Source organism: Lactiplantibacillus daoliensis (assembly GCF_005405005.1).
GTDB lineage: Bacteria > Bacillota > Bacilli > Lactobacillales > Lactobacillaceae > Lactiplantibacillus > Lactiplantibacillus daoliensis.
Genome location: NZ_BJDH01000001.1, coordinates 288,358 through 403,700, shown reverse-complemented (window position 1 = coordinate 403,700; position 115,343 = coordinate 288,358). Strand labels below are relative to the sequence as shown.

The 115,343-nt window shown below is 43.5% G+C and carries 109 protein-coding genes, 1 tRNA gene and 1 other RNA gene (1 of these 111 running past the window's edge); 86 read left to right on the top strand and 25 right to left on the bottom strand.

The annotated features are described in order from the left end of the window. A protein-coding gene (gene mprF, locus FFM64_RS01965; RefSeq protein WP_137606309.1) for a bifunctional lysylphosphatidylglycerol flippase/synthetase MprF crosses the window boundary here: on the top strand, positions 1-588 show its 3' end. The gene continues 2,031 nt to the left of window position 1, outside the view; 588 of the gene's 2,619 nt are visible here — the last part of the coding sequence; the start codon falls outside the window, past its left edge; its stop codon occupies positions 586-588. Positions 589-1,199: 611 nt separating this feature from the next. Here the strand turns inward: mprF and FFM64_RS01960 are convergent. The 4 genes from FFM64_RS01960 to FFM64_RS01945 form a co-directional block, all read right to left on the bottom strand. After that, positions 1,200-1,775: an LOG family protein gene (locus FFM64_RS01960; protein WP_137606308.1), complete on the bottom strand. Its 576-nt coding sequence runs from the start codon at positions 1,773-1,775 to the stop codon at positions 1,200-1,202. A gap of 72 nt (positions 1,776-1,847) precedes the next feature. Next, a complete protein-coding gene (gene nrdF, locus FFM64_RS01955; RefSeq protein ID WP_137606307.1) occupies positions 1,848-2,858 on the bottom strand; it encodes a class 1b ribonucleoside-diphosphate reductase subunit beta in 1,011 nt (336 codons plus the stop codon). Between the two features lie 30 nt (positions 2,859-2,888). Beyond that, the gene (gene nrdE / locus FFM64_RS01950; RefSeq protein ID WP_137606306.1) at positions 2,889-5,054 is read right to left on the bottom strand and encodes a class 1b ribonucleoside-diphosphate reductase subunit alpha; all 2,166 of its coding nucleotides are present in this window, start codon (positions 5,052-5,054) and stop codon (positions 2,889-2,891) included. Between the two features lie 140 nt (positions 5,055-5,194). Continuing rightward, positions 5,195-5,425: a redoxin NrdH gene (locus FFM64_RS01945; RefSeq protein WP_137606305.1), complete on the bottom strand. Its 231-nt coding sequence runs from the start codon at positions 5,423-5,425 to the stop codon at positions 5,195-5,197. Positions 5,426-5,648: 223 nt separating this feature from the next. Here FFM64_RS01945 and FFM64_RS01940 point away from each other — a divergent pair, with 223 nt between their 5' ends. From FFM64_RS01940 to galE, 14 genes are all read left to right on the top strand, one after another. Further along, positions 5,649-6,257 (top strand): class I SAM-dependent methyltransferase, encoded by a 609-nt coding sequence (locus FFM64_RS01940; protein ID WP_137606304.1) that lies wholly within the window; start codon positions 5,649-5,651, stop codon positions 6,255-6,257. Position 6,258: 1 nt separating this feature from the next. After that, the gene (tadA, locus tag FFM64_RS01935; RefSeq protein ID WP_223876870.1) at positions 6,259-6,765 is read left to right on the top strand and encodes a tRNA adenosine(34) deaminase TadA; all 507 of its coding nucleotides are present in this window, start codon (positions 6,259-6,261) and stop codon (positions 6,763-6,765) included. Positions 6,766-6,812: 47 nt separating this feature from the next. Then, positions 6,813-6,910: signal recognition particle sRNA small type (ffs, locus tag FFM64_RS01930), an RNA gene on the top strand. A gap of 284 nt (positions 6,911-7,194) precedes the next feature. Further along, the gene (gene dnaX, locus FFM64_RS01925) at positions 7,195-8,889 is read left to right on the top strand and encodes a DNA polymerase III subunit gamma/tau (protein WP_137606303.1); all 1,695 of its coding nucleotides are present in this window, start codon (positions 7,195-7,197) and stop codon (positions 8,887-8,889) included. A 22-nt stretch (positions 8,890-8,911) separates the two neighbouring features. Beyond that, positions 8,912-9,220: a YbaB/EbfC family nucleoid-associated protein gene (locus FFM64_RS01920; protein ID WP_137606302.1), complete on the top strand. Its 309-nt coding sequence runs from the start codon at positions 8,912-8,914 to the stop codon at positions 9,218-9,220. A gap of 23 nt (positions 9,221-9,243) precedes the next feature. Beyond that, on the top strand, positions 9,244-9,843 hold the full coding sequence (recR, locus tag FFM64_RS01915; protein WP_137606301.1) for a recombination mediator RecR: 600 nt from the start codon (positions 9,244-9,246) through the stop codon (positions 9,841-9,843). A 4-nt stretch (positions 9,844-9,847) separates the two neighbouring features. Beyond that, entirely contained in the window at positions 9,848-10,111 is a 264-nt protein-coding gene (locus tag FFM64_RS01910; protein WP_137606300.1) for a YaaL family protein, read from the top strand. Between the two features lie 187 nt (positions 10,112-10,298). Then, positions 10,299-10,961: a dTMP kinase gene (tmk, locus tag FFM64_RS01905; protein WP_137606385.1), complete on the top strand. Its 663-nt coding sequence runs from the start codon at positions 10,299-10,301 to the stop codon at positions 10,959-10,961. Further along, complete coding sequence (locus tag FFM64_RS01900; RefSeq protein WP_137606384.1) at positions 10,961-11,290, top strand: cyclic-di-AMP receptor; 330 nt, start codon at positions 10,961-10,963, stop codon at positions 11,288-11,290. Before tmk ends, FFM64_RS01900 begins: the two co-directional genes overlap by 1 nt. Before the next feature lie 16 nt (positions 11,291-11,306). Continuing rightward, positions 11,307-12,326: a DNA polymerase III subunit delta' gene (holB, locus tag FFM64_RS01895; RefSeq protein ID WP_137606299.1), complete on the top strand. Its 1,020-nt coding sequence runs from the start codon at positions 11,307-11,309 to the stop codon at positions 12,324-12,326. 25 nt (positions 12,327-12,351) lie between these two features. Continuing rightward, entirely contained in the window at positions 12,352-12,699 is a 348-nt protein-coding gene (locus tag FFM64_RS01890) for a DNA replication initiation control protein YabA (RefSeq protein ID WP_137606298.1), read from the top strand. A gap of 20 nt (positions 12,700-12,719) precedes the next feature. Beyond that, complete coding sequence (gene rsmI / locus FFM64_RS01885) at positions 12,720-13,598, top strand: 16S rRNA (cytidine(1402)-2'-O)-methyltransferase (protein WP_137606297.1); 879 nt, start codon at positions 12,720-12,722, stop codon at positions 13,596-13,598. A 17-nt stretch (positions 13,599-13,615) separates the two neighbouring features. Beyond that, the gene (locus FFM64_RS01880) at positions 13,616-14,401 is read left to right on the top strand and encodes an acyl-[acyl-carrier-protein] thioesterase (protein ID WP_137606296.1); all 786 of its coding nucleotides are present in this window, start codon (positions 13,616-13,618) and stop codon (positions 14,399-14,401) included. Between the two features lie 109 nt (positions 14,402-14,510). Next, positions 14,511-15,506, top strand: a complete 996-nt coding sequence (gene galE, locus FFM64_RS01875; RefSeq protein ID WP_137606295.1) for a UDP-glucose 4-epimerase GalE — start codon at positions 14,511-14,513, stop codon at positions 15,504-15,506. A gap of 69 nt (positions 15,507-15,575) precedes the next feature. On the opposite strand, the gene phnW is transcribed toward galE, so the two are convergent. Genes phnW through FFM64_RS01845 form a run of 6 tightly spaced genes read right to left on the bottom strand, consistent with a single transcriptional unit; the run spans position 15,576 to position 21,013 of the window. After that, complete coding sequence (gene phnW, locus FFM64_RS01870) at positions 15,576-16,676, bottom strand: 2-aminoethylphosphonate--pyruvate transaminase (protein WP_137606294.1); 1,101 nt, start codon at positions 16,674-16,676, stop codon at positions 15,576-15,578. Positions 16,677-16,694: 18 nt separating this feature from the next. Further along, positions 16,695-17,492: a phosphonoacetaldehyde hydrolase gene (gene phnX, locus FFM64_RS01865; protein ID WP_137606293.1), complete on the bottom strand. Its 798-nt coding sequence runs from the start codon at positions 17,490-17,492 to the stop codon at positions 16,695-16,697. 26 nt (positions 17,493-17,518) lie between these two features. Then, entirely contained in the window at positions 17,519-18,367 is an 849-nt protein-coding gene (locus tag FFM64_RS01860) for a PhnE/PtxC family ABC transporter permease (RefSeq protein ID WP_137606292.1), read from the bottom strand. Next, positions 18,364-19,167 (bottom strand): phosphonate ABC transporter, permease protein PhnE, encoded by an 804-nt coding sequence (gene phnE / locus FFM64_RS01855; RefSeq protein ID WP_137606291.1) that lies wholly within the window; start codon positions 19,165-19,167, stop codon positions 18,364-18,366. Before phnE ends, FFM64_RS01860 begins: the two co-directional genes overlap by 4 nt. Further along, positions 19,157-19,930: a phosphonate ABC transporter ATP-binding protein gene (gene phnC / locus FFM64_RS01850; RefSeq protein WP_137606383.1), complete on the bottom strand. Its 774-nt coding sequence runs from the start codon at positions 19,928-19,930 to the stop codon at positions 19,157-19,159. Before phnC ends, phnE begins: the two co-directional genes overlap by 11 nt. 36 nt (positions 19,931-19,966) lie before the next feature. Next, positions 19,967-21,013 (bottom strand): phosphate/phosphite/phosphonate ABC transporter substrate-binding protein, encoded by a 1,047-nt coding sequence (locus FFM64_RS01845; protein ID WP_137606290.1) that lies wholly within the window; start codon positions 21,011-21,013, stop codon positions 19,967-19,969. 297 nt (positions 21,014-21,310) lie between these two features. On the opposite strand from FFM64_RS01845, the gene tsaB reads away from it, so the two are divergent. From tsaB to tsaD, 4 genes are read left to right on the top strand one after another with little or no spacing between them, the layout of a single operon-like run. Further along, entirely contained in the window at positions 21,311-22,036 is a 726-nt protein-coding gene (gene tsaB, locus FFM64_RS01840) for a tRNA (adenosine(37)-N6)-threonylcarbamoyltransferase complex dimerization subunit type 1 TsaB (RefSeq protein WP_137606289.1), read from the top strand. Further along, on the top strand, positions 22,020-22,601 hold the full coding sequence (gene rimI, locus FFM64_RS01835) for a ribosomal protein S18-alanine N-acetyltransferase (protein WP_137606288.1): 582 nt from the start codon (positions 22,020-22,022) through the stop codon (positions 22,599-22,601). The genes tsaB and rimI (FFM64_RS01835) overlap by 17 nt, the downstream gene beginning before the upstream one ends. Beyond that, a complete protein-coding gene (rimI, locus tag FFM64_RS01830) occupies positions 22,594-23,052 on the top strand; it encodes a ribosomal protein S18-alanine N-acetyltransferase (RefSeq protein WP_137606287.1) in 459 nt (152 codons plus the stop codon). The genes rimI (FFM64_RS01835) and rimI (FFM64_RS01830) overlap by 8 nt, the downstream gene beginning before the upstream one ends. A 13-nt stretch (positions 23,053-23,065) precedes the next feature. Next, positions 23,066-24,103 (top strand): tRNA (adenosine(37)-N6)-threonylcarbamoyltransferase complex transferase subunit TsaD, encoded by a 1,038-nt coding sequence (tsaD, locus tag FFM64_RS01825; protein ID WP_137606286.1) that lies wholly within the window; start codon positions 23,066-23,068, stop codon positions 24,101-24,103. Between the two features lie 48 nt (positions 24,104-24,151). On the opposite strand, the gene FFM64_RS01820 is transcribed toward tsaD, so the two are convergent. Then, a complete protein-coding gene (locus FFM64_RS01820) occupies positions 24,152-26,128 on the bottom strand; it encodes an ABC-F family ATP-binding cassette domain-containing protein (protein ID WP_137606285.1) in 1,977 nt (658 codons plus the stop codon). A 165-nt stretch (positions 26,129-26,293) separates the two neighbouring features. Here FFM64_RS01820 and FFM64_RS01815 point away from each other — a divergent pair, with 165 nt between their 5' ends. Further along, positions 26,294-26,956 carry a redox-sensing transcriptional repressor Rex gene (locus tag FFM64_RS01815; protein WP_137606284.1) on the top strand — a complete coding sequence of 221 codons (663 nt, stop codon included), beginning with the start codon at positions 26,294-26,296 and terminating at the stop codon, positions 26,954-26,956. Positions 26,957-27,003: 47 nt separating this feature from the next. On the opposite strand, the gene FFM64_RS01810 is transcribed toward FFM64_RS01815, so the two are convergent. Continuing rightward, positions 27,004-27,639 carry a CPBP family intramembrane glutamic endopeptidase gene (locus tag FFM64_RS01810; RefSeq protein WP_137606283.1) on the bottom strand — a complete coding sequence of 212 codons (636 nt, stop codon included), beginning with the start codon at positions 27,637-27,639 and terminating at the stop codon, positions 27,004-27,006. Between the two features lie 190 nt (positions 27,640-27,829). On the opposite strand from FFM64_RS01810, the gene groES reads away from it, so the two are divergent. The 5 genes from groES (at position 27,830) to FFM64_RS01785 (ending at position 34,335) form a co-directional block, all read left to right on the top strand. After that, a complete protein-coding gene (gene groES / locus FFM64_RS01805; RefSeq protein ID WP_137606282.1) occupies positions 27,830-28,114 on the top strand; it encodes a co-chaperone GroES in 285 nt (94 codons plus the stop codon). Between the two features lie 49 nt (positions 28,115-28,163). Beyond that, the gene (gene groL, locus FFM64_RS01800; protein ID WP_137606281.1) at positions 28,164-29,789 is read left to right on the top strand and encodes a chaperonin GroEL; all 1,626 of its coding nucleotides are present in this window, start codon (positions 28,164-28,166) and stop codon (positions 29,787-29,789) included. 226 nt (positions 29,790-30,015) lie between these two features. Further along, positions 30,016-31,851 (top strand): APC family permease, encoded by a 1,836-nt coding sequence (locus FFM64_RS01795; protein WP_137606280.1) that lies wholly within the window; start codon positions 30,016-30,018, stop codon positions 31,849-31,851. 163 nt (positions 31,852-32,014) lie between these two features. Further along, entirely contained in the window at positions 32,015-33,112 is a 1,098-nt protein-coding gene (locus FFM64_RS01790) for a glycosyltransferase family 4 protein (protein ID WP_137606279.1), read from the top strand. A gap of 314 nt (positions 33,113-33,426) precedes the next feature. After that, positions 33,427-34,335: a phosphate ABC transporter substrate-binding protein gene (locus FFM64_RS01785; RefSeq protein WP_137606278.1), complete on the top strand. Its 909-nt coding sequence runs from the start codon at positions 33,427-33,429 to the stop codon at positions 34,333-34,335. A 46-nt stretch (positions 34,336-34,381) separates the two neighbouring features. Here the strand turns inward: FFM64_RS01785 and FFM64_RS01780 are convergent, their stop codons facing one another. After that, positions 34,382-35,023, bottom strand: coding sequence for a YigZ family protein (locus tag FFM64_RS01780; RefSeq protein WP_137606277.1), 642 nt, complete (start codon positions 35,021-35,023; stop codon positions 34,382-34,384). A 71-nt stretch (positions 35,024-35,094) separates the two neighbouring features. Here FFM64_RS01780 and FFM64_RS01775 point away from each other — a divergent pair, with 71 nt between their 5' ends. The 21 genes from FFM64_RS01775 (at position 35,095) to trxB (ending at position 56,321) form a co-directional block, all read left to right on the top strand. Further along, the gene (locus FFM64_RS01775) at positions 35,095-36,441 is read left to right on the top strand and encodes an ATP-dependent helicase ComFA (protein ID WP_137606276.1); all 1,347 of its coding nucleotides are present in this window, start codon (positions 35,095-35,097) and stop codon (positions 36,439-36,441) included. Positions 36,442-36,481: 40 nt separating this feature from the next. Next, positions 36,482-37,084 carry a ComF family protein gene (locus tag FFM64_RS01770; RefSeq protein WP_223876869.1) on the top strand — a complete coding sequence of 201 codons (603 nt, stop codon included), beginning with the start codon at positions 36,482-36,484 and terminating at the stop codon, positions 37,082-37,084. A 133-nt stretch (positions 37,085-37,217) separates the two neighbouring features. Continuing rightward, entirely contained in the window at positions 37,218-37,784 is a 567-nt protein-coding gene (gene hpf / locus FFM64_RS01765; protein ID WP_137606274.1) for a ribosome hibernation-promoting factor, HPF/YfiA family, read from the top strand. A 271-nt stretch (positions 37,785-38,055) separates the two neighbouring features. Beyond that, positions 38,056-40,419: a preprotein translocase subunit SecA gene (secA, locus tag FFM64_RS01760; protein ID WP_137606273.1), complete on the top strand. Its 2,364-nt coding sequence runs from the start codon at positions 38,056-38,058 to the stop codon at positions 40,417-40,419. 90 nt (positions 40,420-40,509) lie between these two features. Further along, positions 40,510-41,626 (top strand): peptide chain release factor 2 gene (gene prfB, locus FFM64_RS01755; RefSeq protein ID WP_137606272.1). Its coding sequence is split into 2 segments (ribosomal slippage): positions 40,510-40,581 and positions 40,583-41,626, totalling 1,116 coding nucleotides; the frame shifts between segments, so codons are not numbered across the junction. A gap of 184 nt (positions 41,627-41,810) precedes the next feature. Beyond that, positions 41,811-42,989, top strand: coding sequence for a PDZ domain-containing protein (locus FFM64_RS01750; RefSeq protein ID WP_137606271.1), 1,179 nt, complete (start codon positions 41,811-41,813; stop codon positions 42,987-42,989). 5 nt (positions 42,990-42,994) lie between these two features. Next, positions 42,995-43,714 (top strand): response regulator transcription factor, encoded by a 720-nt coding sequence (locus FFM64_RS01745; protein ID WP_137606270.1) that lies wholly within the window; start codon positions 42,995-42,997, stop codon positions 43,712-43,714. Continuing rightward, the gene (gene pnpS / locus FFM64_RS01740) at positions 43,707-45,101 is read left to right on the top strand and encodes a two-component system histidine kinase PnpS (RefSeq protein ID WP_137606382.1); all 1,395 of its coding nucleotides are present in this window, start codon (positions 43,707-43,709) and stop codon (positions 45,099-45,101) included. Before FFM64_RS01745 ends, pnpS begins: the two co-directional genes overlap by 8 nt. Positions 45,102-45,496: 395 nt before the next feature. Then, positions 45,497-46,372, top strand: coding sequence for a phosphate ABC transporter substrate-binding protein PstS family protein (locus tag FFM64_RS01735; protein ID WP_137606269.1), 876 nt, complete (start codon positions 45,497-45,499; stop codon positions 46,370-46,372). Between the two features lie 10 nt (positions 46,373-46,382). Further along, positions 46,383-47,312 (top strand): phosphate ABC transporter permease subunit PstC, encoded by a 930-nt coding sequence (pstC, locus tag FFM64_RS01730; protein ID WP_137606268.1) that lies wholly within the window; start codon positions 46,383-46,385, stop codon positions 47,310-47,312. Then, positions 47,302-48,186 carry a phosphate ABC transporter permease PstA gene (gene pstA, locus FFM64_RS01725; RefSeq protein WP_137606267.1) on the top strand — a complete coding sequence of 295 codons (885 nt, stop codon included), beginning with the start codon at positions 47,302-47,304 and terminating at the stop codon, positions 48,184-48,186. The genes pstC and pstA overlap by 11 nt, the downstream gene beginning before the upstream one ends. 14 nt (positions 48,187-48,200) lie before the next feature. Then, positions 48,201-49,013 (top strand): phosphate ABC transporter ATP-binding protein PstB, encoded by an 813-nt coding sequence (pstB, locus tag FFM64_RS01720; protein ID WP_137606266.1) that lies wholly within the window; start codon positions 48,201-48,203, stop codon positions 49,011-49,013. A gap of 14 nt (positions 49,014-49,027) precedes the next feature. Further along, entirely contained in the window at positions 49,028-49,783 is a 756-nt protein-coding gene (gene pstB, locus FFM64_RS01715) for a phosphate ABC transporter ATP-binding protein PstB (RefSeq protein ID WP_137606265.1), read from the top strand. 11 nt (positions 49,784-49,794) lie between these two features. Beyond that, complete coding sequence (gene phoU / locus FFM64_RS01710; RefSeq protein ID WP_137606264.1) at positions 49,795-50,469, top strand: phosphate signaling complex protein PhoU; 675 nt, start codon at positions 49,795-49,797, stop codon at positions 50,467-50,469. 100 nt (positions 50,470-50,569) lie between these two features. Next, positions 50,570-50,893, top strand: coding sequence for a PspC domain-containing protein (locus FFM64_RS01705; RefSeq protein WP_137606263.1), 324 nt, complete (start codon positions 50,570-50,572; stop codon positions 50,891-50,893). A gap of 14 nt (positions 50,894-50,907) precedes the next feature. After that, the gene (locus FFM64_RS01700; protein WP_137606262.1) at positions 50,908-51,264 is read left to right on the top strand and encodes a phage holin family protein; all 357 of its coding nucleotides are present in this window, start codon (positions 50,908-50,910) and stop codon (positions 51,262-51,264) included. A gap of 159 nt (positions 51,265-51,423) precedes the next feature. After that, on the top strand, positions 51,424-52,374 hold the full coding sequence (gene hprK / locus FFM64_RS01695; RefSeq protein WP_137606261.1) for an HPr(Ser) kinase/phosphatase: 951 nt from the start codon (positions 51,424-51,426) through the stop codon (positions 52,372-52,374). Between the two features lie 15 nt (positions 52,375-52,389). Then, a complete protein-coding gene (lgt, locus tag FFM64_RS01690; RefSeq protein ID WP_137606260.1) occupies positions 52,390-53,238 on the top strand; it encodes a prolipoprotein diacylglyceryl transferase in 849 nt (282 codons plus the stop codon). Positions 53,239-53,255: 17 nt separating this feature from the next. Then, positions 53,256-54,272 (top strand): NAD(P)H-dependent glycerol-3-phosphate dehydrogenase, encoded by a 1,017-nt coding sequence (locus tag FFM64_RS01685; protein WP_137606259.1) that lies wholly within the window; start codon positions 53,256-53,258, stop codon positions 54,270-54,272. A 37-nt stretch (positions 54,273-54,309) separates the two neighbouring features. Next, positions 54,310-55,221 carry a UTP--glucose-1-phosphate uridylyltransferase GalU gene (gene galU, locus FFM64_RS01680; protein WP_137606258.1) on the top strand — a complete coding sequence of 304 codons (912 nt, stop codon included), beginning with the start codon at positions 54,310-54,312 and terminating at the stop codon, positions 55,219-55,221. Positions 55,222-55,382: 161 nt separating this feature from the next. Next, entirely contained in the window at positions 55,383-56,321 is a 939-nt protein-coding gene (trxB, locus tag FFM64_RS01675) for a thioredoxin-disulfide reductase (protein ID WP_137606257.1), read from the top strand. 140 nt (positions 56,322-56,461) lie between these two features. On the opposite strand, the gene FFM64_RS01670 is transcribed toward trxB, so the two are convergent. Next, the gene (locus FFM64_RS01670; protein WP_137606256.1) at positions 56,462-57,094 is read right to left on the bottom strand and encodes a DUF421 domain-containing protein; all 633 of its coding nucleotides are present in this window, start codon (positions 57,092-57,094) and stop codon (positions 56,462-56,464) included. Then, positions 57,095-57,547 carry a DUF3290 domain-containing protein gene (locus tag FFM64_RS01665; protein WP_137606255.1) on the bottom strand — a complete coding sequence of 151 codons (453 nt, stop codon included), beginning with the start codon at positions 57,545-57,547 and terminating at the stop codon, positions 57,095-57,097. Between the two features lie 219 nt (positions 57,548-57,766). Between FFM64_RS01665 and FFM64_RS01660 the strand changes: the two genes are divergently transcribed. Next, a complete protein-coding gene (locus FFM64_RS01660; RefSeq protein ID WP_137606381.1) occupies positions 57,767-59,494 on the top strand; it encodes a phospho-sugar mutase in 1,728 nt (575 codons plus the stop codon). A gap of 301 nt (positions 59,495-59,795) precedes the next feature. Here FFM64_RS01660 and FFM64_RS01655 read toward each other — a convergent pair whose 3' ends face one another. Then, complete coding sequence (locus FFM64_RS01655) at positions 59,796-60,353, bottom strand: M15 family metallopeptidase (protein WP_137606254.1); 558 nt, start codon at positions 60,351-60,353, stop codon at positions 59,796-59,798. A gap of 170 nt (positions 60,354-60,523) precedes the next feature. On the opposite strand from FFM64_RS01655, the gene FFM64_RS01650 reads away from it, so the two are divergent. The 12 genes from FFM64_RS01650 (at position 60,524) to whiA (ending at position 75,116) form a co-directional block, all read left to right on the top strand. Then, positions 60,524-61,717 (top strand): MFS transporter, encoded by a 1,194-nt coding sequence (locus FFM64_RS01650; protein WP_137606253.1) that lies wholly within the window; start codon positions 60,524-60,526, stop codon positions 61,715-61,717. Positions 61,718-61,850: 133 nt separating this feature from the next. Continuing rightward, positions 61,851-62,498 (top strand): YfbR-like 5'-deoxynucleotidase, encoded by a 648-nt coding sequence (locus FFM64_RS01645; RefSeq protein WP_137606252.1) that lies wholly within the window; start codon positions 61,851-61,853, stop codon positions 62,496-62,498. A gap of 135 nt (positions 62,499-62,633) precedes the next feature. Next, entirely contained in the window at positions 62,634-64,637 is a 2,004-nt protein-coding gene (gene uvrB, locus FFM64_RS01640) for an excinuclease ABC subunit UvrB (RefSeq protein ID WP_137606251.1), read from the top strand. Positions 64,638-64,649: 12 nt separating this feature from the next. Further along, positions 64,650-67,505: an excinuclease ABC subunit UvrA gene (uvrA, locus tag FFM64_RS01635; protein WP_137606250.1), complete on the top strand. Its 2,856-nt coding sequence runs from the start codon at positions 64,650-64,652 to the stop codon at positions 67,503-67,505. 60 nt (positions 67,506-67,565) lie between these two features. Next, positions 67,566-68,042, top strand: a complete 477-nt coding sequence (locus FFM64_RS01630) for an S-ribosylhomocysteine lyase (protein ID WP_137606249.1) — start codon at positions 67,566-67,568, stop codon at positions 68,040-68,042. A 310-nt stretch (positions 68,043-68,352) separates the two neighbouring features. Then, entirely contained in the window at positions 68,353-69,588 is a 1,236-nt protein-coding gene (locus FFM64_RS01625) for an argininosuccinate synthase (protein ID WP_137606248.1), read from the top strand. After that, positions 69,588-70,994 carry an argininosuccinate lyase gene (gene argH / locus FFM64_RS01620; protein ID WP_137606247.1) on the top strand — a complete coding sequence of 469 codons (1,407 nt, stop codon included), beginning with the start codon at positions 69,588-69,590 and terminating at the stop codon, positions 70,992-70,994. Before FFM64_RS01625 ends, argH begins: the two co-directional genes overlap by 1 nt. A 141-nt stretch (positions 70,995-71,135) precedes the next feature. Next, positions 71,136-71,465 carry a heavy metal-binding domain-containing protein gene (locus FFM64_RS01615; protein ID WP_171000257.1) on the top strand — a complete coding sequence of 110 codons (330 nt, stop codon included), beginning with the start codon at positions 71,136-71,138 and terminating at the stop codon, positions 71,463-71,465. A 151-nt stretch (positions 71,466-71,616) separates the two neighbouring features. After that, positions 71,617-72,153 (top strand): HdeD family acid-resistance protein, encoded by a 537-nt coding sequence (locus FFM64_RS01610; protein ID WP_137606380.1) that lies wholly within the window; start codon positions 71,617-71,619, stop codon positions 72,151-72,153. Positions 72,154-72,286: 133 nt separating this feature from the next. Beyond that, the gene (rapZ, locus tag FFM64_RS01605; protein ID WP_137606245.1) at positions 72,287-73,171 is read left to right on the top strand and encodes an RNase adapter RapZ; all 885 of its coding nucleotides are present in this window, start codon (positions 72,287-72,289) and stop codon (positions 73,169-73,171) included. Next, the gene (locus FFM64_RS01600; protein WP_137606244.1) at positions 73,168-74,169 is read left to right on the top strand and encodes a gluconeogenesis factor YvcK family protein; all 1,002 of its coding nucleotides are present in this window, start codon (positions 73,168-73,170) and stop codon (positions 74,167-74,169) included. Before rapZ ends, FFM64_RS01600 begins: the two co-directional genes overlap by 4 nt. A gap of 14 nt (positions 74,170-74,183) precedes the next feature. Continuing rightward, positions 74,184-75,116 (top strand): DNA-binding protein WhiA, encoded by a 933-nt coding sequence (whiA, locus tag FFM64_RS01595; protein ID WP_137606243.1) that lies wholly within the window; start codon positions 74,184-74,186, stop codon positions 75,114-75,116. Between the two features lie 127 nt (positions 75,117-75,243). Here whiA and FFM64_RS01590 read toward each other — a convergent pair whose 3' ends face one another. Then, positions 75,244-75,915 carry an MmcQ/YjbR family DNA-binding protein gene (locus tag FFM64_RS01590; RefSeq protein ID WP_137606242.1) on the bottom strand — a complete coding sequence of 224 codons (672 nt, stop codon included), beginning with the start codon at positions 75,913-75,915 and terminating at the stop codon, positions 75,244-75,246. A gap of 412 nt (positions 75,916-76,327) precedes the next feature. On the opposite strand from FFM64_RS01590, the gene FFM64_RS01585 reads away from it, so the two are divergent. After that, positions 76,328-77,980, top strand: a complete 1,653-nt coding sequence (locus tag FFM64_RS01585; protein ID WP_137606241.1) for a peptide ABC transporter substrate-binding protein — start codon at positions 76,328-76,330, stop codon at positions 77,978-77,980. Between the two features lie 45 nt (positions 77,981-78,025). Here FFM64_RS01585 and FFM64_RS01580 read toward each other — a convergent pair whose 3' ends face one another. From FFM64_RS01580 to FFM64_RS01570, 3 genes are all read right to left on the bottom strand, one after another. Further along, positions 78,026-78,505, bottom strand: a complete 480-nt coding sequence (locus tag FFM64_RS01580) for a hypothetical protein (RefSeq protein WP_137606240.1) — start codon at positions 78,503-78,505, stop codon at positions 78,026-78,028. 121 nt (positions 78,506-78,626) lie between these two features. Then, entirely contained in the window at positions 78,627-79,217 is a 591-nt protein-coding gene (gene clpP / locus FFM64_RS01575; RefSeq protein WP_137606239.1) for an ATP-dependent Clp endopeptidase proteolytic subunit ClpP, read from the bottom strand. Positions 79,218-79,543: 326 nt separating this feature from the next. Beyond that, positions 79,544-79,615: transfer RNA gene (locus tag FFM64_RS01570), tRNA-Arg, on the bottom strand. 83 nt (positions 79,616-79,698) lie between these two features. On the opposite strand from FFM64_RS01570, the gene rpoN reads away from it, so the two are divergent. From rpoN to FFM64_RS01500, 14 genes are all read left to right on the top strand, one after another. Then, positions 79,699-81,039, top strand: a complete 1,341-nt coding sequence (rpoN, locus tag FFM64_RS01565) for an RNA polymerase factor sigma-54 (RefSeq protein ID WP_137606238.1) — start codon at positions 79,699-79,701, stop codon at positions 81,037-81,039. Between the two features lie 216 nt (positions 81,040-81,255). Then, positions 81,256-82,284, top strand: coding sequence for a sugar-binding transcriptional regulator (locus tag FFM64_RS01560; RefSeq protein ID WP_137606237.1), 1,029 nt, complete (start codon positions 81,256-81,258; stop codon positions 82,282-82,284). A 56-nt stretch (positions 82,285-82,340) separates the two neighbouring features. Next, positions 82,341-83,363, top strand: a complete 1,023-nt coding sequence (gene gap, locus FFM64_RS01555; protein ID WP_137606236.1) for a type I glyceraldehyde-3-phosphate dehydrogenase — start codon at positions 82,341-82,343, stop codon at positions 83,361-83,363. Between the two features lie 114 nt (positions 83,364-83,477). Further along, positions 83,478-84,680, top strand: a complete 1,203-nt coding sequence (locus tag FFM64_RS01550; protein WP_137606235.1) for a phosphoglycerate kinase — start codon at positions 83,478-83,480, stop codon at positions 84,678-84,680. A gap of 26 nt (positions 84,681-84,706) precedes the next feature. Beyond that, entirely contained in the window at positions 84,707-85,465 is a 759-nt protein-coding gene (gene tpiA, locus FFM64_RS01545; protein WP_137606234.1) for a triose-phosphate isomerase, read from the top strand. A gap of 75 nt (positions 85,466-85,540) precedes the next feature. After that, the gene (gene eno / locus FFM64_RS01540; protein WP_137606233.1) at positions 85,541-86,869 is read left to right on the top strand and encodes a phosphopyruvate hydratase; all 1,329 of its coding nucleotides are present in this window, start codon (positions 85,541-85,543) and stop codon (positions 86,867-86,869) included. Between the two features lie 145 nt (positions 86,870-87,014). Next, a complete protein-coding gene (locus tag FFM64_RS01535; protein ID WP_137606232.1) occupies positions 87,015-87,917 on the top strand; it encodes a phosphotransferase in 903 nt (300 codons plus the stop codon). Positions 87,918-87,926: 9 nt separating this feature from the next. Then, positions 87,927-89,471 carry a ClC family H(+)/Cl(-) exchange transporter gene (locus FFM64_RS01530; RefSeq protein ID WP_171000256.1) on the top strand — a complete coding sequence of 515 codons (1,545 nt, stop codon included), beginning with the start codon at positions 87,927-87,929 and terminating at the stop codon, positions 89,469-89,471. 100 nt (positions 89,472-89,571) lie between these two features. Then, complete coding sequence (secG, locus tag FFM64_RS01525) at positions 89,572-89,808, top strand: preprotein translocase subunit SecG (protein ID WP_137606230.1); 237 nt, start codon at positions 89,572-89,574, stop codon at positions 89,806-89,808. 48 nt (positions 89,809-89,856) lie between these two features. Then, the gene (locus FFM64_RS01520; protein ID WP_137606229.1) at positions 89,857-90,612 is read left to right on the top strand and encodes an alpha/beta hydrolase; all 756 of its coding nucleotides are present in this window, start codon (positions 89,857-89,859) and stop codon (positions 90,610-90,612) included. A gap of 16 nt (positions 90,613-90,628) precedes the next feature. Then, entirely contained in the window at positions 90,629-93,061 is a 2,433-nt protein-coding gene (rnr, locus tag FFM64_RS01515; protein WP_137606228.1) for a ribonuclease R, read from the top strand. Positions 93,062-93,091: 30 nt separating this feature from the next. After that, complete coding sequence (gene smpB / locus FFM64_RS01510) at positions 93,092-93,562, top strand: SsrA-binding protein SmpB (protein WP_137606227.1); 471 nt, start codon at positions 93,092-93,094, stop codon at positions 93,560-93,562. A gap of 887 nt (positions 93,563-94,449) precedes the next feature. Continuing rightward, entirely contained in the window at positions 94,450-95,886 is a 1,437-nt protein-coding gene (locus FFM64_RS01505) for an amino acid ABC transporter substrate-binding protein/permease (RefSeq protein WP_137606226.1), read from the top strand. A gap of 1 nt (position 95,887) precedes the next feature. Next, the gene (locus FFM64_RS01500; protein ID WP_137606225.1) at positions 95,888-96,622 is read left to right on the top strand and encodes an amino acid ABC transporter ATP-binding protein; all 735 of its coding nucleotides are present in this window, start codon (positions 95,888-95,890) and stop codon (positions 96,620-96,622) included. 72 nt (positions 96,623-96,694) lie between these two features. On the opposite strand, the gene FFM64_RS01495 is transcribed toward FFM64_RS01500, so the two are convergent. Both FFM64_RS01495 and FFM64_RS01490 read right to left on the bottom strand, forming a co-directional pair. After that, positions 96,695-97,258, bottom strand: a complete 564-nt coding sequence (locus tag FFM64_RS01495) for an LURP-one-related/scramblase family protein (RefSeq protein WP_137606224.1) — start codon at positions 97,256-97,258, stop codon at positions 96,695-96,697. A gap of 24 nt (positions 97,259-97,282) precedes the next feature. Continuing rightward, entirely contained in the window at positions 97,283-98,152 is an 870-nt protein-coding gene (locus FFM64_RS01490) for a Cof-type HAD-IIB family hydrolase (RefSeq protein WP_137606223.1), read from the bottom strand. 115 nt (positions 98,153-98,267) lie between these two features. On the opposite strand from FFM64_RS01490, the gene FFM64_RS01485 reads away from it, so the two are divergent. From FFM64_RS01485 to FFM64_RS01470, 4 genes are all read left to right on the top strand, one after another. Beyond that, complete coding sequence (locus FFM64_RS01485; protein WP_137606222.1) at positions 98,268-98,960, top strand: uracil-DNA glycosylase; 693 nt, start codon at positions 98,268-98,270, stop codon at positions 98,958-98,960. A gap of 22 nt (positions 98,961-98,982) precedes the next feature. Then, a complete protein-coding gene (gene pta / locus FFM64_RS01480) occupies positions 98,983-99,963 on the top strand; it encodes a phosphate acetyltransferase (protein WP_137606221.1) in 981 nt (326 codons plus the stop codon). Between the two features lie 210 nt (positions 99,964-100,173). Then, a complete protein-coding gene (gene tsaE, locus FFM64_RS01475) occupies positions 100,174-100,635 on the top strand; it encodes a tRNA (adenosine(37)-N6)-threonylcarbamoyltransferase complex ATPase subunit type 1 TsaE (RefSeq protein WP_137606220.1) in 462 nt (153 codons plus the stop codon). Positions 100,636-100,640: 5 nt separating this feature from the next. Beyond that, positions 100,641-101,156: a GNAT family N-acetyltransferase gene (locus FFM64_RS01470; RefSeq protein WP_137606219.1), complete on the top strand. Its 516-nt coding sequence runs from the start codon at positions 100,641-100,643 to the stop codon at positions 101,154-101,156. Positions 101,157-101,653: 497 nt separating this feature from the next. Here the strand turns inward: FFM64_RS01470 and FFM64_RS01465 are convergent, their stop codons facing one another. Then, positions 101,654-102,190 carry a 3'-5' exonuclease gene (locus FFM64_RS01465; protein WP_137606379.1) on the bottom strand — a complete coding sequence of 179 codons (537 nt, stop codon included), beginning with the start codon at positions 102,188-102,190 and terminating at the stop codon, positions 101,654-101,656. Between the two features lie 66 nt (positions 102,191-102,256). Continuing rightward, complete coding sequence (locus FFM64_RS01460; protein ID WP_137606218.1) at positions 102,257-103,012, bottom strand: exodeoxyribonuclease III; 756 nt, start codon at positions 103,010-103,012, stop codon at positions 102,257-102,259. Positions 103,013-103,083: 71 nt separating this feature from the next. On the opposite strand from FFM64_RS01460, the gene FFM64_RS01455 reads away from it, so the two are divergent. The 4 genes from FFM64_RS01455 to FFM64_RS01440 all read left to right on the top strand — a co-directional run bounded on the left by FFM64_RS01455 (position 103,084) and on the right by FFM64_RS01440 (position 108,262). Next, the gene (locus FFM64_RS01455; protein ID WP_137606217.1) at positions 103,084-103,986 is read left to right on the top strand and encodes a Gfo/Idh/MocA family protein; all 903 of its coding nucleotides are present in this window, start codon (positions 103,084-103,086) and stop codon (positions 103,984-103,986) included. A 544-nt stretch (positions 103,987-104,530) separates the two neighbouring features. Beyond that, positions 104,531-105,430, top strand: a complete 900-nt coding sequence (murB, locus tag FFM64_RS01450) for a UDP-N-acetylmuramate dehydrogenase (protein ID WP_137606378.1) — start codon at positions 104,531-104,533, stop codon at positions 105,428-105,430. A 40-nt stretch (positions 105,431-105,470) separates the two neighbouring features. Continuing rightward, a complete protein-coding gene (locus FFM64_RS01445; RefSeq protein ID WP_137606216.1) occupies positions 105,471-107,612 on the top strand; it encodes a cation:proton antiporter in 2,142 nt (713 codons plus the stop codon). A 140-nt stretch (positions 107,613-107,752) separates the two neighbouring features. Next, on the top strand, positions 107,753-108,262 hold the full coding sequence (locus tag FFM64_RS01440) for a MarR family winged helix-turn-helix transcriptional regulator (protein ID WP_137606215.1): 510 nt from the start codon (positions 107,753-107,755) through the stop codon (positions 108,260-108,262). Between the two features lie 76 nt (positions 108,263-108,338). Here the strand turns inward: FFM64_RS01440 and FFM64_RS01435 are convergent, their stop codons facing one another. Further along, positions 108,339-108,995 carry a DUF1361 domain-containing protein gene (locus FFM64_RS01435; protein WP_137606214.1) on the bottom strand — a complete coding sequence of 219 codons (657 nt, stop codon included), beginning with the start codon at positions 108,993-108,995 and terminating at the stop codon, positions 108,339-108,341. Positions 108,996-109,179: 184 nt separating this feature from the next. Between FFM64_RS01435 and cdaA the strand changes: the two genes are divergently transcribed. The 4 genes from cdaA (at position 109,180) to glmS (ending at position 114,783) form a co-directional block, all read left to right on the top strand. Continuing rightward, on the top strand, positions 109,180-110,022 hold the full coding sequence (gene cdaA / locus FFM64_RS01430; protein ID WP_137606213.1) for a diadenylate cyclase CdaA: 843 nt from the start codon (positions 109,180-109,182) through the stop codon (positions 110,020-110,022). Continuing rightward, positions 110,019-110,999, top strand: coding sequence for a CdaR family protein (locus tag FFM64_RS01425; RefSeq protein ID WP_137606212.1), 981 nt, complete (start codon positions 110,019-110,021; stop codon positions 110,997-110,999). Before cdaA ends, FFM64_RS01425 begins: the two co-directional genes overlap by 4 nt. A 25-nt stretch (positions 111,000-111,024) precedes the next feature. Next, the gene (glmM, locus tag FFM64_RS01420; protein ID WP_137606211.1) at positions 111,025-112,383 is read left to right on the top strand and encodes a phosphoglucosamine mutase; all 1,359 of its coding nucleotides are present in this window, start codon (positions 111,025-111,027) and stop codon (positions 112,381-112,383) included. 576 nt (positions 112,384-112,959) lie between these two features. Beyond that, positions 112,960-114,783, top strand: coding sequence for a glutamine--fructose-6-phosphate transaminase (isomerizing) (gene glmS, locus FFM64_RS01415; protein ID WP_137606210.1), 1,824 nt, complete (start codon positions 112,960-112,962; stop codon positions 114,781-114,783). Positions 114,784-115,343: the final 560 nt, after the last annotated feature.

Here is a 115,343-nt window from a genome sequence, read left to right as displayed (position 1 = left end):
ACAATGGTCGAATTACGAGCTGTTTCTGATAGCTGGTTACATGGTGAGACGGAAAAAGGATTCTCGCTGGGATTCTTTGATGAAACGTATTTGAATCAAGCCCCAATCGCGGTGGTTTATAGTCCGGAACATCAAATTGTGGCTTTTGCGAACTTGATGCCTCAGGGTAATGATCAGGTAGCCTCCATCGACTTAATGCGTTCAAGCGCCGCGGCACCTTCAGGCATTATGGATACTGTGTTTGTCCATCTCTTTGAAGATGCGCGTGATCAAGGTTATACCAGTTTTAATATGGGAATGGCCCCGTTATCGGGTGTGGGGGTCTCACGCTATAGTTTCATTCAGGAAAAAATTGCTCATCTGATTTATGAATATGGTTATCAACTATACGGGTTCCAAGGTTTACGGTCGTATAAAGAGAAGTACGTGACGGATTGGGCGCCGAAATATATTGCTTATCGGAAACGTAATTCATTAATTTTTACTATTTTGCAGTTGCTACAAGTTGTGAATACGCATACTAAGAAACACGGTGGCAAGCACAATATTTTAATCCCTAAATGGGTTCAAAATATGAGCCATCGTTAACTAAAAATGTGGTTGACCAGTTTAATTTGGTCAACCACATTTTTAGTTTTAGTTAGTATCTAAAGGGTGAAGGTAAAAAATTGCTGATCTGTGCCACTACGTCAACAATCAGGTAATGAAAACTAGTCGATTACTGCGCTTCTGGTTGTTACTGATAGTATGGGGCGGGGTTCAAGCCTTAGGAACGTCTTGAACCTCGCCCGGAAACTTTGCTAAAAGACGCAAATTTCCCGGACCGTCCGTGGGGTAAGACCGGCAAAAAGACGCCGATCAAACGCCACCTGTACGCCCGATGCTATCAGCAACAACCTCGGGCTAATCAGTTGTTTTGAGAGGTTAAACCAGTTACTTATCCTTAGCGGAGTCAGTCGAAATCGGTGTGCAGTGTCAGTAAGATTAGTCGGCGTTCTTGGCCGACTAATCTTACGGGGCAATTCAAAGACGTGTTTTATCGGCTTTGAATTGAGGCACCAGACCGTACTGTGGCTGGCGCCGTCCCCCTCAGCACACCGGTTTTGACTGACGGAGCGCTAAATTTAGGTGAGTCTACTTTAGACGTAAAGTTTACTGGTACTGCGACATTTTTGGGCTGTTTTGGAGTCTTTCAACCCTTAGTTAGTATATTTGGGAGGAAGCACATGGGTGAAATTTTCAAATCCGGTGAAGATTTCAGGCAAATCGTGACCATCAATGAAGAGATCAAGGTTTTCCTCTGGGGCAAAACCGTATTTAGTCGACATTTTTAGCATGGCGACCATTGGATCATAGAAACCATCAATGTTATATAAGGCAATTGGTTTTTGATGAATATCCATTTGGCTCCACGACAGCATCTGCATGAATTCTTCGAAAGTTCCAAAGCCACCGGGTAAGACGATGAAAGCGTCCGCCAGGTGCAACATTTTTTCTTTACGTTCGCTCATTGTTGTCGTTTCAACGAAAGTAGTTACAGTTTTTAAAGCGAGTCCGCGTTCTACTAAGAAGTGGGGAATAATCCCGATAACGCGGCCATCCGCTGCCAGGGTTGCTTGGGCCACATCTGCCATCAAACCGTGATTGCCACCACCGTAGATGAGTTGATAATCATTTTGGGCTAAATAGGCACCAAGTTCGGCCGTCTTTTCGGCGAATTTTGAATCTAAACCAGAATTTGATCCACAAAAAACACAGATATTATGAATTGCCATTAAAATCACCTTTCTTAGTTGTCAAAAAAGCGACCGGTTCATCGCTGAGCTGGCCGCCAAAATTTGTCTTAATTAATCGTCAGGTTCACCAATATCGTAATCGGTATCCTGCATGGCTTCAACTTGACCCAAACGATAACCATTCCCAACTTGTGAGAAGAAGTCATGGTTAGAGGTCCCCGTTGAAATCCCATTCATCACTACTGGGTTAACATCTTCAGCAGTATCTGGGAAGAGGGCATCTTGACCTAAGTTCATCAAGGCCTTATTGGCGTTGTAGCGGCTGAAAGTTAAGACTTCATCAGACCAACCAACTTGATCGTAGACTAGATGAATATAGTTTTCTTCATTCTCGTAAAGCTTATACAGGAAGTCGAACATCCAGTCCTTGAATTCTGCTTGTTGCTTTTCAGAACGGTCTTTAAACCCAATTTGGAATTTGTAACCAATGTAAGTGCCATGGACACTTTCGTCCCGCAAAATCAATTTGATAATTTCAGCGACGTTTGGTAATTGGTTATGTCCCAAATAGAAGAGTGGCGTGTAGAAACCAGAATAGAATAAGAAAGTTTCTAGAAAGACATTCGCGACTTTTTGCTTTAATGGATCTTCATCCAAATTATCATATAATTTGTAAATCCATTTTGCTTTATTTTGCAAATATTCTTCACTGTCACTCCAGTCGAAGATTTCGTTAATTTCATCAGGCGTATTCAACGTTTCAAAAATCGTCGAATAACTCTTGGCATGGACGGATTCCATGAACTGGATGTTATTTAACACCGCAGTTTCGTGGGAAGTGACCACATGCCGCCGTAATGATTGGAGACCATCTTGTGATTGCAACGTGTCTAGCAAGGTTAAGCCGCCAAAGACGTGCCCAACGACCCAGCGATGATCGTCATCTAAGTCCCGCCAATCTGACATATCATTCGAAACGGGAATCCGAGTATCTAACCAAAATTGTTCGGTTAATTTTTCCCAAGTACTTTTATCAATTGCATCTGAAACACGATCCCAGTTAATAGCTTTATAGTTGCCATTACTGAGAAGTTTTTGGTAATAAGCCAAATCTGTTGCCATAGCCAGTTGTCCTCCTAGCGATCTAATGTTCTAAATTACGCAGCTTTCACATTCATTGACACCAACTTCACCATCATCATCCGTAAAGGTCCGGATGTAATAGATTGATTTGATGCCTTTCCGATAAGCATAGTTCCGGAGGATGTTTAAGTCCCGAGTTGTCATTTTGTCTGTGCGGCCGTCTTTCCATTCGTATAAGCCAGCAGGAATAGTTGAACGCATGAAGAGTGTTAAGCTCATCCCTTGATCAACATGTTGTTGTGCAGCCGCGTAAACATCAATAACCTTCCGCATATCGGTGTCGTAAGCTGACTTATAATAGTTTATTGTATCATTAGATAGGTATGGTGCGGGATAATAAATCTTACCAATTTTCTTTTCTTGGCGTTCCTCGACCCGATTAATGATCGGATGTAAGCTCGCAGTCGTATCATTGATATATGAAATTGACCCGTTGGGAGCTACGGCCATACGGTTTTGATGGTATAAGCCATCCCGCATGACGTCCGCTTTTAGAGCTGCCCAATCTGCTTGGCTTGGAATGAAAATTCCCTTAAAAAGTGCCTGAGTTTTTTCATATTTTGGTTGCCAAGCTTGTTCCGTGTACTTATCAAAATAAGTGCCATCCGCGTATTTTGATTTTTCAAAATTGACGAAAGTGGTCTTGCGTTCACGCGCGATTTCGTTAGACGCTTTTAAAGTCCAATAGTTGAGCAATAAGAAGTAGATGTTAGTGAAGTCAACGGCTTCTTTACAGCCATATTCTAATTGATTCTTGGCAAAGAACGCGTGTAAGCCCATGGCACCCAGTCCGATAGTATGCGCTTGGTGATTACCTTTTTGAATTGAAGGAACTACGTCAACATTTGAGTTGTCGGTGACAAAGGTTAAGGCACGCACCATCGCTTCAACGGAATGACCAAAGTCTGGCGATTGCATCAAGTTGACGATGTTTGTTGAACCAAGATTACAACTAATATCGGTACCGAGTTTTTCATATTCTTGTTGGTCATTGATTAACGAAGGCGTTTGGACCTGCATAACTTCAGAGCACAAGTTACTCATAACGATCTTACCGTCAATCGGATTAGCCCGATTAGCGGTATCAATGTTGATAACGTAAGGATAACCGGATTCTTGTTGTAGCTTACTAATTTCATTTTCCAAATCACGGGCTTTGATCTTGGTCTTCTTGATATTCGGATTTTTGACCATATTGTCATATTCTTTAGTGACATCGACATATGAGAATGGTTCACCGTATTCGCGTTCAACCCCATAAGGACTGAATAAATACATATCCGCATCTTCCTTGATGAGTTCATAGAACTTGTCAGGGACGGTGACACCGAGAGACAACGTCTTCAACCGAATTTTTTCATCCGCATTTTCCTTTTTGGCGGATAAGAAGGCGATGATGTCTGGATGGAAGACGCTCAAGTAAACGACGCCCGCACCTTGACGTTGGCCCAATTGGTTAGAATAAGAGAAACTATCCTCCAATAACTTCATTACAGGAACAACCCCACTGGCAGCGCCGTCAATGTGCTTGATTGGGTCGCCAGCACCACGTAAGTTACTCAAGTTAATCCCAACACCGCCACCGATGCGTGATAATTGTAAGGCTGAGTTGATTGTCCGTCCAATGGCATTCATGTCATCGGTAGATTGAATTAAGAAACAAGAAATTAATTCACCACGACGGGCACGACCGGCGTTTAAGAAACTAGGGGTTGCTGGTTGATAACGTTGATGAATGATTTCATCCGCCAACGACAGGGCCAATTTTTCGTCACCATCTGCAAAGTAGAGGGCGTTCATTGCAACTCTATCAATGTAGTTTTCAAGATAGTAATTGCCATCGTCAGTCTTTAAAGCATATTGGGCGTAAAACTTGTAAGCAGCCATAAATGTTTTAAAGTGAAAGTCTTGCGATTTGAGATAGTCATAGACGGATTCAATGAAGCTAAAGTCATACTTTTCAACGAAGCCTTCTTCAAGGTAGTCGTGGTCAAGCAAGTAATCAAAGCGCGCCTTCAAACTGTCAAATTGTTTGGTATTGGGCCGGACGTTTTGGTCTAGGAACGCAGCTAAGGCTTCCTGATCCTTGTTCAACGGAATTTGGTTGTCAACGGGGATGTTGATTTCGTTGTTCAGATCGTAATACGTGACGTCTTTTAAATTTTTTAGGGTCATGAGTACTCCTCTTTCTATCTAAGTTGAAAGTTGTGGTTAAAAGGGACGACCCACAATCAGTAGGGTCCTATTGATTGTGGGTCGCTTATAAATAAGTGTTGAATCGCAACTATGTAACCACGCAAAAAAGCGCGGTGGTTCTATACAGCGAGCTGCTTTAAAGCATCGGGACGGAAGCCAGCAATGCTGCTTTCGCCATTGATTTCAACGACAGGAACCGCTTGAAAACCTTGGCTCTTTAAATAGTCAACATATTCAGGATTCGTGTTGATGTTCTTCTCTTCAAATGCAATATTATGAGCCGTCAAAAACTTCTTCGTCATTTTGCATTGCATACAATTATTCTTCGTAAATACCGTTACTTTTTTCATAGCTAATCACCCTTAATTCGTTTTAATCGATAAATTTAGTATACAACAAGATGTGGAAAATACAATCAAAAAACACAACATCTTGTGTGTTGAATAAACTAAAAATACAAGATGTTGTGTTAGTGACGGTCTTTAACCGTATTTAATTTTTTTAAATAAATTGTCGTTATCTACTAGAATCAGTTATCATAGAACTAGCCTATAAATTCAGAGGAAAATAAATATGACCAACTATTATTATACACACAATCCAGACGTTGTGCATGACGAAAAGCAATGGAATTTTGAAATTTTTAATCATGACTTTAAATTCACTACGGACAACGGGGTTTTCTCCAAACGAACTTTAGATTATGGTTCACGAACGTTGCTGGCAGCTTTTGAGCCGACTGATTTACCTGCTGGTGCTATCTTAGATTTAGGGACAGGCTACGGCCCAATCGGGATGGCATTAGCCTATCAGTCACCAGATCGACAAGTTGATATGGTTGATGTGAATGAGTTGGCCTTAAGTTTGGCCCGTAAGAACACAGCGTTAAATCAAATTTCGAACGTTAATATTTTCACGTCGGACTGTTACGACCAAGTGACCACAACCAACTATGCCGCAATTGTGACTAATCCACCAGTTCGGGCTGGGAAAGCAGTGGTTGATGCAATGTTGTCGGGAGCAATCGACCATTTGACCATTGGTGGGACGTTAACGGTCGTTCTGCAAAAGAAACAGGGTGCCCCGTCCGCAAAGAAATTAATGACGACGACATTTGGCAATTGTACCATTATTAAAAAAGATAAAGGCTACTATATTTTGCAAAGTGTGAAGGAGGGATAGTTTGAATACAACGGAAGCTGAAAAATGGATGCTCGAGGCTTTGCATGAGGCTCGCATGGCCAATGTCATCGGCGAAGTTCCGATTGGTGCCATCATTGTCCACGATGGTGAAATTATCGGTCGTGGCCATAATTTGCGTGAACATGGGCAAGATGCGACTTTGCATGCGGAAATTGTGGCGATTCAGGAAGCGTGCGAGTATTTGCACAGTTGGCGATTGGAAGATTGTCAGATCTATGTGACATTGGAACCATGCATCATGTGTTGTGGCGCAATCATTAATGCGCGCATCCCAGAAATTTATTATGGTGCCCGTGATCCGAAGGCGGGAGCGGTTCGAAGTTTGTATCAATTGTTGAGTGATAATCGGCTTAACCACCAAGTGGCCGTGCATGAGCGAATCCTTGCCCGCCCGGCCGGTGAGTTGCTCGAAAACTTCTTCCGTGATATTCGAAAACGTAAAAAGGCTGAGAAGAAAGCCCGTCGAGCTGCCGCTGAAAAAAATTAGGCTGATGGCTAGCATTCTATTAAAAAATCATGTATTATAGTATTTGCCGCAAGGCCTTAAGGCAAGGGTGGATTTACGAATCGTGTCAGGTCCGGAAGGAAGCAGCACTAAGTTTGCTTCATCTTGTGCCTTTTGTTTTTATGAAATGTAACAGCTCTTAGCCATTCGGTTGAGAGCTTTTTATTTAAATAAATGTTGATGGCAACTGTTAGCCAACCCAACTTGCGTTAGCTAGTGGTCAATTGGTGATGAGGTAAAATTGCAAGCAGGTTTGTGCGATTAAAAAAGAGTCACTTAAAATAATAGCTAAATTAAGCTAGAGGTTGTTGTTAATGGCAGCGGACGTGGTGGTGTGTGATCCAGTCCATCGTTTACAGGTTATCAACAAATACATAACTGTAATTTTGAACCATAGAAAGGAAGATTCGCATGTATCGGGCATTATATCGGGTTTGGCGACCCCAACGTTTTGATGAAATTGTCGGGCAACAGATGATTACACAGACCTTGAAAAATGCTATCATGACCCACCAAACGAGTCATGCGTATTTATTTACTGGTCCGCGGGGCACTGGAAAAACTTCTGCTGCCAAGATCTTTGCAAAGGCGATTAATTGTCATCATTTGGTCGACGGAGAACCTTGTAATGAGTGTGAAAGTTGCCAAGCGATTACTAAAGGCCAAATGAATGATGTTATCGAAATTGATGCGGCTTCAAATAACGGGGTCGAAGAAATTCGAGATATTCGTGACAAGGCCAAGTACGCGCCGACACAAGCGGATTACAAAGTCTACATTATTGATGAAGTTCATATGTTATCAACGGGGGCCTTCAATGCCCTGTTAAAAACCTTGGAAGAGCCACCGGCCAACGTGATCTTTATTTTAGCAACGACGGAACCACATAAGATTCCGTTAACAATTATTTCACGAACGCAACGGTTTGATTTTCGGCGGATCACAGCTAAAGATAGTTACGACCGGATGGTTTACATTCTTCAACAGAAAAAAGTCGATTATGATGAAAAAGCGTTACGCGTGATTGCCCAAGCGGCAGAAGGTGGGATGCGCGACGCGTTGAGTATTCTGGATCAAGTGATTTCCTTTGGCGATAATACCGTGACATTGGACGATGCTTTAATGGTGACGGGGAGCGTGACTAAGAAGTTATTGGCTGATTATGTTGAAGAAGTGACCAGTCATGACACCAAGCCAGCCCTCGAAACGATGCGCCAAATTTTACAAGAAGGTAAAGATGCGAATCGGTTCATTGAAGATTTAATCAGCTACACGCGTGATGTGTTACTCTATCAGCAGGCTCCGGAAATGGTCGATAGTGTCGCGATGGGCGAAGATGATCAACGGTTCGCAGATTTTGCCAAGCAGATCGATGCGGAAGTTTTGTATCAAATGATTAAAACGTTAAACGACGTTCAACAACAGATGCGCTTCACGACCCATCCCGACGTTTATTTGGAAGTACTCACGGTGAAATTATCACAGTTAGAAGTGCCAACGACTGCGGTCGCAGCACCTTCAGCGGCGACTAATCCGGATGATCCGACGATTCAAAAGTTAGCAGCCAAGGTCGATAACTTACAAAGTGAGTTATCGACACTTAAAACCAATGGTGGCCCGGCTGCCGCCACCAAGCCAGTCCGGACGCGCCCAAGTAATGGGCCAGTGGTTAAAAAAGTTAATGTCAGTCAGATCTATCCAATTTTAGGTGCGGCCACAAAGGACGATTTATTGAAAGTGCGTGATGTTTGGGCTGATTTGATGAACATTTTGAGTGTGACCCAACGTGCTTTGATGCATGTTGCTAAGCCAGTTGCAGCCAGTGGTGAAGGTGTCGTTGTGGCTTTTGATTATGCATTCTTATATCAAAAGGCGATTGATGATCAAGTTTTAATGGATGCACTTGGTAACGGACTAGATCGGTTGATGGGCCAAGCGCCTAAAATTGTCTGTGTGCCGAAAGAACAATGGCCAGAGTTGCGCAAAGACTATTTGGCGACTCATCAGCCAGAAGGGGCTGCCACACAGCAAGCCCCACAAAAGACGCCGGTGGTTGATGAAGCTGAAAAGCGCTTTGGTGATTTAGTGGAAGTAAAACCAGATTAAATTTGAAGGGAATTGATGACTAATGATGCGTGGTATGGGTAATATGCAAAATATGATGAAACAAATGAAAAAGATGCAACAACAAATGACAACGGAACAGGCCGCTTTAAATGAACAAACCTTTACGGGTAAAGCACCAGATGACATGGTGACGGTCACTTTTACCGGTGATAAAAAGATGCAAGATATTGCAATCAAGCCAGCAGCCGTTGATCCTGACGATGTTGATATGTTGCAAGATTTAGTTGTTGCAGCAGTCAATGATGCTTTAGCACAAGTTGATGCCCAAACCCAAAGCACAATGGGTAAGTACACTAAGGGTTTACAGTAAAAAAACGGTCGTGAGGTAGTGACATGCAATATCCAGAACCAATTGCAAAATTAATTGATAGTTATATGAAACTCCCCGGTATCGGCGGGAAAACTGCCACTCGGTTGGCTTTTTATACGATTGACATGGCTGGTGACGATGTGACGGAATTTGCGAAGTCACTCGTTGCGGCTAAACGTGATCTGCATTTTTGCAGTATCTGCGGGAACATCACCGAGGATGATCCTTGTGTGATCTGTAAGGATAAGTCACGTGATCAAAGTACTGTCTTGGTCGTTGAAGAGGCCAAAGATGTGATGGCCATGGAAAAAATCAAGGAATACAACGGCCTGTATCACGTCTTGCACGGGGTCTTGTCACCGGTGGATGGCAAAGGACCCGAAGACATCAATATTGCGAGCTTGCTGAAACGGCTGCAGCAAAATGATGCGATTAAAGAAGTTATTATTGCGACTAATGCCACGCCAGAAGGTGAAGCCACGGCGATGTATATTTCACGCTTGGTTAAGCCGGCGGGGATTAAAGTGACGCGTTTAGCCCATGGCTTATCAGTTGGTAGTGATATTCAGTATGCGGATGAAATGACCTTGTTCAAGGCGGTTGAAGGCCGTCAGGAGATGTAACAGCATGGCAAGAGGATTATTCAAACGGCGTCAGAAAATCAAACAGCCTAAGGCAGCTTTTGATGAGCAGTTGTTACAGTCGCTCAATGCTGCGAAAATTGATTGGGATCGCGCTAAACAGAATGAAAAAGCGATTTATGATAATAATACTAGTGAGCTCGTGACCCAAACCGCATTAGCACGCGTGAAGTATTTGTATTTATATCGTGAAGCCCGTTTACGACAAGTTCATGGCAGTCAGATTCAACGTTCTGTCATCGATAAATAAGCTGTTCTAAGTCTGTTGTCTGAAAATTGGCAACAGATTTTTTGTAATCAGTCAAAAAACACAATTGGTAGTGGTGAATGCGGTAAAATAAGCAAATAAAATACCTTCGCTAGTGGTGAGGGTATTAGACATGGTCGCGACAATCAAGTACAATTATCACAACTATGGATTTTAGATGGGATTGGGAATTTTGACTGGAAAATTAATTACTTTTGAAGGACCAGACGGCGCGGGTAAAACGTCCGCTTTGAATGCCATTGTGGCTCAAATTGCGCCACAATTAGGAGATCAATTAATTGTGACTCGTGAGCCGGGCGGCAATCAAATCTCAGAAGCCATTCGTAAAATTATTTTAGATCGAAAAAATACCGCAATGGATGATCGAACGGAAGCCTTGTTATACGCGGCCGCTCGGCGGCAACATATCGTGCAAAAAATATTGCCTGCCCTGGCAGCGGATAAGCTGGTTTTATGTGATCGTTATATTGACAGCTCCGTTGCCTATCAGGGTGCCGGTCGTGGCATTGGCGAGCAAGCCGTTTACGACATGAACCAATTTGCCACTGAGGGCTTAAATCCAGATTTAACGTTGTATTTTGATGTTGATGCAGAAGTGGGCCTACAACGAATTCAGACCCATCGTCAAAATGAAATTAATCGTTTAGATGTGGAAGCATTGAGCTTTCATCACCGGGTTCAGGCAGCTTACTTACGGCTGTTAGCAGCTTATCCAGAACGGATCAAACGATTGGATGCCAGTCAACCACTGGATCAAGTTGTCGCCCAGGCCATCGCGGTCATGACAACCCAGTTACCACAGTACTTCGCAACCGAGGGGGAGTCGAAATGATGAAATTAATTATTGCCATTGTTCAAGATAAAGATAGCAATCGACTTAGCAGTCAATTTATTGAAGCCAACGTGCGCGCGACAAAGTTATCAACGACCGGTGGCTTTTTACGCTCCGGCAACACGACATTTATGATTGGTATTGATGAGGATCGTGTCGATGAAGTTTTAGCAATGATTAAAAGTACCAGTCATGCGCGGGACCAATTCATGACACCACCAGTTAATTTGGACGTCACGATGGATGGGGCTTCGGCTTATCCTGTTGAAGTGCAAGTTGGTGGCGCGACAGTCTTTGTCTTACCAATTGAACAGTTCCATCAATTTTAAAGTCGAGGTGGTTAAGATGGCAGCAACGGATGCATATACCACGACGCTAACTGCCAAACAGCCGCGGTTGCTGGCAGCCTTTAAACATATTATTGCGCAAGAGCATCTAGCCCACGCCTATTTGTTTGCAGGGATGGAAGGTGCGGGGCAGCCTGAACTTGCTCATTGGATCGCCCAACGCTTATTTTGCTTGCATGTGGTTGACGGCGAACCGGACGGGACTTGTGAAGAGTGTGTCCGGATTGCCAATGGCCAGCACCCAGATATTGTGACGGTGGCACCAACGGGTCAAAGTATTCATGTCGATCAGGTGCGTTACTTAAAATCAGAATTTTCCAAAAGTGCGGTTGAAGGTAATCGGAAGCTCTTTATTATTTCTGATGCTGAAAAAATGACTGCGAGTGCAGCGAACAGTTTACTTAAGTTTATTGAGGAGCCTAGTGGCAATGTCACGGCACTCTTGTTAACTACGAATAAGCAATTAATGTTGCCAACAATTATTTCACGGACACAAGTGATCGAATTTCCGCCATTAGGGGCCGCAGCGCTCCAAAAAAGCTTTGAGGCAGCTGGTATTCAGCCACAGGTGGCGCAAACATTGCGACAGTTGACCAATAGTGTCAGCCAAGCACAGGAGTTACTTGTAGATGATTGGTTACCGAATGCGGTGGCGCAATTATGGCGTTGGTTTGAGCAAGTTGTTAAGGGCGATGCGCGTAGTTTTGTCGCCGTGCAAACCAACTTGGTTGGTCTGGCGAAAGAAAGTCGTCAACAGCTCGTCATGCTAGATTTGATTGCCGCCTTATTTCAAGATTTATTACAGCTACATTTTCAAGTTGATGCCGCTGCAGAATTGAGCTTTGGCCAATATCAACAACAATTACAAACAATGACCGACCAGTTAACTGATCAGCAGTTAGTGCAGGCGACGGAATTAGCGTTGACCGCCAAACGCCAGCTGGCTAGCAATATTAGCTTTCAAAATGTTCTGGAAGGCTTAACTTTGAATTTATGGCCAATTTTTAAAAACGCTTAATTAATAGAAAGCTGAGGGTGAGCGTGTGGATAAGCGTGATTTATATGATAGTTTCGGTGACATGGAACAACAAATGCAACAAATGCTTGAAAAAATGGCGCAACTAAGAGCCGATATGACGACTGTGCTAGAAAAAAATGCTGAACTCGTCATTGAAAATGAACACCTACGTGAGCATATGGTCGAAATGGAAAATGAATTACCAAAAAAGCCAGCTGGTACCGCTCCCCTTTCTAAGTCACGTCAAAATCTAGAGAAACTCTATGATGAGGGCTTTCACGTTTGCAATCAGTTCTATGGCAAACGGCGAGATGATGATGAATCATGCGTCTTTTGCTTAGAAGTTATTTATGGCGATCGTGAACGGGGCTAACAACAAGGGGGAACAAACCATTGGAGACGCAACAGAGTTTTGCTGACCATGCTGGCGTCGGAACATTGTACCTAGTTCCGACACCCATTGGTAATTTGCAAGACATGACCTATCGGGCCGTCGCAACCTTAAAATCCGTGGATTTAATTGCGGCCGAAGATACACGTAATACCCAAAAATTATTGAATCATTTTGAAATTGAAACGAAGCAGATTAGCTTCCATGAACACAATACCCAAGAACGGATTCCACAATTAATTGCTAAATTGCAAGCTGGTACTAATTTGGCACAAGTCAGTGATGCCGGAATGCCTTCAATTAGTGATCCCGGTACTGAATTGGTGGCTGCGTGTGTGGCGGCCAAGCTCCCAGTCGTGCCGTTACCAGGGGCAAATGCTGGTCTGACAGCCTTGATTGCCTCAGGCTTGGTGCCACAACCATTCTATTTTTATGGCTTCTTACCGCGTAAAAAGCATGACCAGTTGGCAGCCTTGACGGAATTAGCGCAACATCGTGAGACCGTGATCGTTTATGAATCACCATTTAGAGTAGCGAAGACCTTGACGGCGCTTGCTAAAGTTTGTGAACCGACGCGGCCGATTGTGGCTTGCCGAGAATTAACCAAGCGTTATGAAGAATTTGCGCGGGGGACCTTGGCAGAAATGATTACTTGGTCACAGGATCACCAGTTGAAGGGCGAGTTCGTCCTCTTGATTGGTGGCAATCCGCATGATCCAGAACCAGAGCGTGCAGATGAGTTGGCTGAACTACCAATTAAAGCCCAGGTAGAAGCCCTCATTGCCGCTGGTGATAAGCCAAACGTGGCGATCAAGACGATTGCTAAACGGCGACAATTGCAGCGACAGGACGTTTATAATGCCTTTCATGAGATTAACTAGAAGATGGGAAGAGTTTAATGGCAGCTTTAGGTGCGCAAGCAAAAATATATACTGAAAAACATCGTTTGACTTATTATGAATGTGACCGGACTGGCCGAGCAACTCTAGCGACTTTGATTGATATCGCCATTTTAGGTTCTCAAGATCAAAGTGACGCGCTCGGATTAACAACGGATTTTGTGCAACAACATGGCGTTGGCTGGGTGGTAACTCAGTATGCAATCAATATTACGCGGATGCCACGTTTGGACGAAGTCGTGACAATTGCGGTTCGGGGCTCAGCCTATAATCCGTATTTTGCTTTCCGGGAATTCTGGATTAAAGATGATGCTGGCAATGATTTGGCGTATATTACAAGTATTTGGGTCACCATGAGCCAAACAACGCGACGAATCGTGAAGATTGATCCAGTCTTAGTTGCACCATATCATTCTGAGGCAACTAAGCGTATTCCGCGGTTGCCACGGCCAATTAGCTTTGAGACAACGCCAACAACGATTAGTAAACCGTATCAAGTCCGTTTCTTTGATATTGATCCAAATCGGCATGTTAACAATGCGCATTACTTTGACTGGCTATTGGACACGTTGCCAGCTGATTTCTTACTACAGCACGATTTAAAACACGTTGATGTGCGCTATGAGAATGAAGTGCAATATGGTCACGTGGTTACTGCTGAAGCGAACATCTTACCGTCAACGGATCCGGAGCAAGTTACCACGAGTCATCGAATTCGTTTGGACGATGAAAAGTGTTGTGAAGTGACGATTCAATGGCAGACATTAGCTGCCCCAATAAAATAAGACTGATTAAATTGCTGAGGACAGAAACTCAGCTTTTTTTGGCTAAATTTTAAGCCGAAAATAGGGCCGACTATGCTATGATTAGAACATAATTAAAGGGAGGTTCATTATGTCAATTCTTGTTTTGGGAGGAGCCGGCTATATCGGTTCTCATATGGTCGATCGCTTAGTTGAACAGGGTCGCGACGTGGTGGTTGTCGATAATTTGGTGACTGGTCACTTGGCAGCTATCAATCGTGCTGCTAAATTTTATCAAGGTGATTTACGTGACAAAGACTTTTTAACGCGGGTCTTTGATCAAGAATCAATCGAAGCAGTTGTGCACTTTGCAGCCTTTTCAATTGTGCCAGAATCAATGGCTAAGCCATTAAAGTACTTTGGTAACAATACAGGTGGCATGATTACATTGTTGGAAGTGATGCAAGCTCATGATGTGAAACAAATTGTCTTTTCGTCTACTGCTGCAACTTATGGCACACCTAAGCAAATTCCCATTAAAGAAACTGATCCACAGGAACCGATTAACCCTTATGGTGCAAGTAAGCTAATGATGGAACACATCATGCACTGGGCTGACGTGGCTTATGGGATTAAATTTGTGGCCTTACGCTACTTTAACGTGGCTGGTGCTAAACCAGATGGCAGTATTGGTGAAGACCATGGCCCAGAGACCCATTTGGTCCCGATCATTTTGCAAGTTGCTCAGGGTAAACGCGATGAGTTGAAGATCTTTGGTGATGATTACAATACGCCAGATGGGACCAATGTACGGGATTATGTCCATGTTTTGGATTTAGCGGATGCTCATATCCTGGCGTTGAAGTACTTGGCTGACGGTCATGATAGTGATGCCTTTAACCTTGGTTCATCAACCGGTTTCTCTAACCGGCAGATGTTGGCGGCGGCCCGTGAAGCTACTGGTCAACCAATTCCTGCTACCATGGCGCCACGCCGACCTGGCGACCCAGATTCATTGGTTGCTGCGAGTGACAAGGCGCGTGAAGTGCTTGGTTGGAAACCAAATTATGATGATGTCAATGAAATCATCAAGACGGCTTGGACGTGGACGCAGAAACATCCAAACGGTTACGATGATCGCAAATAATTAAAAAAGGTCCCCGTTACCTGACAATTTTCACTGTCAGGTAACGGGGACCTTTTTGATGCAACGGATTTATGGGTTTAGTTGCCGATAGTCGCTAATAATCGCAAGTAGCCGATTAATGTCAGTCGTATCAACGTCACCAATTGTGCCAATTCTGAAACTTGGAATGGCGGAAACTTTTCCTGGATAGATCACGAAGCCTCGTTCTTTGATGAACTGATAGAAGTCCGAAAAATCAAAATTTTCGTTTGGATATTTAAAGGACGTGATGATGGGCCCTTGATCAGCGGGATCGATGACTAAGTCAAAGCCAAGTGCTTGCATGCCACTACTTAAGCGTGATTGGCTGGCACTGTAACGACGATAACGGGTTTCAACACCACCCTCTAAATCAAGCTCATTGAGGGCTTGTGCAAAAGCATGAACGACGTGGGTTGGGGAAGTGAAACGCCACTTACCGGGTTGAGTCGTCATGGCTTGCCATTGTGCGTAGAGGTCCAAGCTGAGTGAGCGGGCATTACCAGCGGTTTTAGCCAATTCACTTTTCTTAGCGATAATGAATGCGAAGCCCGGAACGCCTTGCACACATTTGTTGGCACTGCTAACCAAATAATCGCAATCCAATTCTGTCATGTTAATGGGGACACCACCGAGGCTGGACATGGCGTCAATAATTGAAACAATGCCGCGGGCCTTTAGTAGTGGGACAAGTTCATCAATTGGATTCAAGATGCCGGTTGTCGTTTCACTATGCACGGTGGCAAAGTGGGTGACTTCGGGATGTGCGGTCAATGCTTCGTCGATTCGTTTTGGATCAACGATTTCATCCTCGGAGAAGACAACGTCGACGTGTGGAATGGCGTAGTAGTCCGCAATTTCACTAATACGATGACCGTAAGCGCCGTTGATGGCAACCATTAAGACGGCACCTTCACGCGGAACGGCGGTACCAATAGTTGCTTCGACACCATAACTGCCACTACCTTGCAACAAAACGGTGGTATAGTTTTCCGGACTAGCTTGTGCCAAGGTCAAAATCTGTTGCCGAATAGTTTCGGTGACTTGGCGATAATCACTATCCCAAGTACAGTAGTCAATTTGCATGGCTGCTTTGACCGTGTCAGTTGTGCTTAATGGACCAGGTGTTAATAACAAGTAAGGTTGTTTCATGAAATCTCCTTTGAGCGCCTAAGGTAACTCAGTCACAGGTTGATTAAGGGATGCTAATAGCGCAGGCAGTTCAACCATCGATTGCAAAATGTGGTCAGCACCAACAGCTTCGTATTGCGCAGCAACTTTCGCCCGTAGTTTGGTTTGTTCAACCGGTGCGAGGGTATTAAAGTCGGATTCTGACCAGCCCATGAGGTTACTACCGTCAATGATTCCCACTGTAATGGCATCAGCATTTTGGCCTTCAAGAATATCGTTGATTGAGTCGCCAACTTTAACGACGTTAGCGTAATCAGTCACTTCTAAACGATCACAGGCAAGTTCTAGCATTGCTGACGCTGGTCGTCCAATCCCGTTGGTTTGTGCTGACGTGATGTTAACCGTTGGCCGGTAACCTTGACTTGCGGCAATTGGTTGAACAATCGCTAGCATTTCTTCATCATAGCCAGTGGTTGACCCATAGGCGATCTGGTTGTCATTTAGAAAATCAATAACAGCCGCCATGCCAGGTTTTAATTGGGCAAATTCTGTTAATGAAGCGAGCAAAATTGCTTTGAAATCCATAAAGATATGATCACAGTCATCACTGGTTGGTAAGACCTGAAAGCGTGCTTGCCAATCATTTTGAACAGAAGGTAAGTTAATGATTTTATGGATGTGGGTGTATTTATCTAAGCCCATATCTTGGCGAATTTCAGCTTCAGTAATATCAATGCCAACGTTAGCGAAAGCCTGTTGAAAGGCGACGATTGGCGCACGACTACCATAATCAATGGTCGTTCCGGCCCAGTCAAAAATAACAGCTTGAATAGTCATCAGAAAACTCCTTTAAGTTCAGTAATCTAGTTTTGCTTTAAGTAGTGACCGCGAAGGCGCATTGAAATGATTTCTAAGGCAATCGCGATGGCGAGTAACATGTAGACGATCAGACCAACTTCGTGGAAGTTGAAGTAGAACCCACTTGCCATAAAGAGGTAGTAGCCAATATCGTCAGCACCGGCTGCAGCGCCCACGGCCACAGCATTAGCAAAGTTGATTTCGAAGCGGATGAAAGTCCAACTTAATAAAGCTGGCACGATCGAAGGCAAGATTGCTTGGAAAATGATGGGCCAAAAGCCAACACCACTAGCTTTTAGGGCTTCGATTGTATCCTGGGGAGTTTCTTCAATACTTTCCGAATAAGCTTTGACCAGGTAGGCGATACTATGGAACGTCAAGCCGACCACAGCTGCATTTGCTCCTAATCCCATAACAACGGAGTAGATTAACACCCACAGAATCGTTGGAATTGAACGGATAAAGGCCATGACTGCTTTAATCGTATTCGCTAACCAAGCAGGGGATAAATTCCGGGCTGCAAAGACAGCAATGAAAAAGGCAATGAATGCGCCTAATAAGGTCGTGAGCAAGGTTAAAGCGACACTCGTCGATAACGCGCGTAGCAAGACACCCCAGGTATCCTGACCGATTGATGGTTGTAGGAACATTGACTTCAAGTTGACGCCTAAGCTTTGAAAAGCTTCACCTAACTTTAAGTTACCAGTGTCTAAAGTCGCCAATGAGTAGACAGTGATCACGCCCAGGCTACCAAGCACTGTACGCAGAATTAAGCGTGGCTTGGTTACCAAGGAAATGTTACCATTACTTGGTACTGGCGGTTGAAATGTCTTAGGTTGACTGTTTTCAATCATGCAATTGCCCTCCGAATCTGTGTTGAAGTTAATTCTAATAAGATTACTAAAACGGCAATGAGAAGCACAATTAAACCAGCGGCATCATAGCGGAATCCTTTGAAATAATGATTAAATAGGAAACCAATACCAGTCCCCGTTAAGATACCAACAAGGGTGGCATCTCGAAGGTTGTTTTCAATCATGTAGAGCACCCAACTTGTTAGGCTACTAGCAACTTCAGGCAAGACGCCACAAAAGACACATTGAAAATAATTGGCACCAACAGCTTGTAATGCCTGTAATTTTTCGCCATCTAAATCTTCAATTGTTTCGGTAAAAGCACGTGTCAGATAACCGAGGGTCATAAAGAATAGGGCAAGAAAACCGGTGAAATCACTCTGTTTAAATGAAAACAGTAGAATCATTGCCCAGGCCACAACTGGAATATTTCGCAAGAGCGATGCGCCGAAGCGAACCGTTAATTGAAACCCACGATTGGGACTGGTAGTTTTTGCACCTAAGACCGCGAAAATCAGACTAAGTAAGGCCGCACAAATGGTTGATGAAATCGAGATAATCAATGTGCGCCATAACTGATACAAAATTGGTCCCAAGTATGAGGCGGTGTGTTCATTTGGAATGAAGTTTTTAAACAACCAAATGAGACCGGCTGGAACTTGTGCCAATGATGAGAAGGTCTGAAAGTTAACCAAAATAACGGAAACCATGTAGATGAGAATTAACAAGCCTAAAACGAAAGACAGCCGTAACCGTCGTTGCATGAAGAACTGCTGTGGTGAGGAATACTTAGTTTTCATCGGCAGTTACCATTGTTTTGATCTCGGTATCTTGGCGGTAGATGCGTTGTAAGACTTGATCATCGACTTCGGTTGTGGGACCTTCAAAGACAATCGCGCCACTATTAATCCCGATAATATGATCGGCGTAGGTCATGGCAACGTCGATTTGATGCAAATTGATCAAGATGATCAATTGCTTTTCCTGCGCTAATTTACGCAGAATATCCATCACGATTTGTGTCGACTTTGGATCCAAAGAGGCAATGGGTTCATCACAAAGAATCATCTTTGGATGCTGCATCAGTGCCCGGGCAATGCCGACCCGTTGTTGTTGACCACCACTAAGTTGGTCACAACGCTGGTAGGCGTAGTCTTTAAGACCAACTTCGTCCAATAACGCTAACGCTTCCGTCTTTTCGGCATTACTATAGAGACCAAACATGCCAGCCAAGGTTGATTTACCACCTAAACGGCCGTGCAAGACGTTCTCAAGCGCCGTCAAGGGACTGATGAGATTATAATTTTGAAAAATCATCCCAATATGATGACGAATTTTACGCAACTCGGCTTTATTGGCCTGGCGAATATCTTGATCATCGAGCAAAATCTGTCCGCCATCGTCACGAATCAATTGATTAACACTACGTAAAATCGTCGTTTTACCGGCACCAGAAGGACCGATAATGGCTGTGACTTCGCCGGGCTGCGCGGTGAAACTAACCGCCTTGAGTGAGTGCTTGTCTTTGCCGTACGTTTTATCTAGTTGGTTTACCTTGAGCATAGCATTTCCTTTCATAAAACCGAATTGATGAAGAGTTTAGTAGCCGACTAACTTATGAGTTGGGGCGTACCATTGGTCGTCAACCTTAAGTAATTGTGTTTTGTCAGACTTCTTAGGGAAGAGCTTTGGTGTTTTTGAACCTGGTTCTGAGAAGATTTCTTTGTTTTGGGCGAATTCTTTCGAAGTGAATTCTTTAGCAATCTTGTCTTGGTCATCCTTGCTAAGGGCTTTAGTATTGTAGACCCATGGACCTTGTTGAACGGGCATCATAGCGATGTTGACCACTTGCTTGCCTTTCAAGCTGCTGAATGGTGCTTCGGCGTCATCTTTAACGGCGAAAGTTGAACCAACTTTGTCCCATGAACCGTTAGTTACTTTAAGGTATGGCATTAAGTCACCATCATCAAAGGCAGCAACATCGACGTCACCCTTTAAGAGGTTAACGGCTGAACCTTGGTGTGACCCGCCGTAAAGAACTTTGCTAAAGAATTTGCCATTTTGAGTTAAATCATCTTTGTCTTTAATTTTGAATTCGTTTGAAATCTTAGCAGTTGGCACTAAGAAACCTGAAGTTGAACTGTTTGAAACGTAAGACATTTTCTTACCTTTGATATCTTTAATGCTATATTTGCCATCTGCTTTATACTTATCGGCATCTTTTTGTTGTACCATTAAGTATGAGTTGTAGGTTGCTTTCTTCAAAGTTCCATCAGCGTCAGATTGAGCAGCAAAAGGTTTAACGTCTTTGCTTAACTTGTGTGCTTGGATATAACCATTGGCACCCATGTAGGCTAATTGCGCTTTACCAGAAGCGATTGCTTGGATAGCGACATTGTAGTCAGTCGTCGTTTGTAATTTGACAGTTTTACCAGTGACCTTTTCGAGTGACTTCTTTAAAGCATCTCGTGAGCCTTGGAAACTTTTTGCTGATTCGTTCGGGTAGAAGACAACCGTGATTGCCTTGCTCTTATCCGCACTCTTGCTGCCAGCTTTAGTACTAGTCCCACTAGCACAACCAGCCAAACCTAAACCTAAAACTGAAATTAATGAGAGTCCAACGAGGGACTTGTTAAGCTTTACCATAATAATCAATTACCTCCAAAGTAATATTAGTTACCTGTGTAGGATAACAAGGCAATGTAAACGTGTGAAAAATTATCAGTGAATAATTGGTATAAGTTATGTAAAGAATGTTTACGAATAGATTACATCGTAAATATTGGGCGGCTTAGCCCCAATATTTAGTCGCGAATAATTGCTTTTTTTGTAAAATGCTTAGGATTTGGCTGTAAACGCCTTGAAAACGGCTGGATTCCTTTCAAAGCCGGTAAATTATGATAAGATATGTGAAGTAATTCAAAATGAGGAGCTTTTTTTAATATGAAGTTGTTGGCAATTGAGACGTCCAATCGGCCACTGAGTGTGGCGGTCTTAGATGATACAAAAGTGCTTGCTACGACTACGACTAATATGAGTCGCAATCATAGTAGTACGTTGTTACCAATTATTGAAAAGTCGATTAGCCAAGCTGGCTTGACGGCCGATGAACTGGATCGTGTGGTTGTTGCAGCTGGTCCTGGTTCATATACAGGTTTACGGATCGGGGTCACAACTGCAAAAACATTGGCATTTACGCTACATAAGGAATTAGTTGGGTTATCTAGCCTGGCAGTTTTAGCTGGTAATGTGGTGGCAGAAGGACAACTAGTGGCACCATTGTTTGATGCACGTCGAGATAATCTATTTACTGGGTTATATCGAATCAAACAAGGTCAACCAGTTAGTGTCTTACCTGATCAACATATTAGTGTGACGGAATGGTGTCAGCAGTTGGCGACATACCATGAACCAATTGTGTTTATTGGGAGTGATGTGACACAATATGAGACCGCGTTGCAAGCACAACTGGGTGACCAGTTTGTCCGTGCACAATCTCAATTAGATTTACCACAAGCAGTTGTTTTAGGCCTAATGGGTCGGACGGCTGCACCGGTGAAAGAAATTCATACTTTTGTTCCTAACTACTTACGGCTAACGCAAGCAGAACGCGACTGGTTAGCCAAACATCCGAAAGAGGACCACGCGCCGTATGTTGAAAAGATTTAAGCAGTACCTTCAGAAGATTACTAAAAATCGCAATAATCGTCGCCAGAAAATCATGCAAATCGATAACCATGTGGTCCAAGTTGGTACAACTGGTTACTATGTCTCACGGGCATTAATTACCGATGTCCCTGAAATGCTGGCGATTGAAAGAGCCGTCTATGCTGGTAAGACACCTTGGGATGAAAATGCCTTTAAAACGGAGTTGCGCCGTCAAAGTGGACGTTTTTATATTGTCATGCGCCACGAAGACCGTCTCTGTGCATTTTGTGGTTGTGCGTTTGATGATCGTCGTCAAGATGCGCATATCACGAATATTGCGGTGCACCCAGATTTTCAAAATCAAGGTTTGGGCAGCTTTATGATGAAAACGATGATAAAACGGGCAGGCTATTTAAAATATCGCACAGTGACGCTTGAAGTTCGTTACAGTAATACGAATGCGCAACGGTTATATCAGAATTTAGGCTTTGAAAAAACGGGTGTTAAAAAGCGTTATTACTTTGGCGATCACGAAGATGCCATTGATATGACTTACAAAGTATTGACGGATCGTGAAGATGACTGAGCTACAATTCATTAAGGACGTGGATTGGACCGGCGTGCCTGTTGCTCAAGTTTGCTACGAGTTAGCTGCGGCTGCCTATCCGGAAGGGGCACCTTGGCGATTGGCAACTTTTGCGGCGGACCTAGCGTTACCACAGTCTTGCTACCAGTTATTAGTTCGAGTGCAACAACCGATTGGCTTTATCAGCCAAACAACGGTATTAGATGAAACAGAGATTACTAATGTTGCGGTGTTACCAGCATTTCAGCGGCACGGTTACGCGCGGCTAATGTTGCAAAGAACTTTTGCACAGTTAACGCCAACGGCAAAATGCTTTCTGGAAGTTCGCCAGAGTAATACGCCCGCTCAAAAATTATATGAACAGTGTGGTTTTGAACAGATTTCAACGCGCAAAAACTATTATCAGCATCCTAGTGAAGATGCCTTAATTATGCGTAAAATCATTAAATGAAGGATGGTCACTTGTGGAGAAACAAAATTTAATCTTAGCGTTCGAATCTAGTTGTGATGAAACGAGTGTGGCAGTTGTTGCTGATGGTCAAACGATTTTATCCAACGTGGTTGCGACGCAAATTAACAGTCATAAACGCTTTGGTGGTGTGGTACCTGAAGTTGCTAGTCGCCATCATATTGAAGAAATCACTATCTGTATCGAAGATGCCCTATCTGAAGCACAGGTGACTTATGATGACTTGGATGCTGTTGCAGTCACCTATGGGCCAGGTTTAGTTGGGGCGCTCTTGGTGGGAGTCAATGCTGCTAAGACGGTCGCCTACGCGCATCACTTACCATTGATTCCGGTTAATCATATGGCGGGGCATATTTATGCGGCTCGCTTTGTGAAACCCTTTGAGTTTCCACTAATGGCACTCTTAGTTTCTGGGGGGCACACTGAGTTAGTATATATGCAAGCAGATGGTCAATTTGAGATCATTGGTGAAACTCGTGACGACGCGGCTGGTGAAGCCTATGATAAAATCGGTCGGGTATTGGGTGTCCCTTATCCGGCTGGTAAAGTCATCGACGAAATGGCACATCAGGGTCAGGATACCTTTAACTTTCCACGGGCGATGATTGATGAAGACAACTATGACTTCAGTTTTAGTGGGTTGAAGAGTGCTTTCATCAATACCGTGCACCATGCGGATCAAATTGGTGACACTTTGAGTAAAAATGATTTGGCAGCGAGTTTCCAGGCCAGTGTGGTAGATGTGTTAACATCAAAAACCATGCGCGTCTTGGAAGCTTGTCCAGTTAAACAACTTGTTTTAGCTGGTGGGGTCGCGGCCAACCATGGGTTACGCGAACGCCTACAAACTGAATTACCAAGTAAGTTTCCAAATACTGAATTAGTCTTAGCACCATTGAATTTGTGTGGTGATAACGGTGCGATGATTGGGGCAGCGGGCTATATTCAATACCAACATCATCAATTTGGCGATGCGACCTTGAATGCTGATCCTAGTCTGGAATTTGATTGGATGCCTAATATGGTCCATTGATTAACTAATAAAAAAGCGAGCTGATTTTTTTATCAGCTCACTTTTTTATTAGTCGAGATTTTCAAGTTGTTCGGCTTGTTCAGTCCAGTCGTTTTCGGCCTGTTCGTGCTCGGCTGTGACTGTGTCCAATTCTTTCTGGAAATCTTGTAACTTAACGGCATCTGCAAAAACTTCTGGTTGTGACATTTGTTCTTGAATACTGGTTGCTTGGGACTCAAGGGTACTCATTTTTTCTTCAAGAGCCGCCACGGAACGTTCTAGTTTGCGCTTTTCACGTTGTTGTTGCTTGCTGGCTTGGTAGGTTTGTTGTCCCTTTGAACGTGAATCTGGTACCGCGCTGGTTTGATCAGCGTTGGCGGCACTTTCACTTTCAGCAGCGGCACTAGCGGCAGCTTCGGCAAATTCCGCTTGTTCTTGTTTTTTATCGATATAGTAGTCATAGTCACCCAAGAATAATTCGGTACCAGTTGGTGAAACTTCGACTACGCTGGTGGCGACCTGGTTAATGAAGTAACGGTCATGTGAAACGAAGAGTAGGGTGCCGTCAAAGTCGTTTAGCGCAACTTCTAACACTTCGCGACTGTCGATATCTAAATGGTTAGTCGGTTCATCTAAAATAAGAAAATTGTCATTTTGCATTGCCAGCTTCGTTAGTAGCAGGCGGGCCCGTTCGCCACCTGATAGGGCGTTGATCGGTTTATCGACATCTTCTCCGGTGAATAAGAAGCTTCCCAGAATGGTTCGAATATCTTTTTCAGGGGTCGTAGGGTGTTCATCCCACAATTCACTCAGAACAGTTTTACGATCATGTAAGTTTTTTTGTTCCTGATCGTAATAACCGGTGACGACATTCGTCCCAAAGACGGCTTGCCCTTTGATGAATGGAATCTGGCCAAGGATGCTCTTTAGGAGCGTTGATTTACCAATCCCATTCGGTCCAACGATCGCGATGGCCTCGTGTTTTTTGACATTTAGGTTATCGGGAGCTGACAAGATCTGACCTTGATAGCCAACGGCAGCATCTTTGACTGTTAAAACGATGTTGCCGCTTTGCTTGCTAGCATGAAAGCCAAAGTGGGCCGTTTTGTCATCACTATCAGGGCGTTCTAACCGGTCCATTTTGGCGAGCTGTTTACGACGCGACTGGGCACGTTTGGTCGTTGAAGCCCGAACGATGTTGCGGTTCACAAAGTCCTCCAGCTTGCTGATCTCGGCTTGTTGTTTCTCGTAGTGTTTCCATTCCGCTTGAATTCGAGCAGCTTTTGTTTGAACGTACTGGTCGTAGTTGCCAGTGTAGTGGACCATCTCGTGGTGCGAAAGGTCATAGACTTCATTGACCACACGGTCTAAGAAGTATCGGTCATGACTGACAATTAATAAGGAACCTGTATACGATTGTAAATAACTTTCCAACCAAGTGAGCGTTTCGACGTCCAAATGGTTAGTCGGTTCGTCCAAGATTAAGAGGTCACGTTTTTCGAGCAACAGTTTAGCTAAAGCTAATTGAGTCTTTTGACCACCAGATAATTCGGTCACTGACTTGTCATAAACATCCGCATCAAATTGGAAACCATGTAAGACGCCACGGATTTCAGCTTGATAGCCATAGCCATTCTGTTGTTGAAAATCAGTTTGAACTTGATCATAAGTTTTAAGGGTTTGTTCATAAGTGGCTTGATCAGCGATGACCGCGGGATCACTCAACTGGTCTTCTAATTGATGCATTTGTGCTTCTAACTTATGTAAGCCAGCAAAAACACTGCTCATTTCTTCCCAAATAGAATTGGCACTATTCAGGCCTTGATCTTGAGCCAGGTAGCCGATGGTCAGGCCTTTGCGCATTGAAATTTGGCCTTCATCAGGGACAGTTTCTCCGGCAATCATTTTTAAAAGTGTGGATTTTCCAGCACCATTACGGCCAACTAAAGCGACGCGCGCATGATCTTGGATGTCCATTTGTACGTTATCGAACAAGACATCAGCGCCAAAACGCCGCATGACTTGTTGCACTTGCAATAAAATCACGATTATAAGCTCCTTTCAGGGTTGATTCGTCAAATAATTGTAGCATATTGCGCCAATTAGCCCTAATGAAACGGAATAATAAGTAAATATTATTTCACAAAGTGTTGGGGTATGCTAGAATAGTGTCAGCAAATTCACAAACTTTTAATAAGGAGGGTCGTCCAAATGGCAGAAACAAAGATTCCTCGGGCAACGGCGAAACGGTTACCCATTTACTATCGGTATTTGAACATTTTATTAGATGCAGACAAAAAGCGTGTCTCATCAACAGAACTGTCTGAGGCGGTTAAAGTTGATTCAGCCACGATTCGGCGTGATTTTTCATATTTTGGGGCACTTGGTAAACGTGGCTATGGCTACGATGTTGAAAAATTATTGACCTTTTTCAAAAAGATTTTAAATCAAGACACTTTAACGAATGTCGCTTTGATTGGGGTCGGTAATTTAGGGCATGCCTTGCTCAATTTTAATTTTCACAAGAACAGTAACGTGCGAATCTCAGCAGCTTTTGATGTTAATGAAGCCCTTGCGAATACCGTTCAGAGTGGCGTTCCCGTTTACCCAATGTCAGAACTTAAGAAACAACTGATTGAACAACAAATTGAAATTGCCATCTTAACGGTGCCAACTTCTGTGGTTCAACAAGTGACGGATGAATTAGTTTCAGCAAATGTCAAAGGGATCATGAATTTCACGCCCTTACGCATTTCAGTGCCAGAAACGGTCCGGGTGCAAAACGTTGATTTGACCAATGAGCTACAAACCTTGATTTATTTTATTGAACACTATGGCGAACAGCTTGGTGATAAATCAGCTGACGAAAAATAGTTATTTTAAAAGACGCAACTAGCATAAGGCTGGCTACGTCTTTTATTTTAGGACCAAAATAATGGGACAACGACAAGACAATTCATTAAAATATGCGCGATCATTGAGGTTTGAATACGGCCGGTGTGTTGATAAAGCCAGCAGAAGAATAAGCCAATAAACGCATATAGAATCAAATGTCCGTCTGCATGAGCGAAACTAAATAGAATGCTGGAAATGACGGCTGCTCCGACACCGCCAGTTACGGGGGCGAAAAAGCCAAATAGGACTTTCCGAAAAACGATTTCTTCCATAATGGGAGCGCCCACGATAATGGCTAAGAAAAAGAACGGGTACTTTTGTCCAGCAGCCAGTAAGGTACTCGTGTTGGCGGAAGCCGTTGATTGTCCCAGTAGTCGAGTCAAGTTTAAGATAAGGTTTTGGCCAAGGATGACAATGGCTGTGCCAGCAAGCCCCCATAAAACAGTTGCTAGCCAGGAACTTGGTTGTTGTTCGATCGCATTTGGCTTGGCATGATGCCAAGCGAGCCAACCTAAAATGACGGCCCCGATTAGGTAGTCTAAGGTCTGAATCAAATAGACTTGGGAACCTAAGTGGGGTAACGCGGTGACTAATAAAGATGGCAACGCGTAGACGATAAAGTAAACGATTAAAATGCTGAGTGATTGGCGCCGATTGGCCATTTTGTCACGTCCTTAACTGAGTAGATTTCGAGTCAAAAATGACTTAAGTAGTCCCATTATAGTCGATTTGACATTCTTTGACTAATTATTGACAAATAACTTGCATTCTAAAATGAAAATGTTATAGTTGATTTTGTGATTAGCACTTAGGCTTTAGGAGTGCTAAAAAAGAATAAATGGAGGGATTCACGTGTTAAAACCATTAGGTGATCGTGTTATTTTGCAACAACAAGCAGAAGAAGAACAAACAGTTGGCGGCATCGTTATTGCGAATAATGCTAAAGAAAAGCCACAAAGCGGTAAAGTTGTTGCCGTCTCCGATGGCCGTGTTTTAGATAACGGCACAAAGGTAGCCCCAAGCGTCAAAGTTGGCGAACAAGTTTTATTCGACAAATACGCTGGTACTGAAGTTAAGTATGAAGGGTCTACGTATCTTGTTTTACACGAAAAAGATATTGTCGCAGTCGAAGACTAATCCATTTAAATTATTTATTTAAAAACTATTTATGAGGTGAATACAGATAATGGCTAAAGAATTAAAGTTTTCTGAAGACGCACGTTCAGCAATGCTCAAAGGTGTCGATCAATTAGCTGACACTGTAAAATCAACGCTTGGTCCTAAGGGCCGCAACGTTGTCTTGGAACAATCATATGGCTCACCAACCATTACTAATGATGGGGTGACGATTGCTAAAGCCATCGAATTGGATGACCATTTTGAAAACATGGGTGCTAAGTTAGTTTCTGAAGTTGCTTCAAAGACTAATGATATTGCCGGTGATGGGACGACTACTGCGACTGTTTTGACGCAATCAATCGTCAACGAAGGTATGAAGAACGTCACTGCCGGTGCTAACCCAGTTGGCATTCGTCGTGGGATTGAAGAAGCCACTAAGACAGCGGTTGATTCATTGCATGCCATGGCTCATGAAGTTAAGACGCAAGAAGATATTGCACAAATCGCGGCTGTTTCTTCAGCTAGCCAAGAAACTGGTAAGTTAATTGCCGAAGCCATGGAAAAAGTTGGGCATGATGGTGTCATCACGATTGAAGAATCACGTGGGGTTGACACTAGCTTGGACGTTGTCGAAGGGATGCAATTCGATCGTGGCTATTTGTCACAATACATGGTCACTGATAACGACAAGATGGAAGCTGACCTTGACAGTCCTTACATTTTAATTACCGATAAGAAGATCTCGAATATTCAAGATATCTTACCATTATTACAATCGATCGTTGAACAAGGCAAACCATTATTGATCATCGCGGATGACATTTCTGGTGAAGCTTTACCAACCTTGGTCTTAAACAAGATGCGGGGGACATTCAACGTCGTTGCAGTTAAGGCACCCGGTTTTGGTGATCGGCGTAAGGAACAATTACAAGATATTGCCATTTTAACTGGTGGGACGGTCATCACTGATGACTTAGGTCTTGAATTGAAAGACACGACGATTGATCAATTAGGTCAAGCTAACAAAGTTACGGTTACTAAAGATAACACCACCATCGTTGAAGGTGCTGGTGCTAAGGATGCCATCTCTGAACGAGTTGACTTCATCCGTAACCAAATCAGCGAAACCACTTCTGATTTTGATAAAGAAAAGTTACAAGAACGTTTAGCTAAGTTAGCTGGCGGGGTCGCCGTTGTGCGGGTCGGTGCTGCAACTGAAACTGAATTGAAAGAACGTAAGTATCGGATTGAAGATGCTTTGAACGCCACTCGTGCTGCCGTTGAAGAAGGCTTCGTTGCCGGTGGTGGGACTGCCTTGGTTAACGTCATCAAAGATGTTGATGCTTTGAAAGAAACTGGTGACGTTCAAACTGGGATTAACATCGTTAAACGTGCGTTGGAAGAACCAGTTCGTCAAATCGCTGAAAATGCCGGTCTTGAAGGCTCAGTGATTGTTGAAAAACTCAAGGAACAAAAGCCAGGTGTTGGTTTCAACGCTTCGACGAATGAATGGGTAGACATGATCAAGGCTGGGATTGTTGATCCAACCAAGGTTACTCGTTCAGCGTTACAAAATGCGGCTTCTGTTTCGGCGTTATTATTAACGACTGAAGCGGTTGTTGCTGAAAAGCCAGAACCACAAGCACCAGCTGCACCAGCTGCGCCAAACCCAGGTATGGGCGGCATGATGTAAGTTTAAGTTAACACTTTTTAACACCTGCTCATTTGAGTGGGTGTTTTTTAGTCAAAAATAAGTAGCCAAGTGGGAAAGTCAGGAGTAAACTAGGGGGCTATGCGGGTTGAAAAAGTTAGTGCGTTCCAGTTAAACGTGTAGTATTTACTAATTTAAAGTAGTAAAATCAACTTTGACTTAGCACTTACTTGGGAATAATTATTTTTGAAATAAAGGAGTTATTATCATGTGGCGTTATTTAAAACGGTTGGTTATCGGGAAACCGTTAAAAACCATGGATGAAGGTGGGCAAGCACTCACCAAGTTCAAGGCGCTGGCGCTGCTGTCATCAGATGCGCTCTCGTCAGTGGCCTATGGTACTGAACAGATCACAACGGTATTGATTACCCTTTCAGCAGCAGCTTTAATGTATCAATTATATGTTGCTGCCTTAGTTCTGATTCTATTATTTGCCATTACGATGTCGTACCGGCAAATTATTCGTGCTTATCCTTCGGGTGGTGGCGCGTATGTGGTTGCTAGTACTAACTGGGGGCGGCCAGCTGGACTGGTTGCCGGTGGGTCACTGTTAGTTGACTATATGTTGACTGTGGCCGTTTCCGTGACCTCGGGGACTGAAGCCATTACTTCAGCCGTACCGTCCTTAGTGAACTATCAGGTGTTGATTGCCGTGTTGATTGTGATTGCAATCATGGCTTTAAATTTACGAGGCATGCGTGAATCAGCGTCATTTTTAACTTTTCCGGTTTACTTCTTTATCCTCATGATTATCGGGATGATTTTATGGGGGATTATGAATATTGCGAGTGGTAACTTAACTTACCATGCCTCCGCAGCAATGGGGGCACCAGTTCAAGGCATGACCTTAGTCCTGTTCTTCCGGGCTTTCTCGTCAGGGTCTTCATCACTGACAGGGGTCGAAGCTATCAGTAATGCGGTGCCTAATTTCAAACGACCTAAACGTCGAAATGCTGCTAATACGTTAGCAATCATGGCCATTGTCCTGGCAGTTTTCTTTGGTGGGATTACTTACTTGAGTTACTACTTGGGCATCAAGCCACAAGCTGATAACACTGTCTTATCACAAATTGCGACGGCAGTATTTGGTCATGGTTTGTTCTACTACTTGTTACAGTTATCGACGGCTTTGATTTTAGCGGTTGCGGCGAATACTGGGTTCTCAGCGTTCCCAATTCTAGCTTACAACTTAGCTAAAGATAAATTTTTACCACACGCTTACATGGATCGTGGTGATCGATTAGGTTATTCTAACGGGATTATCTCATTGGCTGTTGGCGCGATTGTGCTTATCTTCATTTTCCATGGGAAGACAACGTTATTAATTCCACTGTATGCGGTTGGGGTCTTTGTACCGTTTACCTTATCTCAATCTGGGATGATCGTGCACTGGTTGCGCGAACGGGGCAGTTGGTGGTGGCTTAAAGCCGCAGTCAATTTACTTGGGGCATTAATCTCATTAGTCCTAGTGGTCTTCTTGTTTGCCTTGCATTTCGGCAATGTTTGGCCTTACCTTGTAGTGATGCCACTCTTGCTTTATATGTTCTATCGCATTCATGTGCACTACAACCGTGTAGCAGCCCAGTTGCGGGTGGTTGCTCAGGAGAAAGCCGAGTTACACGACTACGATGGTGCCACGGTCATTGTGCTGGTTTCCAATGTGACGCGGGTCACGGCGGCAGCGGTCAATTATGCCCGTTCCATCGGTGATTATGTCATTGCCATGCACGTGTCATTTGATGAAAATCCAGAAAAAGAACATAAGACGGCGGCCGAATTTAAGTCAACGTTCCCAGATGTGCGGTTTGTGGATATTCATTCATCGTATCGTTCGATTGCAACGCCAACGCTGCGTTTCTGTGATGTCATTGCCAAACGAGCGGCGGAACGGAATTTCTCAACCACGGTCTTGGTACCACAGTTCGTGCCTAAGAAACCTTGGCAAAATATTTTGCATAACCAAACGAGTTTACGCTTACGGGCGGTTTTAAACTCACGTGAAAATATTATTGTATCGACTTATAATTATCATTTAAAAGAGTAGTTGCAGACGACGTGGAGATGGCACTGGCTGTCTTGCACGTCGTTTTTAGTTTAATTTGTGACCGAATTGTGTTGCCTTTCCTAAGTTTCCTTGAATCAAGTTGTCAAGTTGGATTCAGGTTTGTATAATTATAAGTAATATCTCAGAGAGGAGTTACGCACAAATGATTAGATTTGAAATCTTAGTCAGCTTAGTTGCGACCATGATGATATCCGCGCTTTTAACGCCGTTTGTGCGAAATCTCGCCTTTAAAATCGGAGCCGTTGATAAGCCGAATGTTCGCCGGGTGAACAAGATTCCGATGCCGACAATGGGTGGTCTAGCCATTTTTATTGCTTACACCATTGGCACGACAATCTTATATTTGATGCATCAGTTTCCAACGCGACTCTTTTATGCGTTACTAGGCGGTGAGCTAATCATTTTGGCGACTGGGATCATTGATGATATCTATGAATTGAAACCGCGGCAAAAAATGTTGGGAATTACGTTAGCGGCCTTAGAAGTCTACTTCATTGGTGGGATTCGAATGACGACACTCACATTCCCATTTATCGGGCTCATTCATTTTCAGTGGTTGAGCTTGCCGATTACATTGCTGTGGATTTTAGCAATTACGAATGCCATTAATCTAATCGACGGGTTGGATGGCCTAGCAACCGGGGTCGGAATCATCGCGCTGAGTACGATGGGAATTATTGGGCTATTCTTCTTAAATGCCAATACCTTTGTCTCGCTGCTGATTTTTACCTTAGTCGCTGCCATGCTAGGATTCTTACCGTATAATTTCTTTCCTGCCCGGATTTATCTAGGGGATACCGGTTCTTTATTTATCGGGTTTATGACCGCGGTATTCTCGTTGTTCGGTTTGAAAAATGTTACCTTAATCTCGGTGATCATCCCAGTGATGATTTTAGGGGTCCCAATTACCGATACGATTTACGCGATGATTCGGCGAATTTTAAATAAGAAACCAATCTCGCAAGCCGATAAACACCATTTGCACCATCGCTTGATGCAGTTGGGCCTGACCCATCGTCAGACTGTGATGGTGATTTACGGGATTGCCCTTATCTTTTCGTTCATCTCATTGTTATATCCGATTTCATCGCTGGGTGGCTCAATCTTGCTGACCATCAGCTTGTTATTCGGATTGGAACTATTTGTGGAAGCAATTGGTTTGGCTGGCGATAACCGGCAACCGTTATTGGATTGGATTAAGCGGACGGTCGCTAGGTTCACTTCCAAGAGTAATCATTAATTGAATCACTAAAGTGAAACAGACTTGATAACGATTTTCAGTTATCAGGCCTGTTTTTTTGTCTGGAGAGTTTTTGGTTAATCTAGATGGTCTTTACGGAAACTATACAATGGTTTTACACAAACATCATTTTGAATTTACAAACGGCCAGTAATATTAGAGTTGTTCCAATGACAGTCGATGAATCGTCTAACCTAAAAAGTGATCATGCTCGCATCACGAAATAGCACTTCCTACCCAGGTTAGCTAGTTTAGGTTAGCGCCATTGATTGTTCTAATTATGAGCGTAAAAATGGAAAAGGGGAGTTTCAATTATGAAAAAAGCAGTGACATTAGGGGCGCTGGCCGTAACAATGACCATTTTATTAGCTGGCTGTGGTAGTAGCTCAGCAACTAGTACGAAGAATACTAGTAGCAGTAGTAGTGCCAAGACTTCTAAGACAACTAAGATTGTGGCAACCGGATCAACGGCGTTACAACCATTAGTTGAACAAGCTGGTCAAACTTTCCAAAATGAACATTCAAATGTAACGATTAATGTCCAAGGTGGCGGTTCTGGTGCCGGCTTGAGCCAAGTTGCTAAAGGCTCAGTTAATATCGGGAACTCAGATTTGTTTGCTGAAGAACAAAAAGGGTTAGACGCTAAAGGCTTAGTTGATCATAAAGTTGCTGTTGTTGGGATGGCACCCGTGGTCAACAAAGAAGCTGGCGTAACCAATGTTTCAAAAGATCAATTAGTTAAAATCTTCCAAGGTAAGATTACCAACTGGAAAGAAGTTGGCGGGAAGAATGAAAAGATTACCGTGGTCAATCGTGCTCAAGGCAGTGGGACGCGTGCCACTTTTGAAAAGTGGGGCTTAGACAACGCTAAGGTTGCAACTAGCCAAGAACAAGATTCTAATGGGACAGTTAAAAAGATTGTTTCAACGACACCAGGGGCAATTAGTTACTTGGCCTTCTCATACATCAAGTCTGGTCTAGAACCACTTTCAATCGATAACGTTAAGCCAACAGAAGCGAATGTTGCCAATAACAAATGGAAGATCTGGGCATACGAACACATGTATACTAAGGGTGCTCCTACTGGTGAGTTAAAGACCTTCTTAACTTACATGACTTCTAAGGATGTTCAAGGAAGCTTAGTCAAGAAGTTAGGCTATATTCCATTGACTTCAATGAAAGTTGACCGTGGCGTATCTGGTAAAATTACCACACTTAAATAAATATTAAAAAGCATTTCAATGTCATAATTTGACGTTGAAATGCTTTTTAGTTGGTTGATAATGGGACTTCGTTGTATTGCTGCCCCCGATCTTTAAAGTCAACTTGACCACTTAACAAATTATTGATGGCCGCTTCAACGGTGGGGACAGTCTCGGCATCTACCGCAATCATCAATGCCACCTTGATGCCATAGTTGGTATCTAAGGTGGTTATTTTTTTTTGCTGCAAATAATAAGTTAAGGCATCAATATTGCGGTAATCAATTGTGACGGCCAACTTTGTTTGCAACAGTCGTTGGACTTTACCGGCACGCTTAATCGCTTCAACAGGGGTGCTGTTGTAAGCCCGAATTAAGCCGCCGGCACCTAGCTTAATGCCACCGAAGTAACGGGTGACAACGGCTAAAACATCGTGAATTTGATTCAATTTAAGGGCTTCTAAAATTGGTACGCCAGCAGTCCCAGAAGGTTCACCAGCGTCACTCATTCGTTGGATGTGATCGTCATCACCGAGCATATAGCCAAAACAGTGGTGAGTGGCTTTAGGGTCTGTTGCCCGAATCGCGGCAATTTTTGTTTGTGCATCCGTTTCATCGGTGATTCGATAGAGGTGAGCGATGAAGAGGGACTTTTTGATGGTTTGTTCATAAGTGATCTCTGTTGCCAAAGTATAGTATGGCTCAGTCAAAATCAATCAGCTCCTTTTTAAATTAATGCCGGCTAAAATTCGTAACTGAGTGTTAAAAGGGGGGCAAACGTATGCAAGCAACAGAGTTATATGGTCGCCAGCTGGTGCTGACACCACTCGCTGCAAAAGAATTACCCGCGGAAACTCAAAAACTTGAGGCTTTGCACGTGACAGCTCAGCAACTACAATGTCAGCGTTGCGGCAGCTTGTTAGACCGACAATTGGCACAATTACCACGTCATCAATTTTATTGCTATGCTTGCATCACGCTGGGCCGTGTCAGTACCTTAACTTCACTTTATCACATTTCAGAGCCAAATGATTTTCCAAAAAAGGGTGAGCTAACGTGGCAAGGACAATTAACGGCACAGCAAGCGGCTTGCGCTACTATGATTCGTCATCAATTTGAGGCACATCAACGTCAACTGCTGTGGGCCGTGACTGGTGCTGGAAAAACAGAAATGTTATTTCCGGGTTTAGCCTGGGCACTGGCGCAGGGCTGGCGAGTGGCGATTGCGTCACCACGGGTCGATGTCTGTTTGGAGCTATATCCGCGGTTGCAAGCCGCTTTTTCAAATTTAGAGATTGCCTTATTGCATGGTCATCAGACTGACCCATATCGTTATTGTCAACTCACCATCTGCACGACGCATCAACTGCTTCGGTTTCGAGAAGCTTTCGATGTATTGATTGTTGATGAAGTGGATGCGTTTCCGTTTGCAGCTAATCCCCGGCTAGGTCATGCAGTTGAACAGGCGCTGAAACCTGTAAGTGCGTTGTTGTATCTGACGGCAACGCCTAGTCAGGACTTGTTACGTCAGGTCAGGCGCCATGAACTTGGCTTAAGTTATTTGCCACTGCGCTTCCATCAACAATTGTTGCCGACAATTAAGGTAACTTTGCAAGCTCGTTGGTGGGCTAAGCTTAAGGTGGGTTGTTTACCACGACCGCTACGCCGCTGGCTGGCCGATTATGCTAACCGTGGCCAACGCTTTTTAATCTTTGTTCCTAGAGTTGCGCAATTAGCCGTTGTTCAAGCGGCAGTTCAACAGGCCTACCCCGAGCTAAAGGGTTTAACAGTCCATGCAACTGATCCAGAACGTTTGGCAAAAGTTCAAGCCATGCGAGCGTCAAACGTCCAATATTTGATTACGACCACGATTTTAGAACGTGGCGTCACATTACCCGGCATTGATGTGATTGTTTTAGGGGCCGATGACCCGATTTTTTCAACGGCAGCGTTAGTTCAAATTGCGGGACGAGTTGGCCGGTCTAGCGAGCGGCCAACTGGCTTAGTGCGGTTTATTTGTCAGAGTTATGCGCGGCCTGTCAAACGTGCTATCCGACAAATTAAACTCGTGAATCGGAAAGGACGGCGATTACGTGCCAGCATGCCTGTTGTGTCACCGCTCGACTGAGCCTAAAATAAGTCTGCCATGGATTTTGAGTTGGCAACCATTGCAACAACCAGTAGTTTGTCAGGCTTGTTGGGAAACTTTTACACCAATTTTTTCAAGTCAAGCGTGCATTGGCTGTGGTCGTGCACAGACGCAACGGTCTTTATGTCATGATTGCCAACGCTGGGCACCAATGGCGTTTGATAATCGTGCGTTGTTTACATACAACGAAGCCATGCAAGCCTACTTTGAACAATATAAATTTAAAGGGGATTACCGACTACGACAAGTTTTTAGGGCAGTTTTAACCGCCAAGCTTGTCAGTATACAAGCAGATTTTATAGTCCCCATTCCAGTTACGCCCGATACGATGATCACCCGCGGATTTAATCAAGTGACCGGTTGGTTGAACGATGGTGAGAATCTAAGCTGGTTGCGGACTACGGATGCCGCCAAGCCTATTCCCCAATCACATAAAACGCGCCAGGATCGGCTATTAACGGCACAACCGTTTGAGCTATCGCCGGATGCGCCAGACCTGAGGACAAAAACAGTGCTTTTAATTGATGATGTCTATACGACTGGTCGAACCATCCGGCACGCTGCGATCTTAATCTTGGAAAACGGTGCCAAGTCAGTCATAGGAATAACTTTGGCACGTTAAATCGGATGAAAAGCGGCATTTCGATTGTTTATTATAGCGCTTTCTATTATAATGAATTTAAGCAAAGTAATGAAAGAGTGGTCCTTTCGTTACTTTGGGTACACAGTAATGTGTGTGAAGGGAGAGAAGATCTATGCTAAATTTTAATATTCGCGGTGAAAATATCGAAGTGACACAAGCTATTCGTGACTATGTTCAAAAACGGGTGGGTAAGTTACAAAAATTCTTTGACAATAACGTTGACTCAATTGCCCACGTAAACTTAAAGATTCACCCAGACAAGACTGCTAAAGTCGAAGTAACGATTCCACTTCCCTATTTAGTTCTCCGGGCAGAAGAAACTTCTCCTGATATGTATGCTAGCGTTGATTTGGTAACCGACAAGCTCGAACGCCAAATCCGCAAGTATAAGACCAAAGTCAATCGCAAGTCCCGTGAAAAGGGCTTTAAGGCCATTGACTTTGCGGCGACTGATGAAACGGTTGCAGCTGCTGATAACGATCAGGACGATAAGTTGGATGTTGTACGTACGAAGCGGGTTTCTTTGAAACCAATGGATAATGAAGAAGCAATCCTACAAATGGACATGCTTGGACATGATTTCTTCATCTATGAAGACGCGGAAACGGATGCCATCAATATCGTTTATCGGCGGAACGATGGTCGCTACGGTTTGATTGAAACTGGCGACGATCAATAAATTCGAAGTTCAATCAGAAAGAACTGGTCTTTGACCAGTTCTTTTAATTTACAAAAAAACGTAGTTAAAGCATGTTAATCGTTAATAATGTTGCAAATAGTGTTAAACAGCGGTAGTATTTTTGAAATAAACCCGTTCGGTATCGGTTACATTGAATGAGTGTAGTTCCCATTAACGCCAAAAGATGGTAAAATTACAGATGGTATTTTATTTTGAAAATAGACTATAAAGAATCGATACTTAAGAATTATTATTTGGAGAGGATACGTAAATGGCCAACATTTTAAAACGCTGGGTTGAAAGCGACAAGCGCGTCATTCGGCGTCTTGATAAAATTGCAAACAAGGTTGAAGCTTACGCTGATGAATATGCCAAGCTAAGTGATGCCGACCTGCAAGCTAAAACACCAGAATTCCGTGAACGATATAAAGAAGGCGAGTCACTGGATGACTTGTTACCAGAAGCATTCGCGACCGCTCGTGAAGGTGCCAAGCGGGTACTGGGGTTATATCCATTCCACGTACAAATTTTAGGTGGGATTGTGTTACACGAAGGTGACATTGCTGAAATGAAGACCGGTGAAGGGAAGACCTTAACGGCCACCATGCCGGTTTATTTGAATGCCATTTCTGGCGACGGCGTGCATGTCGTTACCGTTAATGAATACTTATCAGCGCGTGATGCGACTGAAATGGGTGAACTCTATCACTGGTTGGGCATGAGTGTCGGCATTAATGGCGCTGATAAAACGCCTGAGGAAAAAAGGGCGGCTTACAATGCTGACATTACTTATTCGACCAATGGTGAAATTGGGTTTGATTACTTACGAGACAACATGGTTGTTTATCGTGAAGATATGGTTCAACGGCCATTAAACTTTGCGATTATTGATGAAGTTGACTCAATTTTAATTGATGAAGCGCGGACGCCACTGATCATTTCCGGTCAATCCGAAGGGACGACTGGGATGTATAAGCGGGCAGACCGCTTTGCGAAGACCTTGACCAAAGATGAAGACTACAAGGTTGATTTGGAATCAAAGACGGTTGCCTTACTTGATGAAGGGATTCGAAAGGCTGAAAAGTATTTTGGCTTATCAAACCTCTACGACACGGATAACACCGCTTTAAACCATTACTTGGATGAAGCTTTACGTGCCAATTACATCATGTTGAAGGATAAAGATTACGTGATTCAGGACGGCCAAGCAATGATCGTTGATTCATTTACCGGTCGGATCATGGATGGTCGGCGTTTCTCTGATGGGTTGCATCAAGCCATTGAAGCGAAGGAACATGTTGAAATCCAAGAAGAAACCAAGACCATGGCTAACATTACCTATCAAAACTTATTCCGGATGTATAAAAAACTTTCTGGGATGACTGGGACGGCTAAAACGGAACAAGAAGAATTCCGTGAAATTTATAACATGGAAGTTATTACAATTCCAACCAACCGGCCAATGATTCGTGATGACCGTTCAGATTTGCTCTATCCAACCTTACGGAGCAAGTTTAACGCGGTTGTGAAGGAAATTTCTGGCTTGTATAAAAAAGGCCAACCGATGTTAATCGGGACGGTTGCCGTGGAAACATCTGAATATTTATCGCAACGTTTGGATGAAGCCGGTATTCCGCATGTGGTTCTGAACGCTAAGAACCATGCGAAGGAAGCCGATATTGTTGCTAACGCTGGTCAACGGGGCGCAGTCACCATTGCGACCAACATGGCTGGTCGTGGGACTGATATTAAATTAGGACCGGGGGTCAAAGAACTTGGTGGCTTAGCAGTCATTGGGACTGAACGGCATGAATCACGGCGAATTGATAACCAACTTCGTGGCCGTGCTGGTCGGCAAGGTGATCCAGGTATGTCACAATTCTACCTGTCATTGGAAGATGATTTGATGTTGCGTTTTGGTTCTGAACGAATCAAGAACTTCTTGCAACGGATGAACGTGGAAGATGATGATGCGGTGATCCAATCACGCATGATTACGCGCCAAGTTGAGTCAGCGCAGAAACGGGTCGAAGGGAATAACTACGATTCACGTAAAAATGTGTTGCAATATGATGATGTGATGCGTGCGCAACGTGAAGTTATTTATGGCGAACGGCAACAAGTTATCATGGAAGATAAGACTTTGAAGCCGGTCATTATGCCAATGATCAAACGGACAGTCGAACGGACCGTTCAATTGCACACGCAAGGCGATCAAAAGACTTGGGATTTGGATGCCATCATTGATTTTGCTACCGGGGCAATGGTTAAGGAAGATTCGATCAGTGCGACTGACTTGAAAGGAAAGTCACAAACTGAGATTGAAGACTACTTAATGCAACGGGTCGCTGACGTTTATGAAGCTAAAGCTAAACAGCTTTATGATAAAGGTCAGATGCTAGAATTTGAAAAAGTCGTTATCTTACGAGTCGTTGATGCTCATTGGACGGATCATATTGATGCGATGGATCAATTACGGCAATCAATTGGGCTGCGTGGCTACGGTCAGTTAAACCCATTAGTTGAATATCAACGTGATGGTTATCGGATGTTTGAAGAAATGGTTGCGGATATCGATTACGATACAACGCGCTTATTCATGAAGTCTGAAATCCGTCAAAATATCCAACGTTAATTAAACACGAATTGGGAGAAGCGTAGTTGGGTATGAACCAACTACGCTTTTTGCCAAATAACTTAAAATAAGTTGAAAGAAGGGTTCTTTGTGGAATTAAGTGAAACCAAACATCTTGTTGAAGAAATGCAAAGTGCCGTCGACGACTTTAGGGGGTCGCTTTGACTTAGATGCTTTAAACGAAGGCATCCAGGAAAATGAAGCACGCATGGCCGAACCCGGTTTTTGGGATGATCAAAATGCTGCCCAAAAGGTGATCGATGACAATAATGAGTTAAAAGGCAAGTTTGACGCCTATCAACAGCTGGCAGATGAAGTTGGCGACTTGGCGGTTGCTTACGAGTTGCTAACTGAGGAACCAGATGCTGAGATGCAAGCTGAATTTGAAACGGATTTGACCAAAGCACAACATGACTTGCAGCAATATCGGTTAAATCTTTTGTTGGATGGCCCCTATGATCGTAATAATGCGATTATTGAAATTCATCCAGGTGCGGGCGGGACAGAATCCCAAGATTGGGGCGCCATGCTATTACGGATGTATTCGCGTTGGGCAGCCAGTCATCACTTTAGTGTTGAAACGGTTGATTATCAGGCTGGTGATGAGGCCGGTCTTAAGAGTGTGACGCTGTTGATTAGTGGACATAACGCCTACGGATACTTGCGCTCTGAAAAAGGGGTTCACCGATTAGTTCGGATCTCACCTTTTGATGCTGCCGGACGCCGCCATACCTCATTTGCCAGTGTTGACGTCATGCCAGAATTAGATGATAGTGTCGATGTCGAAATTCGACCAGATGATTTGAAAGTGGATGTCTATCGGGCGAGTGGTGCCGGTGGTCAGCACGTTAATAAGACGTCATCCGCGGTTCGAATTACGCATTTACCAACTGGAATTGTGGTTGCTAGTCAGGCACAGCGGTCTCAACTTCAAAATCGACAAACGGCGTTGAATATGTTACGTGCCAAGTTGTATGAACGTGAAGAAGAAAAGAAGGCCAAGGAACGAGCAGCGATTCAGGGTGAACAACTCGATATTGGCTGGGGGTCTCAGATTAGATCATACGTTTTCCATCCATATACGATGGTAAAAGATCATCGGACCAACTATGAATCTCATGATGGTCAAGCTGTGATGGACGGGGACTTGGATCCATTTATGGATGCTTATTTACAATGGAAATTAGCACAGCGTAATCCACAATAGCTAAAAAAACATACTAAGTTGACTTAGCAATCGGTGGGTCAACTTAGTATTTTTGTGTTTATAAGCATTATAATGACGAAGTATAAAAGCCTTGATATCAAGGTGAAACTCGTTGGACTAGCATTGGTGTGACTTAGTAAAAATGCTATACTAGCTTCAGAGTTTAACGTTAGGAGTAACGCGCATGCACGTATTGAAAGTACTGGAATTGTTTTTGATTCAACCACTCGTCTGGGTAGGCCTGATTCGTTGCTATCTTGCAGCGCGGCACCGAGTACGCTATGAACGACATCAATATAAAAGTGCCATTGATGCGCACTACCTTGAAGTTCGTAGCTTTTTTAAAGACGGGCTATTATTGGGATTAGCAGCGACGATTGTCAGTTTAGGCCTGGGCTTGATTGTTTCGCCAGTGTGGGTCGTCATTTATGAATTGTTAGCTGTTGTTAGTTTAGTGATTGTGCCGAATGCTTTAATGCCCGCGACCGTCTTTGGCCTCAGCTGGTTAGCTTATTGGGGTTTAAAGCCCAGTTTGACAACACAACTAAACACGCAATTACAGACCCACGGCGTGACAACGCTGGGACTAAATAGTGGTGTCATTATTAGTGGTTGTTTGATTTTGGGCATCGGCTTGGCAGCGACTGCCATTTTGTTACGTCGGCGTGGCTTACAGCTAAATTCGCCACAGATTCGACCAGATCAACGGGGAAAACGAATTGTCCGTTATCGTTGGCAACAATTGTTGGTGTTACCAGTAGGGGTACTGATTCCTGGCGATTGGCTGCACACGACACTTACTTGGTGGCCAGTCTTTCAAGTTGGGTCACAAAAATTCAGCATATTACTCTTACCACTGTTGGTAGGCGTTAGTGCGCAGGTGTACAAGCAACGGCCACAGCAGGCTTGGCAGCGACTGTCAAAAAGTTATTGGTGGCTGGCAGCAGCAAGCATTGTTTTGGCGGTCATTGCACGCGTAACAACCTTGAGTCCACGTTGGCTCATTGGACTGATTGGTTTGTTGGTCTTGGGGGTCTGGATAAGCTTGGCACGTCATCGGTATTATGATCGTCATCAACAATTTTGGTTTTCAGATACCGATCAGGGTGTTCGGGTGATTGGGATCCGACCGAATACGCCGGCGACGAAGCTGGACTTGCATATTGGCGATGTTATTCTAGAATGCAATCGTCAAGTGGTACAGTCTGAAGCACAGTTTTACGCGGCTTTATTGAAGAGTCCGACTTATGTTCATTTGAAAGTTCGGAACGTGCAACAAGAATTGATTATTACGGAAACGGCGATTTATAATGGGGCACCACACGAGTTAGGGATTGTGTTATTCACTGATCAGGAGGATTAACGACCATGGATAAGATTTTAGTAGTCGACGATGAACCGGCAATCGTCACATTATTATCATATAATTTGAAACAAGCAGGGTATGAAGTTGTGACAGCGACGGATGGGGAAGCCGCGCTGGAATTAGGTCTAGAAGAATCGTTTACTTGTATCTTATTGGATTTAATGTTGCCAAAATTGGATGGTATGGAAGTCACGAAACGGTTACGGCAGGAAAAGGTTCGAACGCCAATCATTATTGTGACCGCAAAAAATGATGAATTTGATAAGGTTTTCGGCTTAGAATTAGGTGCCGATGATTATATTACGAAGCCTTTTTCGCCACGTGAAGTTTTGGCAAGAATTAAAGCAGTCATTCGCCGGATGACACCTGTCGACGAGACGACGCCGGCACCAGTGGTCACACCCAATCGGGCGATTACAGTCATTGGTGATTTACGCATCGATCAGAATAAATATCGTGTTACGCGCAATGGTGAAAGTGTCAGTTTGACTCCGAAAGAGTTCGAACTACTCGTTTACTTTATTGAACGTGAAGGCCGGGTGCTTAGCCGAGATGCGATTTTGAATCATGTTTGGGGTTATGATTACGCAAGTGAAACACGGATCGTCGATATTCACATTTCACATTTGCGAGAAAAAATTGAGCTTGATCCGAAAAATCCACGCTTGATTCGTACTGTACGTGGATTTGGTTACGAATTCGTAGGTGAAGATCATGCATGACCGGTGGCAGCAGACTTGGCGTTTGCTTACATTGGAAAATGTCTTGATGCTGCTACTTGGTTTAGTCGTTGTGCAACACTTTTCGGTCATTCGTTGGTCGTTAACGCTGGTTCTCTGGTTGGGATTAGCCGTTTTAGCCTTGGGATTAATTGAGGCCATCATTGTTTGGTTTCGTCAACGGGAGCGTCAAAAGACGATTGATCGGATGGAAGCCAAATTGCGACAGATGAGTAGCCAACAGTTTCCACCGCATATTCTATTGCCACAAAATGATCCATTATACAGTTTGTCGCAGGCTGTTAATCAGTTGGAAAGCTACCAACGTAATCAAACGCGGCGTGCTGAACTGCAAGAAAAAGAATTAATGATGATTATGCGGTATTTGCCGGTAGGGGTCATGGTGATTGATCATCATCGGCAAGTCCAATTGTCGAATCCGGCTATGAGTGAGCTGTTACAACAATCGATTAATTCGGTAGCACATTTGTATACTAAGGATATTCAATTGTATGCGTTGACTAAGGTGATTGAAGATACTATTGCCACGCAAGCCAATCAACGGGCGACCGTCACTTTGACGCCGGCACCGAATACGCAAGTCGTGGAGGCGACGACGGTTTATATTCAAAATAGCCGTTCACATTATCAGATTGTGCTCATGTTGTATGATATTACTGAAGTTTATATGATTGAACAGATGCAAGATGACTTTGTCAGTAATGCGAGCCATGAGTTAAAGACGCCGATTACAGCAATTGCTGGTTTTACCGAGACACTACTCAGTGGGGCTAAGGATGATCCAGAAACCTTGGATCAATTTTTAAAAATTATTGCCGACGAGAGTCAACGGTTGATCGATTTAATTCAAGATGTCTTATCTCTATCGCGTATTCGTGCTCAGAGTACGACACGCTTAGCAAGTCAAAAACTCAAACTAAAACCATTAATTGACCAAGAGTTATCCTTGTTACAGCAAGCGATTCAACGGCAACAATTGACGGTGACCGATGAAGTTGATCCGGCTGTAACGGTTACGGCCGACATTCAGAAGTTGAGTCAGATCATTAAGAACCTTTTGTCCAATGCAATTAAGTATAATCGACCGCACGGGACGGTCACAGTCATTGTCCGTGCCGATGACACTCATTGGTATTTAACGGTCAAGGATACAGGTATTGGCATTAGCGCGGATGATCAACAACGAATATTTGAGCGCTTCTATCGAGCTAGTCCATCAAGGTCACAACAAGTGGTCAGCGGAACTGGTTTAGGATTAGCGATCGTCAAGGAATTAGTGAATGCAATGCAAGGTCAGATTGGCGTGACGAGCCAACGTGGTGTCGGGACGACGATGATTGTCACGCTACCATTGAAACCGACAAATTAAAAAGACGATTTAGGAAATGTAACTCCTTAAATCGTCTTTTTTTTGTTGTAAATTTTTAGTCTGTGTCAAAACTATTTTTTGATAATTTATAATCGGGTTGCCTGTGAACTTCAATGGTTAGCTATTTGGCGATTAAGTTGCTTTAAAAACCTCTTTTAATTTGATTAATGGTGTGTACGTTCTTTCAGGCCTTAAATAGTTGGTTAATTGAGCTAAGTCCAGACGCGTTAGACCATGCTTTTAGTTTACCAGGGCATTCCAGTAGCGTATAGTCACGGTGAGTTCAATTGGTTAATCAGTAACAGACATTTACACAATCTTTACAAAACGCCTATCAAGATTTTACACAAACTTTGTATTATTAATATTGAGCAATGGGTAGGAGGGTTTTTGTTATGAAAAAAAGTCGGGTCATCCAATTACTAGGATTGATCTTAATTGGTGTTTTGGTCGGACTGGGATACAGCCAGCGAGCAACGACCGATGCCAGTGAGTCAATCACCGCAGTTGGTTCCACCGCTTTGCAACCGTTAGTTGAAGCTGCGGGTGAACAGTATAGTTCCGAACATACCGGTATTTTTATTAATGTCCAAGGCGGTGGCTCAGGGACTGGGTTGAGTCAAATTCAGTCAGGAGCCGTTGCGATTGGTAATTCTGACGTTTTTGCAGAAGAGCAATCTGGAATCAATGCGAGTAAGCTGAAAGATCACCAAGTTGCAGTGGTTGGAATTGCACCAATTATTAATAAGAAAACTGGCGTTACTAATTTGACTAGTCAGCAATTAAAGGCCATTTTTACAGGTAAAGTCAACAATTGGCAAGCCGTGGGTGGCCACAATTTGCCGATTGTTTTGATTAATCGTGCCCAGGGCTCTGGAACGCGGAAAACGTTTGAAAGCTACGCGCTCAATGGACAGAAGAGTGCAGATTCGCAGGAACAAGATTCCTCAGGATTGGCACGTTCTATTGTCGCTAGTACGCCGGGCGCGATTAGTTATGTGGCATTTTCATATCTAGATACTTCAGTGACGGCATTAAAAGTGAATGGTGTGCGGCCAACCAAAGCCAATGTTAAAACTAATCGCTGGCACATCTGGTCTTATGAACATCTTTATACGAGTTTACAACCAGATCCATTAACAAAAAAATTTATTAATTACATTTTATCAGCCGCTGTTCAGGAAAAGTTAGTCAAACAGTTAGGTTATATTTCGGTCCATGATATGCATGTGCAGCGGAGTGCGACCGGTAAGATTACAACAGTGAAATGAGGGGGACCGCATGGATAAAATTCGAGCAAGCTTATTAAAAAAATCAATTGCCAGCAAAATTGAGCGGCGCGGGAAGATTATTAGTCTGACCTGTTTAGCATTAATTATTCTGGTCGTATTCTTAATCTTTTATTTTGTGGCGTCGCGTGGGTTAGCAACATTTTTCCAAAATCATATTAATTTCTGGCAGTTTCTAAGCGGCACGCAATGGAATCCAGGGACAACTGGTACGAACGGTCAGCCAGCAGTTGGGGCGTTACCTATGATTGTCGGATCATTTCTGATCACGATTCTATCAGCACTTGTGGCAACGCCTTTTGCCATCGGGACGGCGGTCTTTATGACTGAGATTTCACCACGCCGGGGTGCACAAATCTTGCGGCCGGTGACAGAATTACTGGTTGGGATTCCATCAGTTGTTTATGGTTTTATCGGGCTACAAGTGGTTGTGCCATTTGTCCGTAATACTTTTGGGGGCAGTGGTTACGGTATTTTATCTGGGACCTTTGTTTTATTTGTCATGATCTTACCAACCGTGACATCAATGAGTGCAGATGCTTTAAACGCGGTTCCACGTTATTATCGGGAAGCCTCGTTAGCCTTGGGCGCGACTCGTTGGCAAACGATTTATAAAGTTGTGCTACGGGCGGCAATCCCTGGGATGTTAACTGCTATCGTCTTTGGGATGGCACGAGCTTTTGGGGAAGCTTTGGCTGTTCAGATGGTGATTGGGAATGCTACACTGTTGCCACAAAATTTAGTTTCACCAGCCTCAACGTTAACGAGTATCTTAACCATGGGAATCGGGAATACGGTCATGGGGTCATTGCAAAATAATGCGCTGTGGTCATTAGCTATGATTCTGTTATTAATGTCATTGGTCTTCAACATGGTGATCCGCTATATCGGTCGAAAGGGGAAATTAAACAATGAACGCTAAACGAATTGATAAAATCGCAACGGGCGTGCTTTACGCCATTGCAGCGTTTGTCGTCATCATTTTGGTGGCGTTACTTGGTTATATCCTCGTGCAAGGGGTGCCAGAAATTTCTTGGCATTTCTTAACCTCGCCGGCATTATCATTTGAAGCGGGTGGGGGGATTGGCATTCAATTGTTCAATTCTTTCTACTTACTCTTCTTGGCGTTATTGATTTCATTACCGATTTCGTTAGGTGCCGGGATTTATTTAAATGAATATGCCCCTCAAAATACGATTACTGGGTTGATCCGAACAACGATTGAAATCTTGAGTTCATTACCATCAGTAGTCGTGGGGTTATTTGGTTATTTGTTCTTCGTTGTTCAATTCAAATTAGGCTTTTCGATTTTGTCGGGGGCATTTGCGTTAACGGTCTTTAACTTGCCGATCTTAACGCGGAGTATTGAAGAAGCGTTGGCCAATATTTCCAATGATCAACGAGAAGCTGGTTATGCTTTAGGACTATCACGTTGGGAAACCGTCACGAAGATCGTTGTTCCGGCCGCTTTGCCTAGCATTATTACTGGGGTTGTCCTAAGTGCCGGACGGATTTTTGGGGAAGCCGCAGCGTTGATCTATACTGCCGGTCAATCAGCGCCTGCCTTGAATTTCCACGATTGGAATCCGTTCAATATCAGTAGCCCGTTGAGTCCAATGCGCCCAGCCGAAACTTTAGCAGTGCATATTTGGAAGATTAATTCAGAGGGAATTATGCCCGATGCAAAAGCAGTTTCTGCTGGTGCTTCTGCGGTCTTGATTATCGCCGTTTTACTCTTTAACTTCTTGGCTCGTTGGCTTGGAAAACGCTTGTACAAACATTTAACCGCTGAATAAAGGAGGCCCTTTTTATGGCAGATAACACGAATTTAACCACGTCCCAACGCAATATTATGAAGTTTGATCCAAAAGACCATGAAATCGCGCTTTCGACCGAAGATTTACATGTGTTTTATGGTAAAACTGAAGGTATTTCAGAAGGTGACCTTCAATTTGAACGATATAAGATCAGCGCGTTGATTGGGCCGTCTGGTTCGGGTAAATCAACTTATTTACGTTCATTAAATCGGATGAATGACCGGATTGCGACCGTGAAAGGTAAAATCATGTATCGTGGGCTAGATATTAATAGTGATGCGATTGATGTTTATGAGATGCGGCGGCATATTGGTATGGTCTTTCAACGACCGAATCCATTTGCTAAGTCAATCTATGAAAATATTGCGTTTGCGTTGCGCCAACGTGGCATGAATAAGAAGCAAGATCTTGACGAGATTGTTGAACGTTCACTACGCCAAGCGGCTATGTGGGATCAAGTAAAAGATGATTTGAATAAGAGTGCGCTTGCACTTTCTGGTGGTCAACAACAACGGCTCTGTATTGCACGAGCTATTGCAATCAAACCGGATATTCTATTGTTAGATGAACCGGCAAGTGCCTTGGACCCAGTTTCGACCAGTCAAATTGAAGATACCCTATTAGAATTGAAACAGAACTATACCATCATTATTGTGACGCATAATATGCAACAAGCGTCACGGATTAGTGACTATACGGCATTCTTTAACTTAGGTAAAGTCTTGGAATATGCTGAAACTGGCGATATTTTTACAAATCCAAAGGTTGATCTGACCAATGACTATATTTCTGGTAATTTTGGTTAAAAGGAGGGCCGCTGATGAGTACGATTTTAACAACTGAAAATTTATCACTATATTATGGTAAGAAACAAGCCCTAAAAGGGGTCAACATGAGCTTTGACGAGAAGGGGATTACCGCGTTAATCGGTCCTTCTGGTTGTGGCAAGTCAACGTTTTTACGGTGCTTAAACCGCATGAATGATTTGATTCCCAACGTGACCATTACTGGAGAAGTTAATTTCAATCAAAGCAATATTTATGCGCCGACGATGGATACCGTTAAGCTACGTAAGGAAATCGGAATGGTTTTTCAACAACCGAATCCATTTCCATTTTCAATTTACGAAAATGTGGTTTATGGACTCCGATTGGCAGGTGTTCGAGATAAAGAAACCTTGGATGCTGCGGTTGAGAAGAGTTTAAAACAAGCTGCCATTTGGGATGAAGTGAAGGATCGCTTACATGTGAATGCCCTCTCACTTTCAGGTGGTCAGCAGCAACGGGTCTGTATTGCTCGGGTGTTGGCGGTTGAACCTGATATCATTTTATTGGATGAAGCGACCAGTGCCTTAGATCCTATCTCTAGTCATACGATCGAAATGACCCTCTTGAATTTACGGCATGATTACACTATCATAACTGTTACGCATAATATGCAGCAGGCTTCGCGGATTTCTGACCGGACGGCATTCTTCTTAAATGGTGAATTAATTGAAGTGAATGATACCAAACAGATTTTCATGAATCCAGTAAAACAAGAAACCAATGACTATATCTCAGGACGATTTGGCTAGGAGGATAAAACATGCGACGACTATTCGACGATGAGTTAAATGATATCGATGCTAATTTTACTGAAATGGGAATGATGGTCAGTGCGACCATCGAAAAAGCGGTCAAAGCTTTTATTGATCATGATCGGGAGTTAGCCCAAGAAATTATCGACAATGATGCCAAAATAAACGAACGAGAAGTTGAACTCGAGCAAAAATCATTTGAAATGATTGCGCTCTATCAACCTGTGACTTCTGATTTGCGAGAAATTGTGACTATTTTAAAGGCGGTTTCTGAACTTGAACGGATGGCCGACTACGCTCGTAATATTGCGCACGCCACTATTCGCGTGAAGGGCCATGTACGCGTGCCTGAAATTGAAGCCCAATTGTCCGAAATGGGTAATCGGGTTCGTGAAATGGTTGAAGAAATGTTAGCAGCCTATGTGAAGAATGACGATGTGGCAGCTCGAAAAGTTGCGGCAAAGGATGCTAAGGTTGGCGAAATGTTCGATAAAATTAATGAAAAGGGCATTTCAAAGATGGAACGTCATCCTGAAACGGTGATTGGGTCGACTGACTACTTAAATGTGGCCAGTTATTTAATGCGGATTGGGGCCTTAGTCACCAATGTTGGCGAATGGATCGTGTATTTGAATACTGGAAATATTATTGAATTGAACCCCGAAAGTTCGAATCTCGTTTAAAGCAAACCTAAATAATCCCTAAAGCTGGTTCGTGAAGTTTGCAACTGGCTTTTAGGATTAGTAAGATATAATTAGACTAAACTTATTGAGGTGTCTAATTATGAAAACTAAAACTAATCGTAAACTAACGAGATCTAATAACCGCGTCATTGCCGGTGTGCTTGGTGGTATTGCGGAATACTTGCAATGGAATGCTAACGTGTTACGTGTTTTGTTTGTCCTTTTAACGATCGCATCGCACGGTTTTGGCATTCTATTGTATCTTGTCTTAATGACGATTATTCCAAGCAAGCCTGAAAATGCAGGCTTCTTTGAACAAATGCGTCAGGCCGGTCAACGTGAAACGCCGCGGGCTCAGCATTCTGAAGGACGTAAAGAAATTCATAACGTTCATGAGGAAGATGAACCTCGCCACCAAGATTAATGGAGTGATAGTGAGTGGGTTTTTGGAAACGAATTTTAATTAACACAGTGTTGTTTATTGCCATCGCCGGCTTTTTTCAAAGTGGCTTCCATGTGGCCAATATCTGGGTCGCGCTGATTGCGAGTTTTGTGTTGGCAATTTTAAATGCTGCCGTCAAGCCAATTTTGATCTTGTTGACGTTGCCAATTACATTAATCACAATTGGGTTGTTCAGCATTGTTATCAATGGTTTCATGTTGCAAATGACGTCATATTTTGTCGGTAAAGCTAATTTTGGCTTCTCGAGTTTTGGGATGGCTGTCTTAGTCTCAGTATTAATGTCATTGGCCAACGCGATTGTTTCTAATTTTTTCGCCAAATCAACTGAGTAATTGGTGAATAAAGCGCTTTAAAGTGCTAATATTAACAGATAGGAATGATCCGTTTTCGGTCCAAAAAGTGTGGAAGGCTTGAAAGTTGATTGCAATAGCAATCGTGGACAATGCCGGCCGCACTTTTTTTAATAACTGATTGATTTGGGAGGGATTAACTTGGCAGGAAGTGTAACAGTTGCCGATTTAGTAAAGAATACCCGTTTGGACGTTTATCACGGCGCTGAACTTTTAGCTGACAAAGCTATCACAACTAGTGATATTTCACGACCAGGGTTAGCATTAACTGGTTACTTTAATTATTATCCGCGTGAACGGGTACAACTTTTAGGTAAAACTGAAACCGCTTATTCAAAAAATATGAGCCATGATGAACGTTTAATGATTTTTCGCAAAATGTGTCAATTGACGACACCAGCGTTTGTCATTTCAACCGGCTTACCAGTACCAGAAGAACTGGTTCAAGCTGGCGAAGAAAATAAGGTGCCAATTTTAGGAACTAAGATGACATCATCACGGGTTTTAAGCAATATGACGAACTACTTGGAAGGTAAACTCGCGGAACGTCAATCTGTCCATGGGGTCCTAGTAGATATCTATGGCCTTGGGGTACTGATTACCGGAGACTCTGGTGTTGGTAAAAGTGAAACCGCGTTGGAACTTGTTAAACGTGGCCATCGCTTAATCGCTGATGACCGTGTGGATGTGTATCAACAAGATGAACAAACATTAGTCGGCGAAGCACCTAAGATTTTGAACCATTTGCTAGAAATTCGTGGGATTGGGATTATTGATGTCATGAATTTATTTGGTGCTGGTGCGGTTCGTCAAGACACGGATATTGATCTCATCGTCCACTTAGAGAATTGGACGCCTGATAAGCAATTTGATAGACTAGGAAATGGAGAACAGTCACGGAAGTTCTTTGATGTCGAGGTTCCTGAGATTTCAATTCCAGTTAAAACTGGGCGAAACTTAGCAATTATTATTGAAGCCGCCGCCATGAATTTCCGGGCGGAGAGTATGGGCTATGATGCCACGAAAGTCTTCGATGATAATTTGAACTCCTTGATCAAAGAAAATTCGAGTCATGATTCTCACAAGCATTAAGGAGATGGCAGCAGCGTGAAAACTGTCTTGGGGGCATTAAACCCAATCGCCTTAAGATTAGGGCCGATTGAGGTACATTGGTACGGTGTCATTATTGCGACTGCGGTTGTGATTGCCGTGGCACTAGCAGTGCGTGAAGGTCGTCAACGTGGTATTCGACCGGATGATATTTACGATATGATTTTATGGGCTTTACCATTTACATTGATTGCGGCGCGAACTTATTATGTTGCCTTTCAGTGGTCATATTACAGTCAAAATCCTGGTGAAATCATTCGAATCTGGGATGGTGGAATTGCCATCTACGGTGGCTTAATTGGGGCGGCCATCGTTGTTTTCTTGTTTTGTCAGCATCGCTTTATCCCGGTTTGGCTCATGCTCGATGTGGCGGCACCAACCGTCATTATGGGGCAAGGTATTGGGCGTTGGGGTAATTTCATGAACCAAGAAGCCTTTGGCCGGGTGACTAGCTTGAGCTTCTTGCAAGGTCTACACTTGCCACAATGGTTGATTTCGCAGATGAACATCAATGGTGCTTATCGACAACCAACATTCTTATATGAGTCTGTGTGGGATTTGTTGGGGTTCGTGGTCTTGATGACGACTAGGCATAAAAATGGCCTTTATAAACAAGGCGAAGTTTTCTTAGCTTACGTGGCTTGGTATTCATTTGGACGCTTTTTCACGGAAGGTATGCGGACAGATTCGCTGATGCTATTTAATGTAATTCGAATTTCACAAGCGTTATCTGTGGTATTATTTGTTGGGAGTATCGGACTGATTATTTGGCGCCGACGCCACCTGACCCAGAATCGGTGGTATCTTGATGGTTCTGGTCAAAAAATTGCCACTGAAAATAAGTAGATAAGAGGTTTATTTGGATGACAGAAAAAATTGCTGTTTTAGGTGCTGGCTCATGGGGCAGCATCTTAGCGAATTTATTGGATGAAAATGGGAATGAAGTGCGGTTATGGTCAAATTCCGCAGCACAAGTTGCAGAATTAAATGATCAGCACACGAATGAACGCTACGTCCATGATTTTCATTATTCCGAATCACTAACGGCCTATACGGACTTAGCTGCTGCTTTGGATGGGGTCGCGGCAATCTTATTTGTTGTTCCAACCAAAGCAATCCGTTCCGTGGCGCAACAAGTCACGGCCGTTTTACAACAAAGTCAACAACGACCAATCATTATCCATGCCAGCAAGGGGTTGGAACTTGAAACCCATAAACGGTTGTCACAAGTTTTAGCGGAAGAGATTCCAGCGACTTCGCGACAAGCAATTGTAGTGTTATCTGGCCCAAGCCATGCAGAAGAAGTGGCTAAAAAAGATATTACCTTAATTACGGCAGCCAGTGCTGATGAAGCGGCTGCTAAATTGGTTCAAAAGTTATTCATGAATGATTATTTCCGAATTTATACGAACCATGATGTAATTGGTGTTGAACTCGGGGCTGCTTTGAAAAACATCATTGCGTTAGGTGCTGGGGCCTTACATGGTCTGGGCTATGGTGATGATGCTAAAGCGGCATTGATGACTCGTGGACTTGCGGAAATCAGTCGTTTAGGAGTAGCTTTGGGGGCTGAACCACTAACTTTCATCGGGTTATCCGGTGTTGGTGATCTCATCGTAACAGCCACAAGTGTCCATTCACGTAACTGGCGTGCTGGTAACGAGCTCGGTGCGGGTCAAGATTTGAAGACAGTGATTGAGACGATGGGAATGGTCATTGAAGGCATTCCATCAACTAAGGCTGCCTATGAACTGGCTCAACAACATGGTATTGACATGCCGATTACGAGTGCCATTTATGATGTCTTATATAATGGTGCTGATATTAAACAGGTGATTCCACAATTAATGCGTCGAGAGGGTAAGCCTGAAATCCAGTAGGTTATCATAATTTCATTTTATTTAGGAGGATTATCATATGTCTAGAGTTAAAAAAGCAGTGATTCCAGCTGCCGGTTTAGGAACTCGTTTTTTACCTGCAACTAAAGCAATGCCAAAGGAAATGTTACCAATAGTTGACAAGCCAACTATCCAGTTTATCGTGGATGAAGCACGCAAGTCTGGGATTGAAGACATTGTTATTGTGACTGGGAAGAGCAAGCGTAGTATTGAAGATTATTACGATTCCAACCCAGAACTTGAAGATAATTTACGGGCTAAGCACAAGGACGAAATGTTGAAGTTAGTACAAGAAACGACTGATGTCAACTTGTACTTTATTCGTCAATCACATCCTCGCGGCTTAGGCGACGCAGTTCTGACTGCCAAGGCTTTCGTTGGCGATGAACCATTTGTCGTCATGTTAGGTGATGACTTGATGGAAGACAAAGTGCCGTTAACTAAACAATTAATGGATAGTTATGATAAGACGCATGCCTCAACTTTGGCCGTGATGAAAGTTCCTCACGAAGAAGTTTCTAAGTATGGGGTTATTAATCCTGAAAGTGAAAAAGAACCTGGCTTGTACAATGTTAATAACTTTGTTGAAAAGCCAAGTCCTGAAGAAGCACCTAGTGACTTAGCAATCATCGGTCGTTACTTATTAACACCAGAGATCTTTAATGTTTTGGAACATCAGAAGCCTGGTAAGGGTAATGAAATCCAACTAACAGATGCTATCGATACTTTAAATAAAACGCAACGGGTATTTGCACATGAATTTAAAGGGACTCGGCATGATGTTGGCTACAAGTTTGGTTATTTAAAGACAACTATTGAATATGGTTTGGAACATCCAGATGTTAAGGATGATTTACGGGCTTATATTAAAGATTTAGGTGCTAAGCTGACTAAGGCTGACGCAAGCACGACTAAGAAAAACACGAAATAAGTGATTAAAACGTTATAGCTGAAAGCCAGTTATAACGTTTTTTAGTTGGATTACCCTCGAAACCAATCTTTTCAGTTGTGTACAAACAACTTAGTCGACAAATGTAAATTTTGGGGGTATATTTAGCCACATAGTATTTTTAGTGGAAGGGGTCTTTTGAAATGGCAAAGAGTTACGACGTGATTATTATTGGTGCTGGTCCTGCTGGGATGACAGCGGCCCTCTATGCTTCACGAGCCAACTTATCAGTGTTACTGTTAGATCGCGGTATCTACGGTGGCCAAATGAATAATACCGCCGCAATCGAAAACTATCCTGGTTTTAAATCAATTTTAGGGCCAGATTTAGCGAAAGACATGTATGAATCAGCAACCCAGTTTGGTGCAGAATATGCTTATGGGAGTGTTGAATCAGTCGAAGATCAAGGCGACGTCAAAATCGTCAAAACCGATTCTGATACGTTTGAAACTAAGGCATTAGTCATTGGGACTGGCTCAGAATACCGGAAGCTCGGTGTGCCTGGTGAAGACACGTATGGTGGCCGGGGTGTCTCCTACTGTGCCGTTTGTGATGGGGCCTTTTTCCGTAACAAGCATGTCGTTGTCATTGGTGGTGGCGACTCAGCAATCGAAGAAGGCAGTTATTTGACACAACTCGCTGATAAAGTGACGGTTATTCATCGCCGCGATCAACTCCGTGCCCAACAAATTCTGCAAGATCGAGCTTTTGGTAACGATAAGATGGATTTTGTTTGGAATAGCAACGTGACTGAAATCGTCGGTGACGGTAAAAAAGTGACTGGTGTTAAAATTAACAATAATAAGACCGGTGAAAACAGCGAATTGGCTGTAGATGGGGTCTTTATCTACGTTGGGATTAACCCAATCACCAAGCCATTCGGTAATCTTGGCATTACCGATGAAAATGGTTGGATCGAAACAAACGATCACATGGAAACCAAAGTTCCTGGGATCTTTGCTATTGGTGATGTTCGTAAGAAAGACCTCCGCCAAGTAGCAACTGCCGTTGGTGAAGGTGGGACTGCTGGACAACAAGTCTACAGTTACATCACTGCATTGGGCGATAAAGTTAACAACTAGATTGAAACTAAATTTAAAACGAGGTTGAATTCTTAACGATGAATTCAACCTCGTTTTTTTGCCTGAATGTAGGTGAGCCCATTTTCAATGTAACTGTTACTAGTAGGATATCCGTTAGTTAAATCAGTGTTCACGCGGTTTTAGTGTTGATAGGGAAAGAGTAACAATTGTTTGTTGGTATAAGTCCCAAGATAAATATCACTGATCTCATAGTGTTGGGCAGCTAATTGGGCTTGTAGCCAGCTGAGATCATGATTGCTCGTCTCAAGTGCATCCGCATTCAGTTGGCCATCAACAATGATTGGGTATTTGATAGAATCGTCACCGACCTGGGTAATAGTCAATTGGCCGTTTTGTTCCAGTACTGCCCGTTTGACGAAGCGGATATCGGTGATGCCTTCAGTCCGTAACCGGAAAGCGAGATCATTGGCACTCATGCCATTTTTGAGTGCGGTGGCGACGAGTAGTTCACCATTTTTTATCAGCAGCTGTGGTTTGCCGTCAATGAGTTGCTTGACATAGCGGTTATGATGGGTCAAAAAGCGCAGGGCCAAAACCAGCAATGTCCAAATGAGTAAAACGAGGATGTACTGTAAGACGGTCACACTGGTGCTATAAATCATCCCGCCGACAATTGCCCCTAAAACATAATTTTGCACCTGATCCAGTGCACTGATGGGGGCGAGATTACTTTTTCCAGATAAATTGATTTGTAAAATGATGGTTAATAAGCCTAAAGCTAGCTTGATGGAAACATCCCAATAAGAAAACATTTACTTGTCCTCCCGCACATAAGTTAAGTGACCATTGATGGGTGTTGCTTTGGTTAAGGTATAACTATTGCCGTCCGGATTAACGGTGACATTGTAGATTCTTCCGTTGACCTTGATAAGCATGCCATTACTGATTGTTGACGTATTCGACCAAACTTTCTGACGGGCGACACCTTTTTCGTCAGCTACCCGTTGCATAATTTGGGTGACTTGAGATTTTTGTGAAAAGCTTGATTGGAGACTTTGCCACTCATTAAATTGAATGCCAACTGATAAAAATAAGAGCAACACCATAATAATAAACAAATCACGATATTTAAGGTCAGTTTTATGGCGATACCAAAGCCAACTCACAAAGGCGATGACTAAAATGATAATACTGATGACTGCCAACTGAAATAGTGTGTGGTTACTGTTTTGATGCGTTAAATAGCCGTATGAATAAAAAGTCATGACTGCCTCCTTTATTAACATAATTATACCAATTTCAGTTGGTTAGTTAAGCAATTTACGACTGACAAATTGTTAAGCCAAGCAATTAATGAGCAGATAAAGTTGACAGGAATCTGCCGTTTTAACGGGATTTTTAGCAAATTTTAGGATGTGGACGGCGTGTCTGTTGTATACTATTTTTGTAAGCACTAACAACAATAAGAATTGGGGATGATCTACTTGAGTTGGAAAGACACTTATGAAACTTGGAAAAACCAAGCAACACTTGAATCAAGCCTTAAACAAGAATTAAAAGCCAGCGCCGGTGATGACGCGACACTAGAAGATGCATTTTATCAACCAATGGAATTCGGGACCGCCGGAATGCGTGGCGTTCTCGGACCTGGGATCAATCGGATGAATATCTATACGGTACGGCAGGCGACTGAAGGTCTCGCGACGTTTATGGATACGTTAGATGCTGAAGTTAAGGAACGCGGGGTTGCGATTAGTTTTGACTCGCGGCACCATTCAGAAGATTTCGCCCATGAATCTGCCCGGGTTTTAGGCGAACACGGAATCAAGTCGTTTGTCTTTGAAAGCTTACGGCCAACACCAGAATTATCCTTTACGGTACGGCATTTACACACCTATGCCGGTATCATGATTACCGCTAGCCATAATCCTAAGCAATACAACGGTTATAAGATTTATGGTGAAGATGGCGGTCAAATGCCACCAAAGGAATCAGATTTAATTACGTCGTATATTCGGAAAGTGACTGACTTATTTGCCATTAAAGTGGCAGATGAATCCCAATTACTTGCGGATAAGACGATGACGATTATTGGCGACGATGTGGACCAAGCCTATTTAGCAGAAGTTAAAACTGTTAATATCAACCAAAAGTTGATCGATGAAGTTGGTAAGGACATGAAGCTTGTATTCACACCGTTACACGGTACTGGGCGGATGTTAGGTGAGAAGGCCTTACGGAACGCCGGTTTTAAAAACTTCAGTGTGGTTAAAGAACAAGCTGTTGCTGACCCTGAATTTTCAACGGTTAAGTTTCCAAACCCAGAATTTCCAGAAGCCTTTAAAATGGCGATTGATTTGGGTAAAAAAGAGGGCGCAGATGTTTTAATCGCCGTTGACCCCGATGCTGATCGTTTAGGAACGGCTGTCCGCCAACCTAATGGCGACTACGTTCTACTCACGGGTAATCAAATCGCTGCTGTCTTGTTACACTACATCTTACAAGCAAACAAAGATGCCGGGACGTTACCTGCTAATGCTGCGGCGGTTAAGTCGATTGTTTCTAGTGAATTTGCCACCAAAGTTGCGGCGTCATACCATGTTGAAATGATCAACGTTTTGACTGGATTCAAGTACATTGCGGAACAAATCGAGCACTTCCAAGAGACTGGCGAACATACTTACATGTTCGGTTTTGAGGAAAGCTATGGTTATTTGATCAAACCATTCGTACATGATAAAGATGCCATTCAAACGACTGTCTTGTTAGCCGAAGTCGCTGCTTACTATAAGCAACAAGGCAAGAATCTTTATGACGGGTTGCAAGACTTGTTTGCGGAATACGGTTATTTCCGTGAAAAGACAACTTCAGAAGAATTCGATGGCGTTGGTGGTGGCGATAAGATCAAAGCACTGATGACCAAATTCCGGAATGAAGCACCCGTTGATTTTGCTGGGTACAAAGTAGTGTCGACGGAAGACTTTGCGTCACAAACTGAAACCTTTGCGGATGGTCATACGGCACCGATTGCGTTACCAACTGCGAATGTCTTGAAGTACAAACTCGACGATGGCACCTGGATCGCGATTCGCCCATCTGGGACTGAACCTAAAATCAAGTTCTATATTGGGACTTTAGGTGATAGTCTAGACGAAGCTAACTCGAAGCTTGATCAATTTGACCAAGCCATTCAAGCGTTCATCAAAGAATAATTAAGCAAAAAAACTGGTTGCCGAATTCTCGGTGGCCAGTTTTTTTGTGGCTTTTTAAAGTGTCTGCTAAAGGTTGAAAGACTCAAAAGCATCACAACTGTCCCAGTACCAGTAACCATTACATGTAAAGTAGACTCGCCATAGTCAGCGCTCCGTCAGTCAAACTTGGTGCGCTGTGGGGGACGGTGCTAGTCAAAGTACGATGTTATCGGTAACAACGGGAAGCAGCAGTAAGCGACTAGTTTTCATGACCTGATTGTTGATGTCCTCGATCAGACCAGCAATTTTTAACTTTCAACCTTTATTGATAATCATTCGGGTCAGCCGCCAAGGGTTGAAAGCTAGCCATGTCGGTATCACGATAATCCCACCACTCATTTTCATAACCGACAAAGCCGGCCTGAGTCATGGCAGTGTTTAAAATTTGATAGTAGTGATTTTGAATGGCGGTTCGTGGGGCATCACGATGGGCTAGCGGGCTAAAGTCGTCAAAGGCGGTCGGCATTGGGCACTCGTTACCTGCGAGGTCGGTCAGCGTTAAATCTAAGGTGACGCCTTTTTGATGGCTGAAATTAGGATTGGGCTTGGCGACAAATTCGAGATCCGGATAAACGTTGAAGAGCCGTTTCTGTGCACTGACTGGTCGATAGGCGTCCCAGATTTTTAAACGGTAGCCTAGAGTCGCCAGCGCCTGATTAGCGGCAGCCAATTTATGTGCTGTCCCAGTGCGGACAATTGCGGTGGTAAAGTCGTAAATCACTTGGTGGGTAAAATTATTGGTGGTCGCATAACGTAGATCAACAATAATGGTTGGGGCGATTTTTTGAACATTAGTGAAACCGGTTAATTCGGGTGACATAACTGCTAGACCTCCCTTATGGTAGTTAGCTCTATTGTACGCAATTTCAAGTGTTTTGTCCGTTGAGATGAATTAGACCAATTATTACGGTTATAAAAGTGGACAATTATGATGATTGCTTGTTATGATGTACGTTATTGTGTGAAAAGAGAAAGTCCGAGGTGAAGCTAATGAGCCGTCAAACGAAACGTGCCATTTTTATTTTAGTTTTTAGTGAATTTTTAGTCTGTCTAGGGATCAGTTTGGTCATACCAGTTATGCCGTTTATTAAAAATGATCTTCAGTTAACAGCGACTGACATGGGGATAATGAATGCTTTGTTTGCGTTGGCACAGTTTGTGGCTTCACCGATTATCGGGCGCGTGTCTGATCGAATTGGACGTAAGCCAGTGTTAACAGCCGGCTTGTTCTTATACATGGTTTCGGAATTCCTATTTGCATTGACCAATCACCTTTGGATGTTCAATATTTCGCGGTTGATTGGTGGGCTATCCGCGGCGATGGTTGTGCCAACTGCTATGGCATTGGCGTCGGATATCACGACCAAACGTCAGCGGGCCAAGGTTATCGGCTGGTTATCAGCTGCTTTTAGTGGCGGGTTGATTTTGGGACCTGGGATTGGTGGCATTTTAGCTGGGATCAGCTATAAGACCCCATTCTGGGTAGCTGGGACGCTGGGGCTGATTTCAGCAATTGTGTTGATCAGTCTCTTACCAAGTGATGCAGAGACTTTAGCGAAAACAGACTTAGAACCAGTTGAGACAACTGAGCCAGCGCATCATCCAATGACCCGTGCTTTTTGGACTGTGCCAATTATTATCCTGTTTACGATGATTCTCGTGTCTTCCTTTGGATTACAGGGATTTGAAAGCATTTATAGTATTTATGTGAATGAAGTGTTCCATTTTAGCTTGAACAACATTGCGTTGGTTTTGACGTTGAATGGTCTGATTTCGTTGTTCCTACAAGTCGCCTTGTTTGATACGTTTGTGCAACGTTTCGGTGAGCGTCGGGTGATTCGGGTTTGTTTTGCATCAGCCGCAATTTGTACGATTTGGATCACGCAAGCCCATACGAAGTGGGAAGTTATGATTGCCACACTGGTTATCTTTTCTGCCTTCGACTTATTACGGCCCGCAATTACAACGTTATTGACCAAAGCGAGTGAGTCTAATCAGGGGCTGATCAACGGGCTGAACATGTCTTTGACGAGTGTGGGTAATATTGTGGGACCAATCATGTCGGGAATGCTACTGGACATGAACACGCACTATCCTTATATCGTCGTTTCGGGCTTCCTGATCGTCTCTTACTTGATGGCATTTATGTTGCGTCAACCGGGGAGCAAAGCGAAAGCAGCCTAATTAATGGCTGTCCAATTAAAATAGCAATCATCAATGGTGACTTTGCAAGAGCAGAGTTGCCTTTTTAGTTGCTCGAAATCGTTGGTTTTGGTACACTAGGTCCAATTTAACTTAATTCAGGAAGGTGATTGAGATGGGAATGCATCAATATTTACAAAGCTTGAGTAACTTGGAAACAATTCAACGTGCGCCGGGGTTCTTTAAGTATCAAAATCACTCGGTAGCGGCGCACTCATTTAAAGTCGCAGAAATCGCCCAATTTTTAGGTGACGTGGAAGAAAATGCGGGTCATCAAGTTGACTGGCGTTCACTATATGAGAAAGCGTTGAATCATGACTATAACGAACGCTTCATTGGTGATATTAAGACACCAGTCAAATATGCGACGGCGACCTTACGCGAAATGTTAGCGGATGTGGAACATAAGCTCTCACAAAACTTCGTTCAAAATGAAATCCCAGCCGAATTTCAAGCGGCCTATTCTCGCCGGTTATCGGAAGGAAAAGATGCAACGCTAGAAGGCCAGATTTTATCGGTTGCTGATAAAGTTGATCTGCTATACGAGTCATTTGGTGAGATTCAAAAAGGAAATCCAGAGCCAGTTTTCACGGACATCTATCGGGAAAGTTTAAAGACCATCGTATCCTTCAAGCAACTTGTCAGTGTGCAATATTTCTTGCAAGCTGTGTTGCCAGAAATGTTGGCTGAGTCGTTTACGAACCAAGACAAGTTGCAAGCATTGACTACCGAAATATTAACGGCCACAACGCAATCCAATTAATAGCGAAAGTATGTTCGATGTGCTAAAATGAATAGCGATTTGTAATTGATAGGGAAGCGGGTGCTTGCCTATTTTTTATGCCGCTCAGAGCGGAAAACGTTAATAAAATTAAACCCTTTAAAGGAGGAGTCGCTTTTGATTGATCGCGTTGATGATAACAAATTTGACTTAGTTTCAGACTATCAGCCAACGGGGGACCAACCCCAGGCTATTCAAAAATTAACGGCGGGTTTAGATGCTGGCGAAAAGGAACAAATTTTGCTGGGAGCTACCGGGACCGGTAAAACATTCACGATTTCAAATGTGATTGCGCAAGAAAATCGGCCAACGTTAATTTTGTCTCATAATAAGACTTTAGCGGGTCAGTTATACGGTGAATTCAAGAAGTTTTTCCCGAATAATGCTGTGGAATACTTTGTCAGTTACTATGATTATTATCAACCCGAAGCTTATGTGCCTTCAAGTGACACATATATCGAAAAGGATTCCGCTATTAATGATGAAATCGATAAGTTACGACATTCTGCGACGAGTTCATTATTAGAACGTAACGATGTGATTGTTGTAGCTTCAGTTTCTAGTATCTTCGGTTTGGGGGATCCGCATGAATATAAAGATCATGTGGTTTCACTTCGGGTTGGCATGGAAATTCCACGGGACGACTTGTTACGAAAATTAATTGATATTCAATTTGATCGCAACGACATTGATTTTCAACGGGGCCGGTTCCGAGTTCACGGAGATGTTGTCGAAATTTTCCCAGCATCACGTGATGATCACGCGTTACGGGTTGAATTCTTCGGCGATGAAATTGACCGGATTCGTGAAATTGATGCGTTGACCGGTGAAATTGTTGCTGATCGTGATCATGTGGCAATTTTCCCGGCAACCCATTTTATGACGAATGATGCCATTATGGAACATGCTATTAATGGGATTGAAGATGAGATGAACGGGCGATTAAAGGAACTTGATAACGACGGCAAATTATTGGAAGCACAACGTTTAAAGCAACGAACCACCTATGATATTGAAATGTTGCGTGAAATGGGCTACACCAGTGGGATTGAAAACTATTCACGTTTCATGGATGGTCGTAAACCGGGCGAGCCGCCTTATACGTTACTAGATTTTTTCCCGAAAGACTTTTTGATGGTCGTTGATGAATCACATGTCACGATGCCACAGGTTCGGGGAATGTATAATGGTGACCGCGCACGGAAACAGATGCTGGTAGACTATGGTTTTCGGTTACCGTCAGCCTTAGATAATCGGCCGTTAAAGCTCGAAGAAGTTGAACAACATATCAATCAAGTCGTTTATATGTCTGCGACACCCGGTCCTTACGAAATGGATCGGACGAAACATGTCGTGCAACAGATTATTCGGCCAACTGGTTTGTTGGATCCAACGATTGAAGTCCGGCCAATCATGGGTCAGATTGATGATTTGGTTGGCGAGATTAACAAGCGGATTGATCGGGATGAACGGGTCTTTATTACGACCTTAACGAAGAAGATGTCCGAAGATTTAACGGATTATCTGAAAGATTTGGGAATCAAAGTTGCTTACTTGCACAGTGACATCAAGACCTTGGAACGGACCAAGATTATCCGTGACTTGCGCTTGGGCAAGTATGATGTGCTGGTCGGGATCAACCTCTTACGTGAAGGGATTGATGTTCCTGAAGTGTCCTTAGTGGCAATTTTGGATGCGGATAAGGAAGGCTTCTTACGGAATGAACGGTCACTGATTCAAACGATTGGTCGGGCCGCCCGGAATGAAAATGGGGCCGTGATTATGTATGCGGACTCGACAACGGATTCAATGCAAGCGGCGATTGATGAAACCGCTCGGCGTCGTGGAATTCAAGAAAAATACAATCAAGATCATCATATTACGCCAAAGACCATTAAGAAGGCGATTCCAGAGCTAATTGCGTCAACGAAGAATACGGAAGACGCTGGCAAGAAAGACGATTTCTTGGAAACCGACTTTGACGATATGACGCATGAACAACAGTTAGATTTAATCAGTAAATTAGAGGAACAAATGAAGACAGCGGCTAAGAAGCTTGACTTCGAACAAGCCGCAACCTTACGGGACACCGTAATGGAATTGAAAGCACAGATCAGCTAGGAGGTCCTTTTTTTGGCAAACGATAAGATCGTTATTCACGGCGCCCGCGCCCATAATTTAAAGAATATTGATGTCACGATTCCCCGCGACAAACTGGTGGTCGTGACCGGGCTGTCTGGTTCCGGTAAGAGTTCTTTGGCCTTTGACACGCTCTATGCTGAAGGTCAACGGCGCTACGTTGAAAGTTTGTCAGCGTACGCACGTCAATTCTTAGGCCAAATGCAAAAACCTGATGTTGATTCAATTGACGGGCTCAGTCCCGCAATTTCAATTGACCAGAAAACGACCTCAAAAAATCCGCGTTCAACGGTTGGGACGGTCACTGAAATTAATGATTATCTCCGATTATTGTGGGCACGAGTAGGGACCCCAATCTGTCCTAATGATGGAACACCGATTGCGAGTCAGACCGTTGAACAAATGGTTGACCGAGTCCAAAAGTTACCAGAACGCACGAAGTTACAAATCTTGTCACCGATTGTACGTGAGAAGAAGGGTGAACATAAAAAGATTTTTGAGAAGATCAAACGTGAAGGCTTTGTCCGGATTCGGGTTGATGGTGAAACCCATGATATTAGTGAAACCTTTGACTTAAACAAGAATCAAAAACATACCATCCAAATTGTTATTGATCGGATTGTCGTTAAACCGGGCGACCGTTCACGACTCTTTGATTCATTTGAAGCCGCGCTGCGATTAAGTGGTGGCTATGCGATTGCGGATGTGATTGGCGAGGAACCAATTCTGTTTTCTGAACACTATGCTTGTCCGGTTTGTGGCTTTACGGTGGGCGAACTGGAACCACGGTTATTTTCGTTTAATGCTCCCCAAGGCGCTTGCCCAGATTGTGAAGGCTTAGGCGTTAAGCTGGAAGTCGATGAAGACTTGGTCGTACCAGATAAGAGTTTGACCTTGGATGAAGGGGCCTTGGCGCCTTGGAATCCAATCAGTTCACAATACTATCCAGAAATGTTGAAGCAAGCCTGTGAACAACTCGATATTCCGATGAACGTGCCATTTGAAGACTTATCCAAGGCAGACCAACAGACGGTATTGTATGGTTCGAATGGTAAAGAATTCCACTTTCATTATCAAAATGACTTTGGTGGTGTCCGTGATGTCGATGCCGTTTTCGAAGGCGTAATGAATAACGTTGATCGCCGTTATCGTGAAACTAGCAGTGATTTTACGCGTGATGTGATGCGTAAATACATGACGGAACTGACTTGCCAAACTTGTCATGGCTTCCGTTTGAATCGCAAGGCCTTATCCGTTAAGGTTGGTGGTGAACACATCGGGACAGTTTCCGATGAAGCGATTGGTGATGAACTGGCATTCTTTGAAGACTTGAAATTATCGGAACAATCCTTAGTCATTGCCAAGCCAATTCTAAAAGAAATTCGGGATCGGTTGACCTTCTTACAAAATGTGGGGTTAGCCTACTTAACGTTGAGTCGTGCGGCGCGAACATTGTCTGGTGGGGAAGCCCAACGGATTCGATTAGCAACGCAGATTGGTTCTAACCTATCAGGGGTGCTTTATATCTTGGATGAACCTTCGATTGGGTTGCATCAACGGGACAATGACCGGCTGATCAGTTCTCTGAAAAAGATGCGTGATCTGGGTAATACCTTGATTGTTGTCGAACATGATGAAGACACCATGCGGGCAGCGGATTATATCATTGATATTGGTCCGGGTGCCGGCGAAAATGGTGGCGAAGTCATGGCGGCTGGTACTCCGAAGCAAGTGGCACGGTCACGTAAATCACTGACTGGACAGTATCTTGCTGGGAAGAAATTTATTCCAGTCCCAGCAGAGCGGCGGGCTGGCAATGGTAAGAAGATTCGGATTACCGGTGCAGCCGAAAATAATCTCAAACAAATTGACGTTGATTTTCCATTAGGTGAGTTTATCGTGGTGACTGGGGTTTCTGGTTCCGGTAAATCAACCTTGGTAAATGATATTTTGAAGCGGGCCTTGGCACAGAAGTTAAATAATAATTCTGAAAAGCCTGGTAAATATAAATCAATTAGTGGCGTGAAAAATATTGAACGCTTAGTTAATATTGACCAAAGTCCGATTGGGCGGACACCACGGAGTAATCCAGCGACGTATACGGGTGTTTTTGACAATATTCGAGATTTATTTGCCCAAACGAATGAAGCCAAACTCCGCGGATATCAAAAAGGGCGGTTCAGTTTTAACATCAAGGGTGGGCGTTGTGAAGCGTGTCACGGTGATGGTATTTTGAAAATTGAAATGAACTTCTTGCCAGATGTGTTCGTACCTTGTGAAGTTTGTCATGGTCAACAATATAATTCTGAAACGCTGGAAGTCGAATACAAGGGCAAGAACATTGCGGATGTCCTCAAAATGACGGCTTCCGAAGCAGTTAAGTTCTTTGAACCCATTCCAAAGATTCGTCGGAAGCTTCAAACATTGGTCGACGTTGGTTTAGGCTATGTTAAACTTGGCCAACCAGCTACGACGCTTTCCGGTGGTGAAGCGCAACGGATGAAGTTAGCTTCTGAATTGCACAAACAACAATCGGGGAAGAACTTCTATATTTTAGATGAACCGACCACGGGACTGCATACAGAAGATATTCGCCGCTTGATTGGCGTCTTGGAGCGACTGGTTGACGCTGGCAACACAGTCTTGATTATTGAACATAATCTGGATGTCGTGAAGTCGGCTGATCATTTGATTGACCTTGGTCCAGAAGGTGGCGCTGGTGGTGGGACAGTGATTGCAACTGGGACTCCAGAAGAAATTGCCGCCGTACCAGAAAGCTACACTGGCCAATATTTGAAGCCAGTATTGGCACGCGATAAAGCTCGTGAAGCTGCTGCGACTGCCAAATAACGCTTGGATTGTGCTACACTAAGATTGTTATGAGAATTTAAATAGAGGAGTGTTTTAGATATGGCTAAAGTTGAAAGTTTTACATTAGATCATACGAAAGTTTTAGCACCATATGTGCGTAAAATTACCGTAGAACATGGCGAGAAAGGTGACGCAATCACCAACTTTGATTTACGGTTAGTTCAACCTAACAAGACGGCGATTGATACCGCTGGCTTGCACACGATTGAACATATGTTAGCTGGCCTATTGCGTGACCGGATGAGCGGCGTTATTGACTGTTCACCATTCGGTTGCCGGACTGGTTTCCATTTGATCACTTGGGGTGAACACAGCACTGAAGAAGTTGCTAAAGCTTTGAAGTCCTCATTAGAATTCATCGCTGGTCCCGCTGAATGGAAAGACGTTCAAGGGACGACCATCGACAGTTGTGGGAATTATAAGGATCATTCCTTATTCTCCGCTAAAGAATGGGCAAAATTGATCTTGTCACAAGGTATTTCATCAGATCCATTTGTTCGCAAGGTCGTTGAATAAGTTAGATTGCTATGTAAAGGAGAAGTTCCCAATCGAGGGAGCTTCTTTTTTTTAGGCTCTTTTTTGCCGACGGGTCACCTGATGGAGTGCACTAATAATAACCACTTAAAAGTTAAGAAGGCTTATTTATTTGGACTGGAAAATGAGACGCTTCATACATAACAAAATGAATAAATGCATAAATATCCGTAATTTTACTGAATATTTGAAAAATAGCGAATATTTTATAAAAATCGTTGCATAAAGTTAAATCTGGTGGTACGATACTGTCATTGAGAAACAGACATAAACTTTTTGGAGGTACAAATCAATGGTCAAACAAAATGATAAAATTATTCTCGCTTATTCAGGTGGTCTCGATACATCAGTCGCAATTAGTTGGTTGAAGGACAAAGGTTACGATGTTGTTGCTTGCTGTATTGATGTTGGTGAAGGCAAGGACATGGCAGCGATTAAGGACAAGGCAATCCAGCTCGGGGCCGTTTCCTCATACATGATCGATGCGAAACAAGAATTCGCTGAAGAATACGCTTTGATTGCTTTACAGGGTCACACCTTGTATGAAGGCGAATATCCATTGGTTTCAGCTTTATCGCGTCCCTTGATTGCTAAGAAATTGGTTACCTTAGCTAAGAAAGAACATGCCGTTGCTATTGCGCATGGCTGTACTGGTAAAGGGAATGACCAAGTTCGTTTCGAAGTTGCCATTCATGCCTTGGCACCAGACATTAAGATCGAAGCGCCTGTTCGTGACTGGCACTGGTCACGTGAAGAAGAAATTGACTATGCAAAGAAACATAACATTCCTGTGCCAATTAAATTAAACAGCCCATACTCCATCGATGAAAACCTTTGGGGTCGGGCTAATGAATGTGGGATTTTGGAAGATCCTTGGGAAGGTGCCCCTGCGGATGCCTTTGATCGGACCAAGGCATTAGCTGATACGCCAGACAAGCCAACAGTCCTCGAAATTACTTTCGAAGCTGGTGTACCCGTTGCTTTGGACGGCGAAGCTATGAATTTGGCTGATTTAATCGTTAAATTGGACAAGATTGCCGGCGAACATGGGATTGGCCGGATTGACCATATTGAAAACCGGTTAGTCGGGATTAAGTCACGTGAAGTCTACGAAGCACCTGCCGCAACGGTTTTACTCAAGGCACACAAGGATTTGGAAGACTTAACTTTTGAACGTGAATTAGCACATTTCAAGCCAATCATTGAACAAAAATTAGCGGACACCATCTACAATGGTCTTTGGTTCTCACCACTCATGAACGCTATGTTGGCCTTCTTGAAAGAAACTCAACAAGTTGTTAATGGCGTTGTGCGGGTTCAATTGTTCAAAGGAAATGTCATTACTGAAGGACGGAAGTCACCAAATTCCTTATATGACAAGAACTTAGCTACTTACACTGCCGCTGATGAATTTGACCAACAAGCAGCTGTCGGCTTCATCAAACTTTGGGGTCTCCCAACGCAAGTTAATGCCCAAGTTCAAGCAAAGGCACAAGCAGAAGCCAAAGCAACTAAGGAACATGCCTAATGAGTACCAAGAAACTATGGGGTGGCCGGTTTACTGAAACTGGTGCCAAGTATGTTGACGAATTTGGGGCGTCGATCGGTTTTGATCAGTTACTTGCTGCCGAAGACATCACTGGTTCGCTGGCACACGTTAAGATGCTCAAAAAAACTGGTATTCTCGATGCTGCTGATGTCGATCAAATCGTAGCTGGACTGGAAAAACTGGAACAACAGTTACAAAAAGGCAAGCTCGAATTTTCAACTGTCAACGAAGATATTCACATGAATATTGAATCTTTGCTGACGGAGGAGATCGGACCTGTTGCGGGTAAATTGCATACGGCACGATCCCGGAATGATCAAGTGGCAACTGACTTTCATTTATACATGAAACATCAGTTACCGAAAATTTTGGATCGGTTGCATGATTTGGAAAACGTCCTCGTTGAAAAAGCGAGTGAAAATGTTGAAACGATCATGCCAGGCTATACGCATTTGCAACATGCTCAGCCAATCTCGTATGGTCATTATTTGTTGGCCTATTATCAAATGTTCAAGCGAGACATGGAACGGTTTGAATTCAATATGAAGCATACCGATATTTCGCCACTGGGCGCCGCGGCCTTAGCAGGGACAACGTTCCCAATCGACCGTGAATATAGTGCCAAATTATTGGGCTTCAGTGACGTCTATCATAATAGTTTGGATGCCGTTTCTGATCGGGACTTTGTGTTAGAGTTCTTGAGTAATGCGTCGATTTTGATGATGCATCTCTCACGCTTCTGTGAAGAAATTGTTTCTTGGAGCAGTTATGAATTCAAATATCTGAGCTTGAGTGATCAATTTTCAACCGGGAGTTCAATCATGCCACAAAAGAAGAATCCCGATATGGCTGAATTGATCCGTGGTAAGTCTGGTCGGGTCTATGGCAATTTGATGGGGTTACTCACCGTGATGAAAGCCATCCCGCTAGCTTACAACAAAGATTTACAAGAAGATAAGGAAGGCGCTTTTGATACCGTAAACACTATCTTGACTAGTTTGCATGTGTTTACTGGGATGCTCGCAACGTTGACTGTTAATGAAGAACGGATGGCAAATGCCACCACCAATGATTTCTCAAATGCAACCGAATTAGCTGATTACTTGGCTAACAAAGGTATTCCGTTCCGTGAAGCCCATGCGATTGTGGGAAAGCTGGTCTTGGATGGTTTGAAAAAGAATCGACCGCTTCAAGATATTCCGTTAGCGGAATACAAGGAAATTTCACCGTTGATCGATGAAGACGTCTATCATGATTTAGACGCCAAGGTCGCGGTTGAACGACGTCATTCCTTGGGTGGTACTGGTTTTGATCAAATTAAGGCGGAACTCAAACGTGCGAATGAACAGCTCGCACAGTACCAATCGCTCAACAGCGATAACTAAAACTTGTTTATCAATTTGACCATTGATAACGAAAAGGCCTGGGAATTTTTTCTCAGACCTTTTCATTTTGGTTGAAAACGAATGGAAACGATTGCAACTGAACGTCATTACCGGTATATTTAAAGCACTGAAGGAGTGATTATCATGACGAAAATGTTAGTGACGACGACCGAACAAATTCCAGGTCAAGCCTATGAAATTATTGGGGAAGTTTTTGGGGTCACCACACAATCCAAGAATGTTTTTCGTAATATTGGTGCCTCGATGAAAAATATTGTTGGTGGGGAAGTCAAAGATTATACCAAGATGTTGGATGAAGCACGTGAAGCTGCCGTTGATCGGTTGCGAACGAATGCAACCGAATTGGGCGCAGATGCGGTTGTGATGATGCGGTTTGATTCGGGTTCAATCGGTACAGACATTCAATCCGTGGCGGCGTATGGCACTGCCGTCAAGTTTAAAGAAGCCTAGTTTTAACCGGAATAACATCATGGCAGTAACAGTGAAAGTATATAGGGTATCTGTAAGTTAGATGAGCGGGCACCCAGTGTAGCCAAAGAATTGGAAACTCTTTCATGAACTGGTATGATGGAACTAAAGAATATTGGAGATGTTAAGTCATATGTTTAATGATCATCGTTGGGGCTTTGACTGGACTGAATTCATGACCGGGATCGTGTTCTTGATTGCATCCTATTTTGTTATGAAACAGCCCAAAGCCGCGTTACTTAGTTTAGTTTTCTTATTTGCGATTGCAGCAATTATTAGTGGGATTACCACGATTGGTGGTTATACTAAATTACGTCGTGAAACCGGTTTGCGTGCTAACTTTGCGTTAGTGTTTGCGGTAATTGATATTTTAGTTGGGTTACTCTTCCTGTTCCATTCACCAACTGGTATCGTCGTTTTAGGTTACGTCTTTGCATTCTGGTTCTTAATTGATTCCATCGAACGCTTAGTCGTGGCGTCTCACTTACGCGTTTTCGGGATGGGTTATTACGTCTTTTCCTTAATTTTGGATATCTTGAGTCTAATCATTGGGATCATGTTAATCTTTAATCCAATGGTTGCGGCCTTCTCATTCAATGTTTTGGTTAGTGTTTACTTTGCTATTTTCGGGATTAACGCCATTTTGATTGCGTTTGCCCGTCGAAATTAACTGATTATGATTGGGCGGTTAGGACCAGGAATGGGACTAACCGCTTTATTTTAAGGTCAAACCGAGGGTGTTAGTAGAAATGACACGCCCGGTATGATATACTACCAACAATATGGACCAAAGGAGCAGTGTTATGGCAGATTCATTACAATTAGTCATTGTGTCTGGTATGAGCGGGGCCGGCAAAACGGTCGCAGTCCAGAGCTTTGAAGATTTAGGTTATTTTTGTATTGATAATATGCCGCCCGCCTTATTACCAAAGTTCTCTGAACTCGTAGAAGAATCTGGTAAGATCAAAAAGGTGGCGCTGGTGATCGATTTAAGATCACGCGCGTTTTACGACGAAATTATTGATATGTTGGCAAATTTGGATAATACCGATTTTGTGTCAACTAAGATTCTCTTTTTAGATGCGTCCAATGAAGAGTTGGTTTCTCGGTACAAGGAGACCAGACGCTCTCACCCATTAGCGATGGAAGGGCGTATTATGGATGGTGTTCGCAAAGAACGTGAGCTATTAGGACCATTGAAAGATCGTGCGTCGTATTTGATCGATACGACCACGTTGACACCGCGTGAATTGCGGGAATCGATTTTTGATAAATTTGAAACGAGCGCGGATGAAACTTTCCACATTGAAGTATTATCATTTGGTTTCAAATACGGCCTGCCCATTGATGCAGATATTGTGATGGACGTCCGGTTCTTACCAAATCCATATTATATTCCAGAATTAAAACATCAGACTGGGTTAGACAAGCCAGTATATGACTATGTGATGCAACAACCAGCGACTGAAAAGTTTTATCAACAGTTTATTGGGATGTTGGAAAGTATTATGCCGGGTTATGAAGCCGAGGGCAAAACTAGTTTGACGATTGCGATTGGTTGTACTGGTGGGCAACACCGTTCCGTTGCGTTAACGAAGCGCATTGGTGAAGCCTTGGGTCAGACGTATAAGGTGCACATCAGTCATCGTGATATCGAAAAACGGAAGGAAACAGTTAATCGTTCATGAGAAAATATACGTTTAAGACCCAGCGGCCTAAGATCGTCGTGATTGGCGGGGGGACTGGTTTGCCAGTTGTCCTGAATGGTTTGCGCAAGCAAGCCGTTGACATCACGGCGGTGGTTACGGTGGCCGATGATGGGGGTTCTTCAGGGATTATACGTAACTATGTAAACGTCGTGCCACCTGGTGATATTCGAAATGTGATGGTGGCACTGTCTAATTTACCCGATATTTACAAAGATATTTTCCAGTATCGCTTCCAAGGGGATGACCAGTTCTTTGCTGGGCATGCCATTGGTAACTTGATTATTGCGGCGTTGACTGAAATGAAGTCCGGTGTTTTTGACGCGGTGCAAGAATTGTCACACATGATGCAAGTTGATGGTCATGTCTATCCAGCTGCCAATGAGGCTTTAACGTTGCATGGGCAGTTTAAAGACGGTTCTGAATTAGTTGGTGAAGCAGAGATCACGGCGGCGCACAAGTCACTAGATCGTGTTTGGGTCACTGATAAAGACGGCAATAAACCAGAAGCAGTGCAACCTGTTATTGACGCGATTATGCAAGCCGACCAGATTGTTTTAGGTCCGGGGAGTCTGTTTACGAGTATTTTACCGAACTTGACGATTGATAATATCGGTCGGGCGGTCTGTGAAACTGACGCGGAAGTGGTCTATATTTGTAACATCATGACGCAAAAAGGTGAAACGGATAATTTCTCAGATGCGGATCACGTGCGTGTTTTGAATCGACATTTAGGTGAGACATTCATCAATACGGTCCTGGTCAATACTGAAAAAGTACCGGATGATTACATGGATTTTCATAAGTTTAACGAAGTTTCTCGCCAAGTCAGTCATGACTTCCGCGGGTTACGGGATCAAGGTTGCAAGGTGATCTCAGCTAATTTCTTGAAGTTACGGGACAACGGTGCCTTCCATGATGGCGACCAAGTTGTGACAGAACTGATGAACTTAGTGGGTCACTCCGACGTTTTAAGATAGGAGGACGCTAATAGATGTCATACGCCAGTGAAGTTAAGAAAGAACTAACCAACCTCGCTGTCCATCGCGAGAATGCGAAGGCCGAACTGATGGCCTTGATTCGAATGAATGGGACGATTAGTTTGTCTAATCACCATTTTATTTTGAATATTCAGACCGAAAATCCGGCCATCGCGCGGCGTATCTACCGGTTATTGAAGCAATTTTATGATGTGGCGAGTGAATTAATCGTTCGCCGAAAAATGAAGTTGAATAAAAATAACTTGTATATCGTGCGCCTGAAAACTGGGACAGATATGGTCTTAGAAGATTTGGGAATTTTGAAAGATTTTCAAATCGTTGAAGTTGCCCCAACAGAGGTCCTAACGGATGATGGGGCTGTGCGCTCGTATTTAAGAGGAGCCTTTTTAGCAGGTGGCTCAGTGAATAATCCTGAAACTTCGCGTTATCATTTGGAAATTTATTCACTGTATGAAGAACATAATCGTATGATTTCTGAAATGATGAATCAATATGGGCTAAATTCCCGCACCACTGATCGACGTGGTGGGTTTATTACCTACATCAAGGAAGCCGAAAAGATTGCGGACTTTTTGTCATTGATTGGTGCGACGACTGGAATGTTGAAGTTTGAGGATGTTCGGATTATGCGGGACATGCGCAACTCGGTCAACCGGTTAGTCAACTGTGAAAATGCCAATATGGACAAAGTTGCGAATGCTTCAAGTCAGCAGATTGAAAATATCATGTTGATTGACGAAACGGTCGGGCTAAAACAATTGCCCATTAAGTTACAAGAAGTGGCGATTGCACGACTGGAACACCGTGAAGTCAGTCTGAAGGAATTAGGGACATTGGTTCCCGGTGGACCGATTTCGAAATCAGGAATCAACCATCGGCTCCGTAAAATTAACCAATTTGCGGCCCAACTTCAAAAAGATGCCTAAAAAGAGCGTGGGGAAAAAGACGAGTTTCGTAGCTAAGCGGAGGTAGCAGTCTTTTGTCACACGTTTCGGCAATAAATATTAGGAGTCACAAAAAAGCCTCGCGTTTTGCGGGGCTTTTTATTGTCAATTATTGTGCGAGCTCGTAGCTGGTTTGTAACAGTTTGAGTAGGTCGGCATCTGGGACGCTACCATCCAGAAGAATGGTGAACCAATGTTGTTTGTTCATGTGATAGCCAGGAAAATAAGTTTGATTGTCGATCAGTTGATCGTGCTGTTTGGCTGTTAAACGAAAGTCCACAATTGTGGCGACTTCATCGGAATCTAGGCCCAGCTTGCGTTTGGAGATTTTCATCAACAGGGCATACCATTTTTTAGTGTCGGATCGACGCCAGATCGCATTGTCAGGGAATTTTTTCCAAAGAAATTCCAGTTCATCACCATAATTTTTTTTGATCGTTTGAATCAATAAATGGGCTTGCTCAGTTTGAAAGACATCCTGATCAAAACACTGATCGGCGAGTTTTTGAAGGGTATCAAGATAGGCTTTTCGAACCTGAGCCACGAAGTCCCCAGTGTTATTTGCATTTAAATGGAGGGTGTAGGGTTGTTGCGTTTCGTTATCAATTAATTCTGTGATGACTGTGTGAGGGAGTGTGACGGTGATTGTCAGCGTGAAAGCATCCGCTAGAAATGAGCTTTGGTTCACAAATTGTTGTCCCCGTTTTTGGAAGCCGGCCTTTAATAATTTTTCAGTACGACCACGCTGATTTTTGAAAATCGATTCGGCAATATTATCCAACTTTTATTCCTCCTAGAGTAATGCTTTATCCCTAGTTTAATCGTTATATGGGTTGAATTTCAAATGTCCTGGCCAAGATAAATTTAATTGTGTCCAAAATAATCACTTGACAAAAGTAAGTGGTCATCTCTATACTGAAACCATCTTATGAAATCGGAGAGACGCTTGCTATGAAAAATAATTTGACGCAAATGATGATGTGCTGCCCATGTTGTGACTCTAACAACATGGCTATTTGCGTTGAATTACAAGCATCTCTAGTGCAACAAATCTAACGAGTTTGAGCTCAAATCGTTATGTTTGAAACGCACGCCTGCTTGGAATCTGACGAGATTCTAGACAGGCGTTTTTTTTGTTTCCGGTTGGGGTAAGTTGTGATAAAAAAAGATGAAAATTAAAGGGGCGAACAGGTGTGAAAAAGCGATCAGTGTTAGCAGTTATTTTTAGTTTATTATTAGTGACGGTATTGGCCGCTTGTGGCAAGCAACAGTCCCAAACAAGTGGTAATGGTCAATATGCTGCCAAACAAGTGCTGAATTTATCATATCCAAGCACATTAGACTCGATCGATATTTCAAAGTCATCTGGTTTTGGGACGACTGGGAATATTTTTGAAAGTTTATATCGACTGGGCAAAAATGGGAGCGTCACGCCCGGACTTGCGAGTCAAACTAGTGTTTCAAAGGATGGCCTAACTTACAAATTTACAATTCGTGATGCTAAATGGAGCGATGGCTCAGCAATTACTGCTCAAGATTTTGTTTATTCTTGGCAACGAGCAGTCACGCCGAAAACGAAGTCACAGTACGCATATCTGTTCTCTGGCGTAAAAAATGCGGATGGGATTGTTGCCGGTAAAAAGGACCCAAGTACATTAGGTGTTAAGGCAGTTGGAAAGCACACGTTTGTTGTGACGCTTTCGACGCCAATCAAATATTTCAAGAAGTTGATGACTTATCCATTATTTGGACCAGTCAGTGAAACAGCCGTTAAAAAGTGGGGGAGCAAGTATGCTACCAAGGCACAATACATGCTCTATAGTGGGCCCTTCAAATTAGTCGGTTGGACTGGGACGAATAACCGTTGGCAATTTGTGAAAAATGACCAATATTGGGATAAGAAATCCGTGCACTTAACCAAAATTAATTACACCGTTAATGAAAGTACAACAACGACACTTAATTTGTTCCAAGATAAAAAGTTAGACTTGACGCAACTATCCAGTGAGCAAGTCAAGAATTTGAAGCACAACGCGGATTATAAGACATATCCATATTCAATCACCCAATTCTTGTCCTATAACTTTAATGCGTCGGATGCGACTGTTAAAAAAGCATTGAACAATAAAGATATTCGCCAGGCCATTTCATTAGCCATTAACCGGAAGCAATTAGTGACTAAGGTTATCGGGGATGATTCTAGCACGGCTAAGGGATTAGTTGCTAAGGACTTGGCTAATAATCCGAAAACGGGCCAAGATTTTGCAGATCAAGCCTATTTGAAAAATACCGTGGATTACAATCCAACCCTGGCTAAAAAGCTGTGGGCGAAAGGTTTGAAAGAAACTGGGTTGAAGAAGCTGACCTTGCGGATGGTTTCGTCGAATGAAGAACCTAATAAGCCAGTTTCACAGTATTATAAAGGCCAATTAGAAAAGCAACTTAGCGGACTAACCGTGGATCTGTCTAACATTCCAGCGTCAGTAATGACCCAACGACGTGAATCTGGTGACTTTGACCTGTATCTGGGGATGTGGGGAGCGGACTTTAATGATCCCATCTCGTATTTACAAATTTTCCAAAAAAATAGTGGCTATAACTTTGGTAAATATAGCAGTGCCAAATACGATGCTTTAGTGGATAAAGCGGCTAATCAAGATGCTAATAATGCGGATGCGCGTTGGCAAGATATGATTGATGCGGAACAAGTTTTGATGAAGGACCAAGCAATTGCGCCCGTCTATCAAACGGTCTACTCGTTCTTAGTTAATCCAAAAGTCAAAGGGATTATTCACAACACCGCTGGAACGCAGTGGAATTATAAGTACACTTATATCGAAAAATAATTCAAAAATAAAGCAGCGGCCATTTTTGGTCGCTGCTTTTGTAGTTTAGTGAAATAGCCAGCCGTAATCCAGTATTGCAATAATTGCCGCGATAACTAAGCGGTTGAACTGAATTCGACGTGTCTGGAATTGCTTATCGTCAATTAAGTTAAATGGCAGCTGACCATGTTGTGCCTGCCAATAGTTTCGACGGCGATCAAGCCCCTGACGACCGGACCACCAGCCGATCAAGAGCCAGATAAGCCAAATAAAACTGAGCCATAATTGTGGGACGGACCAACCACTTAAGGGGATAACGAGGCTTAAAATTATAAGTAAGCATAGTGTCACCCCCAAGTATTGCGGTAGTTTGGTTGTGCCGGGTTGCTGATTGTACAGTTTTCGTAATCGACTGCGTTGCCGAATTGTTAAGGTTGATTGTTTGAGGGTGTAGGGTAGCGACCAGATTAAACGGCAGCCCCCGAAAATGACGTAAACGAGTGCAATCACCAGGATGATTGGTGAGGAGAGAATCTTAGCAGACATGAGAAAACCTCTTTAAAAAGTATTGGAATAGCATTAATTATACGCAAGACCAGTGACGTCTGGCGAATCTGACGCCAGCCAAATAAAAAGAGCCGACCGAAGTCAGCTCAATTCATCTAGCTTATTTTAAACTGTTGTTTTCCATGATATCATCGATCAAACCATAATCCTTAGCTTCTTGTGCAGTTAAGTAGTTATCACGTTCAGTATCGTGGTTCAGTTTTTCAACTGATTGACCGGCGTTGTCTGCTAAAATTTGGTTGATCTTTTTACGGGTCTTCAAAATTTCTTCCGCAACAATTTCGATTTCAGTTTGTTGACCTTGAGCACCACCAGATGGTTGGTGAATCAAGATTTCTGAGTTAGGTAAAGCAAACCGCTTGCCCTTAGTCCCGGATGATGCCAAGACACTGGCCATTGAAGCTGCCATCCCCATGACAATCGTTTGAACATCAGATTTGATGAAGTTCATGGTGTCATAGATGGCTAAACCAGCGGTAACGACCCCACCGGGTGAGTTGATATAAAGGTAGATGTCTTTATCAGAATCTTGGGCATCCAAGAAGAGTAATTGGGCAATGATTGCATTGGCCATATTGTCTTCAATGGGACCAGATAACATGATGATACGGTCCTTTAAAAGTCGAGAATAAATGTCATAGGCACGTTCGCCACGTGATGACTGTTCGATAACTGTCGGCACTGGATACATAACTTGTTAGCCTCCTAAGGTTTCAATAGATTAATTAGCTGCTTGCTAATATAAATGTAGTTTACCGCTAAGGTCAGTAAAGGTCAAAAGAAAAACCTCAAAAACAAAATTCCGTTTTAGACCGTTCCGTGGTATACTTAGGCTTCTATCATATACGGCTTGAGATTGGGAAATCCCAATCTCTTTTTTTCGGTCGAAACTCGTTGACAGGCTCACCGGGAACACTGTTGGCGACCAGGCAGAGTGTGTTATGATGAAAGCGGTACATTTGGAAAGTATACTAAAAGTTTGTATAAAAAAAGCTGAGAATCAATCTCAGCAACTGATGCGCCCGGAGGGAATCGAACCCCCATTTCAAGAACCGGAATCTTACGTGCGATCCATTACACTACGGGCGCCTAAACAACATATTATAGTTTAGCGGATTCAAGATAAAAACACAAGGGTTATTAATAAAAATGTTTTTTGGGAGGAATGAGCGATGGCATTAGGACAAGGCTTTCGACAGCAACAACGCCAGAGTCAGAAATTAGCCATGACACAACGACTACAACAATCGATTCAAATGTTGCAGTTTAATGTTGAAGAATTACGGGATTTTTTGACCCAAAAAGCGCTCGAAAATCCATTGATTGATGTTGACACGAATTGGAATGCGAATCATGCGAGCTTAAGTGCTGCTAAAAATGTGGCGACCCATGCAGATTTTATCGAACGGGTCTCAACCACAAATCAGCATTCATTATTTGAATATTTATTAGACCAGATTCATCTAACGATGCGAGACACGAAATTACGCAAAATTGTGTTGGCACTGATTGAATTTGTCGATGTCAATGGCTATCTCAAAGTAGATGATCAACAGATTATGGCCGAGACAAACGCCACGCCAGTTGAATTATTAGATGCAATTACCTTATTGCAACAACTTGATCCACCTGGCGTTGGTGCCCGTAGTTTGCAACAAGCATTAATGCTTCAAACTGAGAATGATGAAAGTGCGCCAAATTTAGCTTACATTATATTAGAAGAAAACTTTGATGCGTTTGTTAATCGTCAGTGGGCATCGCTGGCTAAACAGTATCAAGTTGACTTAGCAGATATCTCAAGTGTGTACGACTATGTTCGAACGTTAAGTCCCACACCGGGGGCCGCAATTGGTCAAGAAACAACGGGTTATATTTTCCCAGACTTGATTGTGACGACGCAGCAAGGTCAGCTGGGATTGAAAACGGCGTCGATGGCTCAGCCGGTGGTTAAGTTTAAAAGCAATTACTACCAAAAAATGAGTCAGCATGATGATCAAGAGGTTACAGAATATTTAAAAGAAAAGAAATCTGAGTACGATTGGATTGCAAGCAGTTTGCAACAACGTGAAGCAACCATCTTTAGGGTGGGGACGGTTATTATTGATCGTCAGGCCGATTTCTTTCTTGAAAACTCAACTGAATTGCAACCATTGTTGCTTAGAGATGTTGCTCAACAGTTAAAAGTGCACGAGTCAACAATCAGTCGTAGTATTAATGGCAAATATATTCAAACTGATTTTGGCATGTTTGAACTGAAACGTTTCTTTACCAAGGCGGTCAACAAACGTCCCACCGAAACTGGAAAATTAATCTCGGCTGATAGCGTTCAACATCGAATTGTGGCCCTGATTGATGGCGAAAATAAAGAAAAACCGCTTTCAGACCAAAAAATTGTTCAGATTCTTAAGTCAGAAAATGTCGAACTTTCACGTCGAACTGTCGCCAAATATCGGGAGAACCTTAACATTCCAGCTTCTTCTAAGCGAAAACAATATTTAAAACCCGAACAGTAATAAAAGCTGTGACTTTAAGTAGTCGGTTATAGGAGCTGTATTGTTCTGATTTGCAACGACCCCATTAACCTGTTATAATTCATGTTGTGGTAAGAGAGGTATGCAACGTCAATTTCGTAGTAAATTATGGTTGTGTGCTTTGTTTTTTGAAGTCTTTGGGTCGTTATTCGACATAGCTGGACTGAATCCGTCCCACTAGAGAGCAGGTTGAATGCCATGCATTCAGATATTCAATGGATTGAGGCAATTGCCCCAGACATGGTTGAGATGCTGAGTCGTCGTTACTTGGTATTAAGAACCATTAATTGGATGGCCCCGGTTGGACGAAGGTTATTAGCTCAAACTCTGGATGTTAGTGAACGAACGTTACGTACCGAAACGGATACGTTACGCAAGTTGGATTTAATTAGTGCTAACAAGTCAGGCATGCAGGTGACTCAACAGGGCAAGGATGTTTTGCTTGGATTGAGTCAGTTCATGGATGAGTTAATGGGAATCCGTCAGAAAGAACGACAATTGGCACAACGTTTTAATATTAAACGTTGCATCATTGTTTCTGGCGATTCTGACCGACAGTTAAAAGTTATCGGGACTATGGGCGAAGAAGTGAACCAACTATTACAGCGGTTATTGCCTGAAGGTGATAGCATTATTGCCGTAATGGGTGGGCATACCATGGAACATGTGGCAAACAACCTTACTAACAAACTTGCTAGCAAGCGTCAGTTGTTATTTGTCCCGGCACGAGGTGGTGTTGGTGAATCGGTTGCGATTCAGGCCAACACGATTGCGTCGCAAATGGCGGAACATACCGGTGGTAAATTCCGGTCACTGTTCGTGCCAGAACAGGTCAGTGAACGAACGTATGAGCCGCTCCTCAAGGAACCAAGTATTCAAGAGGTGTTAGGCATCATTCGGCAAGCTAACGTGGTGATTCACAGCGTCGGCGATGCAGTCTCAATGGCACATCGACGGAACATGTCTGAGGATCAAATCAAAGTTTTAAGACAGCGTGAGGCTGTTGGTGAGGCTTTTGGTTATTTCTTCGATAAAGATGGTAACGTTGTTTATCGGATTCCACGAATTGGCTTGCAAATCGGAGAACTGGCCAATATGGAGATTATACTCGCAGTTGCGGGTGGGGCCTCAAAGGCCACCGCAATTGAGGCGTATATGAAAATCGCACCAAAACGGACGTGTTTGATCACGGACGAAGGTGCTGCTAACTTGATTTTAAAAAAGTAGTTTTCTACTTTTTAAAATAAAAAATATTTTTATTTCCACAAGGAGGAAATTCTAGTATGTCTGTAAAAATTGGTATTAATGGTTTCGGACGTATCGGTCGTTTAGCATTCCGTCGTATCTTAGAACTTGGTGCAAAATCAAGTGATATCGAAGTTGTTGCTATTAACGATTTAACTTCACCTGCATTGTTGGCTCATCTTTTGAAGTATGACTCAACTCATGGTACTTTGGATGCTGAAGTTTCAGCAACTGACGATTCAATCGTCGTAAACGGTAAGAACTACCGTGTTTATGCTGAACCTAAAGCACAAAATATTCCTTGGGTTAAGAACGATGGTGTTGACTTCGTTCTCGAATGTACTGGTTTCTACACATCCAAAGAAAAGTCACAAGCTCATTTGGACGCCGGCGCAAAACGTGTCTTAATTTCTGCACCAGCTGGTTCAGACTTGAAGACTATCGTTTACAACGTTAACGATGACATCTTAACTTCAGATGACCGTATCGTTTCTGCTGGTTCATGTACCACTAACTGCCTTGCACCACTTGCATTCTTTGAAAACAAAGAATTCGGTATCAAGGTTGGTACTATGACAACTATCCATGCTTACACTTCAACTCAAATGTTGTTAGACGGCCCTGTACGTGGCGGTAACTTCCGTGCTGCACGTGCTGCCGGTGTAAACACTATTCCTCATTCAACTGGTGCTGCTAAAGCTCTTGGCTTAGTTATCCCAGAATTGAAGGGTAAATTACAAGGCCATGCACAACGTGTTGGTGTTGTTGACGGTTCATTAACTGAATTAGTTGCTATCTTAGACAAGAAAGTTACTGCTGACGAAGTTAATGCTGCTATCAAGAAGCATACTGAAGGTAACGAATCATTCGGTTACAACGCAGACGAAATCGTTTCATCTGACGTTATCGGTACGACTTTCGGCTCAATCTTCGATCCTACCCAAACTGAAGTTACTTCAGATGGTGAAAGCCAATTGGTTAAGACTGTTGCTTGGTACGATAACGAATACGGCTTCACTTGCCAAATGGTACGTACTTTATTGAAGTTCGCTACTCTCTAATATAAATTAGTTTGTTAGAACTTTAAAACCGCATACGGTTTAAAACGGCGGGGGGAGGCAAACTCTCTCTGCCGTTTTTTTATACGAGTCACGAATTCTAGGAGGATTTTAACATTGGCTAAATTAATTGTTTCAGATTTAGATGTTAAAGATAAAAAAGTTTTAATTCGTGTCGACTTTAATGTTCCTATTAAAGACGGCAAGATTGGTGACGACAATCGGATCGTCGCTGCCTTACCAACGATCAAATACGTTAGCGAACATGATGGTAAAGCTATCTTGTTCTCTCACTTAGGTCGGATTAAGAGTGAAGATGACAAAAAAGGCTTGAGCTTACGTCCAGTTGCTGAACGTCTTTCAAACTTATTAAACAAGCCTGTAACCTTCGTTCCTGTTACTGAAGGCGAACAACTTGAAACTGCAATCAACAACATGAATGACGGCGACGTCTTAGTTGTTGAAAACACTCGTTTCGAAGATGTTGTTAACGGCGAACAAGTTAAGCGCGAATCAGGTAATGATCCTGAATTAGGCAAGTACTGGGCATCACTTGGTGACGTTTACGTCAACGATGCCTTCGGGACTGCTCATCGTCAACATGCATCTAACGTTGGGATTGCTTCAAACATGGACAAGGTTGCCGCTGGTTTCTTAATGGAAAAGGAAATCAAGTTCTTAGGTAACGCGGTTGATAATCCAAAGCATCCATTCGTTGCTATCTTGGGTGGTGCTAAGGTTTCTGACAAGATCGGTGTTATCGATCATTTGATCGATAAAGCTGACAAAATCATCATCGGTGGTGGGATGACTTATACTTTCTATGCTGCTAAAGGCATGGGTATTGGTAACTCACTTGTTGAAAAAGACAAGATCGACTTAGCTAAGTCAATCATCGAAAAGGCCGGCGACAAGTTGGTCTTACCTAGTGACTCTGTTGTTGCTGAAAAGTTTGACAACGATGTTCCTAGCAAGATTGTTGACGGGTCAATTCCTGATGGCTACATGGCTTTGGATATCGGTCCTAAGTCTATCGAAGAATTCAAAGACGTTTTACGCGACGCTAAAACCGTTGTTTGGAACGGACCAATGGGTGTCTTCGAAATGAGCAACTATGCCAAGGGTACGCTTGAAGTTGGTAAGTTCTTAGGAACCTTATCAGATGCAACGACTATCGTTGGTGGTGGTGACTCAACTGCCGCAGTTAAGCAACTTGGCGTCGGCGATAAGTTGACCCATATCTCAACTGGTGGTGGCGCTTCACTTGAATACCTTGAAGGTAAGACTTTACCTGGTATTGCTGCTATTTCTGATAAATAATCTGTTCTCCGAAAGGAAGGTCTATCGTGCGTACACCTATTATTGCCGGTAACTGGAAAATGAACAAAACCGCTAGCGAAGCTTTAGCTTTCGTTAACGCTGTTAAGGACCAATTACCAGATCCTAACAAAGTTGAATCAGTCGTTGCTGCTCCAGCCCTTTTCTTACAAGAAATGGTCGAAGCTGCTAAGGGTTCTGATTTAAAGATTGCTGCTGAAAATGCTTATTTTGAAGATGCTGGGGCCTATACTGGTGAAACTTCACCAGCTGCTTTAGCTGACTTGGGCGTTGATTACGTCATTATCGGTCATTCAGAACGTCGTGGCTATTTCCACGAAACTGATGAAGATATCAACAAGAAAGCACATGCTATCTTCAAGAACAACATGCTACCAATCATCTGCTGTGGTGAAAGTTTGGAACAACGTGAAGCCGGCGAAGCCGAATCATGGGTTTCAGGCCAAATCAAAGCTGCTTTGAAGGGCTTATCTGCTGACCAAGTTAGTTCATTAGTTCTTGCTTATGAACCAATCTGGGCCATCGGTACTGGTAAGACGGCTTCAAGTGACCAAGCTGAAGAAATCTGTGCCGTTATTCGTAAGACGGTTGCTGATCTTTATTCACAAACTGTTGCTGACAAAGTTCGTATTCAATACGGTGGTAGTGTAAAACCTGCTAACGTTGTTGATTTGATGAGCAAAGCTAACATCGATGGTGGCTTAGTCGGTGGTGCTTCAATGCAACCAGATTCATTCTTAGAATTAGTTAACTATCAAAATAACTAATATTTATTGCAAGTTCAGTCACAACTTTCTATAATAGGGATGAACCTATTACAGTAAAATTAAGGAGAGAATTTAATGTCTATTATTACAGATATTTATGCTCGCGAAGTCTTAGACTCACGTGGCAACCCAACTGTCGAAGTTGAATTATATACTGAAAGCGGCGCTTTTGGTCGCGGTATCGTTCCTTCAGGTGCTTCAACCGGTGAACATGAAGCCGTTGAATTACGTGATGGTGACAAGAGCCGTTTCATGGGCAAAGGTGTTACTAAGGCCGTTGACAATGTTAACAAGTTAATCGCCAAAGAAATCGTTGGCTATGATGTAACTGACCAACGTGCCATTGACCAAGCTATGATCAAATTAGACGGTACTCCAAACAAAGCTAAGTTAGGCGCTAACGCTATCTTAGGTGTTTCTATCGCTGCTGCACGTGCTGCTGCTGACGAACTTGAAATGCCATTATACAACTACCTTGGCGGTTTCAATGCGCATGTCTTGCCAGCACCAATGATGAACGTTATCAATGGTGGTGCTCACGCTAACAACGACGTGGACTTCCAAGAATTCATGATCATGCCTGTTGGTGCTTCTTCAGTTAAAGAAGCTGTTCGGATGGGTTCAGAAACTTTCCATAATTTGAAAGCTATCTTAAACGAACGCGGTTACTCAACTGCTGTTGGTGATGAAGGTGGTTTCGCTCCTGACTTGAAGAACAACGAAGAACCATTCGAAATCTTAATTGAAGCTATCGAACGTGCCGGCTACAAGCCAGGCAAGGATATCTCAATTGCCTTCGACTGTGCCGCTTCTGAATTCTACAACGAAGAAACTGGCAAGTATGACTTAAAGGGTGAAGGCGAAAATGGGAAATCATTTACTGCCGAAGAATTCGTTGACTTACTTGACAGCATCGTTGACAAGTACCCAATCATTTCCATCGAAGATCCTTTGGATGAAAACAACTGGGGAGACTGGCAAATGGCTACTGAAAAGCTTGGCAAGAAGGTTCAAATCGTTGGTGATGACTTGTTCGTTACTAACACTGACTACCTTGCTAAGGGGATCAAGATGGGCGTTGCCAACGCTATCTTAATCAAGGTTAACCAAATTGGTACTTTGACTGAAACTGTTGAAGCTATCGAAATGGCTAAACAAGCTGGCTACACTGCCATCGTTTCTCACCGTTCTGGTGAAACTGAAGACACGACCATTGCTGACTTAGTTGTCGCAATGAACGCTGGCCAAATCAAGACTGGTTCAATGAGCCGTACTGAACGGATTGCTAAATACAATCAATTAATGCGGATCGAAGACCAACTTGAAAGCACTTCAGAATACAAGGGTCTTGCTGGGTTCTACAACTTAAGCGAAGACGCTCGTAACGCTATTGCAAACAAGTAATAGGTTATTGTTCTAAGTGAAGAGTCGCTCATCTCGAGCGGCTCTTTTTTTGTCCAATCGGAAGTGCCTCGGGTTTATTCCGTTAATGAGTGAGTTATCGTGGTAAAATAAGATACGAGTATTTTAAAGGAGCCATTGAAAACGTATGGATTATTTCAAACAGCAAATCGACCAGTGGGCAGACTGGCAGGCGGCAGCAGCGACACCAGCAGCATTTGAAGCTTTAATTCAACAAATTTATCGGAGTGAAAATGAACCATTTAAGACGCCGGAACTCGTTGAGACAGCATTTACAGCAACTTTTTCAGTGGGAGCCACTCAGATTGCTATTTTTCCACCGACGTCGGTGGCAGCGCAGACTAGAGACCGGTACCAGACAGAGAAATTTAGTCTGGCACGTCTAGCACGTTTACAATTGACGGGACCAACGCTTTTACATGCTGGCTTCATTTTTGATCGTTATCAATTTTATTATGTGATTTATCGGCCATTAGTTGGCATTTCATTAACTGAATTTATCAACACTGCCGAGCCTTTAGCTAAATCAACTTTGGGTCGTCAGATTGGGACGGCATTGCGTCAACTTAATGGCGAGGTGGCTGACTTTAATCGCGTCAAAGTATCAGAATTGGCAAATCAAGCTGCATGGTCGGATTTAGGACCTACCTTTGCTGCTGAACGCGAGTCATACCTTGCAACGCATCCAGTAGCGAAGTCTTGCTTTGTCCATGGGCAACTAAACGGTGAGAATATCATTGTCACGACGGGAAAAGTTGGTTTTCGACAGTTTCAAACTGCGATGGTCGGACCAGCTGAAACAGAATTAGTCCCGCTTGTGTTACAAGCGTTTGATGGTGATTCAGATTGTCTAGCTGGCTTACAGGAAACCTTGAAGTTACCAGATTTGGTCTCGTCATTACTGATTGGCCTGTTCTGGCGTGCTGATGGACCGGCCCAAATTAAACAGGTCATGGGAGCTGATCAAGTGACACTGACGACCTTGACGCAACGTTTAACACAACTGGTCAAACATGAAAGTGAGGGTTAATCCGTGAAAATCCAACATCAACCAAAACAGCGCCATTTCGATTTTACTCGCTTTGGTGCGATTGGTCGGGGATTGTTAGTTGGGCTCCTTTCTGGTATCGTGGTCAGTATTTTCAGATTCAGTATTGAAAAAGGACTGAAATTGGTGCAATGGGTATACGGCCAAATTGTGCAGACTCCTTGGCTAGTATTACCATGGCTCGTAATTAGTTTGGCAGTCGCTATTTTTATCGGCTTATTGGTTAAGCAACTCCCAGATATAAAAGGTTCAGGGATTCCGCAAGTTGAAGGACAACTCGCGGGAGAACTCGACTATGCTTGGTGGCCAGTCCTGTGGCGGAAATTTGTTGGGGGGATTTTAGGTATCGGTTCTGGCCTGTTTTTAGGACGGGAAGGCCCCTCTATTCAGTTAGGGGCAACTATTGGGCAAGGTTTTGCAGAAACGACCCACCAAACAGGCGCTGACCGGCGTTCCTTGATTGCTGGTGGGGCTGCCGCCGGTTTATCGGCCGCATTCAATGCGCCGATTGCCAGTACCTTATTTGTATTGGAAGAGGTTTATCATAACTTTTCACCGATTATTTGGACCACTGCTTTGGCTAGTGCGATTGCAGCCAACTTTGTTTCACTCAACTTTTTCGGACTAGTCCCGGTATTACATATTCCGTATGCCACGAATTTACCGTTGAGTCAGTACGGTAATTTGATTGGTTTGGGTGTTTTTCTAGGGGTCTTTGGTTATCTATATCAAAATGTGACACTGGCGATGCCCAGTTGGTATTCAAGATTAAGATTGCCTAGCTGGTTGGATGGGGTGGTGCCGTTTCTATTGATTATTCCGATTGGGCTACTGTGGCCGAAGCTGCTTGGCGGCGGGAATGCAGTTATTTTGAACATTGCGGCCATTACACCAGCACTGTTACCGTTAATTGGTATCTTTGTCCTTCGCTTTGTTTTTTCAACACTTTCTTATGGCTCAGGGCTACCAGGTGGGATTTTCTTGCCAATTCTATCGCTGGGGGCGATCCTAGGTGCTATTTACGCGCAATCAATGGTTGCGATTGGTTGGATGCCTGCAAGTTTCGTCTCAAACTTTATCATTTTTGCGATGGCTGGGTATTTTGCCGGTATTGGGAAAGCCCCTTTTACGGCTATTTTATTGATCACGGAGATGGTCGGCACGTTACACCACTTGATGCCACTTGCAGTTGTTTCAATGACCGCGTATCTGGTAGTTGATTTACTGGGCGGGGCGCCAATCTATGAAGCCTTGCTGGAAAAATTGACTCAGCCGAAGCTGCCTGAACATAGTGGTGTCCAGGATCGCCTGGAAATTCCAATTTTTGAGGGTGCTGCATTTGAAGGTCATCAGGTTCGAGATTTCAAATGGCCTAAAGAATCTTTATTGATTGCGATTCGGCGTGGTGAGCGACAAGTGATTCCGCATGGGGACACCTTGATTCGTGCGGGCGATACGCTAATTATTTTGACCGATCGGAGCAATCGTGCCTGGGTTCGCCATCAAATTGATCAATTGAATGTTAGCCCAACCTGATTTGCTTTAGAATGTAAGTAATTGCGCACGTGACTGGAAAAATGACGCTAAATATGTTAAATTGTTATAGACATAGCGGACTCTTTAGGAGGCACTTGAATTGTATAATATACTGATGACGTTAATATTGGTCGTTTCCGTACTGATTATTATTGCGGTAATGATGCAACCATCTAAAACAAATGATGCCATGTCTTCATTGACTGGTGGTGCTGACGATTTGTTCGCCAAGCAAAAGCCACGTGGTTTTGAAGCTTTCATGCAAAAAGTAACCGTTGTACTGGGAATTGTATTCTTTGTTGCAGCGCTCGCATTAGCATGGTACTCATCGAAGTAAGTGACTGTCCTCCTGTGATTTCAGGAGGTTTTTTTTTAAGAAGGTGCAATTGTGTTAAAACGACCGGAACCTTTTTTCTTTGAACATGGTGACAATGCCGTTATTTTGTTGCATGCTTATTCTGGGAGTGCCAATGATGTGCGCTTGCTAGCACGAGCCTTGGAACGAGAAAATTATAGTATTTACGCGCCACAATTTAGCGGTCATGCCACCGGTGATCCGCGTGATATTTTGCGTGACGGCTCACCTGAACAATGGTGGCAAGATACGCAACAGGCAATATCATTTGTACGTCAAAAAGGCTATACTAAAATTAGTATCTTTGGGCTATCGCTTGGTGGCATTTTTGCGACCATGGCCTTGGAAAATGACTCGGCCTTGCTTGGCGGTGGTGTTTTCAGTTCACCCATTTTGCCAAGCGCCCATAGTAATGTTCCAGCGATGTTTATGACCCTGAGTGCGCGTCAGTTTGCACAACAAGGCTTAACAACGGTTGAACAGCAACGGGCACTGGCGTTACTGCAACCAGCGTCACAGGAGCAATTAGCTGCTATTACGCGGTTTACAGCCAACCAAGTACAAGCTCATTTGACGCAATTAACGCGCCCATTCTTTATTGGTCAAGGGGGTCAAGATGAGCTGATTGACGCCATGGTTGCGCCACGCTTGCGTGATCAGTTGACTGCCCAAGGGTTAGCGGTAGATTATCATTGGTTTGCAGCAGCTGGCCATGTCATTACGGTTAATCGCGCTCACCATGAATTAGAACAAGCTGTCTTAACGTATTTAAAAACTATTTATTAAAAAAATGAGGTAAAACATGTCAGAATCTAACTTACAAGAACAACTCCTGACTTTTTTGCAAGCTCATCCCGACCGTAGCTACAGCGTAGAACGGTTAAGCGATGAATTGCATCTTTCAGGGGCAACAGCGTTCACATTTTTAGTGAAAGAACTTGCCAATATGGAACGCAAAAAGTTGGTCACAACGGATGACCATGACCAGTTTAAGCTGGTTCAAGAAACGAAACTCGTCGACGGCTCTTTCCACGGAAACGATAAAGGGTTTGGTTTTGTTCGTTACGATCCAGATTTGCCAGATATTTATATTAATCCAGATAACACAATGTTTGCTTTTACCGGTGATGATGTTCAAGTCGAAATTATTCGGCCAGCACGTCCAGGCTCAGATCGAGGCCCAGAAGGTAAAGTCGTCAGCATTACCCAACGGAATTATTCTCAAATCGTCGGCGCCTTTGTGCCCAGCACGGAGAATGCCGGTTTCATCGGTAAAGTTGAAATTAAAGAAAAGAAACTTTCTAAATATGAACTTTTAATCACCGAACAAGGGATTCACCCAACTGAAGGCGAAGTCATTATCGCCGAAGTTTCCGCTTATCCTGATGCTCAGCATCCAACGCGGATTGTTGGGATTGCCAAACAAGTTATCGGGAGTGTCGATGATCCTGGGATGGATGTTTTGCAGGTCGTCTATCAACACGACGTGCCATCGGTCTTCCCAGAAGAAGTGACTGACGAAGCTAACCGGATTCCGGATTATGTGACGGATGAAGACAAAGCCGGTCGAGTAGACATTACTGATCAACCATTAGTGACAATTGATGGCGCCGAATCAAAAGACTTGGATGACGCGGTTGTTGCTTGGCGGTTACCAAATGGAAACTTCCACTTGGGTGTGCATATTGCGGATGTCAGTCATTATGTGACTGAAAACTCTGAATTAGACCGTGAAGCCTTTAAACGTGGCACTTCTGTCTACTTGACGGACCGGGTGATTCCAATGTTGCCACGGCGTTTGTCAAACGGCATCTGTTCATTAAATCCAGATGTTGAACGGTTGGCAATGAGTTGTGAAATGAAAATTGACCAAGAAGGCCATATCATCAACCATAAGATTTTCCAAAGTGTGATCAAGTCACATGCACGGATGACTTATGATGGTGTTAACCAGATCTTGGAAGCTCATGACCCTAAGACGCGTGAAAAATATGCGGACTTAGTTGATATGTTCGATACGATGGGTGAGTTACATCGGATTCTTTATAAGAACCGTCGTCATCGTGGTGCAATTGACTTTGATGATAACGAAGCTAAAATCATCGTTGACGAAACCGGTCATCCAATTGATATTCAATTGCGGGTTCGTGGTTTAGCAGAACGCATGATTGAAAGTTTCATGTTGGCTGCCAACGAAACGGTTGCCAAACATTACAGTTTAGCTAAAGTGCCATTTATTTATCGGGTTCACGAAACGCCTGATGCTGATCGGATGCTCAGTTTCTTCGAATTCGTCACGACTTTTGGTGTTAACGTTACCGGTTCTTCGAAAGATGTTAAACCTAAGATGTTGCAAGATGTTTTGAAGAAAGTTGCTGGCAAACCAGAAGAAGCAATGGTTTCCGTGATGATGTTACGGAGCATGAAGCAAGCACGATATGCTGATCAATCCTTAGGTCACTTTGGTTTGGCTGCACCGTACTACACGCACTTTACCTCACCAATCCGTCGTTATCCGGATATGATGGTGCATCGTTTGATTCGCCATTATGCCGAAAACGGCACTGGTGAAGAGGCACGCGCTAAATATCGTGATAATTTGCCTAATATTGCGGAGACGACTTCATTAAATGAACGTCGTGGGATTGACACCGAACGCGATGTTGATTCAATGAAGAAGGCAGAATACATGGCTGATCACGTTGGCGAGAAGTTTGACGCTGTCGTTGATTCCGTGATGAAGTTCGGTTTGTTCGTGGAATTGGAAAATACGGTTGAAGGTTTAGTTCATATCAGTGTCATGGATGATGACTATTACGAATATGTTGAAAAGCAACTCGCACTAGTTGGTCGCAAGACCCATCGGACATTTAGAATTGGACAACCAGTTAAGGTTCAATTGATGCGGGTTGATAAGGACCAGCGTGAAGTGGACTTCAAACTGTTAAATCCTGAAGAAGCGCCTAAGACTGATTTATTACCAAAGCGGGAACACCACGATAATTATCGCGGCAACAACCGTCGCGGTGGTAACGGTAACTATAAGCGGAATGGCGGCAATAACGGCAGCAGTAACCGTAATGGCAACCGAAACGGCAGTAGCAACGGTAATCGTAGCAGTAATGGCGGCGGTTATCGTGGCAACAATAATAATCGTAATCACAGTAGTAATAATAATCATAGTAACAACAATAGCAGTCGTCGGTCGACGAACAGTTCAAACAATCGCCACTAAGACTAGCTAGACGTTAGGGGTGTGAGGCTGATGGCCAAACAAAACGGTAAGCATCAAGATAGCGCCCTCGCACAAAACCGGAAAGCTCGGCATGATTATGCCGTCGAAGAGACTTATGAAGCAGGAATTGCTTTAACAGGGACGGAAATCAAGTCAGTGCGTGACCGGCGTGTGAACATCAAGGATGGGTATGTACAGATTCGTAATGGTGAAGCTATTATGATGAATGTCCACATTAGTCCTTTTGCTGAGGGTAATCGGTTTAACGTTGACCCATTGCGTAATCGTAAGTTATTACTCCATAAAAAAGAAATTAAGAAGCTCGGGGAGGCAACCACCACTAAAGGGGTTACCATTATTCCGTTAAAGATGTATCTCAAGCACGGCTTTGCAAAGGTCTTGATTGGAGTCGCGCATGGGAAGCGTGAATACGATAAGCGACAAGATATTAAAAAGCGCGAACAACAGCGTCAAATTGATCGTGTCATGAAACACTATTAGCACTTGAACAGCGTCACTCACTGAACGTTAGTGGGGACACTGTTTTTTTATTGCATTGTGTCTCCGGTTGTCGCTGACGGCAGCAATCGTGGAACCGGATCAAGCTTGAGGAGCGGTCTTAATCCTCTCCCGGAACAGTTACAAAAACCGCAATTGTCCCGAGCAGTCCGTGGCGTAAGATCGGCAAAAAATCGCCGCTCTAACGCCACCTTCACTATACTGAGTTAATTTTGTGCAGCGGTGGATTGAAAAATAGAGAGCTTATTAGTTACTCCGAATAACACATCGGTGGCGTCAGGGATAACCTGGCAGGGCTTAGATAATGATCCTAATAAAGCTAGTACATGTTATTTTTGAAAGTCGTACATGGAAAGATAGTGAGTAACTGATTTAGCCGAAAGGTTGGAACCTAAAATGCTCAGCCATGATATTTTTCTTAGTGTGGGCGGTTTTTCCCGGACTTAGGAAAAGGCCAGTTTTAAAGACTGTCCTTTGGCTTTAAAATGGACCATGGCGTTCCAGCGTTTTAGGTTCCAACCGGCAGGCGGAAATAGAAGACTGTTTACAATTTACGACGTTCCTAACACGAAATAGTCATCCAGCCCGCTAAAATATAAACAAGTTTATAGACTTACAATTATGCTGTTGGCTTTGTCAATTTGTAAATTCAAATCAAAAAACTTAATAATAGTAAAAAATGGCCGGATTCCTTAATATCTTCATTGAATCAGGACTTTAGATTAAGAAAGTTAAGTTAAAGATGAATGATAACGCAAACATTAAATTAAAATTAGAATATTATTACAGTTTGAGTTGGTTAGATCTTCCAAACTATGTTATATTTTATGACATACCGTTCAGGTAGAATGAATTAGGAGGTCTCCATCATGAAAAAATGGCAAGTTGCTGTTGTCATGGTGTTAGCCACACTCGGTAGCTGGTTCGCGTTTGCGTCAACTGCTCAAGCCAAGACTTACACCATTGCGACGGACACCACGTTTGCCCCATTTGAATTTCAGGCAAAAGGTGGTAAGTATAAAGGAATTGATATTGATATTTTAAATGCAATTGCCAAAAAAGAAAATATCAATTATAAACTCAAAGCGATCAGTTTCGGTGCCGCCGTCCAGCAGTTGAGTGCTAACCAAGTTGATGGGGTCATCGCCGGGATGAACGTCACCCCTGAACGAAAGCAGACTTTTGACTTTTCAGATGCTTATTATACTTCTGGGGTTGTCATGGCGGTTGCTAAAGACAGTTCAGTTAAGAACTTCAAGGATTTAAAGGGTAAGACTGTTGCCTTGAAGACTGGGACTGCCGGTGCAACTTATGCCAAGTCGATCGAAAGCAAGTATGGTTTCAAAATCAAGTATTTCAATGATTCTAACAACATGTATAACGATGTGAAGGTCGGCAACTCCGCAGCCTGTTTTGAAGATTATCCGGTTATGTCATACGGGATCAAGAATGGGATTGCGTTGAAGATTGTTTCCAAACAATATGAGGCCGGGGATTATGGCTTTGCGGTTAAAAAGGGTAAGAATGCCGAATTACTCAAAAAATTCAACGCCGGTTTAAAAGCCATCAAGGCTGATGGCCAATATAAAAAGATCGTTGATAAATATTTACATTCCAGTGAATCATCATTAACTGGTGAAACGGCCAGCAGCCGGACTTTTGTTGGGCTATTTACTCAAAACCTAGGCACTATTGGTAATGGGTTATGGATGACATTGGAATTAACGGTTATTTCAATTATTTTAGCTACTGTTATGGGAATGATTTTAGGGGTCTTAGGCGTGATGCCTGGTAAACTTGGCCCAGCTATTTCCAGCACGATTATCTACATTTTCCGTGGGATGCCACTAATGGTTTTGGCGTTCTTCATCTACATTGGGTTCCCAGATTTGATTGGGCATGGGTTTAAAATTCCAGCGTTCATAGCCGGGATGATTACCTTGATGCTCAATGAAGGGGCGTATACCGGGGCCTTCGTCAAAGGTGGTTTCCAAGCCGTTGACAATGGTCAAATGGAAGCTGCTCGTTCATTGGGGTTACCTTATTGGACAGCGATGCGGAAAGTTATTATGCCACAAGGGATCCGAATCATGATTCCATCGTTTATTAATCAATTTATTATTACTTTGAAGGATACGTCAATTCTATCCGTGATTGGGATCGTCGAATTGACACAAACTGGGACGTTAATCATTGCCCGGAACTTTGAAGGGTTCAAGATTTGGTTGATGATTGCGATTATCTACTTGGTTATCATTACGTTATTAACGTGGCTTTCAAATTGGGTACAAAGGAGGATGAGTTAGTATGGCTAAGGTAATTGTTAAAGATTTGCACAAAAGTTATGGTGACAATGAAGTCTTAAAAGGGCTGAATTTAGAAGTCGAAGATAATGAAGTAGTCTGCATGATTGGTCCTTCTGGCTCCGGTAAGAGTACTTTCTTACGGTGCTTAAATGATCTGGAAGTGCCAACGCAAGGGCAAATCGTGATTAGTGGTTATGATTTGTCTGATAAAGGGACAAACATCAACTTGGTCCGAGAAAATATTGGGATGGTTTTCCAACATTTTAACTTATTTCCACATTTGAGTGTGATGCAAAATATTACTTTAGCACCGGTACAACTCAAAAAAGAATCTAAAGAGACAGCGGATACGACGGCGCATGAGTTGTTGAAAACAGTTGGGTTAGCCGATAAAGCCGATGCAATGCCAAACTCATTATCTGGTGGGCAACAACAACGGGTTGCGATTGCGCGGGCTTTGGCAATGAAACCAAAGATTATGTTGTTTGATGAACCTACTTCCGCTTTGGACCCTGAAATGGTCGGTGATGTCTTGGATGTCATGAAGAAGTTGGCTGCTGGTGGGATGACGATGATCGTGGTGACCCATGAAATGGGCTTTGCCAAAGAAGTGGCTGATCGAGTCGTCTTCATGGCGGATGGCTTGATTCAAGAAAGTGGTAAGCCCGATGATGTCTTTGATCATCCAAAGAGTCCTCGATTACAAGATTTTCTCAATAAAGTGATTAACGTTTAACTGAATAAGCCTATCAAACAACAAAAAATCGACCCTGTAATTAGGGTCGATTTTTTAGTATCCGAGGACACTTTAAGCTTGTGGTAATTTATGATGTGGATGTAGCGTGTAGTTACTTTCGCCAAATGTCATGTTATAGCCTTCTTGAGGTGTACGTGACCGCGCGCGATTAGTTGGCTTTTGCCAGTGATCAAGAATCGCAGCAATACAAATACACAGTGGTTCGGTTGCCGGATCTGTAATCGCGAGTTCGAAGGCTTCACCATTGGATGTCATGACAGGGTGCATGGTCATAACTAGCTCGGTCCCATGATAAATTCGATAATTTTCATTATTTAAACTTCCCATGATGATCCAACGCAGTTTACGAACATAAATCATTTCGTGCCAGAAGCCCAACGTTTTGCTAATCGAGCCAACGTTTTGACGGTTGTAATACAAATCAAACTTCGGCAAAAGGCCGAGTGAGGTTTGTTTAATTTCGGCGAGTAGTTCGCCTTGAATTGCATAGAGACTGAGTGCATCTTGACGTCGGCCCCAACGACCGACGAGTAAGTAGTGTGGTTGACCGTGGTCATCGCGAACGATACGGGCGCCCTTAGCAAAACTATTACGACTGAAATATAATTTACGCATGTCAAACCCTCATTTCCCGGTTAACTATTGTGCAGCTAACACTTCCAAAATGGCTTTACCAACCCCATCGTTAACGTTGGTATCGGTGATGTGATTTGCCAGCTGTTTAACTTCGGTCGAACCGTTACCCATCGCATAGCTCGTTCCAGCAAGTTTTAGCATCGAAACATCATTATTATTGTCCCCAATTGCCATGACGTTGCTCATTGGCGTGTTCAGCATATTGGCATACCGTTCAACCGCAATCCCTTTTTGGGCATTGATGTTGTTAATTTCAATGTTTGAACTTGCGGACGAGGTGATCTTGATGGATGAATGCTTTGCGAGTAATTCGTCAGAGAGTGGCTTCAATTTAGCAGGGCCGTCTTGACTGAATGTAATAATCTTCATAATGTGATTCTTTGGATCTTCCAGTAGTTCGTTATAGTCATCCACATAGTTGATGTCCATGAGTTCTAGGCGGGCAGTAGCTAATGAGACGGCAATTTTGAACGAGGTATCTGGATTTAAATTTGTTAATAAGTGGGCGATTTGTTCGACCCGTTTGGCTTTATTATTGGAATAGACGGCATCGTTTCCCACGACCTCGTAGTAATAACCCTGTGAGGAAAGTGTGTGGAAAATCGCCCGCGCGACCGTTTTCGTGATTGGGACCATATCGAGCATTTTACCGGAAGCATCAAACACTTCTGCCCCGTTTAAAGTAATCAGTGGGGCGGTAATCCCCTGGGCAGCCAGTAGTGGTTGAGCTTCGGAATAACGGCGACCGGTGGAAACGATAAAATGAACGCCTTGTTGCTGTGCTTTGAGAATGGCTTGAGCGTTGAAATCCGAAACAATCATTTCATTATTCAAAAGGGTCCCATCCATGTCAGAAGCAATAATCGAAATCATGTTGTCACATCCTTAGTTGTCTTAATAGTTACATTCTACCATGTTTGAAAGTGAATTCAGAATTATTATCATTAGCCGTTTTGAGTATGCTACAATAATGCTAGAGGTGTTAAGGATGAAAGCGTTTATTCACACTGATTGGTGGGACGTGCTCGAGCCGGAATTTGAGCAGCCCTATTATCATCAATTACACGAGTTTTTGAAAACTGAATATCGGACGAAGAATATTCATCCCGATATGTATAATATTTTTCAGGCCTTTGAATGGACGCCATTTGCTGACACTAAGGTCGTTATTTTAGGTCAGGATCCTTATCATGGTCCGCATCAAGCTCACGGGTTGAGTTTTTCGGTGTTACCAGGGGTACAAGTGCCGCCATCGTTAGTGAATATTTACAAGGAATTACAGGATGACGTGGGTTGTACGCCAGTCAATCACGGCTATTTGGAAGCATGGGCCAAGCAGGGGGTCTTGTTACTCAACTCTGTCTTGACCGTCCAAAATGGGGTGGCCTTTTCTCATGCGGGTAAAGGTTGGGAACGGCTGACAGATGTCGCGATTCAACGGCTTTCCGAACGGCCAACGCCAGTGGTCTTTATCTTATGGGGCAAAGCTGCGCGTTCCAAAATTTCCCTGATTGATACTAAGCGCAATGTCGTTTTACAGGCACCGCATCCGAGTCCATTATCCGCATACCGTGGGTTCTTTGGTTCCAAACCGTTTTCCAAAACCAATCTAGCATTGGAATCATTTGGGGAACAGCCGATCAATTGGCAATTGCCAGCAGAAGTTAGTGTTAAAGATTAATTAATTTATTGGAGGCTATCTCATGGATTTATTTACATCATTAGCAAAGAAGATTACCGGTAAAGATCAAACAATCGTTTTCCCAGAAGGAACAGAACCACGGATTGTTGGTGCAGCGGCTCGTTTAGCCAAAGATGGATTGGTAAAACCAATCGTCCTTGGTCCTGCAGCAAAGGTTGACTCAGTTGCCAAGGACTTGAACGTCGACTTAACGGGTGTGCAAGTGCTCGATCCAGCAACCTATCCTGCTGCTGACAAGCAAGCGATGCTCGATGCTTTAGTTGAACGGCGGAAGGGTAAGAATACGCCGGAACAGGCTGCAAAAATGCTTGAGGATGAAAATTACTTTGGGACCATGTTAGTTTATCTTGGTAAAGCAGATGGGATGGTCTCTGGTGCGGTGCATCCAACTGGTGATACAGTTCGTCCAGCTTTGCAGATTATTAAGACTAAGCCCGGTTCACATCGGATCAGTGGGGCATTCATTATGCAAAAAGGTGACGAACGCTACGTCTTCGCGGATTGTGCCATCAATATTGATCCAGATGCAGATACATTAGCTGAAATTGCTACCCAAAGTGCTCACACGGCCAAAGTCTTTGATATTGACCCTAAAATTGCCATGTTGAGTTTTTCAACCAAGGGCTCTGCCAAGGGTGATATGGTTACCAAAGTTCAAGAAGCGACGGCCAAAGCCCAAGCCGCTGAACCAGATTTAGCTATTGATGGTGAAATGCAATTTGATGCCGCCTTTGTTGAAAAGGTCGGTTTGCAAAAAGCGCCTGGTTCTAAGGTTGCTGGTCATGCGAATGTCTTTGTCTTCCCAGAATTACAATCTGGTAACATCGGCTACAAGATTGCCCAACGTTTCGGCAATTTTGAAGCGGTCGGTCCAATCTTGCAAGGCTTGAATAAACCTGTTTCAGATTTGTCACGGGGTGCCAGCGAAGAAGATGTCTATAAAGTTGCGATTATTACCGCAGCGCAAGGGTTAGAAGCCTAATTAGTTTGTTAAGCGGGAGAAACTTCAGAGCTTGGTCTTTGAAGTTTCTCGCGTTTTTTTTATAATATGATAGAAGGAAATTTAGATTGTGAGGTCGTGTGGTTATTGCCTCCTGCCAGTTGGTTCTGGTGATGCTGGAACTTGGCGGGCAAGTAAGCACAAATCCCGACAATCTGAATGCAAATCGAATGGAGGATGGCTGAAAATAATATGAAAACTGTAACAGTCACGTCCCCGGAACAAACCATGCAGCTTGGTGCCAAACTTGGCCAATTAGTGCAGCCGGGTGACTTAATTTTGTTAGATGGTGATTTAGGTGCAGGCAAGACGACCTTTACTAAAGGCCTAGCCAAAAGTTTGGGAATTGAAAAAAATGTTAAGAGTCCAACATTCACCTTGGTTCGTGAGTATCATCAAGGGCGGATGCCGCTGTATCACATGGATATTTATCGTTTGGAAGATGGTGGTGCGGAGGACTTGGGTCTAGACGAATATTTTGATGGCGATGGCGTGAGTGTCGTTGAGTGGTCAGAGTTTATGAGTGACCTACTCCCAAACGACTATTTGCGCATTGCACTCAATCGTACGGATGACCAAGATGAGACGCGAACAATTAAGTTTGAACCAAACGGGACCCACTATCAAAAGTTGGTTGATAAATTAGAGGGGTGACAAGCATGACAGCAGAAGTTGTCGATGTCCGCCCAGCGGAAGCTTCCGATGCGGCGCAATTATTAACCTTACTGATGCAATTAGCAGCCGAGTCAAATACGTTTACGATTGATGATGGTTTGGGTGAGTTAAGTGAAGCTGAGGAACGTAGTCAGATTGAACAGATTACCCGAACGACGACGAATACAATTTTTGTGGCGTCGTTGGGTGATGACTTGATTGGGGTCGGGACAGTTCAAGCAACGGACGATTTAATCAAACAAAAAGGTGAAGTCGGTGTTGCAGTCTTAAAAAAGTACTGGGGTCAAGGTTTAGGGACGGCACTGGTAGAAGAAGTGATTTATTGGGCCCAAGATTTCAGCACTTTAAGTCAATTAGTGTTGACCGTCCAGTTGCGAAATGAGCGGGCGACTAAGCTATACCAGCATCTAGGGTTCAAGCAAGTAACGCCAGCCAGCTATAATGTCGTTGATCCAACCGGCAAAAAGGTTGCCGCCATTGATATGGTTTTAGAAGTTTAAAGGCTCAAAGGTAGCAGTACCAGTAACTATTACGCCTAAAGTAGACTCACCTAAATTTAGTGCTCCGTCAGTCAAAATCGGTGTGCTGTGGGGGACGGCGCCAGCCAAGGTACGGTCTGGCGCCTCACTTCCAAGCCGACAAAACGCGTCTTTGAAGTGCACCGCGAGATTAGTCATCTAAGAATGCCGACTAATCTTGCCGACACTGCACATCGATTTTGACTGACTCCGCTAAGCGTAAATAACGGATTTACAGAATTAGCTGGAGGTTGTTGCTGATAGCATCGGACGAGGTTCAAGGCGTTTCTAAGGCTTGAACCGGTCCCACGACCGCATGTTATCGGTAACAACCGGAAGCGGCAGTAATCGACTAGTTTTCATTGCCCGATTACTGACATAGTGGTGCCGACCAGCCATTGTTAACTTGCAACCCTTAGTTAGAAGTCTAAAAAAAGTGGGTCAAACCGCCATTAATAGCTGTTTGACCCACTTTTTAATTAACCTTGGACCCGAACGAATGGTTTGAGTTGTTCGGCACCGAACTGTTCTGCTTCCGTAATGAGAATGTTCGCGCAGGCTAAACTATCATCCAGCGCATTATGATGATGTTGCAGTTCAATGTCTAAGGCACGACACATGGTATCGAGTTTGTGATTAGGCAGTTCTGGATAGAATTTCCGACTGGTTTTTACTGTATCCATTGAGAGATATTCTGGTGCGCTAATGCCGTAATGTGCCAGCGTTTGACGTAAAACACCCGTATCAAATGGCGCGTTATGTGCAATAACGAGTCGATCTCGCTGGAAAAAAGGCTGGATATGTTCCCAAACCGCTGGAAATTTGGGCGCATCGGCAACATCTTCGGGATGAATCCCGTGGATTTGAATGTTGCGCCAGAAAAAGTCGGTTTCGGGTTTGATCAGGGTATAAAATTCATCCGCAATTTGATTGTTGCGAACGATGGTGAGGGCCAATGAACAGGCGCTATCACGCTTGCCACTGGCGGTTTCAAAATCCATGGCGACAAAATTCAACCAATTCACCTACATTTCTAAAGATTATGGGCTAATCGTACTTGGATTAGTCACGAAAATCAAGTTTTAGATTCTGATATCCAATTCAACTGGACAGTGGTCGGAACCCAACACGTCTGTTAAAATTCGGGCGTTTAAAAGGCGATCGTTCAGCTTGTCAGCGGTGATGAAGTAATCAATCCGCCAACCGGAATTGTTTTCGCGAGCATGAGCGCGATAGCTCCACCACGAATAGATGCCCGTTTGATCGGGATAAAAGTGACGGAAAGTATCAGTATAGCCGCTAGCGAGAAGCCGATTAAATTTGCCACGTTCTTCATCGGTGAAACCGGCGCTATGATGGTTACTCTGCCAGTTTTTTAAATCAATATTTTCGTGGGCGACATTTAAATCACCGCAGAAAATGACGGGCTTGTTTTCGTTTAGCCCATTAATGTAGGCCAAAAAGGCGTCTTCCCAAGTTTGGCGGTAGGCAAGTCGTTTGAGTTCACCGCCGGAGTTAGGGGTGTAACAAGTAATGAGATAGTAATCCGCGTATTCCAAAGTAATCACGCGGCCTTCTGTATCATGCTCAGGGACACCAATCCCGTAAGTGACGTTTAAGGGTTCATTTTTAGTAAAAATGGCGGTGCCAGAGTAACCTTTGCGTTCCGCATAATTCCAATATTGATGATAGCCTGGTAAATCAAGGTCAATTTGACCAGCCTGGAGTTTAGTTTCTTGCAGGCAGAACGCGTCTGCATCCAGCTCATTAAAACGGTCGACGAAGCCATGTTTAACTGCGGCTCGTAGGCCATTGACGTTCCAAGAGATAAATTTCATAATGTCAACGCCTTTCTATTGTTAATAGTTCAATTGTACCGCATTCGATGAGTTAAATTGGAGGATTTCATATGATAAAAATTGGTGTACTCGGTTTGGGCAATATTGCGCAAAAAGCTTATTTGCCAGTGATGGCGGGAATGCAGGATCAGTATGAGTTTCATTTAACGACGCGCAATCCTGAAAAAAGGCCCCAGTTAGCAGCAGAATATGGTTTTACACAGACGCATGCAACTTTAGATGACCTGATGGCGGTCAAGCCGGCTGCGGTGTTTGTGCATACGCCGACCGCGACGCATGCAGCAATTATCAAAAAATTGTTGTTGGCGGACATCAATGTGTATGTCGACAAACCAGTTTCAATGAATTTGCAGGAAGTCCAGGGGCTCTATGACTTAGCGGCGGCCCACCACTTACTGTTAACCTGTGGGTTTAATCGTCGATTTGCGCCGTTGAATCAGCAGTTGAAAGCAATTTCGGATAAACGGTTGATTATGGTGGAAAAAGTTCGTGAAACTAGTGATCAGGACGTAGAAACCGCCGTTTTTGATTTAATGATTCATAGTGTGGATACCGGATTATTCTTGTTGGACGAGCCTTTAGTGACCACAACCGGTCGGATAGTTGCAAGTGCTGACGGCAAACTAGAACAAGGTTATTTTACGGCACAAACTGCTCATGAGCAGTTACAAGTTGTGACGAACATGCGCGGTGGGGTCAACCTTGAAACGTCGACGGTTCAAGCAACCGCTAAACGAGCGATGGTTAGCGATTTAAGTCGTTTAACGACTTATCGTACGGCACAAACGACCACAACGGCGTTCCCAGATTGGACGCCTACATTAGAAAAACGCGGTTTCGCACCATTGATTCGAGCCTTTTTAACAGCAGTTGCCACGCACGGCACCAATCCAGTAGATCCAGCGTCAGCCATTACGAGTCATGCGGTGTGCCGTCATTTATTAAGCGATTAAAAAGTGCTATCATTAATTGAATAAATTGAAGTTGCCTTTCCGCTTCAGTTGTTCTGGATGATACTGGAACGTGGTGGACACGTTTACGAGCCGAAATCAGTTTCGTGAGCCGGGTTTTAACTAAGTCGAGGAGATCACTCAACCTAGTTAAAATTCACCACTTGGTATCATCTAGAGCAACCTGCGCTAGTCTACTGAACGTCATAGTATTGTCTTTTTTGCAAGCATGGCTGTGTTCTGCGATAAGTGGAATCAATTGCGACAGGCTTTTAGCTGTAAAAATTAAAGATGATAGATAGTGGCCGCGTAATTTAGCCAGTGACTGATAGGTCAAACACAGTGAAGGTGGTGTTAGTTGGCGTTTTGGGCCAACTTACAGCACGGGTCGGGTTCCTCAGCTTACGGTTTGGGTAAGTTGAAGAACCGCCTCGAAGACCGCATTTTGGCTTCGTGGTTACCCCACTGTGTGCAGGCCTACCAGTCACTGGCGGTACGGAAAAACAATCAATTAAAAGTAAATTGAACCATGAAAGGAACTTTACCCATGACCCAAGATGTGTTGGCCAGTTTCCCAGCCATTGAAATTAAAAAAGATGAATCACTGAGTCATTATACAAATACTAAAACTGGTGGTCCTGCTGATTACGTTGCATTTCCAAAATCAATCAGTGAGACTAAGCAGTTAATCGAATATGCCAATCGCCACGAATTACCATTAACCGTTATCGGCAATGCTAGTAACCTGATTGTCAAAGATGGTGGCATTCGCGGATTAACCCTTATTTTAACCAGAATGTCTCAGATTCATGCCAGTGAAACTGAAGTTGTGGCTGAGGCCGGTGCGGCTCTTATTGCAACGACTAAAGCCGCTTGTCACGCGAGTCTAACCGGACTAGAATTTGCTGCTGGAATTCCTGGTAGTGTTGGTGGCGCAGTCTTTATGAATGCCGGTGCTTACGGTGGTGAGATGAGCGAAGTCATTGAAGAAGTCACTGTATTGACCCGCGAAGGCCAATTGAAGACATTGTCGAATGCTGACCTCGACTTCGGCTATCGGCATAGTACGGTTCAGGATTATGATGATACGGTTGTTACGGCTACCTTTAAGCTGAAGCCTGGTAAGCAACCAGCAATTCAGGCACGGATGGATGAATTAAATACCTTACGGGCATCGAAACAACCACTCGAATGGCCGTCTTGCGGGAGTGTTTTCAAGCGACCAACTGGGTACTTTACTGGTAAACTGATTCATGATGCCGGCTTACAAGGTCATCAAATTGGTGGTGCCCAAGTGTCGAAAAAACACGCCGGATTCATCATTAATATCGATCACGCTACCGCGACCGATTACATGGATATGATTCATTATGTCCAAAAAGTTGTTTATGAGAAGTTTGGGGTCCACCTCGAAACCGAAGTTCGGATTATCGGGGAAGATGCCTAGTCTAATTAAACATTATTGAATAAAGGAGGCAACCACTTTAATGCCGATCATTGAATTAGTGATTTTATTGGCATGTTTAGTGCTGCTGTCGAATGTGTTGAGCCACTATCTAGTCGCAATCCCGGTCAGTTTGATTCAAGTCGGGCTGGGTCTAGGAGTGGCTTTATTATTAAACGTACAAGTTAAGCTGCAAACGGACTGGTTTATGCTAGTTTTCATTGCGCCGATGCTGTACAACGATGGCAGACAGTTCCCAAAACAAGAGTTGTGGGAACTTCGCGGGGCGATCTTTGCCAACGCAATCGTGCTCGTATTTATTACCACCATTTTAGGGGGCTTTTTAGTTCATGTCCTCATTCCTACGATTCCATTAGCGGTCAGTATCGCATTGGCTGCTATTCTTTCACCAACCGATCCAGTGGCGGTGCAATCGATTTCTGAAGGGGTTAAACTGCCTAAAGAAATCTTGCATTTGGTCAGTGGCGAAAGCCTGATTAATGATGCCAGTGGTTTGATTGGGTTTAAATATGCATTGGCAGCGGCGGTTACTGGGAGTTTTGTGCTGGGTAAAGCCGTTGGTGATTTCTTTTACATCAGTTTAGTCGGATTAGCAGTTGGATTAGCTTTAATTACGGTGATTCAACTCATCCGCGATGTTTTACGCCGTGAAGGTATCAATGATACGGTGTTTAACGTGGTCCTACAAATTTTGACCCCCTTCGCAATCTACTTTATTGCAGAAGAATGGTTCCACGCTTCTGGGGTTGTTGCCGTGGTAGCTGCGGGTGTTTTAGCGCACGTACAAGGCACGCATGAGGCCGAAGATGCGCCAGAACTACGATTAGTGACGGAAAAAGTTTGGAATATTATTGTTTACTTATTGAATGGGATCATTTTCTTGATTTTAGGCATTGAATTGCCAGTTGCGACGCAAGCGACCATTGAAGGAAATCATACGAATACACTGCATGCCGTCTTTGATGTCTTAATTGTTTGGGGAATTTTACTGCTGATTCGAGTGGCGTGGACGTATGGTTATATGTTGATTACTTGGCTTCGTAATCATGAAAAATCAAAGCCTAGTTTACGGATTGCCACGCTTTCGGGGTTGTCTGGTGTCCGTGGGGCGATTACGATGGCTGGGGTCTTTACGATTCCAACTGTGATTGCCAATGGTGATGCTTTTCCAGAACGGGCTTTAGTGCTCTTCATCGCTGCTGGGGTGATTGTTGTGAGTCTGGTGTCTGCGGCTGGAATCTTACCGCTGATGGCGGCCAAGTCTTTGCCATTTATGACCCGTGGCTCCAGTCTAGATGAGGATGGCGCTGTGGTTATTCCAGGTGCCGACGTGGATGATGATCATGAGGAATCAGGCGAAGCCCAAACACAACAATTTACTTATAAACAGGCCCGTATTTATGTGTTACAACTCGCGGTTCAAAATATCGAGGAACATCGACGGCCCGAAAACCAACGTGCCGCCTACGACTTGATCTTGGATCAACAATTTCAGATTCGACGTTTGGAAGTGGCGTCACAGACCGCAGATGAGCTACAGCCGATGTTAACGGATGAAATGCAGTTACGATTGGTTGCGTTAGCCGGTGAACGACAAGCCGTGAAGGAAATGGTTGCCGCCGGTGAAACGTCAAAATTAGGGGCACAAGCTTATTTGCGACGGATTGATCGCCGCGAACAACGGTTGTCACAAGCGGCGCATAAGCCGGTGTTACCAACGCTACGTTCATTGCGGTTAATGTTTGCGCGTGGGATGCAGAGCCTCCGAGTTTGGCTGACTCCCGTTGATAGTGATAAATTACGAGCAGAACAATTAGCCATTCAACGGGTGGCCTCTAAGGCTGCCATCAAGTCACTCTCACAATATTTGAAACAGACCAGTGTTGATGCGCAACAATTCGATCGACAAGCGTTGTACCACTTGATTGTTCACTACCGCAATCGTATTGAGAGTGCGAAAGCCGATCATAGTTTGTCACGAGCCGACTATGAACGTCAGCTCCAAACACTCAGAATCAAAAGTCTAGGTGCCGAGCGTGCCGGGGTGCAACATTTACTAGAAAGTGGGCAAATCAGTCTACGAACGGCCTCAAAACTCCGTCAGTTTATTAACTATTCTGAAAACTTACTAATGCTGAATGACCTTGAAGCAGATGACGATTAATAAATTATTTTATATTGCAATGTAAGCCTTCTTGGTTATAATAATGTTAGAATAGTATTTATAGTGAATGATTAGAACTGGCAATTAATTGTTAGTTTATCAACGGGATTTTTAGGTGAAACCTAGCGGGGGGACGTAACATGAAAGAAGCAGAGATCCATGAACAATTCGTTGAAACTTATATGCATATATTAAAGTACATCGGGGATTTTGTCTCGGTACCAACGCGGCCGTATAAAATCACCTTCGAGGCTTATATTGTGATGCGGATGATTGCAACGACTAAAGAACCGTTGACCTTGGTTAAAATTGCCAATGCGCAGCGGGTTTCTCGAAGTGCAATTGCCCGACAGATCAATGTTTTGCTGGATTTGAAATATATTGATCAAACGACAAATACGAGTGATCGGCGGATTAAATATCTCTCTTTGACCCCAGCTGGGTTAAAGGTTGAACAAGCTATTAGTACGGCGTCGGACGAACGTTTCCACCAATGGTTACAAGTTTATGGTGAGAAACGGGCGGATGATACGCTACGCTATATTACGGATGCGGAAAAGAAAGCGACCGAAATGGGCTTTAGTGGCTTCAGCGGGCTACACGATAAGCGCAGTGCGCATTCAACCTATAGCGATCCTAAAGTTCTATAAATTTAATTGTAAAATAAGTTACGGCAGTGACTTGGCGAAATCGTCAAGTCACTGCCGTATTTGTTTTTAAAAGGGATCAGTTTGATTGTGGTGCTGAATTAGGAATCGTTAAGCGCCAAGCACCGTAAATGACAAGTTGCAATAACCACATTAGTAGCACAAAGGCGAGCATTTTAGTTGACCACATTTCTGCCAGTTGCTCCAGAATGTATTGTGGCGTAATAAGTAGGTAAATGGTATGGAGACGCATGAAACGGCCAACATAGACCCCGACACTGGCAAACAAGAAGAGCCCAACACTGATGAGGGTTCGTCCAGCCGGCAGTGCTGTGAGATGGAGGCGCCGCTGTACCTCTTGCGCAATTTGGTCAACCGTATAAGTTCCAATGATGATTGAAACAACGGTGGGTGCGACTAGGTAAGCAAAGTCACGCCACATGCCGAGATCAAATTTTAATAAGCCGTTGATGGCGTAAGGTTTTAACAGACTTAAGTGAAATAAATCGGTCAATAGGTAAGGGGTATTCGGGTAAAAGAGCAACCAAACGACGCCAATCAGCCAAAATAGTAACGTCGAACGGCGACTGGTGAGCCAAAAACTCAGTTCAATCGGAATATAGGCAAGCAACGTGTTTAGCAGTAAAAATGAAAATGAATCATGAATCGTTAAAGCAACGAAACCGATAAAACCCCAGTAAAAGAGCCGGACGAGCCAACGCTGTAAACGGGTCATTTGATCACCACACTTTCACCATTATTTTAACAGAAATATTAATCAATCTATATTAATTAATCGTAAGTTTAATATTAACGCAAAAAATCGGGGATTTTGCCGGCTTCCATTCTAAAAGGGGTCAACGCTAAGAGTTCCCCGTGCTATAATGTGAAAGTAAATATTTTTCACAAGGAGGGGGATTATGAACTTCAACTGGAGCGATTTGTTGACAGTGTCCAACTTTGTCCGGCTCCTTGACATTCTAGTGGTCTGGTTTGTCATTTATGAATTAATCGTCTTATTGCAAGGAACCAAAGCGGTACAATTATTCCGTGGTATCGTGGTCATTGCGGTGGTCAAAATTCTAAGTGTCTTCATTGGTCTAGATACGGTTTCTTGGATTATGGACCAGATCATCAACTGGGGTGTAATTGCGCTTGTCATCATTTTTCAGCCGGAAATTCGGCGTGGGCTTGAACACCTTGGTCGTGGTTCCATTTTCGTTCGTGGTAAGCGGCAAAATGAAGATGAAGAGCGGATGATCAATGAATTGGATAAAGCGATTCAATATATGGCAAAACGTCGCATTGGGGCGTTAATGTCCATTAAATTAGATACTGGTTTGGAAGATTATATTGAAACTGGGATTGCACTCGATGCTGATATTACCGGTGAGCTCCTCATTAATATTTTTATTCCAAATACGCCATTGCATGATGGTGCGGTCATTATCCAGGACAATCAAATCAAAGTGGCAGCGGCCTATTTACCACTTTCTGAAAGTAACTTGATTCCGAAAGAATTAGGGACTCGACATCGGGCCGCGGTCGGGATCAGTGAAGTGACCGATGCGTTGACCATTGTCATTTCTGAGGAAACTGGTGAAGTTTCCATTACCAAAGATAACGAATTGATGCGTGGTATGACGCGTGAAAATTATTTACGTTACTTCCGCCAAGTCTTATTGACACCAGAAGATGAAACCAAACAGAATGCAATTCAAAATTGGTTTGCACACATCTTTGGAGGGGGGCTACGTAAGTGAAAAAATTTATGGATAGCGCCTGGTCAATGCGATTATTGGCCTTAATTTGCGCACTAGCATTATTTGCTTATGTTAGCTCAATGAAAACGAACAATACGACATCCAGTTTATTGACGAATAGTGCCTCTAAGACGACGTTAACTTCTAATCGAAAAGTAACGATCAGTGCGCCGCTAGAACTGAATGTGAATAGCACAAAGTATTTTGTGACCGGGTATCCTGAAAATGTTAAAATTACAATTGAAGGCCCCGCGGCACTAGTCACGACGACTGCGAACACTCAGAACTTTAAGGTGTATGCGAACTTGTCAGATCTGTCGGTTGGTCGGCACAGTGTCAAGGTGCAAGTGAACGGCTTGAATAAAGAATTAAGCTATACCTTGGATCAAAAATATATTCACATCAACATTCAACCGCGGCGCACCGCAACTTATAAAGTCAGTGCGGACTTTAACAAGGCGAATGTTGCTTCTGGCTATGAAGTCGGGAGTGCCCGTCTGGGAACTGCATCAGTGAAAGTGACTGGCGCTGTGAGTGAAGTCAGCAAGGTTGCTAAAGTTGTAGCCGTGGTCAATACGGAAAAAAATCTGAAGAAATCCGTCAACCAACAAGCCATGATTGAGGCGTTGGATGCGAATGGTCAGACTTTGAATGTGGTCTTAACGCCATCCACGACGTCCGTTTACATCCCAATTACGGCGGCCACGGCGAAGAAGGACGTACCGGTGGACTTGAAGGCTAGCGGTAAAACGACTGCCGATACCAATTATTCGTTTTCAACGGATACCAAGTCGGTCACGGTTACAGGGACAAAGGCGGCACTGGCAAAACTGGATAAATTACCCGTCGATGTTGATGTGACGGACGTTGATTCGACCACAACGAAGACGGTAGATCTTTCCAATACTGATGAAGATGGTATTTCGTCAGTGAATCCCACGTCAATTAAAGTGAAAATTACAGTTAAAAGTAACTGAAAATCTGAAATGAGGTAAAGAAACGATGAAATATTTTGGTACTGATGGTGTTCGTGGCATTGCGAACTCTGGTTTAACTCCTGAATTGGCCTTCCGTTTGGGCCGTGCTGGTGGTTACGTGTTAACGGAACATGCCACAAACAAGGAAACACAGCCACGGGTCTTAGTTGCCCGTGATACCCGGATTTCTGGTCAAATGCTAGAAGAATCCTTGATTGCTGGATTATTATCAGCTGGAATCGAAGTGTTGCGCTTAGGCGTCATTACCACGCCTGGTGTGGCTTATTTGGTTCGTATTCAAGATGCTGATGCCGGTGTCATGATTTCTGCATCACACAATCCAGTTGAAGATAACGGGATTAAATTCTTTGGTGGCGACGGCTTCAAGCTGTCAGATGCCAAGGAAGAAGAAATTGAAACTTTATTGGAACAACCAACGGATGATTTACCACGGCCAGCTGCAGAAGGCTTGGGTACGGTTGCTGATTTCCCAGAAGGTAACTTGAAGTATTCACAATTCTTGGAACAAACGATTCCTGATGATTTGAGTGGGATTCATTTGGCTGTTGATGGTGCCAATGGGTCAACCAGCAATTTAGTTTCACGGATTTTTGCTGATTTGAACGTTGATTTTGACACGATGGCAACCTCACCTGATGGTTTGAACATTAATAAAGGTGTGGGTTCAACTCATCCCGAAGCGTTATCAAAATTTGTTGTTGAAAAGGGTGCGCAAGTTGGGTTAGCCTTTGATGGTGATGGGGACCGTTGTATCGCAGTTGACGAATTGGGTCATGTGATTGATGGTGATAAAATCATGTACATCTGTGGGAAGTTCTTAGCAGAACGTGGTAAGCTCAAAAAAGATACGGTTGTGACGACGGTAATGAGTAACCTCGGTTTATACAAAGCCTTAGAAGCTGCCGGCTTACACAGTGAACAAACTCAAGTTGGGGACCGTTATGTTGTGGAGGAAATGCTCAAAGATGGATTCAACCTCGGTGGCGAACAATCTGGTCACGTGGTCTTCTTAGACTTTAATACGACTGGTGACGGCATGTTAACTGGGATTCAATTACTCCATGTCATGAAAGAAACTGGCAAGAAGTTATCCGAATTAGCTGACGAAGTGACGACCTATCCACAAAAGTTGGTCAATGTTAAAGTGCAAGATAAGCAGGCTGCCTTAAACAATGATCAAATCAAGGCAGTTATTGGCGAAGTTGAAACCGAAATGGCCGGCGATGGTCGGGTCCTGGTTCGCCCTTCAGGGACGCAAGACTTGCTCCGGGTCATGGCAGAAGCTAAGACCGATGAATTGGTTAATGCCTATGTTGATCGGATCGTTGACGTCGTTCGCAATGAAGTTGGCGTTGAAGCTTAAATTTTAAAATAAAAATGGTCGAACTGGAATAATTGCCGGTTCGACCATTTTTTGTACTCATGTCTGATGATTGATATCAGTTGATTGTAAAGTCAAACGCTTAACGGGAAAGTCTCGAGTGTCAAAATATGACGAGCAGGTAAACAGTTAATACAATTAGGCTAGAAAAAGGTTTACCGTTACTAGTTGCACGCTCAATCCTTTTCGATGTCTTTGGTGTCAGCGTCTTGCCAGTTAGTTACGCCGCAGATGTTAAAAATTGGTATATACGCTTATTAACGTCTATACCAATATAATATATAGTTGACTTTTTGCGATTGTAACGTTAAAGTAATACTGTTTCTAGGAAATATACCAATCAGAGGTGAAAAAGAACCAATTCGTAATTGGTTAAAGCGGAATAGCGCCAGGACTTTAGATTCTAAAGTTGACGAGGATGACATTTATCGACAATCGACGGGTGATGTCAGGGACTGCACTCTACAGGTCAGTTACAAAAACTAGTTGTGAGACTAGTGACAGATATAGTGACCAAGCAGCTAGAAACAATTCAAACAAGTAAAGGAAGATTAACTTATGTGTGGAATTGTTGGAGTTACCGGTAATGATAATGCAGTATCGATTTTATTAAATGGCTTACAAAGATTGGAATACCGCGGGTACGATTCAGCGGGTATTTATGTCAATGATCAGAATGGCGAAGACTATTTGGTCAAAGAAAAGGGTCGCATCGACGACTTACGTAAAGAAGTTAGCGCAACTGCTAATGTCCATGGGACAACTGGAATTGGTCATACACGTTGGGCGACTCATGGTGAACCAAGTGTTGCTAATGCTCATCCACAAGTTTCTGCGGACGGCCGTTTCTACTTGGTACACAATGGTGTCATCGAGAACTTCCAAGATTTAAAAGCAGACTATTTAAGCAACGTTGAATTCACATCACAAACAGATACCGAAGTCATCGTGCAATTGGTTGACCGGTTCGTCACTAAGGAAGGGTTAGACACCTTAGCAGCTTTCCGGAAAACGTTGAGTTTGTTGGGCCATTCATCATACGGTTTCTTATTGATGGATAAAGAAGATCCTGATACCTTATATGTGGCAAAGAATAAGAGTCCTTTATTGATTGGGGTCGGCGATGGTTTTAACGTTGTCTGCTCAGATAGCTTAGCCATGCTTGACCAAACGAAAGACTTCTTGGAATTACATGATGGCGAAATCGTTGTGGTTAAGCCTGATGAAATTAAGATCACGAACCAAGCCGGCGAAGCCGTTCAACGCGACACGTTCCACGTGGACATTGACGCAGCGCAAGCTGACAAGGGGACTTATCCCTTCTACATGTTAAAAGAAATCGATGAACAACCAAACGTGATGCGCAAGTTATCTCAAGTTTATTTGAACGATGATGGCACGCCAGTGATTAAAGCCGACTTGCTTGACGCAATCAAATCAGCCGATCGTTTGTATATCGTGGCTGCCGGGACGAGTTATCACGCCGGCCTAGTTGGCGCTAAGTTATTTGAATCATTAGCAGGTGTACCAACTGAAGTTCACGTTTCATCTGAATTCGCTTATAACCAACCATTGCTTTCAAAGAAGCCATTCTTCATCTTCTTAACGCAGTCTGGTGAAACGGCTGACAGTCGTGAAGTGTTATTGAACGTCAACGAGCAAAAATTCCCAAGTTTGACGATTACTAACGTGCCAAACTCAACTTTGTCACGGGAAGCAACCTACACGTTATTATTGCATGCAGGTCCTGAAATTGCCGTGGCCTCAACGAAAGCCTATACCGCCCAGATTGCCTTACAAGCAATTTTAGCTAAAGCATTAGGTGAAGCTGACAACCAAGCTGCTGCCAAGGACTTTGATGTCAAACAACAACTCGCTTTGGTTGCGAATGGCATGCAAGCCTTAGTTGATGAAAAAGCGACATTTGAAAAATTAGCTAAGAGTGCGTTATTACACACGCCAAATGCCTTTTACATTGGCCGTGGTTTAGACTATGCCGTTTCGTTGGAAACCTCTTTGAAGTTAAAGGAAATTTCTTACGTTCAAGCAGAAGGCTTTGCATCCGGTGAATTGAAGCATGGGACAATCGCGTTGATTGAAAAGGATACGCCTGTGATTGGGATTATTACTCAACAGAAGACGGCCGGCTTAACACGTTCGAACTTGCAAGAAGTTGCCGCTCGTGGTGCCAAGACGATTACGATCGTTACGGATGCCCTGGCAAAGTCAGATGATACAGTTGTCTTGCCAACAGTTGATGAACGCATGACTGCTTTACTCAGCGTGGTGCCAGGTCAGTTATTGGCATACTACACGAGTTTGAACAAGGGCTTAGATGTTGATAAGCCACGTAACTTGGCCAAGAGTGTCACGGTTGAATAATTATTAATTGAATTTAAGAAAATCACTTGTGGGAAGTGATTAGGTGTCAGCACAATTGTGTTGGCACCTTTTTTACAAACAATAGCATCAGTTAAAGATCTAAAGGTTGCAGGACTCAAAAGCATCACAGAGATAGCAGTACTAGTAACCGTTACATCTAAAATAGACTTGCCTAAATTTAGTGCTCCGTCAGTCAGAATCGGTTTGTTGTGGGGAACGGCGCTAGCCGAAGTACGGTGTGGAACCTCAATTCAAAGCCGATAAAACACGTTTTTGAATTGCCCCGCGAGATTAGTCAGCGCTCTTGGCTGACTAATCTCGCGGATACTGCACACCGATTCTCCGCTAAGCATAGATAACTGATTTATCTCTTAAAAACCACTGACTAGCTGGAGGTTGTTGCTGATAGCATCGGACGGTCCCTCGTCCGCATGCTATCAGTAACAACCGGAAGCGGCATTAATCGACTAGTTTTCATTATCTGATTGTTGACGTAGTGGCGCAGATTGGCATTTTTTAGTTAAAAATAATAAAAATTATAATAAATGAGGTGTTTTTAA

What these genes read in the sequence shown, in the direction of transcription:
- FFM64_RS01960 (WP_137606308.1), bottom strand. Translation starts at nt 1,775, where the DNA reads ATGGCAATTCATAATATCTGTGTTTTTTGTGGATCAAATTCTGGTTTA.
- nrdF (WP_137606307.1), bottom strand. Translation starts at nt 2,858, where the DNA reads ATGGCAACAGATTTGGCTTATTACCAAAAACTTCTCAGTAATGGCAAC.
- nrdE (WP_137606306.1), bottom strand. Translation starts at nt 5,054, where the DNA reads ATGACCCTAAAAAATTTAAAAGACGTCACGTATTACGATCTGAACAAC.
- FFM64_RS01945 (WP_137606305.1), bottom strand. Translation starts at nt 5,425, where the DNA reads ATGAAAAAAGTAACGGTATTTACGAAGAATAATTGTATGCAATGCAAA.
- FFM64_RS01940 (WP_137606304.1), top strand. Translation starts at nt 5,649, where the DNA reads ATGACCAACTATTATTATACACACAATCCAGACGTTGTGCATGACGAA.
- dnaX (WP_137606303.1), top strand. Translation starts at nt 7,195, where the DNA reads ATGTATCGGGCATTATATCGGGTTTGGCGACCCCAACGTTTTGATGAA.
- FFM64_RS01920 (WP_137606302.1), top strand. Translation starts at nt 8,912, where the DNA reads ATGATGCGTGGTATGGGTAATATGCAAAATATGATGAAACAAATGAAA.
- recR (WP_137606301.1), top strand. Translation starts at nt 9,244, where the DNA reads ATGCAATATCCAGAACCAATTGCAAAATTAATTGATAGTTATATGAAA.
- FFM64_RS01910 (WP_137606300.1), top strand. Translation starts at nt 9,848, where the DNA reads ATGGCAAGAGGATTATTCAAACGGCGTCAGAAAATCAAACAGCCTAAG.
- FFM64_RS01900 (WP_137606384.1), top strand. Translation starts at nt 10,961, where the DNA reads ATGAAATTAATTATTGCCATTGTTCAAGATAAAGATAGCAATCGACTT.
- holB (WP_137606299.1), top strand. Translation starts at nt 11,307, where the DNA reads ATGGCAGCAACGGATGCATATACCACGACGCTAACTGCCAAACAGCCG.
- FFM64_RS01880 (WP_137606296.1), top strand. Translation starts at nt 13,616, where the DNA reads ATGGCAGCTTTAGGTGCGCAAGCAAAAATATATACTGAAAAACATCGT.
- galE (WP_137606295.1), top strand. Translation starts at nt 14,511, where the DNA reads ATGTCAATTCTTGTTTTGGGAGGAGCCGGCTATATCGGTTCTCATATG.
- phnW (WP_137606294.1), bottom strand. Translation starts at nt 16,676, where the DNA reads ATGAAACAACCTTACTTGTTATTAACACCTGGTCCATTAAGCACAACT.
- phnX (WP_137606293.1), bottom strand. Translation starts at nt 17,492, where the DNA reads ATGACTATTCAAGCTGTTATTTTTGACTGGGCCGGAACGACCATTGAT.
- FFM64_RS01860 (WP_137606292.1), bottom strand. Translation starts at nt 18,367, where the DNA reads ATGATTGAAAACAGTCAACCTAAGACATTTCAACCGCCAGTACCAAGT.
- phnE (WP_137606291.1), bottom strand. Translation starts at nt 19,167, where the DNA reads ATGAAAACTAAGTATTCCTCACCACAGCAGTTCTTCATGCAACGACGG.
- phnC (WP_137606383.1), bottom strand. Translation starts at nt 19,930, where the DNA reads ATGCTCAAGGTAAACCAACTAGATAAAACGTACGGCAAAGACAAGCAC.
- FFM64_RS01845 (WP_137606290.1), bottom strand. Translation starts at nt 21,013, where the DNA reads ATGGTAAAGCTTAACAAGTCCCTCGTTGGACTCTCATTAATTTCAGTT.
- tsaB (WP_137606289.1), top strand. Translation starts at nt 21,311, where the DNA reads ATGAAGTTGTTGGCAATTGAGACGTCCAATCGGCCACTGAGTGTGGCG.
- rimI (WP_137606288.1), top strand. Translation starts at nt 22,020, where the DNA reads ATGTTGAAAAGATTTAAGCAGTACCTTCAGAAGATTACTAAAAATCGC.
- rimI (WP_137606287.1), top strand. Translation starts at nt 22,594, where the DNA reads ATGACTGAGCTACAATTCATTAAGGACGTGGATTGGACCGGCGTGCCT.
- FFM64_RS01815 (WP_137606284.1), top strand. Translation starts at nt 26,294, where the DNA reads ATGGCAGAAACAAAGATTCCTCGGGCAACGGCGAAACGGTTACCCATT.
- FFM64_RS01810 (WP_137606283.1), bottom strand. Translation starts at nt 27,639, where the DNA reads ATGGCCAATCGGCGCCAATCACTCAGCATTTTAATCGTTTACTTTATC.
- groL (WP_137606281.1), top strand. Translation starts at nt 28,164, where the DNA reads ATGGCTAAAGAATTAAAGTTTTCTGAAGACGCACGTTCAGCAATGCTC.
- FFM64_RS01795 (WP_137606280.1), top strand. Translation starts at nt 30,016, where the DNA reads ATGTGGCGTTATTTAAAACGGTTGGTTATCGGGAAACCGTTAAAAACC.
- FFM64_RS01790 (WP_137606279.1), top strand. Translation starts at nt 32,015, where the DNA reads ATGATTAGATTTGAAATCTTAGTCAGCTTAGTTGCGACCATGATGATA.
- FFM64_RS01785 (WP_137606278.1), top strand. Translation starts at nt 33,427, where the DNA reads ATGAAAAAAGCAGTGACATTAGGGGCGCTGGCCGTAACAATGACCATT.
- FFM64_RS01775 (WP_137606276.1), top strand. Translation starts at nt 35,095, where the DNA reads ATGCAAGCAACAGAGTTATATGGTCGCCAGCTGGTGCTGACACCACTC.
- hpf (WP_137606274.1), top strand. Translation starts at nt 37,218, where the DNA reads ATGCTAAATTTTAATATTCGCGGTGAAAATATCGAAGTGACACAAGCT.
- secA (WP_137606273.1), top strand. Translation starts at nt 38,056, where the DNA reads ATGGCCAACATTTTAAAACGCTGGGTTGAAAGCGACAAGCGCGTCATT.
- FFM64_RS01750 (WP_137606271.1), top strand. Translation starts at nt 41,811, where the DNA reads ATGCACGTATTGAAAGTACTGGAATTGTTTTTGATTCAACCACTCGTC.
- FFM64_RS01745 (WP_137606270.1), top strand. Translation starts at nt 42,995, where the DNA reads ATGGATAAGATTTTAGTAGTCGACGATGAACCGGCAATCGTCACATTA.
- pnpS (WP_137606382.1), top strand. Translation starts at nt 43,707, where the DNA reads ATGCATGACCGGTGGCAGCAGACTTGGCGTTTGCTTACATTGGAAAAT.
- FFM64_RS01735 (WP_137606269.1), top strand. Translation starts at nt 45,497, where the DNA reads ATGAAAAAAAGTCGGGTCATCCAATTACTAGGATTGATCTTAATTGGT.
- pstC (WP_137606268.1), top strand. Translation starts at nt 46,383, where the DNA reads ATGGATAAAATTCGAGCAAGCTTATTAAAAAAATCAATTGCCAGCAAA.
- pstA (WP_137606267.1), top strand. Translation starts at nt 47,302, where the DNA reads ATGAACGCTAAACGAATTGATAAAATCGCAACGGGCGTGCTTTACGCC.
- pstB (WP_137606266.1), top strand. Translation starts at nt 48,201, where the DNA reads ATGGCAGATAACACGAATTTAACCACGTCCCAACGCAATATTATGAAG.
- pstB (WP_137606265.1), top strand. Translation starts at nt 49,028, where the DNA reads ATGAGTACGATTTTAACAACTGAAAATTTATCACTATATTATGGTAAG.
- phoU (WP_137606264.1), top strand. Translation starts at nt 49,795, where the DNA reads ATGCGACGACTATTCGACGATGAGTTAAATGATATCGATGCTAATTTT.
- FFM64_RS01705 (WP_137606263.1), top strand. Translation starts at nt 50,570, where the DNA reads ATGAAAACTAAAACTAATCGTAAACTAACGAGATCTAATAACCGCGTC.
- FFM64_RS01685 (WP_137606259.1), top strand. Translation starts at nt 53,256, where the DNA reads ATGACAGAAAAAATTGCTGTTTTAGGTGCTGGCTCATGGGGCAGCATC.
- galU (WP_137606258.1), top strand. Translation starts at nt 54,310, where the DNA reads ATGTCTAGAGTTAAAAAAGCAGTGATTCCAGCTGCCGGTTTAGGAACT.
- trxB (WP_137606257.1), top strand. Translation starts at nt 55,383, where the DNA reads ATGGCAAAGAGTTACGACGTGATTATTATTGGTGCTGGTCCTGCTGGG.
- FFM64_RS01670 (WP_137606256.1), bottom strand. Translation starts at nt 57,094, where the DNA reads ATGTTTTCTTATTGGGATGTTTCCATCAAGCTAGCTTTAGGCTTATTA.
- FFM64_RS01665 (WP_137606255.1), bottom strand. Translation starts at nt 57,547, where the DNA reads ATGACTTTTTATTCATACGGCTATTTAACGCATCAAAACAGTAACCAC.
- FFM64_RS01655 (WP_137606254.1), bottom strand. Translation starts at nt 60,353, where the DNA reads ATGTCACCCGAATTAACCGGTTTCACTAATGTTCAAAAAATCGCCCCA.
- FFM64_RS01650 (WP_137606253.1), top strand. Translation starts at nt 60,524, where the DNA reads ATGAGCCGTCAAACGAAACGTGCCATTTTTATTTTAGTTTTTAGTGAA.
- FFM64_RS01645 (WP_137606252.1), top strand. Translation starts at nt 61,851, where the DNA reads ATGGGAATGCATCAATATTTACAAAGCTTGAGTAACTTGGAAACAATT.
- FFM64_RS01630 (WP_137606249.1), top strand. Translation starts at nt 67,566, where the DNA reads ATGGCTAAAGTTGAAAGTTTTACATTAGATCATACGAAAGTTTTAGCA.
- FFM64_RS01625 (WP_137606248.1), top strand. Translation starts at nt 68,353, where the DNA reads ATGGTCAAACAAAATGATAAAATTATTCTCGCTTATTCAGGTGGTCTC.
- argH (WP_137606247.1), top strand. Translation starts at nt 69,588, where the DNA reads ATGAGTACCAAGAAACTATGGGGTGGCCGGTTTACTGAAACTGGTGCC.
- FFM64_RS01610 (WP_137606380.1), top strand. Translation starts at nt 71,617, where the DNA reads ATGTTTAATGATCATCGTTGGGGCTTTGACTGGACTGAATTCATGACC.
- rapZ (WP_137606245.1), top strand. Translation starts at nt 72,287, where the DNA reads ATGGCAGATTCATTACAATTAGTCATTGTGTCTGGTATGAGCGGGGCC.
- FFM64_RS01600 (WP_137606244.1), top strand. Translation starts at nt 73,168, where the DNA reads ATGAGAAAATATACGTTTAAGACCCAGCGGCCTAAGATCGTCGTGATT.
- whiA (WP_137606243.1), top strand. Translation starts at nt 74,184, where the DNA reads ATGTCATACGCCAGTGAAGTTAAGAAAGAACTAACCAACCTCGCTGTC.
- FFM64_RS01580 (WP_137606240.1), bottom strand. Translation starts at nt 78,505, where the DNA reads ATGTCTGCTAAGATTCTCTCCTCACCAATCATCCTGGTGATTGCACTC.
- clpP (WP_137606239.1), bottom strand. Translation starts at nt 79,217, where the DNA reads ATGTATCCAGTGCCGACAGTTATCGAACAGTCATCACGTGGCGAACGT.
- rpoN (WP_137606238.1), top strand. Translation starts at nt 79,699, where the DNA reads ATGGCATTAGGACAAGGCTTTCGACAGCAACAACGCCAGAGTCAGAAA.
- FFM64_RS01560 (WP_137606237.1), top strand. Translation starts at nt 81,256, where the DNA reads ATGCATTCAGATATTCAATGGATTGAGGCAATTGCCCCAGACATGGTT.
- gap (WP_137606236.1), top strand. Translation starts at nt 82,341, where the DNA reads ATGTCTGTAAAAATTGGTATTAATGGTTTCGGACGTATCGGTCGTTTA.
- eno (WP_137606233.1), top strand. Translation starts at nt 85,541, where the DNA reads ATGTCTATTATTACAGATATTTATGCTCGCGAAGTCTTAGACTCACGT.
- FFM64_RS01535 (WP_137606232.1), top strand. Translation starts at nt 87,015, where the DNA reads ATGGATTATTTCAAACAGCAAATCGACCAGTGGGCAGACTGGCAGGCG.
- rnr (WP_137606228.1), top strand. Translation starts at nt 90,629, where the DNA reads ATGTCAGAATCTAACTTACAAGAACAACTCCTGACTTTTTTGCAAGCT.
- smpB (WP_137606227.1), top strand. Translation starts at nt 93,092, where the DNA reads ATGGCCAAACAAAACGGTAAGCATCAAGATAGCGCCCTCGCACAAAAC.
- FFM64_RS01505 (WP_137606226.1), top strand. Translation starts at nt 94,450, where the DNA reads ATGAAAAAATGGCAAGTTGCTGTTGTCATGGTGTTAGCCACACTCGGT.
- FFM64_RS01500 (WP_137606225.1), top strand. Translation starts at nt 95,888, where the DNA reads ATGGCTAAGGTAATTGTTAAAGATTTGCACAAAAGTTATGGTGACAAT.
- FFM64_RS01495 (WP_137606224.1), bottom strand. Translation starts at nt 97,258, where the DNA reads ATGCGTAAATTATATTTCAGTCGTAATAGTTTTGCTAAGGGCGCCCGT.
- FFM64_RS01490 (WP_137606223.1), bottom strand. Translation starts at nt 98,152, where the DNA reads ATGATTTCGATTATTGCTTCTGACATGGATGGGACCCTTTTGAATAAT.
- FFM64_RS01485 (WP_137606222.1), top strand. Translation starts at nt 98,268, where the DNA reads ATGAAAGCGTTTATTCACACTGATTGGTGGGACGTGCTCGAGCCGGAA.
- pta (WP_137606221.1), top strand. Translation starts at nt 98,983, where the DNA reads ATGGATTTATTTACATCATTAGCAAAGAAGATTACCGGTAAAGATCAA.
- tsaE (WP_137606220.1), top strand. Translation starts at nt 100,174, where the DNA reads ATGAAAACTGTAACAGTCACGTCCCCGGAACAAACCATGCAGCTTGGT.
- FFM64_RS01470 (WP_137606219.1), top strand. Translation starts at nt 100,641, where the DNA reads ATGACAGCAGAAGTTGTCGATGTCCGCCCAGCGGAAGCTTCCGATGCG.
- FFM64_RS01460 (WP_137606218.1), bottom strand. Translation starts at nt 103,012, where the DNA reads ATGAAATTTATCTCTTGGAACGTCAATGGCCTACGAGCCGCAGTTAAA.
- FFM64_RS01455 (WP_137606217.1), top strand. Translation starts at nt 103,084, where the DNA reads ATGATAAAAATTGGTGTACTCGGTTTGGGCAATATTGCGCAAAAAGCT.
- murB (WP_137606378.1), top strand. Translation starts at nt 104,531, where the DNA reads ATGACCCAAGATGTGTTGGCCAGTTTCCCAGCCATTGAAATTAAAAAA.
- FFM64_RS01445 (WP_137606216.1), top strand. Translation starts at nt 105,471, where the DNA reads ATGCCGATCATTGAATTAGTGATTTTATTGGCATGTTTAGTGCTGCTG.
- FFM64_RS01440 (WP_137606215.1), top strand. Translation starts at nt 107,753, where the DNA reads ATGAAAGAAGCAGAGATCCATGAACAATTCGTTGAAACTTATATGCAT.
- FFM64_RS01435 (WP_137606214.1), bottom strand. Translation starts at nt 108,995, where the DNA reads ATGACCCGTTTACAGCGTTGGCTCGTCCGGCTCTTTTACTGGGGTTTT.
- cdaA (WP_137606213.1), top strand. Translation starts at nt 109,180, where the DNA reads ATGAACTTCAACTGGAGCGATTTGTTGACAGTGTCCAACTTTGTCCGG.
- glmM (WP_137606211.1), top strand. Translation starts at nt 111,025, where the DNA reads ATGAAATATTTTGGTACTGATGGTGTTCGTGGCATTGCGAACTCTGGT.
- glmS (WP_137606210.1), top strand. Translation starts at nt 112,960, where the DNA reads ATGTGTGGAATTGTTGGAGTTACCGGTAATGATAATGCAGTATCGATT.